This is a genomic window from Adhaeretor mobilis (assembly GCF_007741515.1).
Classification (GTDB): Bacteria; Planctomycetota; Planctomycetia; order Pirellulales; family Lacipirellulaceae; genus Adhaeretor; species Adhaeretor mobilis.
On the sequence record NZ_CP036263.1, the window covers coordinates 1,036,649 to 1,151,991 of the forward strand.

86 protein-coding genes, 1 tRNA gene and 1 pseudogene (2 of these 88 running past the window's edge) are annotated in these 115,343 nt (G+C 55.5%); 45 read left to right on the forward strand and 43 right to left on the reverse strand.

Going from position 1 to position 115,343, the window contains the following annotated elements; translation table 11 throughout:
* Positions 1-1,112: the 3' portion of a hypothetical protein gene (locus HG15A2_RS04040; RefSeq protein ID WP_145058091.1), read on the forward strand. 7 nt of this gene lie to the left of the window's left edge; the window shows 1,112 of its 1,119 coding nt (coding positions 8-1,119); the start codon falls outside the window, past its left edge; it ends in the stop codon at positions 1,110-1,112.
* Between the two features lie 63 nt (positions 1,113-1,175).
* Here the strand turns inward: HG15A2_RS04040 and HG15A2_RS04045 are convergent, their stop codons facing one another.
* Entirely contained in the window at positions 1,176-1,595 is a 420-nt protein-coding gene (locus HG15A2_RS04045) for a secondary thiamine-phosphate synthase enzyme YjbQ (RefSeq protein WP_145058093.1), read from the reverse strand.
* Between the two features lie 456 nt (positions 1,596-2,051).
* Between HG15A2_RS04045 and HG15A2_RS04050 the strand changes: the two genes are divergently transcribed.
* A complete protein-coding gene (locus tag HG15A2_RS04050) occupies positions 2,052-2,282 on the forward strand; it encodes a hypothetical protein (RefSeq protein ID WP_145058095.1) in 231 nt (76 codons plus the stop codon).
* Positions 2,283-2,425: 143 nt separating this feature from the next.
* On the opposite strand, the gene HG15A2_RS04055 is transcribed toward HG15A2_RS04050, so the two are convergent.
* From HG15A2_RS04055 to HG15A2_RS04070, 4 genes are all read right to left on the reverse strand, one after another.
* Positions 2,426-2,716: a carbon storage regulator gene (locus HG15A2_RS04055; protein ID WP_145058097.1), complete on the reverse strand. Its 291-nt coding sequence runs from the start codon at positions 2,714-2,716 to the stop codon at positions 2,426-2,428.
* Between the two features lie 213 nt (positions 2,717-2,929).
* Positions 2,930-3,295 carry a hypothetical protein gene (locus tag HG15A2_RS04060; protein ID WP_246117873.1) on the reverse strand — a complete coding sequence of 122 codons (366 nt, stop codon included), beginning with the start codon at positions 3,293-3,295 and terminating at the stop codon, positions 2,930-2,932.
* Between the two features lie 218 nt (positions 3,296-3,513).
* Positions 3,514-4,125, reverse strand: coding sequence for a hypothetical protein (locus HG15A2_RS04065; protein WP_145058099.1), 612 nt, complete (start codon positions 4,123-4,125; stop codon positions 3,514-3,516).
* Between the two features lie 197 nt (positions 4,126-4,322).
* Positions 4,323-5,111, reverse strand: a complete 789-nt coding sequence (locus tag HG15A2_RS04070) for a hypothetical protein (RefSeq protein WP_145058101.1) — start codon at positions 5,109-5,111, stop codon at positions 4,323-4,325.
* An 812-nt stretch (positions 5,112-5,923) separates the two neighbouring features.
* On the opposite strand from HG15A2_RS04070, the gene HG15A2_RS04075 reads away from it, so the two are divergent.
* Positions 5,924-7,738, forward strand: a complete 1,815-nt coding sequence (locus HG15A2_RS04075; protein ID WP_246117874.1) for a DUF1549 and DUF1553 domain-containing protein — start codon at positions 5,924-5,926, stop codon at positions 7,736-7,738.
* 124 nt (positions 7,739-7,862) lie between these two features.
* Positions 7,863-9,131, forward strand: a complete 1,269-nt coding sequence (locus tag HG15A2_RS04080; protein WP_145058103.1) for a DUF1501 domain-containing protein — start codon at positions 7,863-7,865, stop codon at positions 9,129-9,131.
* A gap of 16 nt (positions 9,132-9,147) precedes the next feature.
* Here HG15A2_RS04080 and ychF read toward each other — a convergent pair whose 3' ends face one another.
* Entirely contained in the window at positions 9,148-10,239 is a 1,092-nt protein-coding gene (gene ychF / locus HG15A2_RS04085; RefSeq protein WP_145058105.1) for a redox-regulated ATPase YchF, read from the reverse strand.
* Positions 10,240-10,433: 194 nt separating this feature from the next.
* Here ychF and HG15A2_RS04090 point away from each other — a divergent pair, with 194 nt between their 5' ends.
* Together HG15A2_RS04090 and cutA are read left to right on the forward strand one after the other, a co-directional pair.
* Entirely contained in the window at positions 10,434-11,456 is a 1,023-nt protein-coding gene (locus HG15A2_RS04090; RefSeq protein ID WP_145058107.1) for a DUF1559 family PulG-like putative transporter, read from the forward strand.
* A gap of 51 nt (positions 11,457-11,507) precedes the next feature.
* Positions 11,508-11,834 carry a divalent-cation tolerance protein CutA gene (gene cutA / locus HG15A2_RS04095; protein WP_145058109.1) on the forward strand — a complete coding sequence of 109 codons (327 nt, stop codon included), beginning with the start codon at positions 11,508-11,510 and terminating at the stop codon, positions 11,832-11,834.
* A 10-nt stretch (positions 11,835-11,844) separates the two neighbouring features.
* Here cutA and HG15A2_RS04100 read toward each other — a convergent pair whose 3' ends face one another.
* The gene (locus HG15A2_RS04100) at positions 11,845-13,017 is read right to left on the reverse strand and encodes a nucleotidyl transferase family protein (RefSeq protein ID WP_145058111.1); all 1,173 of its coding nucleotides are present in this window, start codon (positions 13,015-13,017) and stop codon (positions 11,845-11,847) included.
* A 582-nt stretch (positions 13,018-13,599) separates the two neighbouring features.
* Between HG15A2_RS04100 and HG15A2_RS04105 the strand changes: the two genes are divergently transcribed.
* Complete coding sequence (locus tag HG15A2_RS04105; RefSeq protein WP_218932313.1) at positions 13,600-14,793, forward strand: GNAT family N-acetyltransferase; 1,194 nt, start codon at positions 13,600-13,602, stop codon at positions 14,791-14,793.
* Positions 14,794-15,137: 344 nt separating this feature from the next.
* Here HG15A2_RS04105 and HG15A2_RS04110 read toward each other — a convergent pair whose 3' ends face one another.
* Positions 15,138-15,389, reverse strand: coding sequence for a hypothetical protein (locus HG15A2_RS04110; RefSeq protein ID WP_246117875.1), 252 nt, complete (start codon positions 15,387-15,389; stop codon positions 15,138-15,140).
* Positions 15,390-15,822: 433 nt separating this feature from the next.
* Between HG15A2_RS04110 and HG15A2_RS04115 the strand changes: the two genes are divergently transcribed.
* The 3 genes from HG15A2_RS04115 (at position 15,823) to pckA (ending at position 22,053) form a co-directional block, all read left to right on the forward strand.
* Positions 15,823-18,924 (forward strand): CHAT domain-containing protein, encoded by a 3,102-nt coding sequence (locus HG15A2_RS04115; protein ID WP_145058115.1) that lies wholly within the window; start codon positions 15,823-15,825, stop codon positions 18,922-18,924.
* Positions 18,925-19,014: 90 nt separating this feature from the next.
* Positions 19,015-20,376: an esterase-like activity of phytase family protein gene (locus HG15A2_RS04120; protein ID WP_145058117.1), complete on the forward strand. Its 1,362-nt coding sequence runs from the start codon at positions 19,015-19,017 to the stop codon at positions 20,374-20,376.
* Positions 20,377-20,472: 96 nt separating this feature from the next.
* On the forward strand, positions 20,473-22,053 hold the full coding sequence (gene pckA, locus HG15A2_RS04125) for a phosphoenolpyruvate carboxykinase (ATP) (RefSeq protein ID WP_145058119.1): 1,581 nt from the start codon (positions 20,473-20,475) through the stop codon (positions 22,051-22,053).
* 108 nt (positions 22,054-22,161) lie between these two features.
* On the opposite strand, the gene HG15A2_RS04130 is transcribed toward pckA, so the two are convergent.
* Positions 22,162-22,797, reverse strand: coding sequence for a TVP38/TMEM64 family protein (locus tag HG15A2_RS04130; RefSeq protein WP_145058121.1), 636 nt, complete (start codon positions 22,795-22,797; stop codon positions 22,162-22,164).
* A 156-nt stretch (positions 22,798-22,953) separates the two neighbouring features.
* Here HG15A2_RS04130 and HG15A2_RS04135 point away from each other — a divergent pair, with 156 nt between their 5' ends.
* Positions 22,954-24,045 carry a hypothetical protein gene (locus HG15A2_RS04135; protein WP_218932314.1) on the forward strand — a complete coding sequence of 364 codons (1,092 nt, stop codon included), beginning with the start codon at positions 22,954-22,956 and terminating at the stop codon, positions 24,043-24,045.
* Positions 24,046-24,139: 94 nt separating this feature from the next.
* Here the strand turns inward: HG15A2_RS04135 and pyk are convergent, their stop codons facing one another.
* A complete protein-coding gene (gene pyk, locus HG15A2_RS04140) occupies positions 24,140-25,567 on the reverse strand; it encodes a pyruvate kinase (RefSeq protein ID WP_145058125.1) in 1,428 nt (475 codons plus the stop codon).
* 766 nt (positions 25,568-26,333) lie between these two features.
* Here pyk and HG15A2_RS04145 point away from each other — a divergent pair.
* The 9 genes from HG15A2_RS04145 to HG15A2_RS04185 all read left to right on the forward strand — a co-directional run bounded on the left by HG15A2_RS04145 (position 26,334) and on the right by HG15A2_RS04185 (position 33,523).
* Positions 26,334-28,046 (forward strand): ATP-dependent nuclease, encoded by a 1,713-nt coding sequence (locus HG15A2_RS04145; protein ID WP_145058127.1) that lies wholly within the window; start codon positions 26,334-26,336, stop codon positions 28,044-28,046.
* Positions 28,047-28,150: 104 nt separating this feature from the next.
* Positions 28,151-28,915, forward strand: a complete 765-nt coding sequence (locus tag HG15A2_RS04150; RefSeq protein WP_145058129.1) for a hypothetical protein — start codon at positions 28,151-28,153, stop codon at positions 28,913-28,915.
* Between the two features lie 103 nt (positions 28,916-29,018).
* Entirely contained in the window at positions 29,019-29,489 is a 471-nt protein-coding gene (locus HG15A2_RS04155) for a DUF5063 domain-containing protein (protein WP_145058131.1), read from the forward strand.
* 108 nt (positions 29,490-29,597) lie between these two features.
* Positions 29,598-30,266 (forward strand): alpha/beta fold hydrolase, encoded by a 669-nt coding sequence (locus HG15A2_RS04160; protein ID WP_145058133.1) that lies wholly within the window; start codon positions 29,598-29,600, stop codon positions 30,264-30,266.
* A gap of 170 nt (positions 30,267-30,436) precedes the next feature.
* On the forward strand, positions 30,437-31,189 hold the full coding sequence (locus HG15A2_RS04165) for a hypothetical protein (protein ID WP_145058135.1): 753 nt from the start codon (positions 30,437-30,439) through the stop codon (positions 31,187-31,189).
* 141 nt (positions 31,190-31,330) lie between these two features.
* On the forward strand, positions 31,331-31,852 hold the full coding sequence (locus tag HG15A2_RS04170) for a DUF2947 family protein (protein WP_145058137.1): 522 nt from the start codon (positions 31,331-31,333) through the stop codon (positions 31,850-31,852).
* A 113-nt stretch (positions 31,853-31,965) separates the two neighbouring features.
* On the forward strand, positions 31,966-32,652 hold the full coding sequence (locus HG15A2_RS04175; protein WP_145058139.1) for a DUF2695 domain-containing protein: 687 nt from the start codon (positions 31,966-31,968) through the stop codon (positions 32,650-32,652).
* A gap of 131 nt (positions 32,653-32,783) precedes the next feature.
* Positions 32,784-32,854, forward strand: a tRNA-Gly gene (locus HG15A2_RS04180).
* A 186-nt stretch (positions 32,855-33,040) separates the two neighbouring features.
* Complete coding sequence (locus HG15A2_RS04185) at positions 33,041-33,523, forward strand: hypothetical protein (protein ID WP_145058141.1); 483 nt, start codon at positions 33,041-33,043, stop codon at positions 33,521-33,523.
* Positions 33,524-33,946: 423 nt separating this feature from the next.
* Here the strand turns inward: HG15A2_RS04185 and HG15A2_RS04190 are convergent, their stop codons facing one another.
* Positions 33,947-35,146 carry a glycosyltransferase family 4 protein gene (locus tag HG15A2_RS04190; protein WP_145058143.1) on the reverse strand — a complete coding sequence of 400 codons (1,200 nt, stop codon included), beginning with the start codon at positions 35,144-35,146 and terminating at the stop codon, positions 33,947-33,949.
* 229 nt (positions 35,147-35,375) lie between these two features.
* Positions 35,376-36,578: a TIGR03009 domain-containing protein gene (locus HG15A2_RS04195; protein WP_145058145.1), complete on the reverse strand. Its 1,203-nt coding sequence runs from the start codon at positions 36,576-36,578 to the stop codon at positions 35,376-35,378.
* Between the two features lie 192 nt (positions 36,579-36,770).
* Between HG15A2_RS04195 and HG15A2_RS04200 the strand changes: the two genes are divergently transcribed.
* From HG15A2_RS04200 to HG15A2_RS04215, 4 genes are all read left to right on the forward strand, one after another.
* Complete coding sequence (locus HG15A2_RS04200) at positions 36,771-37,661, forward strand: hypothetical protein (RefSeq protein ID WP_145058147.1); 891 nt, start codon at positions 36,771-36,773, stop codon at positions 37,659-37,661.
* A gap of 158 nt (positions 37,662-37,819) precedes the next feature.
* On the forward strand, positions 37,820-38,761 hold the full coding sequence (locus HG15A2_RS04205; protein WP_145058150.1) for a hypothetical protein: 942 nt from the start codon (positions 37,820-37,822) through the stop codon (positions 38,759-38,761).
* 235 nt (positions 38,762-38,996) lie between these two features.
* Positions 38,997-41,363, forward strand: coding sequence for an NfeD family protein (locus tag HG15A2_RS04210; RefSeq protein ID WP_218932315.1), 2,367 nt, complete (start codon positions 38,997-38,999; stop codon positions 41,361-41,363).
* A gap of 267 nt (positions 41,364-41,630) precedes the next feature.
* A complete protein-coding gene (locus HG15A2_RS04215) occupies positions 41,631-42,221 on the forward strand; it encodes an NfeD family protein (protein WP_145058154.1) in 591 nt (196 codons plus the stop codon).
* 26 nt (positions 42,222-42,247) lie between these two features.
* Here the strand turns inward: HG15A2_RS04215 and HG15A2_RS04220 are convergent, their stop codons facing one another.
* Both HG15A2_RS04220 and HG15A2_RS04225 read right to left on the reverse strand, forming a co-directional pair.
* Positions 42,248-44,731: a protein kinase domain-containing protein gene (locus tag HG15A2_RS04220; RefSeq protein ID WP_145058156.1), complete on the reverse strand. Its 2,484-nt coding sequence runs from the start codon at positions 44,729-44,731 to the stop codon at positions 42,248-42,250.
* 193 nt (positions 44,732-44,924) lie between these two features.
* Positions 44,925-46,547 (reverse strand): hypothetical protein, encoded by a 1,623-nt coding sequence (locus HG15A2_RS04225; protein WP_145058158.1) that lies wholly within the window; start codon positions 46,545-46,547, stop codon positions 44,925-44,927.
* A 444-nt stretch (positions 46,548-46,991) separates the two neighbouring features.
* Between HG15A2_RS04225 and floA the strand changes: the two genes are divergently transcribed.
* The 4 genes from floA (at position 46,992) to HG15A2_RS04245 (ending at position 50,346) form a co-directional block, all read left to right on the forward strand.
* A complete protein-coding gene (gene floA, locus HG15A2_RS04230; protein WP_145058160.1) occupies positions 46,992-48,071 on the forward strand; it encodes a flotillin-like protein FloA in 1,080 nt (359 codons plus the stop codon).
* Positions 48,072-48,124: 53 nt separating this feature from the next.
* Positions 48,125-48,889: a hypothetical protein gene (locus tag HG15A2_RS04235; protein WP_145058162.1), complete on the forward strand. Its 765-nt coding sequence runs from the start codon at positions 48,125-48,127 to the stop codon at positions 48,887-48,889.
* A gap of 436 nt (positions 48,890-49,325) precedes the next feature.
* Positions 49,326-50,156: a hypothetical protein gene (locus HG15A2_RS04240; protein ID WP_145058164.1), complete on the forward strand. Its 831-nt coding sequence runs from the start codon at positions 49,326-49,328 to the stop codon at positions 50,154-50,156.
* Positions 50,128-50,346, forward strand: coding sequence for a hypothetical protein (locus HG15A2_RS04245; RefSeq protein ID WP_145058166.1), 219 nt, complete (start codon positions 50,128-50,130; stop codon positions 50,344-50,346). The genes HG15A2_RS04240 and HG15A2_RS04245 overlap by 29 nt, the downstream gene beginning before the upstream one ends.
* A 309-nt stretch (positions 50,347-50,655) precedes the next feature.
* Here the strand turns inward: HG15A2_RS04245 and HG15A2_RS04250 are convergent, their stop codons facing one another.
* The 3 genes from HG15A2_RS04250 to HG15A2_RS04260 form a co-directional block, all read right to left on the reverse strand.
* The gene (locus HG15A2_RS04250) at positions 50,656-54,816 is read right to left on the reverse strand and encodes a hypothetical protein (protein WP_145058167.1); all 4,161 of its coding nucleotides are present in this window, start codon (positions 54,814-54,816) and stop codon (positions 50,656-50,658) included.
* A 229-nt stretch (positions 54,817-55,045) separates the two neighbouring features.
* Positions 55,046-55,237, reverse strand: coding sequence for a PIN domain-containing protein (locus HG15A2_RS04255; protein WP_145058169.1), 192 nt, complete (start codon positions 55,235-55,237; stop codon positions 55,046-55,048).
* Positions 55,238-55,449: 212 nt separating this feature from the next.
* Positions 55,450-57,189 (reverse strand): alkaline phosphatase, encoded by a 1,740-nt coding sequence (locus tag HG15A2_RS04260; RefSeq protein ID WP_145058171.1) that lies wholly within the window; start codon positions 57,187-57,189, stop codon positions 55,450-55,452.
* Positions 57,190-57,397: 208 nt separating this feature from the next.
* Between HG15A2_RS04260 and HG15A2_RS04265 the strand changes: the two genes are divergently transcribed.
* From HG15A2_RS04265 to HG15A2_RS04280, 4 genes are all read left to right on the forward strand, one after another.
* Entirely contained in the window at positions 57,398-58,138 is a 741-nt protein-coding gene (locus tag HG15A2_RS04265; RefSeq protein WP_218932316.1) for a CDP-alcohol phosphatidyltransferase family protein, read from the forward strand.
* Positions 58,139-58,287: 149 nt separating this feature from the next.
* A complete protein-coding gene (locus HG15A2_RS04270) occupies positions 58,288-59,271 on the forward strand; it encodes an MBL fold metallo-hydrolase (RefSeq protein WP_145058175.1) in 984 nt (327 codons plus the stop codon).
* A 244-nt stretch (positions 59,272-59,515) separates the two neighbouring features.
* The gene (locus HG15A2_RS04275; protein WP_145058177.1) at positions 59,516-61,480 is read left to right on the forward strand and encodes a tetratricopeptide repeat protein; all 1,965 of its coding nucleotides are present in this window, start codon (positions 59,516-59,518) and stop codon (positions 61,478-61,480) included.
* 81 nt (positions 61,481-61,561) lie between these two features.
* Positions 61,562-62,926: a polysaccharide biosynthesis/export family protein gene (locus tag HG15A2_RS04280; RefSeq protein WP_145058179.1), complete on the forward strand. Its 1,365-nt coding sequence runs from the start codon at positions 61,562-61,564 to the stop codon at positions 62,924-62,926.
* Positions 62,927-62,937: 11 nt separating this feature from the next.
* Here HG15A2_RS04280 and HG15A2_RS04285 read toward each other — a convergent pair whose 3' ends face one another.
* From HG15A2_RS04285 to thrS, 7 genes are all read right to left on the reverse strand, one after another.
* Positions 62,938-63,960 (reverse strand): polyadenylate binding domain-containing protein, encoded by a 1,023-nt coding sequence (locus HG15A2_RS04285; RefSeq protein WP_145058181.1) that lies wholly within the window; start codon positions 63,958-63,960, stop codon positions 62,938-62,940.
* A 256-nt stretch (positions 63,961-64,216) separates the two neighbouring features.
* Positions 64,217-66,241, reverse strand: a complete 2,025-nt coding sequence (pheT, locus tag HG15A2_RS04290) for a phenylalanine--tRNA ligase subunit beta (protein ID WP_145058182.1) — start codon at positions 66,239-66,241, stop codon at positions 64,217-64,219.
* A gap of 147 nt (positions 66,242-66,388) precedes the next feature.
* Positions 66,389-67,468 (reverse strand): phenylalanine--tRNA ligase subunit alpha, encoded by a 1,080-nt coding sequence (gene pheS, locus HG15A2_RS04295; protein WP_145058184.1) that lies wholly within the window; start codon positions 67,466-67,468, stop codon positions 66,389-66,391.
* A gap of 149 nt (positions 67,469-67,617) precedes the next feature.
* Positions 67,618-67,974: a 50S ribosomal protein L20 gene (gene rplT / locus HG15A2_RS04300; RefSeq protein ID WP_145058186.1), complete on the reverse strand. Its 357-nt coding sequence runs from the start codon at positions 67,972-67,974 to the stop codon at positions 67,618-67,620.
* Positions 67,975-68,141: 167 nt separating this feature from the next.
* Positions 68,142-68,345: a 50S ribosomal protein L35 gene (rpmI, locus tag HG15A2_RS04305; protein WP_145058188.1), complete on the reverse strand. Its 204-nt coding sequence runs from the start codon at positions 68,343-68,345 to the stop codon at positions 68,142-68,144.
* Positions 68,346-68,643: 298 nt separating this feature from the next.
* Complete coding sequence (gene infC / locus HG15A2_RS04310; protein WP_145058190.1) at positions 68,644-69,147, reverse strand: translation initiation factor IF-3; 504 nt, start codon at positions 69,145-69,147, stop codon at positions 68,644-68,646.
* A 305-nt stretch (positions 69,148-69,452) separates the two neighbouring features.
* Complete coding sequence (gene thrS / locus HG15A2_RS04315) at positions 69,453-71,549, reverse strand: threonine--tRNA ligase (RefSeq protein ID WP_391483916.1); 2,097 nt, start codon at positions 71,547-71,549, stop codon at positions 69,453-69,455.
* A gap of 816 nt (positions 71,550-72,365) precedes the next feature.
* Between thrS and HG15A2_RS04320 the strand changes: the two genes are divergently transcribed.
* The gene (locus HG15A2_RS04320; protein ID WP_145058194.1) at positions 72,366-73,241 is read left to right on the forward strand and encodes a PEP-CTERM sorting domain-containing protein; all 876 of its coding nucleotides are present in this window, start codon (positions 72,366-72,368) and stop codon (positions 73,239-73,241) included.
* A gap of 65 nt (positions 73,242-73,306) precedes the next feature.
* On the forward strand, positions 73,307-73,864 hold the full coding sequence (locus tag HG15A2_RS04325) for a PEP-CTERM sorting domain-containing protein (protein WP_145058196.1): 558 nt from the start codon (positions 73,307-73,309) through the stop codon (positions 73,862-73,864).
* A gap of 78 nt (positions 73,865-73,942) precedes the next feature.
* Here the strand turns inward: HG15A2_RS04325 and HG15A2_RS04330 are convergent, their stop codons facing one another.
* Entirely contained in the window at positions 73,943-74,437 is a 495-nt protein-coding gene (locus tag HG15A2_RS04330; protein WP_145058198.1) for a hypothetical protein, read from the reverse strand.
* 594 nt (positions 74,438-75,031) lie between these two features.
* Here HG15A2_RS04330 and HG15A2_RS04335 point away from each other — a divergent pair.
* Both HG15A2_RS04335 and HG15A2_RS04340 read left to right on the forward strand, forming a co-directional pair.
* Positions 75,032-75,592 (forward strand): PEP-CTERM sorting domain-containing protein, encoded by a 561-nt coding sequence (locus tag HG15A2_RS04335; protein ID WP_218932317.1) that lies wholly within the window; start codon positions 75,032-75,034, stop codon positions 75,590-75,592.
* Between the two features lie 260 nt (positions 75,593-75,852).
* The gene (locus HG15A2_RS04340) at positions 75,853-76,791 is read left to right on the forward strand and encodes a hydroxypyruvate isomerase family protein (protein ID WP_145058202.1); all 939 of its coding nucleotides are present in this window, start codon (positions 75,853-75,855) and stop codon (positions 76,789-76,791) included.
* Between the two features lie 454 nt (positions 76,792-77,245).
* Here HG15A2_RS04340 and HG15A2_RS04345 read toward each other — a convergent pair whose 3' ends face one another.
* Complete coding sequence (locus HG15A2_RS04345) at positions 77,246-77,950, reverse strand: peroxiredoxin (protein WP_145058204.1); 705 nt, start codon at positions 77,948-77,950, stop codon at positions 77,246-77,248.
* Between the two features lie 101 nt (positions 77,951-78,051).
* Positions 78,052-79,320 carry a glycosyltransferase family 4 protein gene (locus HG15A2_RS04350; protein WP_145058206.1) on the reverse strand — a complete coding sequence of 423 codons (1,269 nt, stop codon included), beginning with the start codon at positions 79,318-79,320 and terminating at the stop codon, positions 78,052-78,054.
* Between the two features lie 255 nt (positions 79,321-79,575).
* Here HG15A2_RS04350 and HG15A2_RS04355 point away from each other — a divergent pair, with 255 nt between their 5' ends.
* Positions 79,576-82,587: a DUF1553 domain-containing protein gene (locus HG15A2_RS04355; RefSeq protein WP_145058208.1), complete on the forward strand. Its 3,012-nt coding sequence runs from the start codon at positions 79,576-79,578 to the stop codon at positions 82,585-82,587.
* A gap of 74 nt (positions 82,588-82,661) precedes the next feature.
* Entirely contained in the window at positions 82,662-84,089 is a 1,428-nt protein-coding gene (locus HG15A2_RS04360) for a DUF1501 domain-containing protein (protein ID WP_246117876.1), read from the forward strand.
* Between the two features lie 45 nt (positions 84,090-84,134).
* Here HG15A2_RS04360 and HG15A2_RS04365 read toward each other — a convergent pair whose 3' ends face one another.
* Together HG15A2_RS04365 and HG15A2_RS04370 are read right to left on the reverse strand one after the other, a co-directional pair.
* Positions 84,135-84,452, reverse strand: coding sequence for a TfoX/Sxy family DNA transformation protein (locus HG15A2_RS04365; RefSeq protein ID WP_145058210.1), 318 nt, complete (start codon positions 84,450-84,452; stop codon positions 84,135-84,137).
* A gap of 78 nt (positions 84,453-84,530) precedes the next feature.
* Complete coding sequence (locus HG15A2_RS04370) at positions 84,531-85,190, reverse strand: hypothetical protein (RefSeq protein WP_145058212.1); 660 nt, start codon at positions 85,188-85,190, stop codon at positions 84,531-84,533.
* Positions 85,191-85,549: 359 nt separating this feature from the next.
* On the opposite strand from HG15A2_RS04370, the gene rsgA reads away from it, so the two are divergent.
* Entirely contained in the window at positions 85,550-86,638 is a 1,089-nt protein-coding gene (gene rsgA / locus HG15A2_RS04375) for a ribosome small subunit-dependent GTPase A (RefSeq protein WP_145058214.1), read from the forward strand.
* A 1,443-nt stretch (positions 86,639-88,081) separates the two neighbouring features.
* Here the strand turns inward: rsgA and HG15A2_RS04380 are convergent.
* The 7 genes from HG15A2_RS04380 to HG15A2_RS04410 all read right to left on the reverse strand — a co-directional run bounded on the left by HG15A2_RS04380 (position 88,082) and on the right by HG15A2_RS04410 (position 98,597).
* Positions 88,082-88,363, reverse strand: coding sequence for a hypothetical protein (locus HG15A2_RS04380; protein WP_145058216.1), 282 nt, complete (start codon positions 88,361-88,363; stop codon positions 88,082-88,084).
* A 359-nt stretch (positions 88,364-88,722) separates the two neighbouring features.
* Positions 88,723-91,794 (reverse strand): PEP-CTERM sorting domain-containing protein, encoded by a 3,072-nt coding sequence (locus HG15A2_RS04385; protein WP_145058218.1) that lies wholly within the window; start codon positions 91,792-91,794, stop codon positions 88,723-88,725.
* 1 nt (position 91,795) lies between these two features.
* Positions 91,796-93,241, reverse strand: coding sequence for a choice-of-anchor R domain-containing protein (locus HG15A2_RS04390; protein ID WP_145058220.1), 1,446 nt, complete (start codon positions 93,239-93,241; stop codon positions 91,796-91,798).
* Between the two features lie 68 nt (positions 93,242-93,309).
* Entirely contained in the window at positions 93,310-96,579 is a 3,270-nt protein-coding gene (locus tag HG15A2_RS04395) for a putative Ig domain-containing protein (protein WP_145058222.1), read from the reverse strand.
* A 180-nt stretch (positions 96,580-96,759) separates the two neighbouring features.
* The gene (locus tag HG15A2_RS04400; protein ID WP_145058224.1) at positions 96,760-97,659 is read right to left on the reverse strand and encodes a hypothetical protein; all 900 of its coding nucleotides are present in this window, start codon (positions 97,657-97,659) and stop codon (positions 96,760-96,762) included.
* Complete coding sequence (locus HG15A2_RS04405) at positions 97,656-97,931, reverse strand: PEP-CTERM sorting domain-containing protein (protein ID WP_218932318.1); 276 nt, start codon at positions 97,929-97,931, stop codon at positions 97,656-97,658. Before HG15A2_RS04405 ends, HG15A2_RS04400 begins: the two co-directional genes overlap by 4 nt.
* A 48-nt stretch (positions 97,932-97,979) precedes the next feature.
* Positions 97,980-98,597, reverse strand: coding sequence for a hypothetical protein (locus HG15A2_RS04410; protein WP_145058229.1), 618 nt, complete (start codon positions 98,595-98,597; stop codon positions 97,980-97,982).
* Positions 98,598-99,606: 1,009 nt separating this feature from the next.
* Between HG15A2_RS04410 and HG15A2_RS04415 the strand changes: the two genes are divergently transcribed.
* The 4 genes from HG15A2_RS04415 (at position 99,607) to HG15A2_RS04430 (ending at position 107,893) form a co-directional block, all read left to right on the forward strand.
* Positions 99,607-100,245 (forward strand): RNA polymerase sigma factor, encoded by a 639-nt coding sequence (locus HG15A2_RS04415; RefSeq protein WP_145058231.1) that lies wholly within the window; start codon positions 99,607-99,609, stop codon positions 100,243-100,245.
* A 4-nt stretch (positions 100,246-100,249) separates the two neighbouring features.
* On the forward strand, positions 100,250-103,444 hold the full coding sequence (locus tag HG15A2_RS04420; protein ID WP_145058233.1) for a serine/threonine-protein kinase: 3,195 nt from the start codon (positions 100,250-100,252) through the stop codon (positions 103,442-103,444).
* A gap of 128 nt (positions 103,445-103,572) precedes the next feature.
* The gene (locus tag HG15A2_RS04425; RefSeq protein ID WP_145058235.1) at positions 103,573-106,785 is read left to right on the forward strand and encodes an Ig-like domain-containing protein; all 3,213 of its coding nucleotides are present in this window, start codon (positions 103,573-103,575) and stop codon (positions 106,783-106,785) included.
* Between the two features lie 13 nt (positions 106,786-106,798).
* On the forward strand, positions 106,799-107,893 hold the full coding sequence (locus HG15A2_RS04430; protein WP_145058237.1) for a DUF1559 domain-containing protein: 1,095 nt from the start codon (positions 106,799-106,801) through the stop codon (positions 107,891-107,893).
* Between the two features lie 625 nt (positions 107,894-108,518).
* On the opposite strand, the gene HG15A2_RS04435 is transcribed toward HG15A2_RS04430, so the two are convergent.
* The 7 genes and pseudogenes from HG15A2_RS04435 to HG15A2_RS04455 form a co-directional block, all read right to left on the reverse strand.
* Positions 108,519-108,728 (reverse strand): hypothetical protein, encoded by a 210-nt coding sequence (locus HG15A2_RS04435; RefSeq protein WP_145058239.1) that lies wholly within the window; start codon positions 108,726-108,728, stop codon positions 108,519-108,521.
* A 136-nt stretch (positions 108,729-108,864) separates the two neighbouring features.
* Entirely contained in the window at positions 108,865-109,764 is a 900-nt protein-coding gene (locus HG15A2_RS04440; protein WP_145058241.1) for a rhomboid family intramembrane serine protease, read from the reverse strand.
* A 214-nt stretch (positions 109,765-109,978) separates the two neighbouring features.
* A complete protein-coding gene (locus HG15A2_RS24760; protein ID WP_261342150.1) occupies positions 109,979-110,107 on the reverse strand; it encodes a hypothetical protein in 129 nt (42 codons plus the stop codon).
* Between the two features lie 157 nt (positions 110,108-110,264).
* Complete coding sequence (locus tag HG15A2_RS04445) at positions 110,265-110,504, reverse strand: hypothetical protein (protein ID WP_145058243.1); 240 nt, start codon at positions 110,502-110,504, stop codon at positions 110,265-110,267.
* A 51-nt stretch (positions 110,505-110,555) separates the two neighbouring features.
* The gene (locus tag HG15A2_RS24470; RefSeq protein ID WP_246117877.1) at positions 110,556-110,963 is read right to left on the reverse strand and encodes a hypothetical protein; all 408 of its coding nucleotides are present in this window, start codon (positions 110,961-110,963) and stop codon (positions 110,556-110,558) included.
* A 48-nt stretch (positions 110,964-111,011) separates the two neighbouring features.
* Positions 111,012-111,563, reverse strand: a pseudogene (locus HG15A2_RS25030) (FRG domain-containing protein); the annotation flags it as partial.
* 276 nt (positions 111,564-111,839) lie between these two features.
* Positions 111,840-112,226, reverse strand: a complete 387-nt coding sequence (locus HG15A2_RS04455; protein WP_145058246.1) for a hypothetical protein — start codon at positions 112,224-112,226, stop codon at positions 111,840-111,842.
* Positions 112,227-112,654: 428 nt separating this feature from the next.
* On the opposite strand from HG15A2_RS04455, the gene HG15A2_RS04460 reads away from it, so the two are divergent.
* Positions 112,655-112,906 carry a helix-turn-helix domain-containing protein gene (locus tag HG15A2_RS04460; RefSeq protein ID WP_246117878.1) on the forward strand — a complete coding sequence of 84 codons (252 nt, stop codon included), beginning with the start codon at positions 112,655-112,657 and terminating at the stop codon, positions 112,904-112,906.
* Positions 112,907-112,974: 68 nt separating this feature from the next.
* Positions 112,975-115,343 carry the 5' portion of a DUF499 domain-containing protein gene (locus HG15A2_RS04465; RefSeq protein ID WP_145058248.1) on the forward strand. It continues 394 nt past the right edge of the window, so only the first 2,369 of its 2,763 coding nucleotides appear in the window; its start codon is at positions 112,975-112,977; its stop codon lies beyond the right edge, outside the window.

Below are 115,343 nucleotides of genomic sequence, written 5' to 3' on the forward strand. Positions count from 1 at the left end.
TACCTTCCCAACCACCTGACCAACATATCGCACCTGATGCGGCTCCGCCGCCGACCGACGAGGTGCGCAACTACCTGCTCTACACGCTCAGCTTGCCGGAGCGGGCCGTGCGCTCTTCGGTGGGTGCTGTCGGCGGAGCGGTGCGCGAATCTACCGGCTTACTCGTGCCGCAAGCGATTCGCGATAGCACCACCTACTCAGTACTCGTGCAGCAAACGCTCGACTTCCTCACGGAAGATGTCGGTGGAGTAAAAAAAGAAGAAGAGGAGGGGGGGGCAGAAGGCGCGAAGCCGCGGGTTGAGAACCCAAGAGTTGAAAACTATGTAGCACGCAAGACGGTTGGCAACTTCGTGGAAATGGCAGGGCTGGCCACATTGCATTTGTCGCCGCTCATGGTGCTGGCGGTGGTCAGCGATGTGGCCCACGGATCGCAAACCTATTTGAAAGAGCTGGCCGAGGAGCTGCGGCGCGAAGGCATTATCGACGAGCAATCGACCATCGATAGCACGAGCGACTTGCTTGATGCGTTGGGTCGTACTTCTAAGACTGCCTCGGAAGCGTTCGACACGCCACCGCTTTCTTTGGAAGGCCTGCGCGAAACGCTCAATCAAACGACAACCGCAGCCGGCGAAATTGATCTCACCAAAGCGTTGCCGCAAAGCGAGATCACCCGAATGTGGGAGGAAATGCAGCAGCTCGCCGCTACTGAAGAGGTAAGCCTGCTGGAACTCTCCAGTGCCGTGACGTTGCACTCGCTGGGGAAAATTGCCAACGTGGGTCGCGGGGCGCTCTCCACGGTGCGCGTGGCAGGCAACCTGTTTGATCGACACGTGCTCGACCATTACTCAACGGCGCTTGCGGATATCCACAACCAAGGCTACTACACAACACTTGCCGAAGTCAGCGGCCCGTACATCTCCGCGCTCTGGGAGAACTTCTCCACGGAGAAAACCACCATCACCGAGGAACTCCTCAGTGGTCGAGCGATCAGCCAGGCCACACAAAAGCTTGGGCGCTGGTTGGGGCTCAGCGGGGAGCAAATCGAGGAACCGCAGGATATTTCACCTAGCTACGCGCCCAGCGACTCGCACGACAACGCGACCAACACTTAGCCGCTGAGCTTGCTCCGCGCTTTGAGCACTACCAGCACGGGGCAAGCCCCGCGGCGAAATGCATTACTCGCCCCAAAGAGTTAAGACGATTTTTCGAGATGTAGCCCGATTGCGGTGCTCGCACAGATAAATTCCTTGCCATGTGCCCAGATTCAGCCGACCGTTGGTAATTGGGATCGAGAGCGAGCAGCCCAGCAGCGACGACTTCACGTGGGCCGGCATATCGTCGGGGCCTTCGCACGTGTGGCGATGCGGGAAATTCTCCGGCGCGATCGCCGACAACGAGGATTCCAGGTCGAGCGGCACATCCGGGTCTGCATTTTCATTGATCGAGAGCGAGGCGGAGGTGTGCTGAAGGAACAGTTGCAGTATGCCTACCTTCATGGCGGCAAGTTCGGGAACTGCCTCGACAATGTCTTGAGTGATCAGATGAAACCCACGACTTCGTGGAGCAAGCTGAACGGTATGTTGATGCCAAGCCATAGGGAGAATCTTATCTGATAGCAGTAGAGGGGTGTCAAGACAGGCGGTTTGCGATGTGTGTGATGCTTTCCACTTTGGCGGCAAACCCCAACTAGAGACGCCAGTCGGAATAGATTCCGCGTGTCAAGTGAGGGAGCGTCTAAAAGCTGGATTTCCCTCGGGAAAAAACTTGACTTCACCTCCCAGCTTGCAATAATCCCTTATTGACAAGTCCACACCCAAGCCCGGAAGAACTTCCCCGATTCTTTGCAGAGAAGCAGAGAAGGCGTGCTGAAAATAAGCAGCCCTCTCCTATCGCTCGGCATCGATGAGCGTTTTTTCGCCGACCTGTCTCGGCTTGGATACTACGTTTCGCCATCCCGGCACGAACTTCGGCAGTTCGTGTGACGTGAAGGACGGCAAGAGATCGAGAACGCCGCGATGACAGCAGTGTTCTTTTTTTAGAGAGAATTTGTTATGCCAGACCTCAAGCTCAAGAACGTGTTCGAAGCCATCCTGAAATACGGGCACGACGAAGATTTTGCTCCCCGCTCGGACGACGATTTCGGTGCAACCCAGGCTCCCGCCGGTTCACGTGAAAAGTTGGACGTGTTAGCTGAACGTGTACGCATGGGTCAACCTCTATGGCACGAGGAAGATCGTGCCGACTACAGCGGCCTTACCGGTGCTGTACGTCCTCGCGACTGATTCCAAAACGTAATTCTGAAACAGTCACTCTGAATCGAAAAGCCGCTCAAGCCCCATGCTTGAGCGGCTTTTTGTTTGCTCTTATCAATTACAAGAATTCGTCTTTGTGACTTAATCAGCTTCGCCTAAAACAATGGACCTGCTCAATTACTAGTCACACAACAAACGCTTCCGCAGCTGGCATCAATTTGAGTAAACCCTGTTTGAGGAAGCCCCGTGGCAGGCATGACTGTGGCAGGCAACGTGGCAGCTGCTTGGGTCAACTGCTTACTAATTGGCGGCTCGAGTGGTTCAAGCTCGTCCCGCAGGACTAGCATTTCTCGTGGGGCATCGATACCTAGGCGAACTTTGTCGCCCGCTAGGCGAACGACCGTGATGACAATGTCGTCGCCGAGGCGAATACGTTGGGATTCTTTTCTCGAAAGTACTAGCACTATTGGAAACCTCCATGTTTTCCCGTGACGGGTAGTTAGTATCTTGCTAACTGATAGCACGTACATTTGTGTACGAGTGTTCAGTATATCGTTGCGGCGCTTCCTAACAAGCCCACTTCTTTGAGCTTGTTGGGAAAACTCAAATATCGTTTCGGAGCTTGCATTGCAATCGCTTGGCCGCTTTATTGCTGCAATTCATTTGCGACCAATCGCTCAAGCGGCACTGGCTATGCAGTCTTCAATCGCAGGGGCGGCAGCGAGATGCGTCCGTTGCACCCGTTCACCCTGCGAACCATAAAACAGAATCGTGTTGCCGTCGGTCTCCCAAACTGCCGTCAAGCGAACGGCCCGTGGTCCATGCAGGCAGAAGCTCATGCCGCAGGGCCGGCCACTGCGCCACAGGGGCGTCTCGGTGAGTTCGAATCGGTCTGGCTGGAGTTGTTCGATCTGGCTGAGGGTTTGGTTGATGTATTTACGAATATCTATGAAGTTGGGAAGTCTCTCGTGGCTTTCCACCATGACTTCGAAGTCCTCATGAGGGTGATGGCTCGTTGTTGATGGGCTTGATAATCGAATCATTTCGCTGCGGTGCCCACACCGCGTTTGGTACGACCTGCTGCATTCCGTTAGTGGCTAACAGGCGATGTTAAAATGGGAATGCTGGGTCTACCTTTATGCATCGGTAGAGTTTGGCGGCATTCTTCAGGCTGTTGTTGGAGATTGTTGATTAGGGGGATTGAGGGTTTTGGGTTGGGCTTTGTCGGGCCGCGTTTGTTGGAAGATTGAGATGCGAGCGCTCAACTTCCTGACGGTACCAACCGCTGCAGATCAATCACCCAGCCGGGAGTCGCCGTGAGATACGCTTGCGTGTACCTGCGTCGTGAGAAGTAGTAATACGCGTTCAAGCCTTGGAACACCATGCTCAGGGCGATGACGCTGCCGTAGAGCGCGATGACTGCACCACGGTAGAAATGGTCGAGTTCTTCAGGCGAACCTAACACTTCGGCCAGCTCGGGCTGAGCGGCGAATTGCTCTTGGAATGGGCCCTCGCCTGAAAGCCCCGCGGCTAGCATCCAGAGGCAGTAGGTGATGATCAAGGCCAGGAAGCCGACTTGGTTCCAGCCGAGGAAGGCTGGCGCTTCCTCATCGAATTCCAGTAAACGGCGGCGACCTCGGAATTCGTTGTAAGCCACGACCGACATGCCAGTGGTTATGAAGAAACCAGCCAGGCTAAACAGCGCGAAGGGTGCCGAGCAGGTCGCTAGGATGCCAGTCGTCCAGCCATTAAACTTCGCGACGGCTGCTGCCTTGCGAATCTTCTGGGATCGCTCGCTCGCAGCGGCCACTTCTTGCTTCTGCGACAGGCTCAGCGGGCCTGAATCGACGGGAGCTAGTACTACATCGCTCATGAATCATCTTCGTGGGTTCGAAAAAGGGATCAACGTAATTATAGGTCATAGAACCGGCTATCCTCCGTACGCTCCGAGACTACTCGGCATACACTATGCATGAAATAGAGCGCATGAAAAAACCACCTCACCAGCGATGGTGAGGTGGTCCGTGTGCGTTGCCTGCGTAGTAGGCAGCTCAGCGTCAGTTAATTCTCTTAGCGTCGGCGTTGGACGAGTCCCAGGCCGCAGCAGAAGAGTGCCAAAATTGCGGTGTTCGGTTCAGGCACCAACGAAAGGCTGATGTTGTCGAACTTCACGCCACCGTTGGTCGAGCCAAGGTCCGACGGTCCGCCGAGGCGGATGATATCGAACAAAAATCCGCCGTTCTGGTTGATGGTCGCGACATGCGTGCCGTTGATATTGCCATCGCCGTTCAAGTCGAGCGTGAAGGTGACTTGCGAGTCGGTGATCTCGGCAGTGTAAGTGTGCCAGCCCTCGACGGCAGTCTCGTCGGCGAGCGGGTCGCCTGCGTCATCCACAAGTCCTGGGAAGGCTACCCAGGACCCATCACTGCCGGCACCAAAGAGCACCGTCCGGATCGCGTAGTGTGACGGGCTGTTGTAGTGGCCCATCTCGATAATGTTTGCGCCCGCGGCGGAGCGGAGTCCCGCTGAATTTCGTTCGTTATTGGAGTTCGCGTCGTCGTAGATGTCGGCCTGGAAGATTAGCGTCTGGCCAGGGCCAGGATACACGCCAGGGAAGCTGAGCGAGTTGGTATTGGCACCAGTAAAGCTGCCGCCTGTGCCGGGATGATCCATCGATTGGCCCGGATTGCCATTGGCCGTATCAAGCGTGCCATCAGCAAGCGACCAAGTACCGCCCAACGCGGTGGTGTCGGCGTAGCTCTCGAAGTCTTCAGAGACGATGCTGGCGGCCCTCACGGGGCCGGCGACCACCATGGCGATTGCCACGGATAAGAAGGTCAGTAGATGAGTAGTTTTCACGAGTCCCTCACTTTTCAAAAATACAGTGCTTAGAAATCCCAGCAGGCTTCCCCAGCCCAACTGGCTTCCCTCATTATGACTAGCCATTGAAGGAGACTGAAGAAACTAGAGCGCATGAAATTCTCGCGAATGCGTATTCGTAGAAAAACCCATGGGCATCCGGAGCTAGGACGCTGTACACTGACGGCTCACGCTTGGCTGCTCGGGAGGATCAATCTCGGTTGACAAATGTTTTGGCACGTAGATTGCATGTATAGATTCCAGCCGCCTAGCAGCGGCCCGATTCGCTTGGAACACGAATCGATTCGTCGGAACACGAATCACACGGGCCGGGACAGAGAAGAGGCACTGCAAAGGGCCGGTTTAGAGAAGAAGCAGCAACCGCAAGACCTTTGAGGACGCAAGTCTAGGGATTTACTCGACTTCATAACCCTCCCCAGGAGTCGGATAAATAACGTTCAGAGGTCACGATTCGGGCGGGTCTGGGATGCACCTGAAGAGGCATTCCCAGACCCGCTTGTTGCTTTTGGTGTGTTGCAAAATTGAACAGTTGTTTAATTTCGCACCGTTCAAGTGTGTTGCAATCCTATCTGGGGCGAATTTATCAGGGCACTCTTGCTGATCTCATGGGTTCAATCCCCGGGAGCCCAATCATGGTGCCAGTGAGATCGGATGTCGGCGAGAGTGGGCCTGGATCCTCGCCAAAAAAACGCTGCAACAATGTGTTGTTTGATTGCATTCTGTAGAATGGAGGGGTGAAGTTGACCCCGTTTGTTGCTCGAAAAATTCGTTCAAGCCGAGACGCTCAATCAATGCAATGCATTATCGCTCTTAAGTCGCAGCCCGCTCGTTTTACATTTGTCTTTGCGGTTGTCGCAGTTCTTATTGTGGCTGCCGTTACTAGCGATTGCATGGCAGCAGACTCTTCAGCGAACTCTACCTCGCAGAATTCCAGCCAACTGATCGACGATCTTGTCAGCAAGGGTTGGAAAGAGAACGGCTTCGCTCCTTCAAAAACAGCGACCGACTCAGAGTGGTGCCGGCGCGTGTATCTCGATGTGTTGGGTCGCATTCCCACAGTCGATGAACTTAACCAATTCCTCAAAGCGAAACGTACATCTCAGCGCGATGCAGAGCTGGTAGATCGTCTGCTCGGCCCCGACTATGTCCAGGAATACGCACGCAACTGGACCACAATCTGGACCAACACACTCATCGGGCGCACCGGTGGGACGGATCGCCGTTCTCCGACTAGCCGTCCTGGTATGATGCAGTATCTGGAACGTGTACTGCTAGAGAACAAGCCTTACCACTTGATGGCGCGTGATCTGATTACCGCCACCGGCGATGCACGGCCGGATATGGATAACTTCAACGGGGCGGCCAACTTTCTTGTTGAGAAACTCGCCGAGAATGGCGTGCAGGCAACGGCCAAGACCTCACAGATATTCCTCGGCATGAACGTGCAATGCACACAGTGCCACAATCACCCGTTCAACGAATACCAGCAAAACCAGTTCTGGGAAATGAACGCGTTCTTCCGTCAGACGCGGCGCAATCTCGAGCAAATGATGGACGACGACGAGCCGAAGCCGTATGCCACGCTAGTTGATGATAACTTTGGTGGCGAAGGCCGTATGATGGGAGATCGCCGGCGCGAGGTCGTACTCGAAATGCGCCATGGGAAGCTTGTCGATCGTGATGGAGCTGGTGTGCATGCTGCCCCAACGTACTACGAACTTCGCAATGGCCAAGTCCGCGTTGCGTACCCTGTATTCGTGGATGGCAGTTCGCTGGCCGCGAAGTATTCCGACCAGGGCGAAGACTACGGCAACAGTGGTGCGATCGAGCAAATTAATCGTCGCAAGGAACTGGCCGAATTGGTTCTCGGCTCTGAGCAGCTCGAGCAGTCGCTGGTGAATCGATATTGGGCACATTTCTTCGGTCACGGCTTCACCAAACCCATTGACGATATGGGCCCGCACAATCCGCCTTCGCATCCCGAGCTGTTGGAAATTCTTGCCCGCGACTTCCGCGATTCTGAATTCGATCTCAAAGGGCTCATTCGCCGACTCGTGCTGAGCAAGCCGTACCGCTTGAGTAGCCGCATGAACAGCAGCAACGTGGAGGACGACCCCGCGCTGGGCCGCCCGCCGATGTTTAGTCGCTTCTATGTACGGCAAATGCAGGCGGAGCAGTTGTTTGATTCGCTGCTAGTGGCTACCAAGGCGGATGCGCAGGCCACCGACGATGAGAAACGTGAAATGATGAAAGACCGCTGGCTGCGACAATTCAGCACCGCGTTTGGCAACGACGAGGGTACGGAAAGCACGAGTTTCAACGGCTCGATTCCGCAGGTGCTTACGCTAATGAACGGCGATCTTACGAAGAAGGCCATTCGCACCAAGGGCGAGAGCTTTCTGGGCCGCATTGCCAACGACCCACAACTAAGCAACGCGGACAAATTCAACTACCTTTACCAAGCCGGCTTGAGTCGCAAGCCGTCGAAGCAAGAACGCAAGATTTGCACCCAACTGCTCGCCAGCCGCAAAGGCGACGTGGCTCGCACGCTGCAAGACGTGTGGTGGGCGGTGCTAAATAGCAACGAGTTTATTTTAATCCACTGAGTAAGCACAATGAGGTGTTAGCCGCCGACCTTGGTCGGCGCGGGGTTGGTACCCAAGCCGAGCGCCGACCAAGGTCGGCGACTAATGGACATCGCATAGATCACCTGGCATTGAGGAAGCAGCTATGAACCTTATCCAACGCGCACCTGGCATGACCCGCCGTCACTTTATGTCGCACTTGGCTGGCGCTTCAGCACTGGCCGGGCCTGCCTGGGCCTTCACCAACACGCTGCGGGCGAACGCGGCTGAGCTGAAGAAAAATCACAAGTCATGCATCATGTTGTGGATGGGCGGCGGCCCGCCGACGATTGATATGTGGGACATGAAGCCTGGTGCCACCACCGGCGGGCAGTTCAATCCGATCGCCACCACCGGCGAAGCACAAATCAACGAGCTGATGCCAAAGCTTGCAGAGCAGATGAAGCATCTGTCGGTTGTGCGTTCGATGAGCACACGCGAGGCCGATCACACACGCGGCGGCTACTACATGAAAACCGGCTATGTGCCGAATCCAAATATCGAGCATCCCAGCTACGGGTCGGTTGTTGCCCACGAGATCGGCACCAAGATCGACAACCTGGAGATCCCTCCCTTTGTATCGATCGGCGGCAGCGGTGGCGGGCCTGGCTTCTTGGGAATGACTTATGCGCCGTTCCAAGTGAGCTCCAACGGGCGCATGCGGGATTTACAGATGGGAGTAGAAGATTGGCAATTGGCTGATCGCATGAAACTGCTCAGCGTATTGGAACGCCGGTTCGTGAACGAGCGTCGCGGCCCTGCACCTGAGGAACACGCGAAGGTGCTCGATAGCACGCTTGAGCTCATGACCAGCGAGCAACTGGTAGCGTTTAAGGTCGATCAAGAGCCGCAAGCGGTTCGTGATCGTTATGGCAACAACAACCTCGCCAAGAGTTGCTTGCTGTCGCGACGGCTCGTGGAAGCGGGCGTACCGTTTGTGGAAGTGAACTTCGGCGGTTGGGATCTGCATCAGAACTGCTTCACTTCGTTGGAGGAGAAGCTGCCCGTTTTGGATCATGCTCTCTCGACGCTCGTTGAAGACTTGAGCGAGCGTGGCATGCTGGACGATACCATCGTCATGTGCATGGGAGAGTTTGGTCGTACGCCGCGCATCAACGAGAACGCTGGTCGCGACCACTGGGCCCGCAGTTGGAGTATACTGGCCGGCGGCGGCGGCTTGTCAGCGGGTCGGGTCATCGGCGAGACCAACGCCGATGGCACCGCGGTCACTAGCGAACCCTACAGCAGTGAAGACCTGATGGCCACCATCTGCCAAGCGATGGGCATTTCCCTGCAGACCGTTTTCACAGCGAACAACGGACGACCGATGAAGATTGCCAACAGCGGGAAATTGATTGAAGGGCTGATCGCCTAAAGCTGTAGGGTACTGGTCACACGTTAAACAAGAAGTGACAAACGTCGCTATCTTGCATGACGTACTCTTTGCCTTCGACGCGCATCTTGCCGGATTCGCGGATTGCTTTTTCGCTGTGGAGCTCTTCCAGATCGGCGACCGAATAAGTCTCGCAACGGATGAAGCCGCGCTCGAAGTCGCTGTGAATCACACCTGCCGCTTGCGGGGCGGTCGCGCCGACGGGGATCGTCCAAGCGCGGATTTCCTTCTCACCAGCCGTGAAGTAACTCTGTAGGCCGAGCAACTCGTAAGCGGCACGGGCGAGCAACGCCAAGGCGGGCTCGTCGAGTCCGAGGCTTTCAAGCATTTCGATGCGCTCCTCGGCATCAAGTTCTGCCAGTTCCGATTCCAGGCTGGCACAGACGGGCACTACGGCACCCCCTTCGGCAGCGGCCCGCTCGCGCACTTTCATCACGTGCGGTCCTTCGCCAGTGAGATCGTCCTCATGGACGTTTGCCACGTAGAGCACCTGCTTGGCGGTGAGCAGTTGACATTCTTTGAACATTTTAGAAAGTGTCGCATCGTCGAAGGAGAGCGATCGCACCGGCTTGCCCTCGGCGAGCAATGCTTGGCACGCTTCAAGCACTTCCACACGCTGCTTCCCCTCTTTGTCTCCAGTGCGGGCAGTGCGACGGGCTTTGTCGAGCATGCTTTCCACGCTTTGCAAGTCGGCAAGCATGAGCTCGGTGTCGATGGTTTCAATGTCGCGAATCGGATCAACTTGGCCATCCACGTGGATGATGTCTGCATCTTCAAAGCAGCGTACCACGTGCAGAATGGCATCGACGGTGCGAATGTGTGAGAGGAACTTGTTGCCGAGCCCTTCGCCTTCAGATGCACCGCGGACGATGCCAGCGATATCGACCAGTTGCAGCACCGCGGGAATGGTTTTCTCTGTTTTAATGAAAGACTGAATGGTTCCCAGACGCGCATCGGGCACCGGTACGGCACCGACATTGGGCTCGATGGTACAAAACGGGTAGTTCTCACTAGCGATACCTGCGGAGGTAAGCGCGTTGAACAGCGTGCTCTTGCCCACGTTAGGCAGGCCTACGATACCAGCTTCCATATGTCTTTCCTGAGTGTGACTCTAATGATTTACGGAGGAGAAGATTCTACTCGATGCGTGCGAGTTGTTACAGCGGCAACGGCAGGATGTTTTCCTGCGGCTACTAGGTTTGTTACGATGAAAGCTCAATAGCTGCGATATAGCATCCCGCGGGAGTCCCTAAGCAAACTCCGACAACTATGTGAAACGCCACCATGCAATTCCGCCTTATCACGATCGTGTACATCTTCGCGCTGCTTGCAGCGGCGATGGCTACGTTTGGCGTGGGGTGGGGGATATGCCTGGCGATTCTCACGCTGAGCATGCATCGTTTGCCGCTTGGGAAATGGTTCAAAGCGAATGCAAGTCCGGGACCGATCGAGTGGCTAATCATTCTGTTTGCGTTGGTAGTCTTGCTGGGGCCGCTTTCGTTCTTTATCCCGGATCTTCGTCCTCTTTCTCCTTCGCCACGAAGTGTTTGCAATCATAACCTGAAATGGCTTGCGCTGACTCTGCATAACTACCATGACGTCCACGGAAGGCTGCCACTGCCAGCTACTGCAGAGGGCCCAGGGGAGCCAGCGCGAAGCTGGCGCTACGAAATCTTGCCCTTCATGGAAGGAAGTGTTCTTGCGAAGAATTACGACAAGCAGGAAGCATGGGACGGCCCAAGTAACCATCGTTTAGCCCTAATGGAGCAGTACGGCCATACTTGCCCTGCCGACACGACTTCTCCTAAAGGGGAGACAAGTTACTTTGCGGTCATTGGCGAAGAGACGATTTGGTCAGAAAAAAACGCCAAAGCTTTCACAGCCATTCCCGACGGTGCCTCGATGACTATTCTCCTAATTGAAGCAAGCAACAGAGGGATCAACTGGTTCGAACCCCGTGATATTTCCATCGACGAAGCGATTGAACTAATGACGACTGGTGCACATGCGCCCCATCGGCCTATTCGCGAAGGATTTTTTACGAGAAATTACGCAACCGTGGGCGGGCGGAATGCAGTCTTTGCTGACGGCCATGTGGAGTTCATTCCTCCTTTTAAAGAACCCGCCATTGCACGCGCATTGCTTACTGCTGCGGGCGGTGAAGTGTTGCCAGAAAATATCGAAGACTACTATTTGGATAGCGAGACTATCACCGAAATCAAATGGCGGAATGTGTATAGCTTGTCGGTGTTTCTGGGGTTAGCCGTGTTGCCTTGGATTCGACGACGGTGGTCGAGAGCAGCGTAACATCTCGCTGGAGTCCCTAAGCAAACTTTCCAACATGAAACGCGTGACCCCATGACCAACTTTCTCATCCTCTCAACCACCACGAGCCATCGTGAAGCAGCACAGAAAATCGCCAACGCTCTTGTCGAATCTCGGCTAGCAGCCTGTGTGCAAATCGCCGGACCCGTAACTAGCGTTTACCGCTGGCAAGGCAAAGTCGAACAGGCTCAGGAATGGACGCTGAGCGTGAAGACTTCGCAATCGCATTTCGAGGAAGTCATTGCGAAGATTGCTAGGCTGCACGACTACGATTGTCCGGAGATCATTGCTACGCCGATTGTTGCCGGCAGCGAAGCGTATTTGCAGTGGTTAGGCGAGCAATTGGGTCCGCAGACTTAGGTCCACGTTGCTAGGACCGTAGCTCGGACGAAGAAATATCCTCGCGGAATTCCTCAGCGGTCACTTCGTCGCACAACTCCAGCAGGGTAGGGGGGAGGGTGAGATCGCTGAGGGTTTGGAATTTTCCGTCGATCACTCTTCCAAAGACGAGGAAGCGGCAGCCGGCTGCTTCGATCATCGCAATGGCTTCCTCGGTGGCGGCCTCGCTTGCGTAGTAATTCGGGTCGGCGATGCGGAGGAGGGTATCAACACCTACCACGAAGCAGACTTCCTCGTTGAACTCGGCCTTCTCAACGAAGGTCGGGAGAGTGCTGACTTTTACGAACCGATCCCTATCAACGGCATGAATCGCAGCAATGCGTTCTGCGTGCGTCAGGCAATCCAACGGCGGTTTGTCGACGTTGTTAATCGCTAGTTCCCAAGCCAGCGGCTCGCCAAGCTTTCGTTCGGCGACTTCTGCCATTCGCAAATGTCCACTATGGAGTGGATTAAAGGAACCTGGGAATACTAACTTTGGCCAGCTGGGTATTCTATCTGGGTCCATTTCCGGTGCGCGAACGGCCATCTCCTGGCAGTCTTCTAGGATTAGCTCCGACCATCTTCTGGTGGCCACCTGTTCTTTTGGCGAAATCCTCTCGCCAATTCCCATTGAACTCTCCATAGCTTCATCGAGGTCAGCATGTGATGCCTCGCACGCCTCAGCGAGAACACTAATAACGAGGCTCGCTGCGAGTGTTTCTTCTTCCACCCGCTGACGAGAGGAGCTGAGTTCGAGATGAAACGTACGCGTGAACGCTCCCGATTGCACCGCCACATGCACTCGATGCGCGCCCCGCTTGGGCCGATTGGTCGCCAGACTTGCCGTGCAACCCAGGCCGAGAAGTTTCAGCGGGTCAGCCTCGGGAGCCAACTCGCGCGCACGCATCCAGGCGGCCATGGCCATTGCGCGAGCGGTTGCCTCGCTGCAAGCTTGGTCGGGTGTGCCGCCGATCCACTGGCAGAGGGAATTGTGTGAATAGGGCACCACGGCTTCCAGCACGGTGCGCGAGGCACCGGGTGTTTTCACGAGTGCCGCCAGCGCACCGCTGCCGCCAGTCGCGGCCAGCACGGTTTGGAACTTACTGGCGTGAATTGCTTCGACCACCGGTTGCCAGAGTTCGTCGAGTGGTTTGGTAGGTTCCAATACTTGTCCTTTAAAAATCAGCCGCGAGTGGAGAGGTCTGGTTGTATTACGCCGTAGGCGTTGCGTAACTTAGCCCAGGGTTGCCCGATTCGGAGCTTTAGCGACGAAACGGGCAACCCTGGGTTCGAGACCATAGACAAACCCCGTCGGCGACCGAAATCGCCTAGGCGATTTCGGTCGCCGACGGAATTATGCAGGTTTCCCAGGGTAGCATCCAGTGTCGCTAGGGCTCCGCTGGATGCAACCCTGGGCTTAATTGCGTAATACCTTTGGCATAGTTATCACCCAATCAATCCCTTGGCGATCCTCCTCGGACTTCCACGCTTCTTCTATTCAGTGTTCACACAAGACAACATGGCTCGGGGAACTGTTGCCGTTTTGCCACACGCACGCGGAATCATGCAAATTGAGTGTAATGTATTTCGCACTCCTCAAGCGAGTGGCCTAGCTTTAAGTGTGCTGCTTGGGTCTCGACCCGATGGCGGCACGCGTGTTGCTTTCTCTCTAGGCCGTAGGCGAACTATTGCCTGGAAGAGCATGCACACCTTTTCGTTCATTTTGCTCTTCTCACAAGAATTCGCCATGTCGCAAACGCCCTGCCCTGTTGAGCTAGAGCTGCCGCCAATGGCCGATGTTGTACTGGTCGACAACCTCGAAGAGTTTCAACAGTATCGACTCGCCTGGAAGTCGCTGCTTGAGGAAACCCCCCGCGCTTCGTTCTTCATGACGTTCGACTGGTTGGAAACCGCGTGGAAACACTTCGGTACGAAACAGGAACACCGTGGAGCGAAGCATACACGCCGTGGCGATCAGCATGATTACCGGGTGTTGGTGGTTCGTTCGGACAAAAAGCCGATCGGCTTCGTGCCGCTGTGCGTGGTGAACGAGCAGCATCGCGTGGGCCGGGTACGCACGCTTACCTATCCGTTGGCCAGTTGGGACGCTTGGTATGGGCCCATCGGCCCCAATCAGGCGGCTTGTCACTGGTTGGCGACGCAGTTTCTGGCGGAGCAACGGCGAGACTGGGACATCGTCGACTTGCGCTGGCTCGACCCGCAGCAGACAAGCACATTCAGCTTGATCGCTGCTATGAAAGCGATGGACATGCCCGTATTGGCGGAGCCCTATCAGGAATCGTCAGTCATTGATTTTGATGGCACATGGGAAGACTACTTGCAGACACGGTCTTCCAAGCAACGCCACGAGATGCGTCGCAAGCTGAGGCATGCTGAAGAGTTGCCCCAAGTCGAGTTCATCCGCCATCGTCCGCTTTCGGCAGCCGAAGGAGACGGAGATCCTCGCTGGGATCTCTTCGATACCTGTCGAGATCTGGCCGCCAGGAGTTGGCAAGGAGATTCAATGAGCGGCAACACGATTTCGCACCCGCAAGTGACAGAATTTCTGCACGAGTGCCACGCTGCTGCGGCTCGCCGAGGGATGCTCGATGTGACATTACTCAAAGTCGCGGGACAACCGGTTGCTTATGGTTACAACTATCACTATCACGGGAAGATAGCTGGACTTCGCATGGGCTACGCCCCAGAGTTTCGCAAGCAGGGTGTGGGTACAGGGCTGCTCTTGATGTCGCTGCGAGATAGCTTTGAGCGGGGCGATACGTGTCTCGACCTGGGCGTGGGTGGCTACGGCTTCAAGCATCGCTATCGTACGAAGTTGGAGCAGAGCTACCGCTACACGCACTATCCGGCATCGGCTTGGAAGTCTCAAGGCGTGCGGCTTACGAAATGGCTGAAGCGTCGCGTCGCGATGAGCTTGTAGAGGAGTGAGCTGAGAGCGCCGGCGATTGGAGTACGCAAGAGAAAAGCAAGCCCTGTTCACTCGCAATCCGACAGCTATCGCGTGTTGGCCCGTTTGTTTAGCGCTTGGTCGCTTATTGAGTTCGCGATTCGATATCCTCGGGGCGAAGACGTCTGAGGCGTGATACGCTCTTGCGAACATATCGACTCCTCAGACGCCTGCCTCGCGAGGCGCCGTCCCCCCCAGGCCTTGCCGCGCACGCTCCCTATGGGCACGCCGCGGCAAGCGGCGATAAATTGTTTTCTTGTTGAGGGCGACTCATAACCAGCGTGAAGAATGCCGGTCACGGTTTGCTGCTTACGCTTTTATCTACGTTGTGGTTCGCTGATAGCAGCCGCGTTTTGTTCTGCCAGAGCGGCAGCTTCGCGAGCAAGCTTGAACTCAGGACCAGGAGCGTAGTACTGCACGTCGTCGGTCAGGTGATAGCCGCTTGGCAGCGTTTGGCCAGCGACATCGATCTGGCAGCCGGTTAGGCCGCCGCAGCTCAAGGCCAATAGCCCGGCGGCAACAAGACGTTGACGGCCTGTGCGGCCGAAGACGGATTCGATTGTTTTCACGTCAGCAAACTCCCAACAACGTGCTTCATGGCCGCTTGTGCGACCAGCGATGAGTAGCCTCAGCTTGTGAGACTCGCCGGAGCGAAAACTTCGCCCAGCACAATCGTTATCGGCCCTGTAACCGTCAAACTTTCACTCAGTCGTTGAGAATCTCGAATTCGTTGTAGGTGCTAGCAAGGTGTCTATGCCAAGAGTCCCCAATAAAGACGCTGGCGCGTAGGGCGGAGGCCTTAACCACGCCTTGCCTGCTACGGCCTATATGCTTGGTCTTTCCTCCAACGTTGGCCACCGGTGTAGTCCTTCGTTCATTTGTCACAAAGTGGCTAAAACAGCGATAGCTACTGCTAACTTCATTCCGCAATGACCGGTCGAAGGTGTAGAATGGAAGCTGGCAATATGGGGAATAGAGAAGAACTTCAGGGAGCTTGTTGGAATGCTAGCACGCGATGGCCTCAATTATTCGAAAGCGGCTTCAAGAGCGGCACGGCGTCTGTTTTTTTTACCACTGTTCTACCTGGGGATAGTGCTCCCAGCTGACACGGCGATAGCCCAACTTACCAGAGCGGACACCACGCCGTCGCAAGCGTACTTTGCAGGGATCGAGGATCTCTATCGGGGAGATTACCAGGACGCCGGCCGGACCTTCACGCGTGAGGCGCGAGGAGCCATCAAAACGGTCAACGCGCGGTGGATCGATTCCATCTGCTACTACGCACTCCTGGGGGAGACGTACTATCAGCAAGGCCGCCCGTTGGAGGCGCTTCAGCATTTTGACATAGCGGCAAATCACTATCTGCAAAATCCTGGTTGGCTACTGAGTGTTGAGTTCCAGCAGCCTCCACGCGTGGATACTAATCTCACACGCCAAGTCGCGCCCTGGGGGCGTAGTCAGCGACAGTTCACTCCGGGCGGTTTCAGTAAGACGATGAAAATTCGTCAGGGCGGATTTGACGCTCAGAAGATTTCACGCGAGGGGGGCGTGGTGCGCAATCTTCAATTCTGGCAGATCAACGCCATTGAAGTGCTGCGCTGCACAGCGCTCACGATGCGACGACGCAATGAAATTCTTGGGCCGTTGGGCGTGTACGATCCCATCTCGAAAGATATGCTCCAGCGGCTATCGCGAGGCGGCGCGCCGCCCAACCATTGGTCGAACGCTTGGATCGACATTTTGCGCGGCATTGCCCACGCCGGCGTGGGCGAGCACAAGCAGGCGTTGCAGCGCTTGGAACGCGGTACGATTCTCGCTGGGCAGTTCGACCACCCGCTCACAGGAGTCGCTCTGTTGGAGCAAGGTCGTCTGATGATTCTCGCGGGCGACGATCCGGCCCGCGCGACGCAGCTTTTGGCAGAGGCGAGCTACAGTGGCTATTTGTACGAAGATCTTAACGTCGTTGACGAAGCGTTTAGGCTTGCACACATAGCGCGGCTGGCCAGCAATGCTACCGATGTGAATCCGGCCTTGGCACCCGCTGCCGCCTGGGCACGGCAGAAACGCTACGATCATCTTGCTGCACGACTGCAGTTGGCCTGGGCAGAGGAACTACTCGACCTGAACCAAAGGGATGGTGCTGCGAGTGCTTTGAAGGCGGGGCAGTCGCGCTTGCGGCGCGGTTCGCAGCAAGGGTTGCTGGCCAATTGGTCGGTGTTTCTCGAAGCGAGACTCGACTATCTGAGTGGGCGTGATTCGGCTCCTGCAAAGCTGGCCCAAGCCGTTGAGGGGAAGGCAGTCATGTCGCTGCGGAATCTCCAGATCGGCTTGGCGAACGAATGGTTCGCCAATCGCGTGCTCACTTCGCGAGCTGCGGTCGTGGTGTATGACGGGCTGCTACGCGATCCCACGCCTGGAGATACGGTTCTGTTACCGCTGGATACCCTAGCTGTCATGAAGACCTCGCACGAGCTGGCCTTTGAGAACTGGTTGGCCGCGCTGCTGGAGCGCAAGGAGCAGGCGGCGGCGTTGGAAGTTGCCGACCTGGCGAAGCGGCGCCGATTTCATCGGGCCTTGCCGTGGGCCGGGCGGCTCTCTGCGGTGCGAAACCTGCTGGCCACTCCGAGTGAACGGTTGGACCCAGAGCGGCGGATCCAGCAAAACGAATTACATATTCGCCTGCCGGGGCTCTCTCAGCTAGAAAACGAAGCGGAGGAGGCACGCGACCGATTGGAGGAGCTTTGGCAGCCCGCCATGGACGACGACACGCGCACGGAAGTTGCCCGCGAATGGAAACGCTATGCGAAAGCGATTGTCGCCCGCGAGTCGCAATTGGAACTCTCCAGCCTGCGACGCATTCCTGCCGACTATGTGTTTCCGCCCCGGCTCAACTCCAAGGCGTTGCAAGCGCGTTTAAGACCGGGCCAAGCGACAGTGGTTTTTCACGAGACGCCTGCTGGCATGTTGGGTTTTCTGTTCACACGCAAGGGTTCTACCCAGTGGAATTGCGGACCGGCTGGTCGGCTCAATGGTAAGGTGAGTGCATTCCTGCAGGACCTGGGCAACTACGACGGCAATCGCGAGATAACCATCGAGCAGCTCGCCTCAGAGGATTGGAAGGCCTCAGGGGCAAAGCTCTATGAGGCGCTGTTCAAGGGCTCGTCTTTCGATCCGGCCTCGACGAACGAACTGGTGATCATTCCCGACGGAATACTCTGGTACGTGCCATTTGAGGCGCTGACTGCAAGTAGCGACTCACGCACCGACGCGATGATCAACTTCAGCCAAATACGCTATGCACCCACAGCAGGGCTCGCGTTTGCAGAGCCGCGACCCTGGCGGCGTGTGCAGAGGCTTGGGATTCAAGGCAGTGAGATAGCGCCCGGCGACACCGACGATCAAAGAGAAGAGAACCTGATAGCCTTTACCAGTGCGTTTGATCGTACGCTGCGCATCGACGACTCACCAGCAATTGCGCCTTTGGCAGCAAGTTTGTTGGATTGGCTGATTGTGTTGGACGAAGTGGAAGCGGACGCGGCCGATCCACTAGGCTGGTCGCCTGTGAAGATGGGGCGTTCCCCCGCTACGCTGGCCGATTGGATGGTCATTCCCAACGCGGGCCCGCAGCGCATTCTGATGCCGGGCATGCGCACCATCGCGGAAAACGGCGGGAAGGCGAGTCGTCGCAGCAAGAGCGCCGCCGCGCCAGGTTCCGAGCTATTTTTGGCGAGTTGCACCTTGATGGGATCAGGCGCCGAAACCATTCTTATGAGCCGCTGGCGCGTGGGTGGTCAGACGACGTTCGACATCACGCGCGAGTTTGCCCAGGAGTTGCCGTACTCATCCGCTGCGGACGCTTGGCAGCGCAGCGTGCAGGTCGTACGTGCGATGCCGGTCGATCCGATCGCCGAAATGCGAGTGAAGCAAGAACGGCGTTCTGCACCGCTGACGGCTGAGCACCCCTTCTTCTGGGCAGGCTACCTAGTGGTCGATAGCGGCTTGCCGGGGCCTCTTGCCGAAGAACCTGCCGAAGAACCTGCCGAAGAAGCTACTGAGAAAACCGGCGAAACAGTGCCCGCCGTTATTGAAAACGCAGGTCTCTAAAAGCAGCTTTCGATTACACTAGAGGAACGACCCGGGTAGAACAGGATTTCCAGGTTTTGCTGTTCTCGGGAACCACCTAGTGAGCTGCCGATGTTACGTTTCACTCTCGCTCTATTGCTCGCGGCAACACTTGCGGTTTCGTCGTGCAGTGCTGCTCGCTGGAGCATCACCCATCGCGATACTCTTGCACTCGACGCGAATGGTTTTACCGTTGCAGAGTTGAGCGGCGTTGCCTACGACGCGACTCAGTCGAGTCCCCTCATTCACGTTTTCAATGCGGTTCAAGACGATGGCTCGGGCGTGGTGGAGTTCAGATTAACTATGACTCCGAGCGATGCCGTGCTCTGGACCACAGCGACGGCTTCGTATGCGTTTTCAGTTGGACGGGATGACGAGGGAATCGCGATTTCGGCTGATCCCGATGTTGTCCTGGTGAGCGAAGAAGGCACGCCCAGCCTGCGGCAGATTCGTTTGAGCGACGGCGCGGTGCTCTCTGTCGTGGCAGCACCGGCAGTCTTTAGCACCGCGCGTGCGAATCGCGGTTTCGAGTCAGCGGCCACGTGGAGTGTTGCCAACAGTGGCTTCCGACTGGCAACGGTGAACGAAGAGGCTCTCACCATCGATGGCCCGACGGCCAATACGAGCAATGGCACCATGGTGCGCGTGCAGACGTACGACCTCACGGGCAATTCGTCCTCTGCTCTCACCGCTACTGCGACTAAGCAATTCGCCTACGAAGTTGATCCGATCCATGCTGGGACGAGTACCAATAGCAGTACACGTAGCGGTCTCTCGGAGTTAGTTGCGATGCCTGACAAGACGTTGTTAGCACTAGAACGTTCTGCGGCAATCGCTCTCCCGGGCTTTCAAAACCGCCTGTACGAAATCGATTCCAGCGCTGCAACCGATACGAATGCCACGGCATTCGACGCAGGACTCGCAGGTGCCACTTACACACCCGCTGCAAAGCAGTCCCTGTGGACGGGCACCATTGGTAGCGGCATTGGTCAGAATCTGGAAGGACTAACCGTTGGCCCTCAACTCGACAACGGAAATTGGCTGCTCGTGGGCGTGGTCGATGATGGCGATCAATTCAGCAGCAACACAATCGTCACCTTTGAAGCAGCGCCGATTGTCTCAGCCGATTTCGATGATTCAAGTAAGATCGACGGTGGCGATTTTCTACTTTGGCAGCGAGAAGCGGGCGCGAGCCAGTTCCTCTCCGATGCGTTCGATGCCGACGGCAATCGCGATGGCAACGTTGACGGGGATGATCGGGCACTTTGGCAGAGTATTTTTGGGAACGCCGCGTTCGTGAGTTCTGACGCCATCCCGGAGCCGAGTTCGCTCTGTCTGGCACTGCTCGCGACGGCGTGCCTGGCGCAGCGTTGCCGCAGGATTCACTTGTTAGCCCTGCATGCTGGTATGTGGGTGACCGAATCTTTCCAGTAACCAGAGCAGGCTATTTAAGTCTCCTAAGAAATCTGGTTTACTAACAGTACGAGTGAGTACACTTTCGAGAACAATCATAAGCGACGGAATCTTCCCATGCCCCGAATGGATTTGAGCAGTTACGGCATCACCACTACCGACGTTCTTCGCAATGCCACCACGGCGCGGCTTTACGAGGAGGGCATCTTGCACGATGGGTCGACCATCGCTGCTTCGGGGGCTCTGGCCGCAGACTCTGGCGAAAAATGTGGCCGCAGCCCAGCGGACAAACGCATTGTTGAGGAGCCTGAAAGCCAGGGGGATGTGTGGTGGGGGCCGGTGAACACGCCGCTCCCACCAGACTCGTTTGAGCAGAACAAGCAGATCGCAATCGACTACTTCAACACGTGCGAACGCGTGCATGTGTTCGACGGCTACGCCGGTTGGGACCCCGAATGCCGGATCAAAGTGCGGGTAATCTGCACGCGGGCCTATCATGCGTTGTTCATGCACAACATGCTCATCCGCCCTACTGCAGAAGAACTGGCCGACTTTGGCGAGCCTGACTACGTGATCTATAACGCCGGCCGTCAACCGGCCGACCCCAGTGTTGAGGGTGTGACTTCGGAAACGAGCGTCGCCCTGAACTTTGCCTCGGGGGAGTTCGTGATCCTAGGCACCGAGTACGCTGGCGAGATGAAAAAGGGAGTGTTCACGATCATGCACTACCTAATGCCAAAGCGAGGCATTCTCTCAATGCATTGCTCTGCTAACGAGGGAGCGGGGGGCGACGTGTCGCTCTATTTTGGGCTCTCTGGCACGGGAAAGACGACGCTCTCGGCCGACAAGAATCGCGACCTCATTGGCGATGATGAGCACTGCTGGAGTGATCGCGGCATCTTCAATATCGAAGGGGGCTGTTACGCGAAGACGATCAATCTTTCCAAACGGAACGAGCCGGAAATTTACGATGCCATTCGCTTCGGTACCGTATTAGAAAACACGGTGCAAGACCCTGAAACACACGTGGTCGATTTCAAGAATATATCGATCACCGAAAACACGCGGGCCAGCTATCCGATCGATTACATTTCCCATTCAAAGATCCCTTGCGTCGGCGATCACCCACGGGATGTGATATTCCTCACTTGCGACGCCTTTGGTGTGCTGCCGCCGGTCAGCAAGCTCACCCCCGAGCAAGCGATGTATCACTTTATCAGTGGGTACACCGCCAAGGTGGCCGGGACCGAAGTGGGCGTCACCGAGCCAGAGGCGACGTTCTCAGCCTGCTTTGGAGCACCCTTCCTGGTGCTCCATCCGGCACGCTATGCGGAACTCTTGGCCGAGAAGATGCGTCGTCATGGTGCAAAAGCCTGGCTGGTGAACACCGGCTGGAGCGGCGGTGTTTACGGCGTGGGCGGACGCATTAGCCTGCAGCATACCCGCGCGATCATCGACGCGATCCACGACGGTACGCTTGACGCCGCCGAAACGACCACCGACCCTGTATTTGGTCTTGAAATACCGCTAGAGTGCGAGAACTTGCCCAACGCGATCCTGGTGCCCCGCAACATGTGGGTCGATACCAAAGCGTTCGATGCCACGGCGAATAAGCTGGCAGGGTTGTTTGCGGAGAATTTCAAGATGTACGCGGGCGACGCCTCGGAGGAAGTGTGCAAGGCAGGACCGCGCGTTTAGCGACGCCATTTTCTTGAGTATTTCGCCGCTGAGCTTGCTCCGCGCGGGTTTGAGCTAGAGACTCCACGGCGAGCAAGCTCGTCGGCTAACGAACGCGTTTTGGGTTGGCTAACTTGCGGAGCGTCGCTGCCATGCCCAAGTCCCCAGGAGCGGTAACGTAATCGAAATGCACAAGGCCGCCGGCAACCAACCTTGTGTGGTTGCTTGTTGCCCAAGGGCCGCGTAGCCGAGCGACAGCACGCCGTTGCAGAGTAGGGTGGTCGCCAGGAAATTTCGCCAAGGCATTTGCAACGCGCCGACGAGCAGGGCGCACGCTTCGGCTAGCACGGGCAACGGTCGCGTGATCGCCAGCATCGCTGGGCCGTGTTGGCGGCACGCATCTTCTAACTCTGTGACTCGTTCGGCAGAGGAAAATCGCACGGCCAAGGGTCTGCCCCAGCGGCGAGCAAGCGCGAAGGCAATAGTTGCACCAATTGTCATTCCGATGCAACTCACGAGCGCGCCGAGCCAGATTCCCAGCGTGCTCCCGGCCAGTGTGCAGATCGGCCCCGAAGGGATCGGCAGGAACACATCACTGGCCAAGAGCGCCACGATTGCCGCGGCCAGTATGCCGGCCGATGGTGGCGACTCCTGCCAACGGACCAGTTGGTCGCTAAAGGACTCTCCCCACACGGCCAGCACCACCAACGGCAGAACGAGTACAACCGTCACTAACAGCAGCGGCTTAGCAAGATCAGTAAGCATTTGGTTCCGAGTGAGCAAGGAGATTTTGACTTCCGAGCATACGATTCTACGCTTTAGGCGACACACATAGCTACGCGGTTTAATTGGCACTACGCACTTAATTCAGCCAAACTTAAGTCTACCGCTTTGTTTTTCAAGCGGGCTCAAGGAATCGAAATGATGAAACTCAACTTCCTCCACGACTCGTCTACCAGCGAACGCGTTACCGCGATCGTAAGCACCCTGTTTGCCGTGGGCATCCTCGGCGTTGCCGTGACTGCCCAGCAGCTCAACAACGAGCCGACTGGCGGACTGGTACAGCTCGAGTCGGAACTCATGACACAGCTTGATCTGGCGTATCGCCACGACACTCCGCTGTTGGAGCAACGCGTCGAGCAGTTCAATGGCGTGCTGCAGAAGTGGCAGCAAGCCACGCCATCGGCCGAGCGCGATGAGAAGCTGGCTCGCTGGATTCGCGATGCGATGGCCCGCTCGATGCCAGGCTCGAATCGTCCGCTACCAGAAACGCCAATATTTGAGACGAGGCCCGTCGCTCCGTTGAATGTCGCTCAGACAAAGATCGTCGAGTCGAAGACCACGACTCCACCCACGGATATCCTGACCGACGAGCCAAGCCGTTTCGACACGAACACAACTCCTACTTACAAACCCGACTTAGCCATGCTGCCACTGTCGGAGATTGAAGTTGCAGCCGATGATGAGGCTGAAAGTGATGTGCAAGTCGAGTACGTTGCGGCACGCGAATGGAACGAAGATCGGGAACACGAGAACTTGTTCCAGGAGCCTGAGTTTGACGAAGCCCGGCCTGGGCAAACCCAGGCTGAGCTCACACAGAAAAGCGTCATCGTACGCCATCGCACGCTCGGTGAGCCTGCCGTCGATTTCAATCTGCGCGAGCTCAGCGCTCGCATCGCCGGCTACCACGAGGGACTCGCTGAGATTGAAGCGGCGCTGGTGAATCACTCGGCCGACGATTCGCAAGAACTCGTGACACTGGTCGAATCGCTCGAGCAACTCGACTCCCAACGCCAATTCGTATCGCTTTACTACGATTTACTCAGTGACCGCCAGCGCATGTTTCTTGCGACTCCTCGTTCTTTAGAGCCAGTTGTCGCTCGTGTGCAGAAGCGGCTCGACCGGTCGGAACGCTCTGCGGACGGCGACTTCCTACGCCCCTTCGACGGTGAAGCTCAAGAGCGACTTGAGCAACTTCGTGAGCGGCTCGATCTGCTAGTTGCGAGCAAATAACTCGCCAGGGGGCAGTTGTAAGTTTGTTGTACGTACCGCATCGCACCGAGTCGACTGGTCCTTAAGGGGTGTGTCTACCAAACGCCGTAGTCTGTCATGTCACTTGCCGTAGCTGCATCGAATCGATAACGGTCTCGCCGGCCAAGACGTTGGTAATGACCACCATCCACTCGCCTCCGTCGCACCATTGTCTCCGCTTCAGGTAAGCAAGTGCGTCCTTGATCGTCTCTTCGGGGTCGTCGGAGAAGTCCATCAGGAACGGCTCGACTCCCCAGGGCAGGAGGAGTTGACGGAAGTTTTCCTCATCGTCGGTGAACGCAAAGATCGGGACTCCGCGTGGACGCAACGCGGCGAGCACGTACGCGAGGAAGCCGCTGCGTGTGAATACGATAATACCCGACTGACCGAGGTCTTGCGCCAACGTGGCCGCGGACCTAAGCATTTTGGCTTTCGGCTCTCGCAGCACTATCGTGGAGTTCAGCTTCTTGTCGACCGTCGGCTCGATGCTCTGGATGACATTCTTGAAGACTTCCACCGATTCGAGCGGGAACAATCCGGTCGTCGTTTCACCAGATAGCATGATGGCGTCTGCTTGCTCACGCACCGCGTTGGAGATATCGGATACCTCAGCTCGCGTCGGTATAGCCGCTGAAATCATCGACTCGAGTAAATGGGTCGCAATAATCACCGGCTTGCCTTCCGCTTGGCAGGCCTTGACGAGTTCTGTCTGCACCAGTGGAAGTTGATGGTACTCGATCTCGATTCCCAAATCGCCGCGGGCGACCATGATCGCGTCTGACGCTTTGATGATCGGTATCGCGTTACGCACGCCCGCTTGTTCTTCGATTTTAGAGACGACCCGCGCCGTAGAGCCTAGGCTTTGTAAGTGCTCGCGCAGTTCGTCGACGTCGCTCGCTCGACGAACGAAGGATAGTGCGACTAAGTCGATTCCGGCCTCGACGCCCGTGGCGAGATCAGCGTAGTCTTTCTCGGTGAGTGAAGGGAGGTTCACCTGGACGCCCGGGAGGTTGATGTGGCGGCGTGAGGAGAGCTTGCCGTCGGCTAAAACCTCGCACCGAACGAACGCATCCTCCTTTTCAACAACCCTGAGTCGCAGTAGACCGCTATCGACGAGCACGGTCTGCCCGATGTCGACATCTCTTGAGAGCCCATCGTAGTTGACCGACACGCGCAACATGTCGGATGGACTTCGCGTGTCATCGGGCGTGCACAACTCGATCTGGTCACCAGCTGTCAAGTCAATGATGCCATCGACGTCGCCGGTGCGTATCTCCGGCCCCTTAATGTCCATCATGACCGCGACCTGGCGGCCGAGCTTGCGGGACGTCGTACGAATGCGTTCGAGGATCTGTAACACCCAATCACGGGAAGCGTGCGCCATGTTCAGGCGCAAGATATCGACCCCCGCGACAATGAGTTGCTCAAGCCGTTCAGGTGATTCCGTTGCCGGACCGATCGTGGCGATGATCTTGGTGTGGCGGTAGTAGCTTGGTGGCTTCATTAATGCTCCTGCGATAAAGTTGATCCTGCCGAGGCTCTCTAGTCTGCAATTTCCATGCCTTGCCGCCACAAGGCACGATGTTACTCCCCTTGCAAGAATCGACGAGCAGATCCGTCGGTTCGGTCGTTGGATGCACGCTCAATGGATGAGCGGTTGAGTGCTTATTCTGCCCAACAAATGGTCAAGATCAAGGAGCGGGTGCCCAGGTGTCTGGCAATCGTTTTGGCAGTGCTATTACCACCAAGAGCACTAAGAACGCCATGGAAACGGAATCCCTTCGCTGAAAAGCTCTACCCTGACTAAATATAATTTGTGTGTCGCGATAGAAAGCAGCCAAAAGAAAATAGCTGTAAAGAAAAAACGAATCTCATCTTTCAGGGGTAAAGGCTAAACCATTCAGACAAATTCTTTGTGTTCTTCGTGCCCTTAGTGGTTTCTAGGTTCTGCCATAAATATTTGCCACACACGTGCCCAGATGCATGGGAGCCTCTCGCGGAAGATGCGCCCCATGACGTTCGGCGATTGTACCAGTGCCGGCAGGGAATGCACCCGACTTCACTGTGGGCGTTTCGAGCGGTCGGGCTTTCTTACCGAGGGCATTTTCACGCAATTCTGTATAATCCAGGCGACTACAAGGCAATATCATCTTTAATCGTGATGGGGTAACAGTTTGCGATCACCAACAAACCTGATAACTTATTTGGATATACAGAATCGTATCTGTCCATTTATTGTTATGCCACCAAAGTAGAATCTGAATCGTCGCATGGAAGCTCCACAAGTCTCAATCAAAGTTCGTAACTTCAAATGCTTTGGCACGGAACTCCAAGGCTTCGACGAATTCAAGTCATTCAATGTCATAATTGGACGCAACAACTCAGGAAAGTCATCGCTTCTAGATTTGTTTCCGTTGTTAATCACGGGCAAATATGAATTCACAACAAATCTGTATCACGCCGGACAATCGCCGGAACTAATCGCAAGCGGCGCAGTAACTGAAGAAATTGCCCGTAGAGTCTTTCGCGATAACACTAGCGGTGGCGCAATTCCTGGCAATCACTGGCAGTTCGGTGTGCAAATTGTTGGTTCGCAAATAACCTATCGAATTAACGATACGAACAACCCTTTCGTGGATATTGGACCATCTCCAAGTGGATCGAACCCTTTTGAACGACTTCGAGATAGCGAGGGCCTTAAGAAAAACTTGGCAAATGCAATGCCTCGTCCGTTCAACGGCCTCCAGTTTTGCCGAATTGCTGCCGAACGAGACATCGTACCCGAACAGGATTCCGGAGCGAGTTTTGATGTCTTAGGAAATGGTTCAGGTGTAACAGATGCAATTCAGGGTTATATCAACAAAGCAAACCTTCCTAGCGAATTGGTCGAATCTGAATTGCTTCAACACCTCAATCAAGTTTTTGATCCCGACGCACATTTCACTGACATTGTTTGCCAACAACTAGGCACGGGTGAATGGGAGATATACCTGCAGGAAGAATCAAAGGGAAGAATTCCGTTGTCTCAGTCGGGGAGTGGGTTAAAAACGGTAATTATTGTGCTTGTCCACATTGTCCTAGGACCACACATCTACAACAAAGACCTCGATCAATTTGTGTTCGGTTTTGAGGAATTGGAGAATAATCTACATCCCGCGCTTCTAAGGCGGTTTTTGAATTATCTTTTTTCCTTGTCGATGGACGACGGGCCGCTGATGTTTCTAACTACTCATTCCAATGTTGCAATTGACTTTTTTGGTAAGGACGAGAATGCACAACTCGTTCATGTGACACACGATGGAACCGTTGCGACCTGCAGAACTGCGACCACTTACATCGACAACAATGGGATACTTGACGATTTAGACGTCCGAGCTAGTGAACTGCTTCAATCAAATTGCATCATATGGGTCGAGGGTCCATCCGACCGAATTTATGTCAACCGATGGATTTCGCTTGCGTCGGACGACGAATTACGTGAAGGACTCCACTATCAATGCGTTTTCTACGGTGGCAGGCTACTGTCGCACCTTACCGCAAGCGAACCAGATTCGACTCATGGTATCGAAATTTTGCGAGCCAACCGCAGAGCGATAATCATAATTGATAGTGATAAACGGGCTCAGCAATCACGAATAAACGATACAAAAAAGCGAATTGTGGAAGAAATCGAATCGTCTGATGGAATTGCTTGGGTGACCAAGGGCCGTGAAATCGAAAATTACATCTCGTCAATCGACATCAATGCAATTCTCAACAGAACCGATGCGCCCCAAGTCGACCAGTACGCAGCATTTTCTGATTACCTTGATGGGCTCGATGACGGCGAGGGAAAACGATTCTTAAGGCAAAAGCCATTGTTTGCGGAACGAATCGTTCCTTCCATGACAGCGAACGATAGTTTGGATATACTCGATCTGAGGTCTCAATTAACTAGTATCTGCGACCGAATCAAACAGTGGAATGACTCAAAGGTGGCATAACAATGTGATGCACCGAAGTCGCCGACGGTGCGGGAATTGAAGTTGAGATCACTCCGGCGACTCGGTGATCACGGACGTTATGTTGCAACAAAGATTGACACCACATGAAAAAGAAAGACTGGCAAGCTCTCGTCGATCACATTTGTCGTGAATCGGTTGCGCCTCGACTGGAACGCATACTGGATCGACTGCACCCGCTTGAACTCAAGCACGAAATGCCGATTCAAAGCCTAATCCGGGCGATGAAGACGATCCGCTATATCGAGTCGGAGATACGAGACGATCAAGACCTCACCGAGATATTCTCAGCAAAGCATCTCAACCGCCTCTTGCATGACTTGATTCATGGGCTTCGTGTCGTTGATCGTTGGATTGTTCAAACCGGAATTGCCGACGAAATAAGGCAATATCACTCCGAGATTGTTGACCGCATGGAGGCTGCCGACTTTCCCGAGATTGACGTGCAACTGCTTCGCGACCTCGGATACGACTCGCCTGAACAAGAGCTCGTATTGATGGTTCGCCGATCCAAGAAACTGGATGCGAAATTCTCCGCTTCAAACTCAAATGACAGATGGCATCTCGATTTCTCGCATTCAATTGAATCGTCCATCGAAATACTCGAATCACGATGCAAGAACAAAGATGGTGAAGAGTCGATCGCACCGACGAAACAGAAACGCAAATGGCTAAAAGGCTTGGGCGCCATTTGTAAGGGCTCTGCATTTACCATTGTTGACGCAACGCTTTTGGGCGGATTCTGGAATGGAATTGTTCCACCGCATATGGCAAGCGTAGGTGCCGTGGTTTCGATTACCACTGGTCTTGGTGATATACTTAGCGGTGCTGGAGACCTGCGCGGAGAATAGCAGCAGGACAAAGCGTTGCACACGGAGCCGCGGGCCGCTCGGTTTCTGAAATCAAAGTCGTTCGCCGCGGCCCGGTGAACGCAGACGTGATCCGACTTAAAGTATGTCGCTTGCCATTGAAGCATTTATCGACAACGCCCGCACTTATTGCGAATTGATTGAGTCTGATCGCCATGACCTTGGCACCCTACGTCAGACGCTGCTCGCATTGATGCAAGGTGTGCCCTATCTCATCGTGAATGGGGCTGACGACAGCAACGACATTGAATTCCCACGCCGAGGCCATGATGGATGGACAGAGGACGTTTCGCGCCTTGCCGATTTTCCTCTTCAGTACTACCGAATGGTTTTCAATCCACTTGAGTTGGAAGATGAATCGACAGTCGTTGGCGATGTATGTGATGATCTCGCTGATATTTACGGCGACCTATGGCACGGATTGCAGGCGCATGATGCGGGCGCCACAATTCATGCTGTGAACTATTGGCGGGACTCGTATCGTGACCATTGGGGACATCACGCAGTTGGTGCTGTTTCCGCGATTGATTCGTACATCCGGCAAAACGTCGGATAACAAAAAAATTCACCGGAGTTGCCGACCGGGTCGAATCTGAAATCAATGTTGCTGGCGGCAACCCGGTGATTTTAATCGTTATTCCGCTTAACTCAGGCGTTGTGTGACATGGCCGACGCCCCAATATTGATATTGCCGGGGCTGGACGGCAGCGATCTCATGCTTGGCCAGTTTCGCCAGCTGTGCGCGAACGACGGAAATGCCACAGTCGAAACTCTTCCCGACGACGACACCATGGGATACCCCGAGCTTGCTGTCCATTTTTCTCCGGTGATTCGCGACTTATCCAAATGCCACATTATCGCTGAGTCATTTTCAGGACCGATCGGTATCTTATTGGCGGCCCGGTACCCAGAGATCGTCAATAGATTGACGCTCGTCGCCAGTTTCGCAACATCACCCGTTCCGCGAATTGCATCAATACTGCCCTGGTCGATGATCTTTCAACTCCCGATGCCATCGTCTGTGGCGAAACACTTTTTTGTAGGAAGATGCAAATCCTTGATTCCAGTTCTAAGGTCTGCTGTGCGGCAAAGCGCTCCGGCGACCCTGCGTCACCGTCTCAGGCTCGTTCAAAACGTGGATGTCACGGAAGAATTATCGGGATTGAACTGCCATTTGTCATACATACGTCCAACTAGCGACCGATTGATCCCGCAACGATGCTTGGATCAAATATTGGACGTTTATCCTGCTACGATCGTCCACGAAATTGACGGTCCTCACTTGATTCTCGAAACGCAACCCGAAAATTCGTGGCGGCAAATCGCGGAATAACAATGCATTGCACACGAAGCCGGTTTCGCCCTGCGTTTGGCTTTGAGCAATTACTCGATTGGAATAACTTTGACAGATTGACGATCACTTTGTCTAATCAACATCTTTAGGACACCGTTCGTGAGTTACGTTGCTCGTCGGCTCGGTGATCTTCGCCGTTAGGGGGCAACGTGCAAGCCTTAGAATTCTCACAAGGCTTTATCCGCAAACGCTTTGGCATAGCTTTCGTACTTACCCCTGAATCTGCCGACGCATTGCTCGAAGACTTCCGAAGCGTCAAAGAGACTTTGCTGCAATGGTCATCCAGCCGTGGCAAGAAGTCCGAACGGGTCATGTTCACAGTCATGGCTGAGCCAGATCAGTTCGATGAATACGAAGCGTTATTTCGACAACTCGTTGAGGAAGAACACGATCTCGCACCAATCTTCAGCAAGTTACAAGTTCAACTTGAGTTTCCTGATCGCAGAGGCAAAAGCACTGAACGGTCAGTCACTCTAAATGCCCCCTCACCAACGGCTGCAGTTGACCGGCTGCGCCCGCGATTGATAATGTTGTTGTCGGTTTGGAGCCTGCACTCCGCGGGCGGCCGGCAACTGAGCCGATTTACGTTAGGTCGCATGAGCCTCTTCCGGATAGCTCGAGTTTTCAGTCCGCTTTTTGCGGCGCTCATTCCGTGTGCCTACGCAACGGCGTCATACGGGGCGTACGCCTGGATTGCCAAAACGTGGCCACACGATGACCCTCGGATGCTGATGCCAGGTTCAGGCTTTCTCGCTCTTTATGCCGGTGTCGCACTTGGGGTTTACCTGCTTGCATACCGCAAACGGCTTGAGATAGGCGAACGGCGAGTCATGATTGGCTTCTCGATTGCAGGCCTGGCCTTGCTACCTGCCGTTTTTGCTTCCTTGATGTTTGATTGGTGACGGGCGACCTAACCACCGGCTGCAGATGACCGGCAGCGCCCGCGAGTAGAATGTTGTTGTCGGTTTGGAGCTTGCTTTCCGCGGGCGGCCGGCAACTGAGCCTTTTACGTTATGTTGCAGTAACCTTCGTCGCTTATCTCCATGACGGAACATCTCTCATACACGCCGATCAACGACTTTCCGCTCAAATGGCGTTTCGCGGAAGACGACACGAAATGGACTGTTTTACAGTCGAGCGACCTAGCCTTATTCAGGCCGCTTGCCGAAGACTCCGCACGACACATTTGGTCTACGCACGTCACTATCGCCGCCGAACACTTAATGGAAATCGTGCTCAAAACCGCTCCACCTAATCGGGACCAGTTCGGGACGCAGCTCTTGGTGACTGATGACAACTGGTCCAGCGACGAAGAACACCAACGTGTCGCATCTGTCTTTCGCAAACACGTTCAGGTCGCAGATTCATCCGTTGTCTACTTCTTCTGGCACGCGTCGTGCGCCGTTGAAACAACATGGGATATCCTTCTGCGCTACTGGTCCGACTTCTGCTATCCCAGTGACGAATCCAACGTCGCGTCTGTTCTCGAAGCCGGCAATAACCTGTACTACATAGAGGGTACGGTTTGGATAGGGCCAAGCCCGCATCACGATCAAGCAACATAACCACCGGCTGCAGTTGACCGGCGACGCCCGCGAGTAGAATGTGTTGTCGGTTGAACGCCCGCTCCCGCGGGCGGCCGGCAACTGAGCCTTTTACGTTAGCCGACTAGAAAATCATGAAGCTCGACCTTGATGAACTGACCGTCGGTCGGATGGTTGCCTTCGTTGACAGCCATTTACGCCGTGACGGGTGCGATCACACGCACCGATTCGCTTCGCAATGGTCTCGGGAACACAATATCGACTGGGATGATTTGCTCGACGCATTCGAACAACGTGGTGCGTTTTGTGACTGCGAAGTCGTGCTCAATCTGCAGGACTCTAACTTGTCCTCTGAATCAGAGTCCAGCACTGCGGATCATGAGAACCGCTGGCTTCTCCCTCCCAATTTTGCATCCAACTTCGAAACGACAAATCGAATGCTTGTTGCACGGGCCGACATCGGAAAGAACAACTATGCTTCAGACGGTGAATGGGTCGTGCCTGCCCCGCTTGATGCAAAGCCACGAAAACGGGTTCGCAAATCGGTCCATTACTTCGTCGGCCTCGATTCAGGGCTACCGACTGAGATTGCATTCATTCAAAGCATCGAGCCGATTGCATTAGACAAATTGACAGAAAAGATTCGCGAATCAACGATCGCAGAATTGCAGAACTGCGATGATCGGCTTGCCGGATTCATCGCGAAGAAGATCGCCAAGATGGCTGATGGCGCCGCCGTTGGAACTGATATCATGGATCGCGTAGGCGTTGCCTCAAAACACAAAGAACTGACCATTCATCGCGTGATCCTGCGGCGATAGGTCGGCGAACAATGTGTTGCACACGGAGCCGCGGGCGACGTCGGTGTAGGATGCCCGGATCGCGACTCGCTGAGATTTTCTTGGGTAGCATTGTGATGCGAGTGCTTCGAGCTAGAATGGAGAAGCTCATCGCGGGTGTAGCTTAATGGTAAAGCTTCTGCTTCCCAAGCAGATGACGAGGGTTCGATTCCCTTCACCCGCTTATTTGGCTGTTGGCCGTTGGCCGTTGGCCGTTGGCTATTGGCTATTGGCCCTCGGAGGCCGGCCATTCTTTGGCAGAAATACTTCTACTTTCTTGGTAACGCATGCAGGTTCTCTCCGCTTAGTTCTGTAGAAGCGGCCCTCCCGTGGCTGCTGAATCCTGAACTACTCACTAGGAGAGATCCCAATGGTTGCTATCAAATCGGTATCGAGAAGTGAAGTTTCCCAGAGTTTGTCTGCCGAAGAAAAGAATGCTCCTCCGCAGCGTCGGTTTCTGCAGAATACTCAGTTAGGATCACTGCAGGGCGACGCTCTGCCGGCCAACTATCCTTGCGGTGCGCTGGTCGTGCGTGACGCAACCGGCCAGGTCGAGTATGTGCAGGTGAGCCGCTGGCGGCGCGTGTCTGCTGGGCCGCGGCGGCGGATTGCTGACGTGGTGCGCATGGAACAGGGCAATGTGGCCGTGCTCATTGAAAAGCAGCATGAGAAGCAGTCCTCCAGTAGCAGCGTGTGGCAAGTGTACGATCTGGATGGCCACATGGAAGCGCTGGTGCAGTGTTCTGCCGACGGACAGTTTGGCGTTCTACTGGACTACTGCCTGCGAGATGTATCCCGCCTGAGCTACACGCGCGAGGGTGGCCTGCAGGTGATAGAGAGGCGATCGATTTGAGTCCGTCAGAGAACGCTCCCGAGCCGACAGGCGTAAGCCGTCGGGTAGAGCGTTAGAGAGTGCTATACGACGGCTAACGCCTGTCGGCTCGGGAGACGAGACACTGTCGCCTGTCGGCTCGGGGAGGGCGAAGCCTAGAGCCCTGTCGTCTATACGCAGGTCCGATATTTTGGTTAGCACCGACACTTTCTCCTCAGTTCGCTCTGTCTTACTCGTAATGTCGCAAGGGAGAAGTGTCGGTGTGCGCAGCACAAGAGGCTACGGGGGTCGAGTACAAGGTTTGCAGACCTCTTGCCGCAATCGGCCCCGACACTTGTCCGAGCAAGCCGCCAGAATAGGCAGTCCTCAAGTCGGACGAAGTGTCGCGGCTAACCGATTCTCACGGTATTAGAAGCGTCCTCGACTTAGGTATAACTGACAGGCTTAGAGACCTAGCACTTCGTCATACACTTGAGCCAGATTTCCAGCCATCGCTTCGGCGGAGAAGCACTCCGCGTGGCGTTGCTGGGCATTGGCGCTCATGCCGGGGTAGTCGATCGGGTGTTGCTCGGGATGAGCAATGAGCGAACTGCCAGCCAGCTCCTCGATGGCGAGGGCCAATTGGCTTACGCTGCCCGGCTCGACCAGTAGTCCATCCTGGCGGTGGCGGATCGCCTCGGGCACGCCCTCGACGCGACTAGCGATGACAGGCACGCCGGCGGCCATGGCTTCCAGAACGACCATCGGTAGACCTTCGCCGAAGAGACTGGGCAGCACGCTCACGTCGATCAAGGCAAGTTCTGCCGGGATGTCTGTGACGAAGCCGGTCCAGTGGATGGCATCAGTCACGCCAAGCTGTTCGGCCAGTGCTTTCACTTCCGCCTCGTAGTCGGGCGTTTCGAACGGGCCGATGGCTCGTAGGCGAATGTCCAGGCCCGTGGAGCGGACTGAAGCTAGCGCTTCGAGCAATACTTCTACCCCCTTCCGAGGGCGGAACAGTGCCGCCATACCGAGCGTCCAAGTTTCAGGCTTCGCGGCTCGGGGAAGCACATCGATCTTCGGTACGCCGTTAGGGACGTAGGTCACTTGTTCGGCTGGAAAACCGGCATCGATCATGTATTGTCGCACACTCGGCGACACTGCCACCAAGCGAGTGGCCCGGCGGGCGGAGCGGCGTTCGAGCCAGGCATTCACAAAGTTAGCCAGCTTGCGAGTGGAGTCACGACCAGCCGGGCTGTGAACGTGGTAGATCAGCGGCACACCGGCTAGCTTCGCAGCAATTCCGCCAACGAGTAGCGAGCGTGGCGTGTGGGCGTGGACTAACGCGTATTGTTCGTCCCGCACCAGCGTTGCCAAACGACGGCCGCAGGCAAAATCGAAGCGGCTGCTCATGGGCAGCTTGTAGAGCGGTGTGTCGAGTGACTCTCGCGAACCGGGGAAGCGGTCGGGCTTCACGCAAGCGAAGCCCACCTCGTACCCACACGCGGGAAGATTCAAGGCGAGCAGATCTTGTACACGCTCAGCCCCAGAGAAATGCTCTCCGTTGACCACGTGCAGCACCTTGGCCTTCACGGGGGTCTTCAGTGGCAGCGTAGCAGGGGCCTCTGTGGCCGAAGAGTCGGGTAGCGTTGCGTGGGAGGACATTTCTAAGCGGTGCTGAGTAAGCGAAAGAAAATAGCCGCGAGAGAACCTCTCGCCGGAGCCTTCTCTTCAACTCTACCCCGTCAGAAAGATGCGACTTGGCTCGCGGCGCAGATGGTTAGAAACGCTTCACGCGGCGCTTCATTGAAGCGGATTGTGACGATTGCGCTGGCGCACCGGCAAGTAGGTTGACTCGCGGCTAGGGCGTCGTCAGGGAGATTCGCGAATTGGCCTAGCGCTGCAGCGGTTGTTGATTCGATGCTTGCGGTGCTACTGGAGCGTGTTCGACGACGCGTTTCCAACCTAGCGGAGTACGTGGGGCGCTGAACAGGTTGCCGAACAGCGAATCGAGCGTACCGTTGACCGTGGGGTCGTTAAACATATAGACCGAGCGACTTTGTCCATTCGGTTCGTGGACTTGGAGGGCTTTGGGTAGCATCGACTTGCGGTCGAGCATGATGTCGACCATACGATAGTTAGCGGCGTCGGCTTGCCAGCGAGGGTGAGCTTCGAGCCAAATGGTCTCTGGGTCAGACTCTTTTGCGCGAATCCAGTATCGTTTCTCTAAGTCATCGGCTTTCGCGCCGAATAGGAAGGGCAACGGTCCGTTGACGATTGATTCGCCGCGCATCTCCGGAGGAATGGGTTGCACGCGGAGTTGCTTCTTAGGTTGAAAGTATTCGTAAATGGCTTTACCGTCGCAGACCCAGTGTTCGCCGATTTCGTTCTTTTGCACGACCCAATCGCCGGGAGCGTCTTTGGCGGAGTTCTGTGGATCTTTGGGAGCCCAGCGTTTGATTTCCTTGATCTTGAAGCTGCCCTTATCTGGCTTGGAGTAGGAAAGCTGTCCCGTGCTTCGTGTCATTGGGCGGTCCGCTTGACCGAAGGCAAGATTATAGTCGAGGCGTTCGAAGTCGCTGTTGAAAGTCTTGACGTCGTTGCTGCGATTTTCCCACATTTCGAGAATCTGACGGACAAACTGGTGCTCGACGTCGTTCAATTGAAACGGCGGAGCAGGCGTTCGCGGCCTGCCGGGTAAACCTTGGCTGGCAGCGGGCGGCTGCGTTGCTTGCGGCTGGCTTCCAGGCAGTTGGCTTCCTGGTGCAATGGGCTGACCGAGTTGCCCGGTCGGTTGTGAGCGTTGGTTTCTTGATGTGCTTGAAGAGCGATCTGCTAGGTAGGCGCCTGCTCCGGGTCGAATATCGACGGCATCGGCTGCGGTCCTGGGTCGCGTTGCGGGTGCCTGGGCTACTCGCTGAGTTTGATTTGCTGCTTCCGCGTACCGATCTGCCGCGGCTTCTTGAGTTTCGCGCCGCTGTTGCGTGTAGGGCGAAGTCTGCGCAGAGAGATCAGCTGTGAGCTGAATGAGGAATCCAACGCAAACCAAGCGAGTCAACAAGGCTCGGCTTTGGCGGAAGTTTGGGAGAACAATCATGCTGGGTAACTCGCAAGGAGCTGTTGGTGGTAGGTTGAACCGTAGCGGGATCCGCCCATTGACGGAAATTGAATCGACGGGAGGGTAGCCTCACGGGGGCGGGAGAATAGCAGGCGTGTCGCCCGCTCGCCAGAGCGGCTACACTTCTTCGGAAGGTAATCTCCCGGTCGGTTTCTTCTGAGGACATTCGCGATGCTATTCGAATTACGATGGCGAACCAGCCTTTCCACGACATGCTTGCATGCTGCTTACTGCCAGCAACAGGGCCTGCCGACTTGTGACGATCAGCTAGCAGTGGCAATTGCTCCTGCGGCTGCGCAACTGTCTGCGGAGTTAGCTAGCTTTGGCGCTTCCGATGAGCAGGTGCTGCTGGAACTGTGCAATCTGTCGGCTGATTATGAGAATAATCGCCAGCTGGCAGAGCGCACTCTCGCCCGGCTCAAGGGGCAAACATCGACAAGCGAGTCAGCAAAGTCTCGCTTGGCCGGGCACGTTGCGGGGCTGGAAGCAGCATTGCTTCGTGTTCAGCCCGACGTGGCCGATCAGCTGGCAGTGCGTGGAAGGCCGTTGCGCGAGCAGTGGGAATCACGCGGTCCCGGCTTGCTGAGAGCGTTGGGACGCATGAGCGATCCGGGCGTGGTGCCGGAGTCTGCTGAGGTGGTGCTGGTGTCTCCCTATGTTGGTGGGCATGGCACCGCACACTCGCGGAATAATCGACTGGTTTGCGAAGCGGTGCTGACGAATCCGGAGCCGAATATTCCCGAAGTCGTGCGACTGGCTTGGCTGCTGGCGCAGTTGAATTATGACCTGCCCAGCTTTACCGATCGAGTGTCGCCCTCTCGACTAGCGGTGATCGCACCGCTAGCAAACTTGCCGGCGGCCTTGGCAGCTGGCGAAGAAGTGGAGCTCACGCGTCTGGACGAGCAACACGTGCAGCTGGCGTTGGAAGTGTGGCACTTGCCCGCTGCCAAGCGTGAGAACGCCGCTGGAACGCTATTGCAGTGGTGGGAAGTGGTGCAATCAAGCAACGACTCTTGGGCGGTGGCGCTGGCGGCATTGGATGCGATGCTCTTTGCTGATTGACTTAGCGCCGATTGCTATTAGCGCAACTGGTTTGCTCTTGACCATAATGACGCAGCTTTCGACCATTCGTGGCGAGACTCTCTAGATCGCGGTGCAAGCACTGCGGCGAAGTTTTGTCGATGTTGATCGAATCGTCTTAGCGAGGTTGTGTCGTGTTTGTGCGAAGTTCCATTGGATTTCTGTTCTCTCTGACTCTGTGTTTGCCGCTGGTTGCTCAGATCCCACAGCAAAGCCAGCCGGTTAAGGACCGTGCCGTGCAACCGGCGACGGCTACTTCGGTAGTGCCGCAACAGCGTCCGATTCGCTTTGCTTTACGTGCCGCAAGAATAGGAGATCGCGTGCAGCAGCGAGTTGGCGTAGAGATGCAGCTTAAGACACTCATTACCCAATCGGGGCAAACGGCTCATGAGAGCGATACGACCATGCGCCGCCAGCAGCAACGCCTTGTTGAAGTGACGGCCGTTGAGGGCGAGAACTTCAAGGCCGCCCGCGTGGAGTTCCCCCTTTCGCGTATGCAAGTTCCCAAGGAGTTAGATCCGGAGTCTGCTGTTGCCGATGTGCTGGCCCCCCAACCGATTGAAGGCAAAGTCTATTTGGTGACTCGCGTAGATGGGAAGCTGAAGATTACTGATGCATCGGGAGAGTTGCCGCCTGTCGAAGAATACAAGCTGGTTGCCGATTCGCTCGCCACCCTCGGTAAACCCAATCTGCTGGCCAGGCACTTGTTAAAAGTTCAGCCGCAAGTGGGGCAGCGCGTACTCGTGCCGCGCGAGATCGCCAAGAGCTTGTTCGGCATGAACGACGACATCGGCGCAATCAAGCGATTCGAGCTCACCCTCTCGGAACTCAAGGCGGCACCCGCGGGTGGTTTTCCGCTGGCTGTGTTTATGGCCAAGATCGAGACCATGCCGAGCGAGACGTCTCCGATGGAGATGTCGGTGGAGGGCAAGCTGACCATGGAAATCAGCACCTGCCGCATCGTTGCTGCGGAATTAGCCGGACCGATCGGCATGTCATCTGAGCAACAGACTGCCGAGGGTTTCTTTCACTACGGCGTCTCAGGGCAATTGCGTATGGCGACGTCCGCGACCTATCGCTGAGTGGTGTCTTGCCCCGGTTTTTCTGGCAAGCCCGCTGCGCGCCGGGCGAATAGCCCGCAGAATCTGGGTGAAACCGGTTCACTTTGCCCCCTCTCTTGCAGGGCCTATAATTGGGTAGCTCGTACCGGAGCGATACCGGTGCGCGGTACCGAATAAGTACGCAGTGTTAAGAGATTTCATGAGGAGGCTTCGTGACGCGGGTCGCGAAGAGAACTGTCTGTGGTGGGAGCAGAGCATGCTGAGCAAAAGCTCGTGGATATCGATGCCTAGTAGAGCGAGGGGAACGGCGTTCCTACTTGCCCCATTCTGGGCAACACTGACCTTGGTAATACTGGCGTGGTCACTGCTGGTGGATGCGACGGCATTTTCCCAAGACGGCGTTCTGCAGGAGCCAGTGGCTGAGGATAAAGCTCAAGCTGCGGACACCGAGGAGCCCGGTGCGCTGGCCGCGCTCGTGCCGGTTCGTTTGCCGATTGTGGGCAATGCCGACCAGTCGTTGCAGCAAACCTTGTTGAGAGTTCGCGACCAACTTCTTGCAGAAGCACGCTCCCAGGGTTCTGCCGATCGGCCCGCATTGGTGTTGAGGTTCGAGACGCGCGACGGGGATGCAGTCCAAGGAGCGGGCAGCCTATTTGAGCGTTCGTTTTCACTGGCTCGATTTCTCACAAGTCGAGACATGGCCGAGGTGAAAACGATTGCCTACGTACCACAGACAATCCGCGGCCACGCAGTTCTCCCGGTGATTGCTTGCGAAGAGATCATCATGGACCCCGAAGCCGAGATTGGCGATGCGGGAGCGGACGAACCGGGTATCCAACAGCAGGGCGGTGTGACGCCCACGGTGCGAGCGGCTTATCAGGAAATTGCCGAACTACGCAATAACATTCCGCTGGCCCTGGTGGTCGCCATGCTCGATCCGTCGGCTGAGGTGATTCAAGTCGAGAGCGAAGACGGCGGGCGGTTTTTGCTCGAAGAAGATCTCTCTCCATTCCGCGAAGAGAATGAAGTGATCAATGAGGAAGTGATCGTCGCTCCCGGCGCGATGGCGCGATTCAGCGGTCGCGAGGGAAGGCAGTTCGGCTTTGTGCGACTCTTTGCTACTGATCTTCCGTCGGTCGCACGAGCACTTGATGTGCCTTTGGCGGCGTTGCAGGAAGATCGCTCGCTGATGGGAGACTGGCGGCCGATACTGCTGGAAATTCGCGGACCAATTACACCGAGCGTGGCTAGCCAGTTGGAAACACTTATCGGACGTGAGCTCAAACGCGGAGCGAACTGGATTGGCCTGCGGATTGAAAGCTCCGGTGGAAATGCCGTCGCCAGCACCGCACTGGCCAATGTACTTGGACGGCTGGATGGATCTGTACTGACGGTGGCCTACGTGCCCGCGGAAGCGCGCGGCGGTGCGGCGCTGGTGGCGCTTGCCTGCGATCGTCTCGTCATGCATCCGGAAGCAACACTAGCGTCGGCCGAAAGCCAAGCACCCGCCCCGCAGGCTGATCGCCCTGCACGAGAGTTGCCCCCCAATCCGTTTGACGATGCGGAGCAGCCAGCGGAAGGTGACTCGCTAAACGCCGCATTGGTGAGCGTGAGAACGCTGGCCGAGCTGCGCGGCAAGTCATGGTCGCTACTGAGTGCTACGCTCGACCCGTCGATTGAAATCTACGAGTACACGAACAAACAAACGGGTCAGTTGCGACTGATGAGTGCCGCCGAGACAGCTGAGCGACCCGATAGTGTGGACTGGCGTCGCGCGGCAGCCCCTTTGGTAAAGGGTGGCAGCTTGCGACTATCTGGCGTGGTGGCTCAGCAAAAAGGAGTAGCTAGTCAAACGGTCGAAAATTCCGATCAACTTTGGCAACTCTACGGTCTTGATCACGAACCGGCTTTGGTGGAAACCAACTGGGCGCTGCAACTCATCGAAGCGCTCGCTTCGCCTGCGCTGGCAACTCTGCTCGTGATGATTGGAATTGCCGGCTTGTATATTGAAGTCAAAACGCCCGGCGTGGGCATCGGAGCGTTTGTAGCAGCGGTGGCCTTTCTGCTATTCTTCTGGAGCAAGTCGCTCGATCAAACAGCCGGCTGGCTGGAGGCGCTGCTGTTTATCACAGGGTTGCTTTTCATTCTGATCGAAGTCTTTGTGTTGCCCGGCTTCGGTATTTTCGGCCTTGGCGGCGGGGCGCTGGTTATTTTTTCGCTCGTGCTCGCTAGTCAAACCTTCGTGATTCCGCGCACGCAATTGCAAATGGGAGAACTCCGACGTTCACTGACCGTTGTGGCCGGCGCGATGATCGGCGTGACGGCCCTGGGGATGGCGTTCCGTAGATACTTGCCCAATGCACCGGTGTTTAACCGCATCATGCTCGAACCGCCGCCGCTAGAGGAACGCATCGAGCAAGCCCACCGCGAAGTGCTGGCAGACTATTCCCACCTGGTGGGGCTCGGCGGAACTGCACGAACGGACCTGCGCCCTACGGGCAAGGCGCTGATCGCGGACGAGCTCGTTGATGTGGTAGCCGAGGCGGAACCGCTGGACCGCGGCACGTCAATCGTTGTGGTGAGTGCGAAAGCCAATCGGGTGGTCGTGCGAGCGGTTGGGTAGCCAGGCTTCTTAAGTTGTTTTTGAACCGCCAAGGACGCTAAGTTTGAGGCTCACGCTAGAAAAGAGCTAACCACGAAGGACTCAAAGAGCACTAAGGAGGTAACTTAGTGCTCTTTGAGTCCTTCGTATTTCTTCGCTCGTTCGTAGGCGATTCAGCCCTGAAAAACACCCGTCGAACAGCCAGGGTGCCGTGGTAGAATGGCGCAACGAACTTTCCCCTTGCTGAACACTGCCAACTGACCCCTCCCTGTAAACTGGCCCGCTGCGATGACTCTGTTTGATCCTCTTGGTTGGGCGATTATTTTCATGCTCCTGGGCTGTGGGCTCATCGTGCTAGAGGTGTTCATCCCCTCGGGCGGCGTGATCAGCTTTTTTGCTGTTGTCGCGCTGGTGGCAAGCCTCGTGATGGCGTTTCGCAGGGATTTGACGACCGGTTTGTCGTTCATCATGATTTCGCTCGTTGCGGTGCCAAGTGTCGTAGGGCTCGCCTTCAAAGCCTGGCCGCACACTCCTATGGGTCGGTCGTTTTTGGGCGAGCTGCCCGACGAAGAGGACAGCAAACCCCACGATGCGCGCCGCGCGCTGGTGGGTCGTGTGGGCGTGGCAAGAACCAAGATGCTACCCAGTGGTTCGGTGCTGGTTGATGATCAACTTCTCGATGCCGTGAGCCAGGGGCGTGCCATTGATCCGGGGCAAGCAATCGTCGTTGTGGAAGTTAGCTCCAATCGCGTGGTGGTCCGCGCCGCCCAGCAACACGAGGCAGCAGGGCTTGCTACGAGCCAGAAAGAATTGCTTACCAAACCTCTAGAGGAGTTTGGACTCGAAGGGATTGATGAGTTGAATGAACCGCTGGGGTAGGCTCTTTCTGGAATACTCGAAGTGCGTCAACTATCGGGTTGAGCCTTGTTGATCGCCTCTATCGTCAGTTGGAGTAGTGTTGCGTACTCCGGCTCATTGGGGAACTCTCGCACAAGTGCTTGCAGGCCGGCCTGTGATGCTTTGAGAGTTTTCTTGGCTTCGTCGATGCGATTGAGTTGCGTTAGCAATTCTCCAACAGCTCGTTGAGTGACAGCCAAGTCACGACGGTAGCGTGGTGGAGCATTCTCTGTGGCGGTGAGCGTCTCAAGTAGCTCGCCGGCTGATTGAAGAGTTTCAATCGCAGTCGGTATCGCCTCTGCCTTCGACTGCTGACCCCCCAGATTCATCAGCAAGCCCGCCAAATCAGCCGCGTACTTGGGAACGCTTGGGTTGCGATCCACCATTCGCTCCAGTGTCTTTCTTGCTTTCAGGTAATGCCGAATGGCTACGGACTCTTCGCTTCTGCTACCCGCCAAATCGCCGAGAAGTCGCTGAGTGAGGGCCAATTGGTGCGCGAAGTCGAGGTCTTGTGGTTGGCGTTGGACCAGTGCTTCAAAGTTCTTTGCAGCCGAGACAAAGTTGGCTTCTGCTTTGTCAGCTTGGCTTGCGGAGAGTTGGATCGCCGCCAGATTGAAGTAGCCGCGAGCTAAATCACGTTGCAATTTCAGCGGAGGAGTCTCATCGGTGCAATGGGCCAGTCGCAGTCCTTGGGCGTGCTGCATCTGACGAATTGCACTGTCAGCATCGCCTTGCAATTGGGCAATCATGGCGAGATTCATCATGGTGCTTGCCAGCTCGCGGGCTGCCTCAGAGTCATCCGCGTTAGCATTGGCTAGCTGCTGCCGAATCTCTTTCGCTCGAAGGTAGTTGGTTTTCGCCTTGTCGAGTTGCCTAAGTTTTTGATGAGCACCGCCGAGAGCGTTTAGCACACGTCCCTGCTCTGCTTGTCGCGTTGAGGAGACTTCCCCTGGGCCGGCTAGTGACTCTTGATTCAGTGATTCGTAGTGCTTCAGCGATTGCTCGTAGTACGGCACGGCAGCATCGGGCGTGGTTACGGTTTCCGTGATACGGCCCACGTAGTAAGCGGCTTGGGCGAGCTCGGCTTGTACCGCCGGGTCGCCCTCACGCTGTTTGATGAATCGCCCGTAGTAGTCGAGCGCTTGTTGTAGCAGAGCATTCCGCAACGGTTGCATGCCGGGCTGGCTGAGGAGTGTCTCCTCGCTGACTTGGATGTAATACTGCCGAACGGCGTCTTGAGCGAGTTGGAAGTTCTCCTCTGCGCGATCTCGCTGCTTCACGGACTCGGCGTAGTTGACGGTTGCTTCGTCCTTGGCGGCCCGTTCGCGACGATTCGCGGCTTCGAGGAGCACTATGCCTGCCGTCAATGCCACCAGTGTAACGGTGCCCGCTGCGGCTGTGCTGAGCGCAGCGGTACGATGATTGCGTATCCAACGCCACGTGCGGTGCAGTAACGGCTCATCAAAGGCCGCGACTTTCTCATCTGCTAGAAAGTGTTCAATGTCTAGCGCCAGCGCTTTCGCTGAACGGTAGCGATCTTCCGGCTTCAGCGCCATGGCCTTTCGACAGATGGCATCCAAGGGCTTGGGGACTTGGGGATTTAGTTCGCGTGGAGATTGGAATTGCCCACGTTGCACACGCATGAGAACGTCGCCCGCGTCGCCGGCAAAAGGTGTTGCGCCCGCCAACATGTGATAGAGCGTCGCTCCGAGGCTGTAGATGTCTGCTGAAGGTCCCAGCAGATCGAGCCGCCCTTCGGCCTGTTCGGGACTCATGTAAGCTGGCGTGCCGATGACTTGCCCGTGGCGTGTGTGCGAAGCGTTGCTGCCTGGCGAGGGTGTCACCTTTCGAAGTGCGCTTGGCTGGGCGGCAATCTCATCGCAAGGACGGGCGAGGCCCCAATCGACAACTAGCGTCTCGCCGTAGTCACCCAGCATGATATTTTCTGGTTTAATGTCGCGGTGCACGATACCACGGCTGTGTGCATAATCGATTGCCTGGCAGACATCGACCAACTGCCCGAGCATTTGGCGGAGTTGGAAGTCTCGACCGTAATTCTTCTTTACTCGACCGTGGAACTGCTCGATCGCTTGACGCAAGTCTTGCCCGAGGATGAAGCGCATCGCGTAGAACGGGCGCCCGTCGGAAAATTCTCCCAGGCTATAAACCGGTACGATGCCGGGGTGTTCCAGTGCGCCGGTGATCTCCGCTTCGCGTACAAATCGCTGGCGGCTAGCTAGGTCGTCCGCATTGGCCGGAAGGATTTCTTTGAGCGCGATCTCGCGATTGAGTTGCTCGTCCTGAGCAATGACCACGCGCCCCAGTCCTCCGACAGCATGCGGGCGAAGCACGGTAAAGCGTTGGGTCTCAGAGATTCCTGCGCGATTTTCGGGGGCGCGCGTTACGAAGTTCTCATGCTCTGGAGCAGGACGCCGAGCGCTGTCGCTAGTGAGGTGCGGGTCGAATTGAGGGTTGTCGTCGGGAGCAGACATTTCGACTAGCAAGGGGCCTATTGGAAGACGACGTATGACCTACTGAAACGCTTCGAGCAGCGAATTCGGGGGTAGATGAAGTGCTACGCACGTGCGGCAACGCGAACCGTACCTGCACCTGCTTATTATACTCGAAAGCGATGGCACGGTTCGCAGCCCGCTAGGAGCGACGGCAGATTACCCTGAAATTGCTTTAGAAAGGCAGCTGAACTTGGCAGTTGTACTCGAAATCGAATCCGCGGTAGGGAATGCTACGAATGGGTGCCGCAACGCCGTTAGTGATGACAAACGGACCAACGTCAGCTGACACGCCGGCAGCAACGTTGATGATGTCTGCTCTTCGGAGAGGGTTGCCGGCCGTGCTGGTAGGGCCCAAAACGGTGCCGACACCCGAGGAGAATACCTCTTCCAGCGGTATCTGCTGGACGTTCGAGTCTTGCAGAGTGTGCGTATAGTGGGTTTCCAATAACGCTACCACGTTAGAGACGATGCGTCGTGGGTCGCGGTCGGTCACCCGGTAGCCTAAGCCCAAGTTTAGCCGCATGAGCGTTTGGGCAAATACATCTACTTCGACCGGACCACCGCCTGGAGTCTGGCTAAAGTTGTCTCCCGCGAAGTTGCCTGGGTCGATCGGACCGAGGAAGGTATCCAGCCTGGTACTGCCGGTTGTGGTTAGCTTGGATGGATTGGCTCCGACTTCGATTTGAAGGAAGCCCTGATGGAACCAACGTGCCTGTTGATCGCTTGGAGTGAAAATCCATGCGGCAAACGGTGAGAGGTAAACCGTGTCGTTCTCGTATTGGTATTGAAACGCTGTCTGGCTGATGCCAACGAGTCCCGGGAATAGCGGATCAAGGTCTACCAATGTGCGAGCGCCCAATCCGAATGATACGTCTTCAGCGGTCGGTACCGTGACACCCAGACCGCCAGTTAGCAGGAAGTTCGATTGCTCATAGAGCACTGCCTTGGTGATAAACGAGAGGTTGCCAATCTGCGCTTCTCGGTTGTCACCGTCAACCAAGTCAACCTTTCCCGTTACTAGTGGATCGACAATACTAATCACATCTGATTTAAGTCGATAAAGGATCGGGGCACGCATTTCAATGCTTGCCATGCCGTCCCAAAATGTTCTTTCGCCGCCGATCGTGTGCTGATCGACGTTGTAAATATCTGTAAACTGGAAGAATTGCAGTCGTGTGCTGTTCTCAAAATGCCGGTAACTGTAGTAGATGCGGTCTACGGGAATTGCCGAGTTGTTCTCCGAGATGTTCAACCGACTGCACGTGAGCGAAGGGTGCGAGAGGTCGGCAAAAACCACTCCCCGCAGCCCGAAGCAGGTTCCGGCTGATGTGTCGCCAATCATGAACGGGACGCTGGCGAGGCCTAATGCCACGCCGGCGCCGCGGTTATTCTGCTGCCCGCGTGACTGAACCTGCAACGCTTGTTGAAACGGCAGGGTCCCGAGGCCAATGCCCAGCGCCGGGCCGAAGCCCTGGGCCGGTTCGATCTGGTCGTCGCGGTAAGGCGTTTTTGTCCCGTTCGAAATTGACGTGTCTCGTGCTGCAATTCCGCGCGGGTGATTTAGCTCAATTCCATCAGTCACGAACACGGGTGATTCGACAATATCCCAAGCTGCGGAATTCAGTGCCGAGGAGAATTCCTCTTCCAAGCCGCCGCTCTCAGCGTAAACGCTCTCTCGAACAGGTTCCGATTGGGCCAACGCTGCCGAGCCAGCTTGGCCCATCAGTAGCGAAATGAACGAGCAAGCGGCTAGCACTTGGGGCGATTGAACCACATCGCGTAAGTAAGGAAGCATAGAGCGACTCGTCGTTTGGCTTTTTGGCTGCCCGTTTTGGGCGAAATGTGTCCAGCCACTTACCTGCCGAGACTAGGTGGCTTTTCATGGTTTGGATCGGTCGTTCGGTCTTCCGCAGTCGATCAGATTGATCCGACTATTCCCCTTATGATTCAACTACCACTCGCGTCATGTGGGTTAGGTAAGCTATAAGTGCATAGGAGCCGCTAGCATTGGAGCCAGCCGACGCTTGCAATCGCCCGTGGGAAGCATTACAAAGCGGTAAGGCGCAGGAGCGGGCTCGCTGCACAATCAAACGTATTGGTGGCGTTGTCTTTAGGGCTAATTGCTGTGGTGGCTAGTTGATCCGGCAGGCCATCTACATGAGCCCAAAAAACGGCTCTCCTGGATAGCCTCGTAACCTGCTTTCATCACGAACTTCACTCAAGCAGCCATTAGCTGACTATGCACGAGCAAATTGCCCTACTACCGATCGCCCCTCCCCAGTTGGCACAGTTATTCGAAGACAACGCCAGCACGGTCTGGCTGATTGCCGCCTTCGCGGTACTGATCGGGTTCCTCGTGTTTGTGGCGATCGCCGCCCGGTTTGCCCGCTTGTGGATCCAGTCCGTATCGACGGGCGCAGGCATCGGCATTTTCGACCTCATTCGCATGACGTTTCGCAAGGTGAACCCCACGGTCATCGTACGCAGCAAGATCATGGCTGTGCAGGCTGGACTGGATGACCACGACGACGAGATCACCACCAAAGCACTTGAAGCGCATTACCTTGCCGGCGGCAATGTGCCGCTGGTGATCCGCTCGATCATAGCCGCTCGCAAGGCGAAGATTATCGAGTTGGGCTTCCGCCAAGCGACTGCGATCGACTTGGCTGGCCGTAATATTCTCGAAGCGGTGCAGACGAGCGTGTACCCACGGGTAATCGATTGCCCCTCGCGCGAGTCGAAGCGTCCCTCGCTGGACGCCATCGCCAAAGACGGTATTCAGCTGAAGGTCAGGGCGAGAGTGACCGTGCGGGCAAACTTAAATCAGCTCATTGGTGGTGCCACGGAGGAAACCATCATTGCCCGCGTAGGTGAGGGCATAGTGAGTGCCATTGGTTCCGCCCCAACGCATGCCCACGTGCTGGAGAACCCGGATAGTATTTCCAAGGCGGTGCTGGCGAGGCGACTCGATTCGCAGACCGCTTTTGAAATCGTATCGATCGATATTGCCGACATCGACGTTGGCGACAACATCGGTGCCCGCCTGCAAGCCGATCAAGCCGAAGCGGATACTCGTGTGGCCCGTGCGAAGGCGGAAGGCAAACGGGCTATGGCCGTGTCGCAGGAACAAGAGAATTTTGCGGCAATGGTCGAAAACAAGGCGAAGCTGGTCGCTGCCGAAGCGGAAGTTCCCAAGGCGATGGCTGAGGCGTTTGGTACCGGCAACTTGGGAATTCTTGACTACTATAAATTGAAGAACGTGCAGGCCGACACTGACATGCGCGACGCCATTGCTACAGGCGGCACCGGCCGGAAGTAACTGTTTGATTGGATTCGTGGTTCAACAGAATTGCCATACTCAAGTTAGTCTCCATGGAAATCTCCCTGCTACTCGCCGACGGTATCGACCAAATTATAGGTATCGTATTTCTGATCATAGCGGGGCTTACGCAGTTGTTTTCCAATCGCAAGCCGAAGCCCAAACCCCAACGGCCGGTGCGTGTTCCAAGGCCCCAGGCTGGTCAGCCCGGCCAGCCCGGGAACGTCCCAGCAGCAGGAGCCGCCGGCGCGGGGCAGGACAAGTTGCGGCGAGAAGTGGAGGATTTCCTCCGCAGGGCGCGTGGCGAAGCGCCAGCTGCTGACGAGCAGGGAGCTGCCCGCCAGCGAGAGCTTTCTGGCGATCGTTCGGGTGCACAGCGACGACATGAAGTTCAGAAAGAAGGCAAGCCAAAGCAATCTCCACGGAACTCGCCTCGACGCCAGGCTCAACAACGTCCCCAGCCTCAGCGTCAGCCGGTTAATGAACCGCGACTTCGCATGGAGCCGATTGAAGAGAGCGACATCACTCACGGCGATACGGTCGCGGAGCATGTCGCTACGCACATGGATAGCGCACACGACACAGCCGAGCGAGTTTCGCACCTGGGCGAAGAGGTCGGCTATGCTGATGAGCGCCTCGAAGAGCATCTGCGTCACAAGTTCGATCACAAGATCGGCACCCTGGAACAGCGATCGGCAAGCGTTGAAGTTGAGACTCGCTCTGACGTGGCCGCCGAAGTAATCGACATGCTCATGCAACCCGGCGGTATGCAGCGGGTGATCATCGCCAATGAAATTCTGAAGCGGCCTGATTTTTGAAGGATGAGAAGCATACCCCAGGCGGTGTCACCGCTCGCTGGGACTTGCCTGGGATTACGATGCGGACCCCCTTCGGGGAAAATCAGGGTTCAAGCCACCTGATTGCTGCTGGCTCGTCTACCGATCCCTCTGACGGAATTCGCGTATTCTGGTTTGGGACCACTGCGGAGCACGATTGGCTAGCTTCGTAGGGCATTTCTGCCTCTTTCCGGCACAAAATCAGCATACTCGGCAATACCCGACCCCATCCCTCTTGGGTTACCCGAAATGGTTGGGCAAAGTTTGACACTCAAATTTACCCCTGAGTATACTGCTAGTAGCGGCTTTTGAGCGCAGTTCCGTTTTTTGGGTGCTGGCTCAAGTCGCTGCTACAAATACAGAAGCCCGGCGGTGCGTAGCACCGCGGCTATTCACTCAGTTACCTTGGAATAGAGTTATGAATCTCCTTGGCAAGATTTTTACCGTCCTCATCATGCTCGCCAGCTTTGGTCTGATGATCATGGCTATGCTCGTGTACTCAACACACACGAACTGGAAGGAAGAGGCGGACGCGTTGAAGGCGAACCTCAGCAAGGTGCAGATCGAGAATACCCAACTGCGGAGCAAATACGAGAATCAACTCGGCCAGCTTGATGCGGAGAAGCAAGCCGCGCTACACGATCTTAGCAAGCTGGAGAGTGAGCGCGAGGCTATGCTAGACCAGAACGCCTCAATCCAAGACGAACTCGACAATCTGCGTCAGGCACGTCGTGGTGCCGAAGCCCTGGTTGCTTCGACCGAAAAGAACAACGAACGCCTCCAAGAGGAAGTTGCTGGGCTGCGTACCGAGATTCGCGACAATCAACAGCAACGCGACGACACATTCCTCAAGGCAGTGGCGGCTACCAGTCAGTTGCATACCACTAAGGGTGAGCTCGAGCAGGTCAAAGAGCGTAACGTGCAGCTTGCCCAACAACTGGGCATCGCTACGAGCGCCCTCCGCGAGAACGATGTTGATCCCAATGCAGAGATCAAGCCTCGCGTCCGCGGACTGGTAAGTGCCACGCTTCGCGATTCAACCGGCTTGCTTATCGAAATCACCGTAGGTGCCGACGATGGCCTCAAGGCGGGACAAACCGTCGAAGTGTTCCGTGGCGAAAAGTACCTGGGCCGTGCCGAGGTAGTGAAGACCGCCCCCGATCGCGCGGTCGCCCGCGTACTGCGTAAATTCCAACAAGGCACTATTCAGGAAGACGACCATGTCGCAACCAAACTTCGAGCAAGCTAGCGTTCCCTCGGTACTCACCAAAAAGAGTGCCTGGAACATCTACACGATGCTGCTGCTAATCGCGTTCATCTCGCTATTGGTGTGCAACATCCTGCTCTACCTAGAAATCAAAGAGTACGGTGGCTTCGGCGCCGTGAAGGGTTCGGCCTCTGCGACGCCTGCGTTGGTGAGTGACTACGCCCAGGTTTAGCTGTTCAGAATCAGATTGATTGAGAAAACACGCGCCCCCGATTCCGGTTTGGAGTCGGGGGCGTTTATTCGTTGGGTAGTGGGCAGGGATGTGCGTGTTTGATGTCGGCTGCAGGAACTGGGAAGGAGCGATTATGTATCCAGCTGGCGCTCGCTCTGGAGTGCTATGGAGATCTCTTGGCGAGTGACCGGCGCGGGTTATGGTGCTAGAGACTCCCGCGCAGATGGTGACTGAGGGGCCGGACTCGATTGTGACTGACTTGCTGGGTGAGGATGTGGGAAACCCGACTGAAACATGTTGAATGATTCACTATAAGCTGTAATTGATTCGAATTCTCACGACTGAGATTCCCAGGAATAGAATCACTAGTTGAAATGAGAGAGGTTCAGGTACTACGAAGTAGGTTATTCCCAACGTATTTTCCCAAACGGTTCGGTCAGCTTCATCGACCTTTCGGTCGTAGTTGCCATCGGCAGCGAGGTTTCCTGTCTCAAGGGCCGCTAGCCAGACGTCGTAGTCCGTGTAGTTGACTACTCCATCTCCATTGTAATCGCCCGGGTTGTGAACGAGCGTGATCGTAACCAAGGAATTCGGCGAGAAGTAGTCCCTCGTGAAAGTATCGTAGTCATTCAACCGGAATTCACCGTTAAGCGAGAAACGGAATTCTTCACCTTGGGCGAATTGGCCGGAGAGCTGAAAGCCACGCTCGGTGAGGATGGAAGGTACGCCAAGTTCCAGGCCATTTATGGGAAGATTATCGTAATGGAAGGCCGTACCGAAAAAATGCACCTCGCTTCCCTCGAACGCCTTGAAAGCTTTTGCGAAAGTTCCCCCTGAAATGTTCGCAAGGCCACTAGTGGAAAATCCACCGATTTCGCCCTCAGCTCCACCGATTTCACCCCCAGTAATGTTGACAGTACTACCTTCATCGGCGCTGAGAGAATGAGTCACCGACCCGCCCGTCATGTTGATCGCACTCCCCCTCCTGGCCCTTATATATAGCTGGATTTCACCTTGGTGGATATTTACGACGCTGTCTGAGTAAGCAGTAAATCCACTGGCTATCGTACCACCGCGGAGGTTAACCGTCGCGCCAACCGCTTGCGAATCCTTTGCAAGATAACCCCCGGGTAAAATGTCGACGCGACTTCCCGGCCCTGCTGTGAAGCTGTGTCCCACGATCGCACCAGCATCGATAGTCAGTGTTTGTCCTTGCCGAATGCCGTACGGCACTGCATCCTGGGAAGCAAGGATATGTCTTGGGCCTACTTCGGGCAGATCGGTTTTTTCGAATATCAATGTCGAGCTAGAGCGAATGTAGTCTCCGGTGATGTGCGTCAGGGCGAAGGGCGTCCCATCGGCAAGAATGCCGGTATAGTCAGAACTACTATCGAAGACGATCTGCAAGGAATCGCCATTGTTACGTAGTTCAGTGACAGGTTCCCCGTTGATATGGAAGTCGTCTCCGAAGATCGTGATCCGGTTACTCTCATCCCTGGTAACGAGCGACTCGATAGCGCCGCCTGAGAAATCAATGGTGGCCCCCTCTTTGAGATGGACTTGGCCGGCCCGGCCTCCAGAGTACGTGATCGAAGTCCCTTCGGTAGCCAAAATGTTGCCAAGCTCGCCACCGGAGATGTTGATCTTGCCGGCATAAGCTTCGATGGCTCTGCCGGCAAGGTGGTTCAAGTAGGGGTGCCCCCCAATCGTTCCTCCGGAGACAGTGATTCGACTCCCTTGGAAGATATCGATGCCGGCGCCAACCTCTCCGCCACTAATTTCAATGTTACTGGCGGCGAATCCATCCATACCTTGCCCCACAAAGCCACCTTCTACGATGATCGTACCGCCTAGGGTTTCAAAGTTACTGCCAAGGGTGCCGCCTTCGGATACGCGGACGAAACTACCCGGCCCAGCCATCAAGTTGTTCGGAACATTGCTGCCGGCATCCACTGTGAGTGATTGGCCTTTATGAATGCTGACCGGCAACGGGTCGATTGATGCGACGAAGTGTCTCGGCATCGGTTCGGGTAGGGGAGTCGGAGAACGCTTGAGGGTAAGTACGCCCTCTCGAAACCGATCGCGGTCCCAGGAATTGAAGGCGAAGGGAGTGCCATCTGCAAAGTAGCCAGTCAGTAGATATTCGTCAGGCAGGTCCAAGGGGTGAGTCTCTGCATCGGGACTCCAATCATCGAGAGGCTCTCCATTGAGGAGAAACTCAGAGCCAACAATGGTGAAGCTCACGAAGGGACTTGCGTAGAAGTCATCTGAAATGACGCCACCAGACACTTCAATCGCACTAGAACCAATGTCTTTATAGCCATCTAAGTTGCCTCCCACGATACGGAGCGAACTGCCGTTCTCAAGTTTGAAGCCTTTCTTGAAGTGGCCTCCTGTGATCGTCAGGCTACCATTACGATTCAAGTGGAACTGGGAGTCGAACTGACCACCTGCAATTGTCCCAGTGCTAACTTCGACGGCTCCGTGGAAGTGCCCGCCATTAATCATACCGGAATTCTGCAGAGATGCCGTCCCGGTAAATGTAGCGCCCATTATGTTCGGCTGCCCCGAGACCGTGAAGCCATCACCGAACACTCCGCCCTGGATATTGGCACTGGCACCTTGAGAGATGCTGATGATCCCTGTAAAGATTCCCCCGGTAACGTTAAGGGAACCTCCAGGACCGACATAGATGCCCTTGCCGACGTTGCCGTCGAGTACGTTCAACTCTCCACCAGCGAAGATATCGATGGCACCTCCAAGCTCGCCCGTGGTCACGTCGACTACCGAGCCGTTGGAAATATCAAAACCAGATGAGATGGTCCCGCCATTCACGTGGACTCGCGCCCCTGCGGCTTCGAATACTCTTCCGATCACGCCACCCGTTTCAACGGAAACATCGCTGCCTTGACCGGCACCGAAGTAATCGCCAATTTCTGCCCCTGCATCCACGGTCAAAGTTTGGCCGCTTCGCAACCCCTTGGGAATCGTATCCATAGATGCCAAGAGACGCGCAGATTCGATCACTGGGAGTTGGCTGCGTTGGAGGATCACCCTCGCTCCTGCTAGGCTCTCCCTCGCTGATACTGACCCAGACTGATAGAAATCAGAATGAGAAAACGAGAAAGGGCTTCCGTCTGAGAGAAAGCCACTAAGCGCGGCGCCGTCTGGTACATCGACAAGGACGGTGTCGCCGAGTGAGTCTAGCCCTTGAACAAGTTGTCCATTGAGGACGAACTCGCCACCGACAAGCGTGACTTCGTTCCCAGAAGTTGCTACCAGTGTTTCGCGGATCTGGCCGCCAGAAAGATTGAGCTGCGAACCGTTAGAGAGAGTTAGAGCAGATAGAACTCCTGCGGAGAGATTCACGGTACTAGCGTCGGCCCATACACCGTTGTACTCCGCACCTGTGCCTCCGATATTAGCTACGCTGTTCTCATAAATCTGCAAGCTACTTTGAATACGGCCACCGGAACCGTTGATCACAGTACCGTAGGCACGAAGCCGACCACGTACGATTCCGCCGTATAGGTTCAATGCACTGCCCTTGTAGAAAGTTCTCCCGCTGTAGGAACCCCCATGAATTTCCCCTGAGTGTAGGTTTACGGTACTCGAGCTGTGGACGTCGAAGGAATCCGTCAGCGTGCCTCCGTCGATGTTGACCGTACTTCCTGCAATAGCTCGCCCTGTGAGTTCGCCGGCACGTAGATCGACCTCGGCACCAATCGCTTCGAGGTCTAGGCTTACGTTTTCCGTGACACGGGTGACGCTCCCATGCCCGGCTTGTACTCGTCCAAGTTCGTCATCGACGATCAGAGTCTGGCCCTCTCTGAGTCGATAGATATGGGGATCGGTGGATGCATATTGCAAAGCGGGGCCTATCGGGGGTAGCGGAGCAAGCTCGAAACTGAGTGTCCCCGCGTCGAATTCATCCCACTCGCCAAGTAGTGAGAAGGGAGTGCCATTAGCGAGTACGCCTGTGAGCATCGAGTTACTATCAAACGTAACTTGAGTTTGGTCCCCAACTCCGTTCAGGTCGGTGAGTGGGATTCCATTAAGCTGGAAGTCTCCTCCAACGAAATGAACCTGGCTTCCATGTTCCGCTTTTATTCCATGATCCAGAATACCTCCGCGAATATTAACGATTGCTGCATCATTAGCTTCGAGTGCTATCGGCATATTACTGCCGTATAAATTGACTGTTCCTTCCCGGTATACTTCCAGGTAGCGACTTGCGGTACCTCCATAGATGTTGAGTTCGACAATCGTTAGCGTTCTCCAAGGGTGAGGGAATCTCAGTTGGTAGGGGAGAGTAGCCCCCTCATACACGTTGATCTGCGTATCAGAAGAGATGGGTGATGGAAACGAGTCATCAGGCAGGTTGTAGACAGTGGTGAACTCGGCCAACAACGGAGCATGAAGAACCCCTGAGAGACAAATCGCGAACACGATTGTGCGAAACGAAAACATGACTTTTCCAGCTCATGATTGTTGATACTTCAGCAGTGTTTGCGATGATAGCACTAAATCAAAAAGACGAGATAGGTCGCTTCTGGTGTAACTGCAAGGCGTGCTAGCTGTTTGGCCACTGTGCAATAGCCCAGTGCCGCTGCAGCCTTGTCCAACCGTGTATAGCTTTAACCCGCACTGGCACTCGGCCCCTGCTTGCTTCGCCGCACTTGGGCCACAGCCACAAAAACTATTCCGATACGCCATCCCACGGGTTCGCCAGCATCACGCCGGTTGGCTTGAAGTGGGCGACAATGTGTGTCATGAGTCGTAGTCCGTGGCGTAGTACGGTTGCCGCGATTAGGCCATCGGCGAGAATCGGTTGGCGGTCTTTGGTTGAGAAGACCAAGTGAATTGCAACGTTCGCGAGCGATTGAGGCATGGACGTAACCCCTGCGGAAGAGGTTGGCGTATCTTACCATTTTCCCAGGGTAGTCGCGGCTGATACCGCGACAACCCTGGGCTGTGAGACGGAACGCCGTTGGCGTAGGCTCGGGGGCAAGTTTTTCTGGCGGCACTCGCGTAGGCAGGTGGCACTCACTCTTCACACGGCAGCGGGACGCTGCGGGCTAACACTCGTGAAGGCGACAGCCTCTACTGCTGCATCAGCTCAATCATCCGTTGCCCAATGTCGGTCGAGTGATGAATCCCGGAGAAGGGCTTTGTGGCGGCCTCGGGTCCCCAGGCGCCTAGCGTAACTGGCGTACTGGTGTGGGTGCCGGTGCCCCAGACAACGTTTTGCTCTTCGGCTAGCAGGCGACCTAGCAAGTTCATGCGGAGGTTTTCGCCGTAAACGTAGAATGAGTTGAAGTCGCGGATGTTGGGTAGCGTTTTGGTGCCCAAGAAAGGATGGCCCTCTTGGTACATCTTGTTACGGCTGCGCGTGAGCACTTGGACGGCTTCGTCGAGATCGATATTCAGCGGCATGGCACTGTTGACCAGCTCCATGAGGCTCTCGGCCGTTTGCTCTTTGGCAGGCAGGGCGTCGAATGTTTCCAAGATCGTGTAATAGCTCTGCTTTTGCCCGTAGAGAGATTCCAGCGTGCGCTGACGGGCGAAGTTGAAGTTGGGTTCAAACTTTTCGTTATTAAATACATTGCCCGCGAGCTGCCGTGCTTTGGGGATCGAACTGCCCGAGTAGCTAAACCCGAACGAGCCCGTCTCGTGATCGGCAGTGACAACAATCACCGTGTCGTCGCGATCCTTGGCCCACTCCATCACGGCAGCAACCACCGCGTCGAAGCGAAGCAACTCGTGCAGCATGGCACCGGCGTCGTTGTTGTGTCCTGTCCAGTCGATTTGGCCCCCTTCGATCATCAGGAAGAAGCCTGCGGGATTTTGGTCCAGCAGTTCGATGGCCTTCTTGGACATCTCTACGAGCGTGGGCTGATTGCGTGTGCCAGCGTTGTCGGCGGCCTTTTCGGCGAGCGCATCCAACATGGCAGTGTCTGAAAAGAGGCCTAGCACGGGCATTTCTTCGATGCGAGCGAGCGCGTAGCGGTCGAAAGCCAATTGGTAATAGTCACGTGCTTCCAGCAACAAATTACGGTTGTCGGTGCGTTTGGTGGTGATTGGATACGCGTCGCCGATTAATTGGCGAAGCGCCTCGTAGGTGACGCTCTCCTTCTTTGCTGCCGCGGCCGGCACCCAGTGTCGCAAGCCGCCGCTAAGCATCACGTCGGGCTGCGTCTCAAGCATGTCTCCGGCGATCTCGTTCTCCATCGAACGATGCCGTTGGTGGGCGGCGAACGAAGCGGGCGTGGCGTGGGTGATGCGCGTATCGCTGACCAACCCCGTGGAGCGTCCACTCTCCTTCGCATATTCAAGAACGGTTTTTGCGGAGTCGCCTTGGTAGTTCGCGCCGATCATTTCTGAGCCAGCGTACTGTCCTGTGGCAATCTGTGTAGCCGAGGCAGCGGAGTCGACCACAAGCATGTTGTGTGGTTCAGTCCGCATGATTCCTGCGACCCCCTCGTTCATGAGTCGCTCGATAGCGGCTTGACGATCCTCGTAAGGGGAGTGCTTTCCATGATGGGCGTACTGTGTGAGCAGACCCACCTGTTGAGGACCCATGCCGTCGCCGATGAGCAGGATCAAGTTGCGGATGCGGGGCTTCTCAGGTACTTGTTCTTGAGAAGTCTTACGTACTGGCTCAAAGAGCAACGACTCGCCGGTACCCAACCGGCCCCTAATCGACTGGCCTTGAGTAACGGTCCCCTCAGCGACCGGATCGTGGGCGCTCACGTCACCTATCAGCATCATCAATCCACAAATCGTGCAGATAGCACAACGGGTGAGCAGGGATGCGAGGGGATTCAAAGACGGGCTGGTCATGGTGCTTACGAAAAGTAATTGGCCCTCGCAAATTAGCCGGCCAATAGGGCGGTATCCGTGCGGAGCGTTCTTTTGAGTGGCGTTTTCTAATGATGGGGTAGTATAAGTATAGCTGGCAAGACTGGGATATTGCGGGAGATCGAGATTTCTTAGGATGTGGGAAATACTCACATCCGCTACGACCCGTTCCTCATCGCAGTGTTACGACATGACTCAACCAACCCAGGAGAACAGCCTCGCCAGAGAATCGAAGCCGGCGGCGCAGCGGATTTCGCATAGTCTGCTCGATCCTTGGCTTACCGGCCCGCTCAAGGGCCTCTACCGCCGATTGGACATTCCCGCTTCGTTTCCCCCAGAGGGGATCGTGCTCACGGGGCACATTCTGGCCATTTTCGGAGCGATTGGATTCGCCCTCAGCGGAAGTCATTGGTGGGGCGGTCTGCTTGCTGCGCTGGGTGTCGCGGGGAACCATATCTGCGACGTGCTCGATGGCACGCACGCTCGCGCAACCGGTCAATGTCGCAATGGCGGAGAACTGCTCGACCACTTCGTCGATCCGCTTTCCTTTAGCTACTGGACTGCGGGATTGGCGTATTGCAGTGGCGAACCCTGGTTCGCGGCAGCGGGGATCACAGTCATCTATGCCATGGCTGTGCTTACGAGCATCAAAGCGAAGATGGTGGGGCAGTTCACCCTAGCTCATTTCGGGCCGACGGAGTTTAAAACGTTGCTCATCTTGTTCGGCATTCACCAAGCGTCTTCGCTGGTGACGAGTTCCGGTTCTAAGGCTGGCCTTGCCGAGGCTGCGATGAACCGAGCTTGGTGGTTTCTGCTGGTGTTGGTCGTTGCCGGAATCATTCAGTTGAAAATCAGCTTGTGGATGGCGATCAAGGAAGTAAATTCGGAAGACGCCGAGCAGCCAGATACCACCGAGTGGGAAGTTAGGTAGGCGCTAGTTGTTGGGCGCTAGGCGCTGGTTCTCGTTTGCCACACAAGAACTAGCGCCTAGCGCCCAACAACCAGCACCTCTCTACTGATGGTAGGTGATTAGGTGTGAAGTAGGTGCAAACCGTTGATCAACCAAATAAGGTGCCGAGAATGTTCCACTGGGATCGAGGGCTGTTTTTGTCGCGTCCTCGACTGGCGATTGATGTACAGCGGCAGCAGCCTCATGGGTTTATTTCGCATGCGCATCACGATCACATGGCGCGGCACACGCGTGCGTACTGCACACCAGAAACTGGGATGCTCTATCGGCATCGCCTCGGGAGTGGTCGCACGGTCGTAGAGCTCCCCTGGGGAAAGCCTTATGATTTCGGCGATGTGCGACTCACGACACACCCGGCGGGGCACTGTTTGGGCTCGGCCATGCTGCTGGTTGAGGGGCTCAAGACTCCCGAGGGCGAGCAATCGCTGCTTTACACGGGCGACTTCAAGTTGGGCAACTCGGCAACTGCCAAAAAAGCTGACCCGCCCACTGCGGATGTGCTGCTGACCGAATGCACTTTTGGGGATCCTCGCTTTGCACTTCCGCCGCGCGAGCAAACGATTGAAGAGCTGATTCTGCTAGTGAAAGCGACAATCGATCGCGGACAAACCCCCGTGGTTCATGCCTACGAGCTGGGCAAAGCGCAAGAGGTGACGCGGATTCTCACCAGCTGTGGCGTTGCCGTGCTGCAACACCCGGCCATTTTCGCCGTGAGCCAGGTGTACCAGCAGTGCGGAGTTGATCTGGGGGCAGTTCAGTGCTTCGACTCGGAGTTGCTGGAAGGTCGTGCCGTCGTGACGTTGCCCAAACGTTCTGCTGGCTACCGCCTGGCGGGTATAGCGCGACCGGTGAGTATCGCAGTCACCGGCTGGGCCATGGACGAGCGCTCTGCAGGGCGCTGGGAAGTCGATCATGTGTTGCCACTTTCGGACCATGCCGACTTCACCGAGCTGTTAGAGTTGGTGGAGCGTGTGAATCCACGGCAGGTTTACTGCCTTCATGGGCCGCGACTCAAGGAGTTCGTGGCACATCTCTGTGAGCTTGGGCACGATGCGCATCTCGCGCACGACGGATTTCAGCGAAGACTCTTCTAGTTGCAATGATCTTGCTGCATCGCTGAGCATGGCAAACTGTAACGATTGTGATGCCTGCTGGCATCGCATGAGGCAATTTGTACCGCTTGTTCCGGCGGATGCTGGTTGCCTTGCTCCGTTGGTAGCGGTTTTGCTGCGCTCGACAGTCCGCGACGGTCGAATCAGTTGATACAGGTTCTACGACTCACGCCGGTCCGTGCTAGCGGTACCAATCCTGACGATTCGACTGAGAAAGTTACTCACTATGATCTTTGCCCGGCTCATGAAAGACCGCCTGTTCGCAGGTCGGCTCCAACTTCGAGAGCTTTTTGCACTGCCTTGCCGCAGGCTGGGTACCGCTTGCCGGATACTGGGTGCCGCGCGACGAAAGCTAGTCACGGTGAGTACAGCGCTCGTGTTGTGTACGAGTGTCGGCTGCGGTGAGAATCCGTATCAGCCCATGCAGTCGCCTGAAGATTACTACTTCGCGGGACCTACAACCGACCAAGCAGATCCTACAGAGCCAAGCTCAGCGGAGGCTCCGCTGCAGCCCCATGTGCGCCGGGTTGCGATGATCAGTGGTGAGAAGTACTGGGAATTCGAGTCTCCTCAAGGTCCCGAGCTGCAGTTGTTGCCGCCGGTTGGGAGCTATCAGCCAGCATTGTCCTACGTCCCAACATATACCCTTGAGACTCCGCCCGAGCAAGTTGAGTCCGTGGTACCGGCATTGAAAGAGCCCGCGGCCAACGAGATTCTTGCCGGCGGTCCCATTGTGGAGAGCGATGCCTACAACGAAAGCCGAGTCGGTAAGCTCAACGTATCGGACAGTGCGGTTTCGGAGACGATCGACTCGACGATTGCCATCATGCTGTTGCCGCCCATACCCATGGAGATTGTGAGCAACGAGCCCCCTGTGGAAAGCAGCACTGCTTCGATAGTCATGGAAGGGCCGAGCGCTGATCACGAGGGTGCAGAGCAAGTGCTCGCGGATCGGGGAATTGCCGCTGAAGACACTTGGAACTTTGATTCGAATGCCGAATCTTCAGATCAAGAATGGTCCTTCAGTGAATCGACCGATGAATCGGAATCGGAAGAAATTGCAATGAATGGGACAGAAGACGAAGAATTCAAAGCATTTGTTAGCGAAGACATCACGCCACCGGTTTTTGCTCGAGAAGAGTCAGCTGAAGAGCAGCGTCTTGCATTGGTGCCAACGCCTATGGGAGATCTCGCCTCAGAGCAGGAAGAGGCTCTGGAGGAGCAAGAGATTGTCGAGGCGCCTTCTGCGATTACTACCGGCGTAATGACGGGTGCCAAGGTGAACGAGCGGGCGATTGCGAAGATTCGTCGCGGTTACAAGCTGGCCGGAAAAGGTGCTTACTATGCAGCCAAGTCGGAGTTTATCGGCGTATTGCAAATGATCTCGCAGGCGAAGGATAGCAAACACGGCAAGCCGCGGCGCACGATCGCGCTGGCCGCAGGACTTCGCGCACTTGAGGAGGCGGAAGATTTTACCCCGCAAGGTGCCGAGTTAGATGCGGAAGTTCCTGTAGACGTCGTTGCTTCTGGGCATCGGACGCCTTTGGATATTGATTTGAAGAAAACATCGCTGCTGCCCCAGCAGGTTATGGATCGCTACTTCCGGTACGCTCAGTACAAGTTGGGCGGCTCGGTTGCCGGCGAACCGGCCGGATCGATGGCGCTGCACGCCTTGGGCAAATTGCACAGTCAGCTCGGCAAGTTAGAGCCAGAGCAGAACCCGCTCGCCCAACGCCACGCCTATGCATTCCAGCAGGCGGCTTTGATGGCTCACGACGGAAACCACCTAGCCGCTCACGAGTTGGGCGTTCTGATGGCCGAAGCAGGGCACTACCAGGAAGCTAGCCTGCTGCTCGACCAAGTCGTGCAGCAACAACCTCACCCGACTGTACTGCGGAACTTGGCCCGCGTGCAAAAGGAACTTGGCAACACACAATTGGCTGCCGCAACTCGCGCTCGCGCTCGCGACCTAGAGCGGGCCAGCGGAACCACTAACGGCGTGGCTTGGGTAACACCTGAGTCGTTTGCCGTCCTGGGCCGACAGCCCGCCGGAGTACCGGGGCAATCGCGCCCCATGATGAACGCCCGGCAGCCGTCCGCTAACGTCGCCCAGCGACCTATCCCACCAGGACAGCCCATGACATCGGGACAGAGTGGGCACAGATTCAATATGCCACAGAGAAACTACTAGCTTGCGTAATAAGGATCGCTCCCTCGGGGAGCATTTCAAGCAAACCATCTAGCGAAGCCAACCACCAAGCAAATACTCGCCATGAAGAACACATCTCGCACCGCTCGCATTAGTTTTTCGCTCGTTGCGTTAGCGATCCTTGCCTACTTCGGTGGTCGAATGCTGGCTGAGGAATCCACGACGACTAGCGAGAGGATCGGCACCGGTTCTATGACCTTACAGGCTACAAGCACAAAGTCACTAGAGTTGCCGCGCAAGCTAGTGGCCGCTTGGGGGGCGCAGGAGAAGGCACGCAGCAAGACACCATCAGGCGTGGTGAACTGGAATGAGATAAAACTATGTCAATCGCTTGGCCCTGCGGCACCGCACCCTATCTGGGGTGTCGATAGTCTGTCGGGTTGTGGCCAGGGTGAAGTCGGGTGGGAAGCCCGCGGCAGCATCGATTGGCAAGCCTACGCACAAGGCGAGTACGTCGGCCACGCGCGCTCCGCTCATGTATCGGCCTATCGGTTACGCGTGGACGACCAAATCGACTTCGTGTTTCGTCTCACACGCCAAGTCACCGGTTTCCCGTACGAGTTGCAAGTCGGAGATAAAATCCGCATCGAGTCGCTTACCGGCGATACCGGTTCGTCTGCCGGGAACGGTAGCGACAATTCGGAAGACAACATCCGCCGCGAGTTGGGTGTTCAGCCCGACGGAACGATTAGCCTGCCACTGTTGGGCCAAGTACGTGCTGCCGGCATGACCGTCGACGGGTTGCGTTTGCTACTCGAGGAGAAGTACAAGACGTACTACAAGGTCCCTGCCATCACGGTAACACCACTAGAAGTAAACACCCGTTTGCAAGATCTCATTGCGGCAGTCGATGCTCGCCAAGGTACGGGCGGCCTGCAATTGCCAGTTCAGGTTAATCCCGATGGCAAGATATATTTACCTGGCCTCGGCGCAGTGTGTGCTCAGGGCCTGACGATTGAAGAACTCAAGTGGGAGATCGACGCTCGGTATGCTTCCACAATCCCCGGCGTCGCTGTGACACCCATTCTTAGAGAACGAGCACCACGCTTCGTATTCGTGCTGGGCGAAGTGGCCCAACCAGGTCGCTTTACGCTCGATTCGCCCACGACACTCATGGGAGCCATCGCCTTGGCCGGTGGTTGGAACCCAGGTGCGAATCTTCGCCAAGTGGTCGTCTTCCGCCGCGGCGACGACTGGCGGCTCATGGCGACGATGCTCGACGTGAAGGGGGCCCTCTATGGACGCCGTCCTACGCCAGCTGATGAGATTTGGATCAACGACTCCGACGTAGTTGTCGTGCCCAAGTCACCCGTGAGGGCGACCAACGAGTTTATCGAGCAAGTCTTCACCCGCGGGCTGTACGCAGCGTTTCCACAATTCGCGTTCGGGCAGTTCAACTTCGACAACTTCTCGTCGATTGGCAACTGAGCCGGCACCACTCACTCGCGGATGATTTTTTTGAGAACCGAGTGCTCGCGCGGGCCGGTTACTGCCGCCGGATTGGGAGCGGGAGCCGGTATTTCTTCACTCACGACTGGTTTTGAAGCCGCTTCTGTAGGAGCTAATTCATTGGCAGGGGTCCCGAGGATCGACCCGGCTGGTGCTCCAGAAGTTTGCAGCGCTGGTTGGGGTGTCGGGCGAGTGGGAACGACTTGCGACTCCTCAGCTGCCAGCTGAGGTTCAGCCAACTCGGGCACGGCTGGCTGAGGCGACCTCGCTGCGAAGCGTTCGACGGTTTCACTAAGTGCCGCGTGCATGACCAGGAAGCTTGGCAGGCTGGAAATCTTCACGTAATGCTGATCGCGGGCGACGCTGTCCATGCGAGTGAGCGTGGTCTGAAGCGCACGCATGCCGAGTTGCACGTTCCCATCGACGGCCGGTGGGAGGGCGTCGTCGGAGAGTTGAAGGTACTGCTGCCAGCCTTCGCCGGTGGAAAACTCTTCGAGCTCTTCCATCAGATTTACTGACGCTGCTTGGAGTGTATTGAGTAATGCGGCATTCTCGTAAGTGGCGATCTCGGCAGGCGTGGGGTAGGCCACCTGTGCTTCGGCTAATTCGGGCTCTCCGGCTGGCGTGGGGGGACGCGTGTTTTTGAATTGGCGTGGCTTGCCGGCGGGGACTTCGTTTGCTCCGATTTGCGGACTACCCGCTGGCCGTGGCTGAAGTTGGGGCTCGCTTGGGTCTCGCCGCTGCTGCCCGAACGGCCTGAGTACGACACGCGGTGGCACCGCTTCAAGCGGCGCAAGGTAACGGAGCCTTGGCAAGAACGGCCGCCGAGCTAGCACAGGTGGTTGCACGATCGCCCCGCCGACAACCACGGGCTGCCCCACACTGACGGCAATGGCCCGGCGGCGCAATATTTGGCCGTGGGAGTTCTCGGGCAATGAGGATGCCAAGGCACTAGTCGCAATGAGCAACGAGGTTAGGTAGCGTAAGGGAAACAATTGAACGGATAGATTCATGGCGGTGAGTACGTTGTAGAGTCTCGAATGCAGATTGAGACTCGTTGGTACCTTACTTGGTAAAGGAAAATCGTAAGTGGAGATGGGCCGCGGAGGGTCGGAATTTCCGGGCACGCTACTGAGCAGGTTCAGTTGAGGTGGGTCCTGTTGGGTGGGCCTGCAAGGTCCCCATTCTACCCAGGTGAGAACAAAGAAACACCCTCTGCGGAGGGGGGTGGAAGCGGTCCGGCTATTCTGTGGAAATTCCCGTGCTGAACTAGGCCCGTAGCTCGCCGCCCACCTCTTTTTTCAGAGCCGCCACAATGCTATCTCGCACCGCGTCTGCCTGTTCGCTTGTGAGGGTGGCCGAGTCCGAACGGAGTTGCACGCTGAAAAGTAGGCTTTTCTTGCCCGCCTCCAAGCGTTTGGGGTCGCGGTAGGTTTCCTGGTACTCGATGGCCTCCAGCAGCTCTCCACCAGCGGTTGCGGTCAAACGCTCTACGTCTGCCCAGCAGACCGACTCGTCAACGACGATGTTCAAATCGCGTGATACTGCCGGATAAGGGGAAAGTGGCTCGGCAGTGACGACCAGCTGAGCGGCTTCGATCAGCAGATCGACATCGATCTCTGCTACGGAGCAGCCGTGGCGCAACTCGGATCGCTCGAGCCCGGCGTCGCTCAGCTCGCCAACGTAACCCAGCGGCTTGCCGTCGAGTTGTAATAAGCCGCTTCGTTGTGAGTCGAGTAGCTCAAAGTCTGCTGGGGTGACTTCTAGGTGGGCGTTCCGGGTCGCTGCTCCGACCACGGCCTCGACGACTCCTTTGAGCTCCAGGTAGCCACCGCCTGAGGTGATGGCGAGCAGACGTTTCTGTTGAGGCAGTTCGCCCGATTGAGGCAAGTATACGTTGGCAATCTCGAACAATTCGATGGTTGGGTTCGATGCCTTTTCGTTGTGCAGCCGAGAAGCGAGTAGACTCGGCACAAGTGTTTGTCGCAGGCAGTCCGCCCGGCGTAGTACGGGAGTGGAAACTCGCAGCGGCTCGGCCTGCGACCACGGTTGAATCGCATCGATCGTCGTTTCGTCCACGGCGCTCAAGGTCATGGCTTCGTAGAAACCAGCTGCGACGAGGGTCATGCGGATGCGATCTTGCACGCGATCTTGCTGGGTGCGCTGCGAGGCGACCATGCGCACTCCGGCGTCTTCTGGGATTTGCTCGTACCCAAAGATGCGAGCGACTTCCTCGATCAGATCAATCTCTCGCGTAAGGTCTGCTCGCCAACTGGGGGCGATCACCTTGATGCAGTGATCGCAGATGTGCGTTTCTTCGCAGCCGAGGTCGGTGAGAATCTTCTGTACCTGCTCCACGGGGACGGCAATGCCGAGAACACGCTTGATTTGCTCGAAGCGAAGCTTGACGGGTTCGGGCTTCTCGTAGGTTTCGCCGCTGTCGGCGATTGTCTCGCAAAGCTCGCCGCCAGCCAGTTCGAGAATCAATTCGCAGGCACGGCGACTAGCCCAATCGATGCCCAACGGGTCGACGCCCCGCTCGAAACGGTAGGACGAAGGACTGTGCAAATGATGGCGGCGCGCGGTGTTACGTACCGAGAGGGGTGCGAAGTCAGCCGCTTCGATGAGCACGTCGACCGTTGCCTCAGACACTTCCGTATCAGCCCCACCCATGACGCCAGCCAGCGCGACGGCCTTTTCGCCGTCCGCGATCACGCAAGTTCCCTCGGCCAATTCATATTCTTTGTGATCGATGGCCGTGAACTTCTCGCCCTTGGTTGATTCCCGAACGACGATCTTTTTGTCAGCGAGCTTTGCCCCCGATAGTTTATTAACATCGAAAGCATGCAACGGCTGGCCGCACTCGAAGAGCACGTAATTGGTGATGTCCACCACGTTGTTGATCACAGCAATGCCAAGCGTGCGGAGGCGGTTGGCAAGCCACTCGGGACTGGGTCCGACTTTCACGCCGCGGATGAGACGGGCGGTGTAGCGGGGGCAGAGTTGGGGGCACTCGACTTCGAGTTGGCCAAGACCGCCCTGCCCTGTTGGCTTAGGTTGAGGTTCCTCTACCTTTAGCTCGCGATCCCAAATCACGGCGACTTCCCGCGCAACGCCAATGTGCCCCAAGCAATCGGGTCGGTTGCTGGTGACTTCCAGATCGACGCCGGTATCGCTACCGACTTGCTCTACGCCCTCAAGGTTCAACCCAGTGAGGGTGAGCTTGAGGGTCAACTCATCGAGATCCTTGGGGAGCTCAACGTATTCTTTCAGCCAGTCGAGTGAGACGATCATTGGTCTTGAACCACAGAGGCACGGAGGACACGGAGTTGAGTAGGGATTAGGGAAATAGGATATAGGGTGTTAGGAAACACAAGCGACTGTTGTACCTATTCCCTAATCACTATTACCTTCTTGCCCTCCCGGATCTCCGCTGTTAAGTCAGAACTGCTCTAGAAACCGCACGTCGTTTTCGTAAAGCGCGCGGATGTCGGTAATGTTGTGCCGTCGCATGGCGATGCGTTCCACGCCCAGGCCGAATGCGAAGCCGGTGACTTCTTCAGGGTCGTAGCCCACGGCTCGCAGCACGTTGGGATCGACCATTCCCGCGCCGCCAATTTCCATCCAGCCGCCTTGCCAGTTGATATCGACCTCAACGCTCGGTTCGGTAAACGGGAAGAATGAGGGGCGGAAGCGCACATGAATGTCCTCGCTGCCTTGCCCTTCTCCCATTTGATAAAAGCTCTGGCAGAACAGCCGCAGCACGCTCTTCAGATCGGCCATTGTGACACCCTTGTCGATCAGCAAGCCTTCAATCTGATGGAACATTGGGTAATGCGTCGCGTCGGCCGTGTCGGGACGATAGACGCGGCCCAGAGAAATGATTCGCACTGGCGGAGGCCCATCGCCGGAGGCGACACCAGCAATACAGTCCTCCATCACGCGGATTTGTACGGTGCTTGTTTGGCTACGCAATAAGAGTGCGTTGTCGTCAGAATCTCCGGCTGCTAAGCCGCTAGCGGTGGATAGATAAAAGTTATCCAACGGGTCACGCGCCGGATGCGTCTCAGGAATGTTTAGGGCGACGAAGTTGTGCCAATCGTCCTCGATCTCGGGCCCTTCCACGGCCGTGAAGCCAAGTCGGCCCATGATGTCGCGCATCTCGGCGATGGTCTGTGTGATCGGGTGCAAGCGGCCAAGGCGTAGCGGGTCGCCCGGCTCGGTGGCATCGAAGGCTTCTTGTTCGCCCTTCGTGGCTGAGCCCGCTAGGCGTTCCTGCGCTGCAGCAAAGGCTGCTTCGACAAGTCCTTTGACTTCGTTGAACTTCTTGCCCGCGGCCGGCTTGTCGCCCTTATCGACGCTGCCCATACCCTTTTGGGCGGCTTTCAGTTTGCCCGCTTTGGCACCGACGTACTCTACACGGGCCGCTTCGAGCGCATCGGCATCCGCAGCCGAGGCGAAGGCAGCTTTCGCACCTTCGACCAGCGCATCGAGTTCAGCAACGAAATCAGAAAGTGCCATTGCGATCAGTCAATTTGGGATCCTAGCCACTAACGAAAGGCTTCAGACTTCGGACCTCAGGCTTCAGGGCTCTCACGGTAAAACGAAGAGCCCCGAAGCCTGAGGTCGGAGGCCCCGCTTCGAGTTCTCGATAAGGCTCAGCGTCAGAGTTACGCCGACAGTGCCGCACGAGCCTTTTCGAGGACCGCGTCGAACCCGGCTGGGTCGTTGATGGCCATTTCGGAAAGCGTTTTGCGATCCAACTCGATCTCAGCCTTTTTCAAGCCGTGGATTAGCTGGCCGTAACGCATGCCGCGCTCGCGAGCGGCTGCATTGATGCGGATGATCCACAGCTTGCGGAACTCACGCTTGCGTACGCGACGATCGCGGAACGCATAGGCTTCTGCCTTGACGAGGGTTTCTTTCGCCGTGCGGAGCAACTTGCCTCGGCCGCCGCGATAACCCTTGGTCTTCTTAAAGAGACGATTCTTCGCCCGATTACGGGCACTACCTTTCGTGGTACGCATGGTTGCGAACCCTTTACTACTTAATGTCTTCCCCGCCCAGGTCCCTGCTCACGATGCAGAAGTTCTTACCCGGCGTGGTTGGTGGTGAGGCTTTAGGGGATTAGGCCGTAGGTAGGTAGGGTCTGCATTCGATAATCGTATCAAGTGCGAGCCCTAAAGCCTAAATCCTAATAACTGTTTCCAGCCAGGGCTTCGGCGATTATCTTCGAATTGGTGTCAGTCGTCACGGTGGTGCCACGAAGATTGCGTTTCCGCTTGGTGCTCATCCGTGTGGCAAGGTGACTGGTTCCTGAGTGGCGGTGCTTGGCCTTGCCCTTGGCGGACAGGCGAAACCGCTTCTTGGTTCCCTTGTGAGTCTTTTGCTTTGGCATCGGTCTGCTTTCTATTCGGCTCTTCCCAGTTGGGAATCCAAGATTATCGGTAGCCCCGAATTCTAGCAGAATCTCTGAGGAAGCCAATAGCCGCGTGCTGAGAGAGAAATTGTCAAGAATAGCCGCGACCCAACGGGTCGCCGGAGTACTCTCGCCAAGATTAGTCGCTCAGCAGGTAGGCATTCCAGGAAAGGCATACCCCGAAGGCAGCGCACCGGCAGATCGTTGATCCGCGGCTAGGGGCGATAGAAGCTAGATCCCTATTCCCCTAACTACCTATTTCCTATCTCCCTATCGCCTACTTCGGAGCAAGTACCATCACGATTCTTCGGCCGGCCATTTTCGCCGGCTGCTCGACTTTGGAGACATCTTCCAGCTCTTCGATCAATCGTTGGACAAGTTTGAAGCCCTCTTCGACGTGGGCGTTTTCACGACCGCGGAAGATCACTGAGCAAATCACTTTGTCCCGAGCCCCGAGGAACTTGCGGGCACGGTCGCGCTTGGTCTCGAAGTCGTGCTTGCCGATTTTCGGGCGCAGACGGATTTCTTTATTCTTGCTTTGGTGAACGTGGCCCTTATTCTGCCGCTTCTTCTGTTGGTACTTGAACTTGCCAAAGTCCATAATGCGGCACACGGGCGGCTTCTCTTGCGGGGCGACCTCTACAAGGTCAAGCCCTGCCTCACGCGCTTTCTCTAGCGCTTCGTCACGGGTAATAACGCCCAATTGTTCGCCATCGTCACTGATTACACGCAGTGGCGTGACACGGATCGATTCATTGATCCTTTGCTGGTTACGATCGATTTCTCAAACCTCCGAATAGGAAAAGGGGGAGCGCTGCGATGGAAGCAGCGTTTGATCCACAAGTATTGGTTATGAAGGGGGTTTACGTCAAGCAGCGGTCGCAAATCGGCTGACAACCTCGTTTCCTCGCCTGGAGCAATCTCGTTCCCACGCTCCCGCGTGGTAACGCAAGTGCTAGACGATCCCGCGTCTCAACTACCGGGTCGGTAGTCCACTACGCTTGCGGTTTCGCCGCAGGAGCGGCTCGATATCCCGTTCCCACGCAGGAGCGTGGGAACGAGGTGTGGGAACAAGGTTGAAATAATCTAGTACCCATCGCCCTGCTCCACCGGCGCCGCAGGAGCCGCTTCGGCCACCTGCCGAACCGTTTTGTCGGCCACTTCGGCTTGCAACTTAGCGATTGCCTCGGCCACGGGCATCGCGCCCAGGTCGCCCTCGATGCGATCTCGCACCGTCACGGTGCCGTTCTCTGCGTCTTTCTCACCGACGACAAGCATGTATGGGATCAGGTCGATCTGTCCTTCGCGAATTTTCGCGCCCAGCTTCTGGCCGCGATAGTCGCCCGTCACGCGGAAGCCAGCTTCCTTCATTTGCTGCTGAACCTGCTTGCCGTACTCTTCGCTCTTTTCGCTAACGGTCAGTACGCGCAATTGCTCAGGCGCGAGCCACAACGGGAAGGCACCTGCGAAGTGTTCGATCAACACGCCAATGAAGCGTTCCATGGAACCGAGCGGTGCACGATGGATCATTACCGGCTGATGGGGTTGGTTATCCGCGCCAGTGTATTCCAGGCCGAAGCGTTCGGTGCTTGGTAGATTGTAATCGAGCTGGACGGTGCCAAGTTGCCATTCGCGACCGATGCAGTCGGTCACCACGAAGTCTGCCTTCGGTCCGTAGAAGGCTGCTTCGCCCGGCTCGATTGCCATGTCTGGCAAGTCCATCGACTCGCACACTTCTTTGAGGGCCGCTTCGGCCCGATCCCAAACTTCTTCGCTGCCCACGTACTTCTTGCTGTCTGGATCGCGGAAGCCTAGTCGTACGCGATAGTTGGTCATGCCCAGCGAGTTCAAGACTTTCTGAGTCATTTCCAGGCAGCCGCGGAACTCTTCAGCCACTTGCTCGTCTGTGCAGAAGATGTGCGCATCGTCCTGCGTGAAACCGCGCACGCGTGTCATGCCGCTCAGCTCGCCGGACTGCTCGTAGCGATACACAGTACCGAACTCCGCGAGCCTCACCGGTAGGTCGCGATAGCTGCGTGGTTTTGACTTATAGATCATGATGTGATGCGGGCAATTCATGGGTTTCAGGAGGTACTTGTCGCCCTCTTCACCCTGCTGGTGCATCTCGATCGGCGCGAACTGCGACTCCTTGTAATAAGGGTAATGCCCGGAAATTTGGTACAGCTCTACCTTGCCAATATTCGGCGTGTAGACGGCATCGTAATCGCGTTGGCGGAGCTCGTCCTTGAGGTAGTCCTCAAGCGTCTGCCGAATGGCCGCGCCCTTGGGCAACCACAAGATCAAGCCAGATCCGACCGTCTGGCTAATGGTGAATAGCTCCAGCTGTTTACCCAGCACGCGGTGGTCGCGTTTCTTCGCTTCCTCCAATTGTGTGAGGTGTGCCTTGAGTTCTTTCTTGTCGAAGAATGCGGTCGCGTACACACGCTGCAGTTGCTCACGCGAGTTGTCGCCCTTCCAGTAAGCACCTGCCACGCTGAGTAGCTTGAAAGCTTTGCCGATATGCCCTGTGCTGGGGATATGCTTGCCGCGGCACAGGTCGAGAAACTCCCCCTGGCGATAGAAAGAAAGCGTCTGCTCTTCGGCCAAGCCTGTTTCAATGTGTTCGACCTTGAATCCTTGGTTCATCTCTTTGCAGGTAGCGATTGCCTCGTCGCGCGAGAGCGATAGGCGTTCAAACGGTTCGTCCGCCTTCACGATCTTTTTCATCTCTGCTTCGATGGCTGCGAAGTCCTCTTCGCTGAGTGCGTGGTCGAGATTGAAGTCGTAGTAAAAGCCGTTGCCAGTCACTGGGCCGAAGGCGAGACTCACGCCATCGAACAATCGCATGACGGCTTGTGCCATCACATGCGCGCAGCTGTGCCGCATGATCGCGAGAGCCTCGGGGTCGCGTTTGGTGAGCAGCCGGAGCTCGACGCTTGCCTCATCGCTCGCTGCTTCGCCAGCGCAGTTCGCCGCTATGCCGCCAAGCGGGGCTTTTAGGTCTTGTTGCTCGCCATCCACCACAGCCGCTACGGCGCTCTTTGCGAGCCCAGGCCCAATGTCGGCGGCCACATCGTAGGCTGTGGCTGTAGGTTCAAACTGTTTCTCAGTGCCGTCGGGCAGCTTCACAGTGAGCATTTTCGATTCCGTTCCCGCTGGATTGGTCTGTTTGTTGGGTCCCAGCGAGTGCTGGTCGCTTGGCTCATCTATTTTTAAGGCCTTAAAGCAGGCTGTTATAGGCCTATTGAGTCGAAACTACCCGGCAAGGTTCATTTCCGCCCTGAGCTGGGCGCGGCCGCACGGGGCAGGCAATTTCCGATCTTTTTGCCGGCTGTGCGCTTGGGGCGAGACAGATTGCTGTATTTCCTGCCTGTTTCCGGCAAGGGCTAGCTCGCGAACCAACCCTTGTCCCTGGTCACACCGCACCTTCTGGATCATTCAGGGGCGATCGAGGCAAGGTCAATCAGGAAGATATTTTCCCGGTCCCCTGCGACTATCGGTTCGTCGTAAGTGCAATCACCCTAAGCGGTAAACACGCTTTGCGGACAGCCCCCGCAGGCCTTTCCCGAAAAAAAATACTCCCCGAGAGCGCAAAACTGTTGCAAGCCGACAATTGCTTGTTAAAGTAAGAGGAGCTGCTGCGAAAAGTTCGCAGCGGCTGTGATTAGCGTAATTAGCTATTAACCTCCTCTTTAACGGAAACCTTGGAGCAGCCAGAGAACTAAGTCTCGCAACTCGGGTCCGGCAAAAAAACAGGACGGAGTGCAAGACTGTGGGCAGCAAGCTTCCTCGCTTAACCGAGGTTAGCCAAATCGCAGATTCCGCTGTGAATCTCGATTTGCCTCTCAAGCCGCTTTAGAATGGTGAACTAGCTAAACGCAACTTTTAAGAGAACGTAATTAAAAACGACCACTCAACCTTAATTGCCCCCCTATCAAGCGCAGACTTTTTCACTTGGTTTTATTCAACCTTATGAGACGGGGAATCGGAGAAATGATCATGAAACGTGGACTAGTATTGTCACTTTGTGCAGCTGCGGTAGTTGCAATGTCAGCACCAGCAATGGCAGCTGTAGATGCCTCTCTTAACCTGAGGTACAGCGATCCAGCCAATCCGGCTGATGGTGGCGAATGGCAGCTTGTAGTTCAGTCTGATTCGGGTGCATCCAATGGTGTCTCGGGTATTCAGGCTCTTATCACTGGTGCTTCGGGCGTTACTGGTATTGACACCGGTAGTGTCACTGGCAACGCCGCAGTTTGGGATAACACGGGCGATACCGTATTTCGCTTCCAGCCTATCACCGGTGGTGCTGAAGTAGCAGCAGGCGACGCACTTTCTGGCACGCTTCTTACTGGTGTGGGTACTGGCGGTGCTTCGGCTGGTAATATCGCCAATGACGTGTTGCTCAATCCTACCTGGGATAACTCAGCGCTAATCGCTTCTGGAACCTTTGGTGCAACCCGTCCGACCTTTACACTTGCTGCCAATGAGTTTGACAGTGGTGCAGCCGTCGCGGCAACTGTTAACCCAGTAGTTGTTCGTGGTGATTCCCTGAATACTCTTGATCTTGAAGATGGATCAGTTAGTGGTAGCAAGGGTCTTTTGCTTGGTGATTCGAACCGCAATGGCACGATCGACGCCCCTGACTTCAGTGCTGTTATCGGTAACTTCGGTGGTGTTTTCGGCTGGGATGGTGGAAACTTCAGTGGAGCTGCAAATGGTACCGTTGGAGCTGAAGACTTCAGTGCAGTAATTGGTGGATTCGGAAATAGTCAAACTCCCGTCTCCGTCGCTGCTGTTCCAGAGCCTTCTACTATCGTGCTCTGCCTAATGAGCTCAGTTGCTGCTTGCGGTGTTCGCCGCAAGCGTGGCTGAGTCGCGATTACTTGTAGAAGCAGCCAAAGTTTTCAACTAAAGTTTACTGTAAGGATAAAAGACTAATGAAGAAATTAACATCCGTATCGGCAATGGCAGTCGCATTCTGCTTTGCCCTAAGCTCTAGCTTGTCAGCCGCTCCTATCGTCGGGGTTGCTCAAGACGTTTCGGAAGGTGGTAACGACCGCTTCACGTTCTCTATTGACGCCAATGGCGAGCAATACGATACGATCGAAGTTAATGTGGCTGGCGAAGTAAATCAGGCTGGCGGAACCACGGCTTTTGCACTGCCTAGTGAAGACACTGCCTTCCTTGGCCCCGGAGTGGTTTTTATAGGTGCTAGTGCTGTCTCTGCCCAAGACGATAACGCAGGCTTCTCAGGAGTTGTTGGATTTCAAGCTCCACAGCTCATTTCGGAAGCCTTGGCGCCAGGAACTCCCTTCTTCCAAGCTGTACTGCCAACTGGCGGATCAGCAGACTTTGAAGTCAATTTCCTTCGAAGTGGTTCCTTTATCCCTGACTTTTCGCAACGTGGCGTATTGGGCATTCCTGAGCCAACCAGCCTCGTGCTGTTCGGTCTTGGCCTAGTTGGCTTCTGCGGCTCGCGTCGTCGCAATGGCTAAAGGTTGAAGCTCACCACGGTGAGTAACGTATAACAATCGAAGCCCCTCAGTTGGTAACAACTGAGGGGCTTTTTTGGTTTAACAAGCTTGTTTGCCAACTTGAGGGATATCCAACTTGATGGAAGTGAAGGGGCAGTGCTGAACGTGGTGGCCTCGAACAGTGAAAGCTCGGCAAAGTTGACAGGTCCAAGGAGTCGATCTGCGACCACACAAACTTCGAAGCAGCAATAACACGAGTTGTCGCCAATGGCAGAGCGACTGCTTTAGACGGTATGCGCGAGAAGGAGTTTCGAGCATCACCACGACCGGCTCATCGACGAGCTTCTTAGGGTAGCGTATCGACCCCAGTCGGTACATCGCGTGGAGATTCACAAACGTGATGGTGGGGTACGCAAGCTTGGCATCCCAACCGCGGTAGATCGCGTAATCCAGTAGGCGATACTCTTGGTGCTCTTGCCTCAGCGGTACGCAACGCTCCCTAGAACAGTTATGGCTTTCGACCCTTTCGCTCGTATCACGATGCAGTTGCTCAATTCCAACAATTTCTGGTGGATGGCTGAACATGTCGCTCATCCGAGTGTACTTGCTAGAGTTGGGATTACCCCGTGCTTAAGGAACCCGAATCTAGGGTTGCTTTATCAAATCCTAGGGCTCCCCTTATCAGTCAGTTCGCCGTTTTCCCCTATAAATAGTTCCTCCGGCAGAGTTTTCGGTTTTTTAGAAAATAAAGCTTGCAAGGTCGAGAAGCCTGCCTATAATAAAACTTGTCAGGCCAACAATTGGCTGCTGATACTCACAACTGCAACTCTTAGGTTTATTGTCCTAATGCAAATGTACAACTTGGTGGTCTCAAATATTACCACCGGGTTAGTCTCTATTAATTAACGTTCACAACGGTTTACGTTGTTCTACGTTTTCGTGGTGGCCAACAGTTTTTGTGCCTCCTACTCTTTATTCGTTTTGCTGGCCTGATCGCTAGGTCTCAAGCAAATAATGCTTTTCTGTATCTAGAGGTACTTTTAGCTAATGATCAACGATATGGGTTAACGGAAACACTAACCCAAGAGCACACTTATCAACGGAATGAATTTACTCAACGGTCGAAAGACCAACAGCAACAACGTTTTTGAAACCTATCTAATTAATTACCAAAAAGAGGAATCTATTATGAAACTCAACACACTATTTACTTTCGCAGCTGCTATCGCCCTTACTGCCACAGTTGCACAAGCTGGCCCCATCGTTAGCGTCGTAGAAGACGTAGCACCCGGCGATCTTGCTCGTTTCAATATCTCTGTGGATGCCGATGGAGAGGAATACGACACCATCGAAGTTATTGTTAACGGCCAACTTAACCAAAATGGTGGCACGACAATCTTCACCCCGAATAGTGACGACACGGGCTTCCTTGGTGCTGCAACAGTTGTAAAAGGTGGCTCAAATGTCGCCGCCTCGGATACCGATATCCTGTTCTCGGGAGTTACCGGTTTCCAGGCCCCTCAGCTGATCTCCAGCGTACTTTCTCCAGGCGAAGTATTTTTCCAAGCGGTCCTCGCTCAAGGTGGTGCTGGAACTTACGAAGTCAACTTCCTGAGAAGCGGTGCCTTTATTCCTGCGTTTGCAGCAAGTGGTGCATTGGGCGGAACCGACGTCCCTGAGCCAGCCAGCCTCGTGCTGTTCGGTCTTGGCTTGGTCGGCTTCTGCGGCTCGCGTCGCCGGAATGGCTAGAGTTTGATGCTCACCACGGTGAGTAAAGATTAACGATCAAAGCCCCTCAGTTGGTGACAACTGAGGGGCTTTTTATGCGCTTCCTCCTCAGGGGGGCGCTTGTCGGGAGTTGGGACCCATTCAGGGGTCAATCGGGGAATCAGAATTTGACGTTAGGAAGCGAGTGGGCAGTAGGCAGTGAGCAGTGGTTGGGGGGAGTGCTTTCTATTAAGCTACGGATTCTCCTACTTGACCCTCGCCTTTAACCACTCGACTACCCCATGCAACGACGTGAACTCCTCAAAAACACTGGCCTAGCTGCTGCCTCTCTTGGTGTGGCAGGCCTTGTGAAGGCTCAAGACTCGAAAGTTGAGACGGCCGGCAAGCCCCGCACGTTTAAGCTCAAATACGCTCCCCATTTCGGGCAGTTCGTCAATTCCGCCGGCAAAGCCAATACTTCAGAAGACCTGATCGATCAGCTCAAGTTCGCGGCCGACCAGGGATTTACCGCTTGGGAAGACAACGGCATGAAGGGCCGGCCCGTAGAACTGCAAGAAAGAATCGCCAAGACGATGGAGCAGCTTGGCATGACGATGGGCGTGTTCGTGGCGCATGCGGACTTTAGCGTGGTCAGCTTCGCAGGCACAGACAAAGCGCAGCGTGATCGCGTGTTGCAGGATGTGAAGGACAGCGTCGAAGTCGCCAAGCGTGTCAACGCCAAGTGGATGACTGTTGTGCCGGACAAGGTAAACGACCGTCTGGAGCCAGGCTATCAAGCAGCTCATTGCATTGATCTACTGCGCCAGTGCTGCGAGATCCTCGAGCCGCACGGGCTGGTCATGGTGCTAGAGCCTTTGAACTGGTGGGCAAACCACCCAGGGTTATTCCTCAACAAGATCCCGCAGGCGTTCGAGATTTGCCGGGCGGTGGATAGCCCTAGCTGCAAGATCCTGTTCGATATCTATCATCAGCAGATTCAGGAGGGAAATCTCATTCCGAATATCGACCTGGCTTGGAGCGAAATCGCTTACTTCCAATGCGGCGATAACCCGGGCCGCAAGGAGCCTGGCACCGGCGAGATCAACTACCGCAACGTCTTCAAGCACATCCACAGCAAAGGTTTTGCGGGTGTGATGGGTATGGAACACGGGCTTTCAAAATCGGGCGTTGCGGGCGAACAGGCTCTGATTGATGCTTATGTCGGGGCGGATGATTTCTAGGTTATTGGCTTGTTTGGCGCTTCCATTTGAACCACAGAGGACACGGAGAAACTATAGAACGCGGATAAACGCAGATTCAGCGGATGCAATACGATTGATTTTTCTTAGTTCAGTTCGATCACAGGAGATGCTTGGTCCCTGGCTCGACTAACTTCGAGAAGAAATCGAATCTGCGTTCTTCCGCTCAATCTGCGTTTATCAGCGTCCCATTCTTACCTCCGTGTCCTCCGTGCCCTCTGTGGTTTAAAACTAAGTGTGTTCAATCCTCAGTAGTCGTAGGGTATCGCAGAGTGGAGCGAGGCGTACCGTGAACTGGTGCTTGGTATGCCTCGCTCCACTCGGCAGTACCCTACGACTGAACGGGTAGAACGTGCGTGAATCGTCAAACCGATTTAGCTAGCGGACCGGCTTACTCGGTCGGTGAGTCTCTCGTCGGAATGACAATCTTGTGCGATCACTCCTCAGTCTTCAGCGATTCAATGGCCTTCATCACTAGCCCGGCGTCTTTGCGTGGATCGACTTTGTCGTTCTTGTAGACGATCTTCCCGTTCGGCCCAATGACAAAGGTCCAGCGGCTGGTGGTTACGCCACGTACGAGCTCGATGGGATGCCCGTCGAGTTGCCAATTGACTTTGCCACCTTTGCCGGTCTTCACGCCAAAGACCTTGGCGATTTCCCCTTTGGGATCGGCCAGCAGGGTAAAGTTCAGCTTGTGTTCTTGGCGGAAGTGCTTGTGGTTTTCGACCGAGTCGCCGCTGACGCCGATGACTTCGATCGGAAGAGCTCTCCTCGGTAGGGCAGATTCGTCTTCGCCCAGCGCCTTGACTGCATCGCGGTAGCTGCACGCCTGCTTGGTGCAGCCGCTGGTCATATCGGCGGGATAGAAGTACACGACGAGAATCTTCTTGCCGATGTGCTCCTCGCTTTTCCAGTTCTTCCCCCGATCGGTCTGGCCGGAGAATTTGGGTGCTTTGTCGCCGACTTTGAGATCGACCGGTTTCTTCTTTTCCTTCTCTTCGCTAACCGATGCAGTTTTCTCAGCCGTGGGTCTCGCAGCAGGTCGCTCAGCGGTCGCTTCAGCAGCAGCTAGTAATGATTGAGAAAGCGGGAAAAGCGAGCAGGCTACGAGAGCGGCAAGTACGGTTTGAGTGGCTTTCATGGTCGAGTTCTCACGAGGGTGGCACGGAGGCGTGGCAAGAATATCCGCAGCGATGTGCACTGCCGGACGTCACATCGCCCTATCCAGACTAGTCCGGTATTCTACGCTTCCGGCAGCCCGCGGACGATGATGTCGCAGAATTCTCCGCAGAGTTTCTCGCGGCTGTATTCTTCGTGGATCAGCCGCCCCGCGTTTTGGCCCATTTCGCGGAGCTCTTGGCGCGACATTTTGTCAATCTTCTCGAGTACGGCAACGGCCCCCTCCACATCGCCATTGGCCACATGCCAGCCGATTTGTGCCTGCTCCAGCAACTCAGTCTCTAGCAGCTCAGTCTCTAGCAACTCAGACACGTGACTAGGCTGCGGGCCGAAAAACAAGAAGGGCCGCGACAAAGTCATAGCACCATAGACTTTGCAAGGATGAGTGATGCCCACCATGTTGTCTGAGAGTGAAACGATGTGGACATCTGCAGCTGAGAGCGAATATTTGATCTCTGAAAGTGGCTGGTAGGCAAGCGTGGTCGCGTTGGGCGGTTGTTGTTCGGCTAACGCAGCATCGACGGCTGCCTTCCCGTGCCCGCCGCCGATGAACATAAAGTGCAATCGAGGGTGGTCGGCGAGCTTCAGTGCTGCAGCGAGGAACGTCTCGACAGGAGAGGTAATCGCGTGATTGCCGCTGTACATGACTACCGTCTTGTCACTCAGGCCGTGCTTCTCGATGAACGGGTTGTCCTCACGCTGCACCTCTTGCAGATCGTCTTCCATCGGCCAGGGGGGGATCACCGTGATCTTTTCACGCACGTCGCGCTTGGCAATCAGGCGCTCGGCCATAAAACGGTCGAGAACGATGATCTCAGAAGAAGCGCCCAGCAGACGGCGATTCAGCCAGTCGAAAAGCCGAACCGGTAGGCTGCCCTCAGCAAACTTCCCTGAGGCGACCACCTGGTCGGGGTTGAGATCCATGAGCCAAAACTTCATCGGTACGCGTCGGAAGAAGCGGATCACCAACGCCGCCACCGAAGCCATCGGCGGGGAAGTACTTACGAGCACCGTGGCCAACCTGCCGGTGAACAAGCCGCGCAACATGACTTGCAGAAGGAACAAGCTTTGCCCAAGCAGACGGTGCAGGATGGTCTTCTTTCCAAAGGATGAAAACGGCAACCGCACGACTTCCACGCCATCGATTATCTCATGGGCGGGGAACCTCTGCGACGGGTCGGCATAACCCCGGCCGGAGGTGAGCACCCGAACGTCGTAGCCGCGCTTGACCAGTTCCCGCGAGGCATCAGCCATGTATTGCCCGACGGCAGCCGGATCGGGCACGTAGACTTGGCTAATCACCAGGATGCGAGGTCGGTGTGGGGCGGTCATGGCGGAAAGCAGGGCCGATGTTTTAGAAGTTTCTCAGTGCTAGGGAGTCAAATTCTAGCTTATCTCAATAGCCACCCCAGGGAACGGCCTGCTGGCGAGGGAAATACTGCAAAATTAGCGTAGAATAGACATCAAGCTGCGAGCCTTACGGGGTCTTCGTTACGAAACCGCTTAGTTGCGAAACTCTCGCGGGCGGCGCGGGTTTAGTATTCTGATAGAGGCTTGTCTTATCAAACTCTGAGCACACCTAAAGCCATGCAGAAATTTCACTACCCGCTCGCGATTATCCTCGGCCTATTCTGCCTGTTGGAATCCGCAATGGCTGCGGAGCCGTCACCGGCTAAGCCACCTCAAGACGCCGCTCGGATCAGGCAGTTTGATAGGAATCAAGACCGTCAGCTCTCGTTCGAAGAATTTGAGGAATTTGCTAGCCGCATTCCCAGGCTGAAGGGGCGGCCCGAGGCGGTTGCGTTTTTGTTTGAGTTGCACGATGCGGACGGCAGCGGCCAGCTCGATCGCAAGGAGTTGCAGGAGCTGCGCAGCTCGGCCCAGCAGTCGGCAAGTCCTGCAGGGAGGTCGCGCTCATTCGGCCCCGACACGTCAGTGCGCCGCAACCCGCTGCGACTTACCATTCCCAAGAACAAGAAACAGGGGAAGACTAACCAGCAGAAACCCAAGAGCACGAAGCAGAAGGCGAAACAGCCAACCATCAAGGCTGCGGAGGTTGAAGCCGAACGAATGTCACAGGCTGAGCAACCTCCGGTGAAGCTCACTGAGCAACAGCTAGCGTTTTTTGAGTCGAAGATTCGCCCCGTGCTTGCCGATCGTTGCTACGGGTGCCACTCTTCCGAAGCAAAGCAATTGCGGGCCGGTCTGATGCTTGATTCGCGGGATGCGATTTTGTTGGGCGGATCAAGCGGGCCGGCAGTCGTGGTGAGCAGCGAAGATGGCGTTGTCCACGGTGACGCGGAAGCGAGTCCGCTGATTCAAGCCTTGCGGGGCGACTATTACGATCAGATGCCACCGAGCGGCAAACTCTCGTCGCAGACGATTGCTGATTTCGAGCGTTGGGTTGCCATGGGTGCGCCTGACCCGCGCGAAGGAGAGCCGGTTCCTGTTGAAGAAACCCCCGAGTCGACCATCGACATCGAGGCAGGCAAACAGCACTGGGCGTTCCAGTTGCCAGAGGGCGTTAAGCCGCCGTCGGTGGCTGACAAGTCCTGGCCGAGCACGGATATCGATCGTTTTCTGCTCGCCAAGATGGAAGTAGCAGGGCTCAAGCCTGTGGGAGATGCTTCCCGGGGAGCTTTGCTGCGTCGCGTGAGCTTCGATCTGACCGGGCTGCCACCTTCGGTCGAGGAAATCGAGGCGTTTCTTAGCGATCCCGATTCCACGCCGATTGCGTTTGAAAAAGTGGTTGATCGCCTCTTGGATTCGCCTGCCTTTGGTGAACGTTGGGGCCGGCACTGGTTGGATGTGGCGCGATATGGAGAGTCGAGCGGTCGAGAGGCGAACATCTTCTACCCATTTGCTTGGCGCTATCGCGACTACGTGATCGATGCCTTCAACGCGGACAAGCCGTTCGATGAATTCCTCCGGGAACAAATCGCCGGCGACCTGCTGCCTGCTTCCAACAATACCGAGAAGGCAGAGCAAACCATCGCGACTGGTTTCCTCGCCCTGGGGGCGAAGTCCCATAGTGAACGCGATCCTCGGCAATACGTGCTCGATGTTGCCGATGAGCAACTCGATGCCGTTTCGCGTGGCATGTTGGGACTGACGGTTGCCTGTGCGCGTTGTCACGATCACAAATTTGACCCGATTCCGCAGACGGACTACTACGCCTTGGCAGGGATTCTTGCGAGTACGGAAACCCTCTCGGGCGGCGTTCGAGGGAGGCAGGTTCGCCAGGCGAATGGACTCGTTGAGTTGCCTGAGAGTGTTGAAGCTGCGACAGGTGAGCCGCTTTCTCCCAAAGAGATCGATCAACTGTACGATCAGCTCGATAACCTCGACCAAGCCATCCAACGCGTCGGAAATGGCCCTGATGCGCGCAGGATGCGCATCGGCATCGAGATGCGCCAAGCGAACGTGCGACAGAAGATTTCCTATTATCACGAAGATGGCTCTCCAAGAGACTTTGCCATGGGCGTACGCGACGGCGATGTGCTCGACATTCCGTTATTCGTGCGCGGCGAACTCAAACGCCCCTCTGACGTCGTGCCACGCGGATTTCTACAAGTTCTCCAACAATCCAGTGATCCTGAGATTTCTACAGGCAGCGGTCGGCGTGAGTTGGCCGAGTGGATTGCCAGTGAGAGGAATCCGCTGACTGCTCGGGTCATGGCAAATCGCGTTTGGCTGCACCTGTTCGGGCGCGGGCTCGTGACCACGCCGGACAATTTTGGCGCAACGGGCGAGCCACCAAGTCATCCCGAATTGCTCGATCACCTAGCCATCGAATTCGTAGAGAGTGGCTGGAGTGTCAAAGAGCTTGTCCGACAGATCGTGTTGAGTCGTGCCTACCAATTGGACTCGACAATGTCCTTCGAGGGGCATGAGATCGACCCCGACAACGAGTTCGTGTGGCGGCATCCGGCTCGCCGACTGGAGGCGGAAGCGATCCGCGACGCGATTCTCTCAGCAAGCGGCACGATTGATTTACAGCGGCCGGTGGGTTCTTTTGTTGCCAAGATTGGCGACGGTCAAGTGCGAGCCCTCGACAATGCCGCTGTCCAACGGGCCAAACAACTCCAGCGGGCGAAAGCCATGGCACGTCGCACGGGCAACAATCGCATGCAGCGAAATAGGAACGCGATGTTCCCAGTGCCCGAGGCCGAACCAACACCCACGTACCGCGCTGTGTATCTCCCCATTATTCGTGATCGCCTTGATGAATCGCTGGCCGCTTTCGATTTCCCTGATCCGAGTCTAGTCGCAGGTCAACGAGAAACGACGACTGTGCCCTCGCAATCGCTCTTTCTCATGAACAGCGAGCTGGTCATCGAGCAGGCAGTAGCAATGGCAGAGCGACTTGCGGAGGTTTCGAGCTCCACCAGTGAGCGGATCGACTTGGCGTTTCAATGGACGCTTTCCCGCTCGCCCCGTGCTGATGAATCCAGAGCTGCGAGAACCTTTCTGAAAGAGTTCTCCCGAATTGATCAAGACAAGCAAGGCAACAAAAACAAACAAGGCAACCAAACGAGTGCGTGGTCCGCGTTCTGTCAGTCGCTATTCGCGACGGCTGAATTCCGCGAGATCCCCTAACAGCATAACGCAGCGCAATTATTAGCCACGGATGGCACGGATAGACACGGAACTTTTTCGACAGGAATACTCTCATGAACGATATCGCCCAACAACTCGCTATGATGAGCCGTCGTGAATTGCTCAAAACCGCCTCGGTAGGTTTTGGCTACTTGGCATTTGCCGGGCTAAGTACTCAGGCGGCAGCACGCGAGGCCGGGCCGCTTGCGGCGCGAGCGCCCCACTTTGCGCCGCGCGCCAAACGGGTGATCTTTCTTTGCATGCAGGGCGGACCTTCGCACGTTGATACTTTCGATTACAAACCCAAGTTGCAAGCCAACGATGGCAAGGAAGCCAGTTCCACAACCTTCGGCGGCACCGGTCGTGCCCGCTATGGCAAACTACTGGGCCCGCAGGCGAAGTTCCGGCAACGGGGCGAATCGGGATTGTGGATTTCCGATCTCTTCCCCGAAGTTGCCAAGCATGCTGATGACCTGTGCTTACTGCGGGGCATGCACACCGATGTGCCAGCGCACTCTCAAGCGTTCTTGCAAATGCACACGGGTACTTCGCGATTCGTGCGCCCCTCGCTCGGCTCGTGGGCGCTCTACGGGCTAGGTACAGAGAATGCTAACTTGCCCGGTTTCATCAGCTTGAATCCTCCCTCAGGTCAGGGCGGCGCGCAAAACTACGGCAGCGCGTTCCTGCCGGCGGTCTATCAGGGGACTCCTATTCGAGGGCGCGGCATGCAAGGGGCCGGAGCAGCGCCGACAAGCCAAGTCCCTAACATTGCGAATCCACAACTGAGTGAGCTCGCCCAGCGTCGTCAGCTAGACTTCATCCAAGAGTTGAATCAGTCCAAGCGCGCGCAAGAAGAACACCTTGCCAATTCCCAGGTCGACGGGGTCATCTCATCCTATGAGTTGGCGTTCCGCATGCAGGATACTGTGCCTGAAGTGATGAACCTTGCTGGCGAGACAAGCGCCACGCAAGCCGCCTATGGACTAGAGAATCGCGAGACGGCAACCTTCGGGCGCCAGTGTTTGCTAGCGCGCCGCTTTCTAGAAGCTGGTGTGCGCTTTGTCGAGGTCTGCCAGACTGGATGGGACCAGCATCGCAATCTCAAGGATGGGCTCGCGAAGCAATCGGGGGCAGTCGATCAACCCATTGCCGCGTTGCTTGCCGATTTGAAGCAGCGCGACTTGCTTAAAGACACGCTCGTGATTTGGGGTGGCGAATTTGGTCGCACGCCGGTTGCCCAAGGGGCTGACGGACGCGGCCACAATAATCTCGGCTACACGATGTGGATGGCTGGCGGCGGCGTGCGCAGCGGACTGAGTTACGGAGAAACTGACGAATACGGTCGCGAGGCGATTGACGGGCGCGTCCACATCCACGATCTACACGCGACTATCCTGCATCTGTTAGGTTTCGACCACAAGCAGCTCACTTACCGCTACGCCGGCAGAGATTTCCGCCTGACCGACGTGCATGGCAACGTGGTGAAAGACATTCTCGTTTAAGGCGGATGCTGTCTTGATGCGCCGTCTTCAAGCGAACTGTGCTTTTCAAACAAACTGGCCCGACGCCCGCATCTCAGCAGTCAGCGTTTTGAAATGTTGTTTCTTCCCTTCTGGTAACTCACGCCAGTCGATGTCGTGGATCGCTCCGTAGAGAGCGTAGAGGTAGGCAGCGTTGCAACACTTGCCGCTCCGTCCCTGTTTCTTGCGACCGATGAGCATCTGGACGAAAGCATCCTCCGCACCCAGTTTCTTGAGCTGATCAGCCGTGCGAATGCCGACCGCATTGAGGTCGCCCTCGCAGGCTGGGCCCAGATTTCGCATCTCAGAAATTTTACGGTTGTCATCGGCCACGATGCGATTCATCTCACCCGCGCGTTGCTATGCCCTGTGCGTAGCTTGGCCGCTGGTGCAACCAAGCTACGCATAGGTGGTTGATCGTTTCTATTGCTCCAAGTGATAACCGAGAAAGCCGTGAGTTAGGTGAGCGCGATGGGTGCGCGGGGGCCATTTCGTGATGCGATTGTCTGGATCGATGGGTGTATAACGGCGGTCGTCGCCATCCCAAAAGCGGGCTGGTCCGTTGCGGCGGTGCTCCATCCGAATGGAGGTGTCACTATAGATGGCAGTCAGTTGGATCTTGTTTGTGCCCACTTCCACATCGGTGCGAGCGTGTGGCTGCAAATCTGAGTACGTGCCATCGTTGTTTCGGATTTCCAACGTGCCCGGACCAAGATTGGTGACGGTGACCGTCGAGTTCTTCTTGACGGTGTGTTGCGCGACCAGTCGTTCAAGATCGGCAATGATTGGGTTGTTGTTTCGATTCTGTCCCAACGATGCCTGGTCGTTGAGTATTCTTTCAATCGTGAAGAGCAGCTCCTGACGCGGGTCAATTGCAGCCGCGCGACGTGCGGTGGCTGGTCTGGATTGCACCACCCTCGAGCCGTCTGGCTGAATGGTGTAGTACTCTGTCTCTTGCTGAGCTTGCAGTGCTTGTTGAGCTTGCCGCAAAAGTGTCTGCCCACTCACTTGCAGTGCTGCGCTAACGCTGAGGAGGAACACCAACGATGTGACAGCACACTTGACTCTCGGTGAATTTGTCATGCCTAACTTTCAATCAAGAAATGGTGATAAGTGCCCGTACCGAACGGGCGTCGTAATAGAAAAGCAACTACTTTGTTCAGGGGCGACCGACACGAATCTGTCGGAGGGAGCGCCGCTGCTCTAGTAGGAGTAATTGAACCGATGCGTAAAGCATCTGCCGAAGAGCGATTAGAATGCGAGCAACCGCAAATTGCAAGTAACCCTGGATCTGTTGTTTGTCTCGCCTTGATATTTCGATTCAAGGTATTCTCAATAGTTGGTGAAATCGGATCAGTCGGCTTCCCCCGAACCTCTGCTTCGCGTCACGTGTCGAGTGAGACGTTAAGGATTAGGTCCCTTTCGCAAAAAAGGCCCTCGGAATGAGCAACTTCAGTCTTCGCAACATTGGATGGAAGCCGTTCTTTCAGCAGCAAGTGTCGCTGGAGGAACTGGAAACGGGTGTCGTTGCCCGTGTGTCAGCTCATCATGGAAGTCAGATTCTCATGCTGGGAGAAGCTGGCGAGTTCAGTATTCCTGCGCAGTTGGCCCAAGCGGCCGATGAAAGCGCTGGTGGAACAGCGGCTGGTGAAGCGGGCGCCTGCGGAATCGCTGTCGGCGATTGGCTATTGCTTGATGCGCAGGATCACCGCGCCATTAGGCGACTCGAACGCGACACGCTACTCTTCCGCAAAGCTGCGGGGGAGGAAGTCAAACCCCAGGTCATTGCAGCGAACCTTGATACGATTTTCATCGTGACTTCGTGCAACGAAGATTTCAATCTCTCTCGGATCGAACGCTACCTCGCTCTCACTTTGCAGGCGGGCGCGACTCCCGTTGTGGTTCTCACGAAAGCGGACCTTTGCGAGAATCCTGCCGAGCTCCGCCACCAGGCTGAGCAACTTCATGCCGGACTGCTCGTTGAAACTTTGGATGCCCGCGAGAGCGAGCAAGCAGACGTCTTGAAGTCTTGGTGCGGACCGGGGCAATCGGTGGTGCTCCTAGGCAGCTCGGGTGTTGGGAAATCAACCTTGGCCAACGCTCTGGGTACAGGTCAGCTGGCGACGGGTGGCATTCGAGAAAAAGATGGCAAAGGTCGTCATACGACCACCGCACGTTCTCTCCACCTGTTGCCAAGCGGAGGCGTCTTGATCGATAACCCGGGTGTGCGAGAGCTTCAGCTGCCAGCCTGCGAAGAGGGCCTGACCGACTTGTTCGAAGACGTGCTCGTTATCGCTAGGAACTGCCGCTTCAGTAACTGTAGCCACGAAGGGGACGCCGGGTGCGCCGTCATGGCCGCCTTGGAAGCAGGCGAACTCGATCAGCGGCGCTTCGCGAGTTTCCAGAAACTCAATGCGGAACAGGCCCATAATTCCAGATCGTTGGCAGAACGCCGTGAGCGCGACCGTAAGACGGGCCGCATGTACAAGTCGATGATCGACAAGAAACGCCGGCGGCGCGAAGAATCCTGAAGGCTGACGAACGAGCTTGAATTGCTCTCCCTCCTGAAAGCAAGTAGCGGTGGATGCGGCTGGCGAATGCTTGGAATTGTCTGCGTGTCTGAGGTCCTCCTCTTTGGGGTAAAAAGGTTTTGCACTTTTGCACGGTTTTCATGTTTTCGTGAGCAAAACCCAAACGGATGTTGCTTCGCTCGCGGTCGGTACTCGTTACCGCCAAGCGACTTACGACAATTCAAAGTTCGCAGCGTCGCTGGGTTTTGCTTTGCGTTAGTCAGCACCGTGCAAAACTCCCATCACCGTGCAAAACTCAGCACCGAGCAAAAACACAGAGCAAAAACACAGAGCAAAAAGTCACCGCTACCGCGTGCGATAGTCGCCCCTTGCGAAGCGGAACTTGACGAACGACTCAGTTTCACTTCGCTTGCTACAGTCGCATGCCGACCAGCAAAGACTATTTTATAGGTTCTTGCAGTCGAGTTCAGCAACGATTCTTGGCCACTCGATCTGGCGCAAATGAGACGGACCGCTGGCCAGGAGAGGTGCGCGGTGAGGGGATGCGCAGGAAGACGCAAGTAGCGATGGAGGGATTCGAACCGCCCGACACGCGGATTATGATTCCGCTTGTTGACCCTATAAACCCCGGGGAAAGTGATGGTTTTCAGAATTGCGCAGCGCCAGGCGCAGCGCGCATTCTAGCAGATGGACCTCATGATCCCGACCTTGAGAGCGTGATCCGAGTGTGGGCGGACTTACCTGATGCAATTAGGGCGGGCATTACGGCGATGGTGCGAGCCTCTGAAGCTTGAGCGTCCTAGTAGCTGTTGGGCGGACTCGGCGTACCTCCCACACTCGAGGAATTCTACACCCTTCTAAGGGGCTAAGGTGCGTCGCGTTTCACTCCGTTCCTGAACGAGTTTGTCAAGTAACAAGTGCTTCCCTTGGGCTAGCTGCGTACGGAAAACTACGAAACCGCGTCAAACGACAATTCTCGTGCAGGTCAATAGTTGGCAATATCCTCAGCACGGGTGGCAATCGAGGGCGTTTTGCCAACTTGCCTTTTTACGCTTGGGTGGACGTCACCCACGCGTCGAATGGATTGGGCTTGGGCACTGAGGTGTAGTTTACCTCAGCGAGATTGTGGAGTTATGAACTGAAAGCGGGTTGTCCAACCTCGTGTACAGAGCCGCTATTCAAACTGAAGGAGGTCGCATTCCACACACCAGGATCTCTCACTCAGGTTGGAACACGAAACGGGGGTGATGCAGTTCATCAGGCGTGCTGTTTGCGACGCGCAACCACCAGGCTAAGCAACACGACAGCTGTTGTGCCCGAGGTGGACGACTCCGGCACGTTATAGGCTGTAGTGACCTGACTTCCGGTGAATTGTCGCTGCCACGCGATAAAGTCGGCTCCATCAGAATCGCCATCGAGGTCTGCGACTGCTCCAGGCCCAAACTACAACTCCCAAAGTGATAGATCGACCTGATCCACGTCGCCATCGGTGTCGAAGTCTGCGCCGGAGGGTAAGGCAATCGCCAATGTAAAGTCGGCGGCGCCGTAGATGGCTCCCCCTTCGAGCCTGCCTTCCTCATTAAGTTCCAACGTGCCCACGAAGACGACTGAGTTGAAGCCATCTGGATCTACACAGCCGATGAACTCATGTCCGAACGAAGGATGATCGCCTGGATACATGGCACCATATCCCGGCTGATAGTATCCAGGTTCGTTTGCGGTCATGCGGTCTTCGAATAAGACTCCTACCGACTGTTCATCAGGATTTGTATTGAACCAACCCCATCTACGCCGTAGAGTGGAAATTCAGACGATACACGCATGGTGGTGGGATAGCCGGCTCCGGCATGATCCTCGAAGTCTCCCCATTGGCTAGATCGGGCCCAGTTGCTGTTGGTAGTCACGCCAAACGCCCGAGACGTAAAAGTCCCGAATACGTCCTTGGCGGCTGTCTGCCACCTCACCTCCTAGCTAACTACCTCTGGTGATGAATTGAACACCGGGTAGTTCGTCCGCACAAGGTCCCAATCGCTCGATTCAAATCCCTCGCTAATCGTATCGTACTAAAGTTCAGCGAGACGATCTTAATACTCCGTTTCAGTCTTGTACCTTTCCACCGCAGCAAAGCAATAGGTGGCTCCAAACAGAGCGACCAGTAACCCACAGGGTGCCAACAGCTTGGGGACTTGCCGGTGTTCGCGAAACGTAGTGCCATAGGTCAGCGCTAAGAGAAGCAGAAGAAGCGTACTTGGCTCCGGAATGGCTAGCGCGACCGATGTTGAAGGAGACGGTGCGAATTCTCGCTGCCATGCAAGAAAGTCGTTGCCATCGCTATCCCCATCCAGGTCTGCGTCTGCGTTTGCATTCATCCCGAACGACTCTTCCCATAACGATAGGTCATCGCCGTCGACATCTCCGTCATCGTCAAAGTCAGCTGTATATGAACTAACGACATTGAGAAAAAGCGATTGACCACCCGGGCTGAGCTGCCAATCAAGTCCTGTGGGGAGCGGCGGTAGATTGACCTCATCGAACATACCACCGAAGCCACCGGTCGCGCTGAGAAAGCCGAAGGTGTCGCCCAATTGAGGAGCGAAAACACCGCTGCCCAAGTCGAGCAGTGACACGTCGAGTGCACCGCCAAGCATAGCGATCCCGTCAATCGAAAGTTGATCATATTGCGGACTCAGCGAGTCGGAGTTGTCTATGCCACCAAGCTCAATACTCAATGTGCCCTCGATAAGCTGAGTATAGTCGCCCAGCACGTTAAGGACACCTGCCGAGAGACCTGGCTCCACGTGACCGCCTTCGTTCTCAATGTTAGCGTTGATCTGACCAGTTCCGGTCAACGCAACTGTCGTATCACCGGTCTCATTCGGATCATTTGGGTTGATGAGCTGTGCTCCGTGCAACCGCAAGCTGGTGGCATTGATCGTCCCGCCATCGAGAGTCAACAGACCATGATGGACGTCAATGTTGTTCATAACATCGAGCAATCCGCCGTCGGCGATGGTCATTTCAGCATTGGAACCGAATGTGAACGTGGTCGTCGAGGTTTTCCCGAAGGACACTGAGTTTGTCGAAATTGCAGAACCGTCGCCAGAGATGTTGACCTTGCCAATCGAGATCTTGCGGCTCGCCAGCCCGAGTTGCGAGGAGGAAACGGTGCCACCCTCCGTGACATTGAGTACACCTTCGGCGACAAAGAGGCCTGCGCCGGAGTAGATTTGCGGATCGTTGTTGAAGCCAACCCAGATCGCAGACGGTGTGGTCCAAGTTGAACCGACACCCGAGATATTAGCCACGCCACGGAGTTGGTCGCGCAGACCATGGCGACCGATCATCGCTTGGCCTGTTTGGATATTGGCCCCATCCAGGACGTTCAGCTCACCGTCGCCTTCATGCCCAATAAACGTATTGCCAGAAAACTGCGAACCGGAACTCCAGGAGGAGCCCGGTCCCGTAACCGTAAGAATCCCTTTTCCTTTACGAGTCTTGCCGATGAACGTTTCTTCCGCCACCACGCTGGCACCGTTTTGAATGGTCAATGTCCCAGTCAGCAGCGGCGGCGGGGGAAACGACGCAAAGCTGCCAATCTGATCTCCAACGCCGACGTTGAGCGTGCCGCGCGAGGAACCGCCGATATTGATCGTCCAGCTGGTGTCTGGCCCGTCGAGCAGAACATCGGCATCCGCGCTCACAGCAATCGTGCCGCCCGAACCGGACAATCTCGCGCTATCGGTGACATTCATAGATGCCGGCCCATCCTGTGCGATTGTGAGAGTACCACTAAGTAGGGTTCCTGCTCCCGAGACATTGATCGTTCCCATTCCCGTCGGTTCGTTCACCAAACCGTTGCCTGCTTTCGCGCCGGCGACTACGGTGCTGGCCGTAACAAAGGCTCCGTCGGAAACATTGAGCGTTCCAGTTCCGCCCAAGCCTACGGCGATGGGACTAAACGATGCAGTGTCCCAACGTGCACCCGCGCCCGAGACATTGACCGTTCCCGTACCGTCGAGTTGCCCGACGATACCGCCGTAGGCGATACCAGAACCACCGCTCGTGACCTTCCCACCAGCATTGATGTCCAGAGTACCGTTGCCACCCGACCCGACTCTCATCGTGCCGGTCAAGCTAACCGTTGCCCCGTCGTTGACAGTCAGGAGGCCTGTGGAATTGGTCGAGTGTGCTACGACGGCGTTGACGCCAGCGATTGTGCCGTTGGAGAGGGTTAACTCGCCGACGTCGCCTGGCCGCTCAGCGACGATGAGCGATTCGCGTGTGATGTTCGCTTGGAGTACGTTGAATTGAAACCCACCAAGGTCAAACGCAACTTTGTCGTTGGCTACGACAGTCTGACTGACTGCTCCGCCCTGCGAAAAGTTTACCGTGTAGGGAGTTGCGCTGCCGAGGTGAAACAGTGCATTGTCCGTAGGTAAAGGGGTAGCATCACCATTCCAGTTGCTGCCAGTCGCATAGGTGCCGCCGGTTGTGCTGTTCCAGCGGGTTCCTGGCTCGCGTCGTGAGGGAGCCGTCGCAAAGCCGAACGTAAAATCGTCGAGATAAAATGTTTTAGACGGATCGATGGGATCACCTGAGCCGGGCTCCGGAGGGTCGACAGGTTCTGTTTCAAATTGCAGGCTGCCGATCCCCGCCGTATCGATGACACCCCAGAAGACATAATTGGATGTTGGAACCCCAAAACCATCGAATTCTCCTGGCGAACCATTGAGGAATGCCGAAACATCGTTTTGCCCGCCAGAACCCGCGTTGCCAGAACGGAACCAACCTCCAAATCCGAAGAGGGGCTCGTTTGCCGTCGCCAAAAATCCATCAAACGGCGAGCCCGGAGGCGTCGACTCCAGCGCCCATTGGCCCGATCGATCGTCGCCATGGTTAAGCGTCACTCCACCACCCAGACCGGTCCAGGTAATACCCTGATTCGTGACGTTGGGTGCGGAGTCGGTTTCCAGAAGCCCCCAGAAGTTATTGCTTTCAAAGCCATCGGCTGCGGACACGTACCCCATAGTGGCCAAGTCGGCCAAGTAGGCGGCTTCGTCGTTGTAGACAGTTTGGGCAGCATGTGCCGGCTGCACGGATTTGAAGATAGCAACCAGTCCGAAAACTAGAATCAAGTATCGTTTCCGTTTCAACATCTTATTGTTCCTGACAGCTTGGCAGTCGCGACTGGCACCGACGTCGGGCTGGTCGACCACTCTGCATCGATAGGACTGCGGCGCAAAAAAGTCCGAGGCTTGCTGGCTCGGGGACAGCAACTCCGCCCACGACTGCCGACCCTGTGAACTGCCGCTGCCAGACTATAAAGTCCTTTCCGTCAGAATCGCCATCGGAGTCGGCATCTCCGCCATTGTCGATGCCAAATGCTGTAGCCCACACGGACAGATCTGTAGCATCCACATAGCCATCGCCATTGAAGTCGGCTCCTGCAGCGAGCGATACATTGCCGCCAAGACTAATCTGCGAAAGCACAAAGTCGGCATCATCAATCGAGGTATTCAGACCATGAATTGCCAAGACATTTTCACTGCCCGCTTGGAGCAAGTCTGGAAAATCATTGGTAAGATCGATGACGTATCGTTCTAGTATATGGCCCGGTGCTCCATTGGTAGACTCATGATCCGCGCCCAAACCGTCAAATGGCTCGGGTAGTCCAACCGTGCCAAACGACGAGCGAGCGACTTCGACAGCGTTGACATAGGCGATGAATGCATCGTCATAGTCAAGCTCCAGAACCAACTCGCTAATCTCGAACGGATTTACGACCGAAAAGTTGCGACGTAGGTAGAGAGTCGTATATGCATTCTGATTCACACCGTCGTCTCGCATGTCGCTCAGCTCCGTGCCCACGCTGCTGAGCAATCCAGCCTGGGTCGCAAGGTCGGTGTCATAGCCGAATCCCCCATTCCCAAAATTCCAGGTCGAATCACTGAATGTCTGGCCGGACCATTCAAGGCCAGTCGAAGGTTCGGCAAGCCCTTTAAAATAGCGCCAAGCTTCCCCTGCGTTGATGAGCGGAATGTCCGGTGGGTCCGCAGGTCCAACGGGAGTTCCATCAACCACAAATGCAGCCCGAGAAAATGGATCCGTGTTGTAAGAGAACCAGCTAACGCCATCATCTTCGCTAACCGATTGCGTTCCGAAAACAGTAGGAGTGGTATCGAGCCACATTTGTACGTTGGCGCCACCCGTATCCACCGCCAGCCAGTAAGTACTGCCGACATCTAGCTGCACATTGCCCGAAAAGGGGGCGGTTACCACACCATCGATAAAGCTAGCCATGCCAACGGATTCCAAGACCGCTCCGGGTACGCCACCGCTATCCGCATAGACGCTCACGCCGATTTCTGCAGTACCGGCACTATTTGCGATTGCTAAATCAACGCCATCAAGCAACACGCTCGTACTTGGCGAGAACTGCTCGGCGATAATCTGCGGAAATGGAGAACTTGGTCCTTCAATGATCGAACCATTGAGCGAATCGTAGGCGCCACCAGGCCCAAAAGTCGAGAATGTGACCGCTGCATAAGATGTAGCAGACCAGGCATGGGTTAAGCAAGCAACGATTAACAATCGAAAATTCATGAGCACTCTCTGCGGTACTGCTCCGACATCGGAGTCATCTCCATCGTTTCTGAACAAGCTAGCCACTCTTAGCTGTAAGGAGTGAGCAACGAAGTTGGACCCCACAGACCAGACTCAGAGACGGGTGTGACCGTGACGCCTCGATGCCATACCGCTCCAGTTGGTGACAAGAATACTGTCGCACTGAGGTCGGTTGCGGGGACGATGATCGTCCGCGTTCGTCTGCGACTGCTCCATTTCCAATGCTGCGTAATTCGATAGTGGGCAATCGGCTCAACATTGTCTGTCGGGGCTGTCCAAGTGACGGTCGCCTGATTGGTTCCCACTGCACGCACTGCTGAAATGTTCGTGACAGGGCCAGTGAAGAGCACATTGATGCCAACAACAACATCCCGTGGCCCAACACTGTTGGTGGCCCGGAACGTGACTGTCTGCTGACCGACCTGTGCGGCAGTCGGTGTCCAGGTGGCCAAGCCTGTGGCAGTATTGAACGTCAGATTGGCCGGACCGCTGACAAGTTCCAGAGTGCTTGGGTCGGGATTACTATCGGTGAGCTGAATTACTATCGGCTGATTCGCAACAATGGGCCCACCGTTAGGATTCTGCACAGTCCGACTGACAATTGGCAATGCTGGAGTCGAACGAAATTCGACCTGCTCTGAGCTAAAAAGTCCTTTCTCTCCATCCGCGTTGTACGCATTGACGTACACCTTGTAGGTTCGACCAATGGTCAAGCCAGTAAGATCGATGCTGGTCGCGGTGCCCGGCGAATCGAAGTTGATTCGCTCAGTCCGCCACGCACGGCCTCGTCGATAACGAGTAGTAAGCTGGATTGAGTAACCGGCCACATCTTCCGCACCCAGACCCGTCGGAGCAGTCCATGTGAGAGTTGGATTCAACTGATCCACCAGTCCCGTCACGGCGATGTCCGAGACGCTCCCGGTAAAGTAGGTCAGGAACTCAATGGTCCTCTCAGTACTGCCCGCACTATTAGTGGCACGTACTGTTAAAGTCGTTGGCCCAGCGTCAGCTACTGTCGGAGTCCACGAGATCAATCCTGAATTCGGATCAATGGTCATTTCCGAGGGTGCCGTGAAAAGTTCAAAAGTTGAAGGGGTGTTGCTTGAATCGATGACTTGGATTTCCAGCAATTCACCGGGCAGACCCAATCTTGCACCACCACCATTGGGATTGAATTGATACGATACGACGGGCAAGTCGGCTGCGACATTTATCGGTATTGAAATCTGCGAACTACCTACCGAGTTGGTAGCTTCGATGACTACTGTCGTCATGCCAACATCACCAGCAGTTGGAGTCCACGCGACTAAGCCAGTTGTCGGGTCAACGTTTAGAGTCGCCGGTCCTGAAATCTTGGCGTACGTCGGAGCAGGATTCGCGGCAGCAGTCAGACGGACTTCCAGCGGGAAGTTCGCGGTTGCCTGCACTTCTCCATTGATGGCTCCGTCTTGATAATAACGGATCGTCGGAGCGCTTTGTGTTGTGGCAATTACTTGATTAGAGTTAGTCGAGTGATTTCCCTCGGCATCAACCGCACGAACGACGAGCTTGAAGGAAGTCAGTTCTTCGAGGCCAGTTAGAGTCGTCGAGGTAGACGCAATATCGGTCTGAATGACACTGTAGCAAGTGTTTCTACCGCGCCATCCACACCGTCGGCCTTTGAGAATCTCATAGTGGTCGACGCCGAAATTGTCGGTAGCGGGAGCCCAGCTTAGATCGACGGTTGTTGTACCAGTCCCATCAACTGTCAGTAGAGTTGGGGCCGTTGGCGGAGTCGTGTCGCCGAGAACATCAATCACAAATGATTGATCGGTGCTGTCAGCACGGTTCGTCGCGGTGACGGTTACCGGGTGAACACCTTTTTGCCCAGGTAACGGTTGCCAGGAAATGAATCCTGTTGCCGAATCGATCGTCATACCTGCCGGGGCAGCGCTCAGCATAAATGTTGGGTCGGGATAGGCCGTAGCATTCGCATCGTAACTGTAGAACGAATCAATCGAGCCATTCGCGTTTGGATTCGATGTGAAGACCGGTTTCGTGCCAGTAAGAACGTTGACCGTGAAGCTTTGATCGACACTCCCAGCCTGACTCGTCGCTGTGGTGGTAACAGGATTGTCCCCAAGCTGACTTGGGCCGGGTATCCAAGAGATCAGTCCGGTGACCTCATCGATCGTCATTCCTGCGGGTGCGGTGCTTAGCGTAAATGTTGGTGCCGGATTGCCGGTAGCGCCCACGTTATAGCTATAGGCGGCATCTTGGAGGCCATTCTCGTTGGGATTCGAAGTGATCACCGGTGCCGAGTCGGGGATGTCGAGGCGCTGGCTTCGATAGACTGAAGCGACTGTAGTTCCCGCGAAATCCTTGCCGCCTACCACAATGATCTTGCCGAGATCATCAACGGTTGCGGTGTGTGAATGTAAAGCTGCTGGTAAGTCGGTTGTGGTGTCCCAAGTATCAGATGCAGGGTCATAGGTCTGCACAGTAGCGACGGTCCCCGCAGCTGACTGACCGCCGATGACGTAGATTGTTCCATCACCGGCATATACTGCCGCGCTATCTTGTGTCGCTATTGGCATGGGGGCCACGGAATCCCACGTGCCTGTCGCTACCGTATAACGGAACGAGGAATTCTCAATGTTACCCGCTTGAGTCGTGGACGAACCGCCAAACACGTAGAGATGCCCAGCATCGTCGCTCACAGCTGCGGTACTGTGGCGGGCACTCGGCAAACTGGCAATCGAGGTCCAAAGGTCTTCTGATGCGTCGTAGCGTTCTGCGGAACTGAGGACTTGATTGGCTTCTTTGTCGAGCCCACCAATAGCATAAGCGCGTGCCAGGTCATCCGCGACAAATCCGAATTCGGATCTCTCGACACTCAACTTGTCCCCGTCTTGGCTATCTCCGAAATAATAGTCGTAATGCAGAACTTCATCGGAAGCCTCGTTGCCGTCGACGCCGCCGTACACGAAGACGCCCGATCCTGGGGTACGGACCGCTCCGTGACCGACTCTTTCAAGCTCCAAGTCGTGGCCTGACGTCCAAAACGCAGCTCCACTGGCGAGCTTAGGTACGTTCCGTGGATCGCCCGAGGTTTCGCCGCCCAGAACAACGACCGCGTTGTCCGGGCCAAGCAGCGCGACCGCTTCGCTGCGGGGAGCGGGTAGCTGCGGCCCTGAGTTCCAAGCCACGGTGGAGAGCAACTCTCGTTTTTCCAACGTCTCATATAACGGTCTGCGACCAAACTGGCCTAATCTACGCTTGGTCGGTATGATCCGCCTTCGCTTATTACGCTTTTTGGGTAGCAATGAACTGAACATGAGAAGTCTTTGCTCTCTCTGAGATAAATTGTTGGTTCATATCCGCTAGGATGCTCGCAAGTGCTCGATACCGCACCGATGTGGGCAGGAAGCCTAGAGCTGTGACTCTATTTCCCTACTACACTGTGTAAAGCTGAATCTTGGCAGCAGACCCGCCAAGATTCAGCCAAAAACTGGCAACTACTTCCGCGGGCGGTACAGGAGGCCACCCGCGATCGCTGACGCGACAAGCATTACCGACGCAGGCTCCGGCACTTGAGTGGCAGCTACTCCGATACCGCCGGTTCCGTACAATTCTCCCCAGATTTTGAGATCGTCATCGTCGACTTCCAAATCGTGGTCTGCGTCTCCGTCGCTTAGTCTGGCCCCTTCAGAGATGCCAAAACCTCGCTGTAGTGCAAGAAAGTCGCCCCCATCGATGTCACCGTCGGAGTCGAAATCCGCATCGGGAAGCGTGCTTAGAGCAGGCAATTGCAAGTTTGCCTGATAACCACTGAAAAGATTCAATGGATGGCCTGGTTCGTTCGAACCTGCTCCGAACTGAATGGGGCTTCCGTTGACCTCGCTGTATTGATCGAGGTCAAACTCGATGTCAAAAATAAGTGCGAGTGTTTCACCGACTCCAACAGTTGGAGCCGTGAAAGGGTCAACATCGAGACTAAAACCGAAGGGAGTTGCCCCAGCGTTAAAGTTTGCCAGGCTGGCAACCTCGCTTTCTACAATGCCATCACGGACAAAACCAGCGAAAGGTATTAAGTCGATGTTCTCTTCGTCCGTCCGCAGACCCACGACCGCGCCGAGCACCTCAAATGAGGATGGGGCGAGAGAGGATGAGGAGCCAAGATTCAGAGAACATTGGCACTGGGCGGTCGAAGCCGGCGCGTGGACTTCTACTTCCAATTCAATCTTGTAGCGAACTTTGTTCGTATCGAAATCGTAATCTTCGTACTCGATTTCAAGCTCATATTCGTTGGATGGTCCCGGGTCGGGAAGCGGCATCGTGCAGGCTCTAGAACTTGCCATTGGACAAGCGACTGACAGTATCAACAAGCTGGCTAACAACTTGATCTGCGAATTCATGTTTCTCTCTCCTTCGATTGTCTGCGGTACGAACTTGCAGCGAAGCCCAGTGCTCCCCCAAAAAGCAAGCTTCCCGTCGCGGGCTCGGGTACGAACGTGAATGCTGGCGTCGCCGCTGTGCCCGTGTACTGGCGCTGCCAGATTAAAAAATCTTCACCGTCAGAATCGCCGTCGGAGTCGGCGTCTGCCCCAACGCCGCCTCCAAACGACGATTCCCAGACGGTTAAATCGGCGCTATCAACATCACCGTCGTGGTTGAAGTCAGCCGGCACATCGACAAACTCGTAGCCCGACAGCTGAAAGTTATCAAACCGACTTGGCTACAATTCCCCCAACGGTTGCACGTACAGTCCAATGGCTTGGACCGATGCCAATTGCGAATTGCTGAGAAACGCAGGTGTGTCGAAAAGACGCAACCTTTGCCCAGGAACGCCGCCATTGGCTTTGATGATTCGGCGAAAGTTGGTTCCCGTGCTGATCGGATCCGTTTCGCCGTGAAGAACGCCAGGCGTGATCGAAGAAGCGATTGCATCATCCACAGTCCACCGGAAGCCGTCGTCGAGAATGACTGCAAAATGGAAAACCGGGCGGCTACCGAATTGACTATTTCCCATCTGAAAGTCGACGTCGAATCTCGCGTCATTGAGATCGATTGCAGTGCCATGCCCCAGTGCAGCAGAGTTAATAAGCAAATAGTCTCCAGCGTCCTGCCCCCAGAAGTTTTCAGGTCGTGTTGTCTCGCTCTCCTCCCTGAGAATGTCGTGCTCGTAAAAGAAGTAGCTGGACGTAAACTGCGATATTGCATCGTTGCTGGCAGTAATCTTTGTCACATTGCGATTATCGTCGTTGGCGAACGCGGTACTGACTTCGGGAATAGCGTTGGTGTCGTGAATTAGGTCCCAGCCTGGCTCGCTGATGGCAGCAGGGTCTTGTGTCACGTCGAACTCTTCAAGAAACACTTGTTCTGCACCAGCTGGGGACAATGCTATACAAAACCAACAAATAGTTAATGCTTGCGGATGCAACTTCAAACCGTGTGCCATGTTCATTACTAAATCCCCGCTGGGGTAAGCGAGACTTGATCCCCAGCGCTTGGTCAGCGGAACCGATGGCCATTGCCTGGTGCCCATGGATTGCCGCACTCCTAGTTAGCTAAAACGTCCGGCGACTCAATGATCTGAAGCCGCCGCATGTTTTGAGCAGAACGCTTACCCTCCGAGCGGGCGGTCGACGTAGTTTTGCCTCTTCCTCTATTCCGACCCCATCAAACAGCTTCAAGTAGCCGCATCTCGTTGTGCGAGCCCGGAATACGTGGCTCCGTAAGGAGAAGGCGAGAACCGACCCGCCACCCGCCAACAAATCTCGAGTTTTCTCGGGGCTTTCGTTCTCCTCCGATTTAGAACAAGTCACGCAAATAGCGACCCGATACGAATCGCTTCATTGGACTGAAACTCAAGACAGCCACCCATAATCGACATTGCGCTCATCGCCAACACCCCCCAAAGCGTTACTCTGGCAGCCGTTTCCAACTTGGACGCATTTCCCACGTTGGCGGAAAAGTGCTCCCAAGAGAGCTGAACTCAACAGGGTGAGAGACTTCCTAAACTTGAGCTGCTGTGGCGATCGGCAGCGACAGGCGAAGTACGACAAGGATAAAACAAATAGATCGCGTGTGAAATTACCCTTGGTTCCGGTCATTTCGACTGTCCTTCTTGTTTTGGCTATAATGCACTTATGGGAGAAGCCAAAGGCTCCCAGCCCTTTTTTTGGCACTATGCGACCTGCATTGGCTATGGCGACTTCATATCTCCTTGGGACTTTGCCTGCTGTCTCAGTTGCCACAATACATCCAGAGCCTCCATATTCGATACACACTCCAGCTTTCCCACGGATTCTGTGGCGGTTAGCATGGAGTAAATAGGCTTTACAAGGTGGCATATACCACGAATGTCGGACAAGCACCCAGAAACGCAATTGAATTCCGAAGCCGTCGAGCAGGCTCTCCCTGAGTCGGTTTCTACGGATCGTTCATTGCTGCGTCGATTTCAAGCGGGAGAAGAGGACGCCGCCACTTCGCTGTACGTGAAGTATGCCAAACGACTTGAGGCGCTGGCCCGTAAGCAGACGAACGACCAGTTTGCGGCGCGCTTTGATCCAGAAGATGTTGTGCAGTCGGTCTTCCGCACCTTTTTTCGGCGGGCCGTTAAGTCTGGCTATCAAGTACCTGCAGGTGAGGAACTTTGGCAGCTGCTGCTAGTGTTAGCACTCAATAAAATTCGGACGCTTGCAACCTTTCATCATGCTCAGAAACGGGATGTGTCGCGGACCTGCGCCTCACCCAACAATAAACTGTGGGACTTGGAGGCAAAAAGTGGAGAGGAATTGGCATTCAGAACCATGCAGCTGGTCGTTCAAGACTTAGTGTCCAGCCTTCCAGCGCCACAAGATCGGATTGTGGAGATGCGGATCGAAGGTCATGAAGTCAAGGAAATCGCGAGATCAGTGAAACGATCTCTACGCACCGTAGAACGGACCTTACAACACTTCCGGAAAGAGTTGTCCAAATCGATTGACGCCGAGTCATAACGTGATGAAAGCAAAAACGACATCCGAGGCCAAAGGTGATTCTCCTGTCGCCGACTCGTGCCAACTTCATGAATACGTGGAAGCTTTCGAACGATCGCGCGCGGATGACCCGCAGACCGACTTCAGGGATTTCTTGCCTCATGCCGAAAGTCCCGAATTCGTAGGAGTGGCTACGGAACTTGTACGGGTCGACATGGAGTACTCTTGGTCCGGGACGTCTGAGCCCCTGCAAACCGGGAGGAGGCTTGCCCACTACCAGCATCTCTTACCGAAACTCTTCTCCAACCAGTCCGCGCTGAGTGACGTCGCCTTCGAAGAATACCGCCTGCGAGTGCACACAGGGGACGACGTCTCTCCGGCCTTCTACCAACGTGAATTCGGCGTCGAAACCGAACAATGGCCCCAAGTCGAGAGGCGGAACTCTGAATCGACCTCCGTTAACGGCCAAATGGCTGCCTCTGAGTCAACATGGCAAGATGCTCTCACCTTAGCGACCAACGTCCAAAACTTCCCGGAAGTCGGACAAGATTTTCTGGGCTTCAAGCTGCAAGGAGAGCTGGGCCAAGGGGCCTTCGCCCGCGTCTTTATGGCGACCCAAAGTGAATTGGCTGATCGACCCGTCGTGCTCAAAATTGCTGCGGGCAAATCCCTGGAACCAGAGCATCTGGCGAGGCTTCAACACACGAACATTGTGCCAATCTATTCTGTGCACCGGCAGGATCACTTCACCGCGGCGTGCATGCCGCTGTTAGGCACACGAACCTTAGCCGACCTCATCTTGGCCGTTCAGAACGGTGATCCGCGCTCCATAGGCGAACAGAATCTGATCAGCACATTTTTGAACCGTCGAGACGATACGGTTGTCTCCCAGTCGCAATTCGACTCTGACCAATCCATCGAAACCAATGCCTCACAAGTTGTCGTTGTCGAGGCGGTAGCCAAGGCCAGTTATGTCAATGCGGTCATCTGGATCGTGCAACAATTGGCGCAAGGTTTGGCTCACGCCCACGGTCGCGGAATTGTGCATCGCGACCTCAAACCAGCCAACATATTACTGACCGACGAGGGAGTGCCCTTGGTTCTCGACTTCAATCTCTCCGAAGATGTCGTCGTCCACGGGCCCGGGATTCTATCTGTGGGAGGGACGCTTCCCTACATGTCACCCGAACAACTGGTGGCGGTCCATCGTGGCGGCCGCCTCGGTCCTCAGACAGACGTCTACTCGCTGGGAGTGATCCTTTTTGAACTGCTCTGCGGTAGCCGGCCGTTTCCTGATCGACGCGGCGCGTTCGACGATATTACCGAAAATGCGAGGCAGGATCGCATCGCTGGATGCACGCCAGTGCATGAGCTCAATGCGGCGGTACCGCATTCAATCTCTGCGGTCGTCTCACACTGTTTGGCCACAAGTCCCAGTGATCGTTATCAGTCGATGACGGAGTTGGCTGATGACTTGCGTCGTCACCTCGAAGATCGACCGCTCCGCTACGCGCCAAATCGCTCACTCGCCGAAAGATTTCGCAAGTGGACGAGACGACATCCCCGTCTCAGCTCGGGAACCAGTGTCGCGATACTCTTCGGAGTAGCATTGCTGGTTCTCGCATCACTGCTTATTGCCCGTGGACGTCAGGCTGCACAAATTGAAGCCGAAGTGGAGTTCCAGAAGTTTTCTGAGTCCATGCCGTCGCTTTACATGGCGGTTGGCGTGCCGCACAGTGAAACCGAACTCCTGGCCAACGGGATTTCGCAAGCCCGCGCTGAGCTAAACCGATATGGGGTTTTTACGGATCAAAACTGGAAGCACCACCAGCGTTACACAGCACTACCGCCTTTACTGCAGGATCAGCTTGATCAACGGGTTGGCAATTCGCTCTATCTATTGGCCAATGCGAGCATAAAACTAGCAGAACGGCGCACTGATAATGCCGAGAGCCTAAAATTAATTGAACAGGGTCAGCGGTTTAATCAGCTCGCCCTCAAGACGCTCAAACCGGCAGAACCAGCGGCACTGCTGGATCAGCAAGCCAGCTTGATCAAACTTGCTGGTTCCGATGACGAGGGAATCGCTGTACGCGAGAATTTCGCTGCGGCTGGTTCAAGTGAACCGCTCAATCCGTTTGTCGAAGTCGTGCGTCTTCACGAAGCGGGCGACTACCACGGTGCTATTCCGCTCTTAACAGCGCTCCGAGACGCCAATCCTCACGATCCTGCGCCTTGGCTGTTTCTGGGAAATTCCAAGGTCGCGCAAAGAGATCTCCATGATGCTGAAGGACATTACACAACTGCGATTGCTATCCAGCCGGATTCCTACCTCGGCTATTTCTACCGTGGTCTTTGCCGACTCGATCTCCAAGAGTATCAAGAGGCAGATGGCGATTTCAGTCAAGTAATCGACATGAAGCCAACGTTGGCGTGTGGTTATCTCAATCGTGCCTTGGCCCTGCGCGGTCTCAACCGACACGCGGACGCAGTGAGCGATCTCACCAAGGCGCTCGAACTTGGAGCAACGCAGACGCGAATCTATTTTCTGCGTTCTCAGTTGCGTGCTCGCATGGGAGACCACTCGGGGGCAAAGGAAGATCGCGAACTAGGACTATCGGCGACGCCTAGTGATGAACTGAGTTGGGTGGCACGCGGTGTTGCGCTGTTGGAAAGCGATCCTAAGGCTGCCCTGGCTGATTTTCAACGCGCTCTACAACTCAATCCCCTCTCGGTAAGTGCGCTGCGCAACTGCGTCCATGTCCTGGCGGATAAGTTGGATCGCCCCGACGAGGCCATGGCTTCTCTCGATCAGTTACTGCTGCAGAATCATAGAGATCCTGATGCCTTGGCAGGTAGAGCCGTGCTGTTCGCTCGTCAAGGCGATCGCGAGCAGGCCATCGCGGATGTACAAGCATTGCTGAAACTTTCCAAGGAGCCAAAAGCTCTGTTTCAAGCAGCCTGTGCACTCTCGATCACATCTACTACTGAAGAAAAGGACGCCTACAAAGCGCTCACTCTGCTGTCTCGCGCGGTGACTGCAAATCCCACCTGGTCGTATCGCGCTCAAACGGACCCTGACCTAGTAAATCTGCGCAAGACAGAGGAGTTCAAGGCGCTCATCGAGAGCATCAAGGAGTTCACCAGGCTCAACTTCGAGCTACACCAGCGTAGTCGCGAAGCACCGTCGAGCACCTTGAAAACGGAGCCAGGAAAGTGAGAAAACCGCTAAGAAACCACTCAGGTTATGATTTCACTCAAAAGGTGGCTACAATAGCCTGTGGTTCAGTCGTGCACATAAAAGTCGCACCGAGGGCTGGGCTGCGCATTGCTCGGGAAGGTTGAGAATTGGTTCAGACGCAACGCGAATCGCTTAAACGAACTGTCAGACGACAACATCCACACCAGACGCAGCGGGGATTGCGGATCGAGGCGCTTGAGCCTCGCCTATTGCTGGACGGGGATGGGTTCCTCAACGGGACCGACGTCCACCTTACCCTGAGCTTCGCGTCCGATGGCACCGACGTGGCTGGCCAGCCGAGTGCCCTGGCAGCAACATTTGATTCTATAGCGCCCTCTGCCGACTGGCAGGACGCTATCCTTCGTGCCTTCCAGACGTGGGCAATCGAAACGAACGCCGACGTCGGCGTTGTGTCCGAAAACGGCGATCCGTTTGGCGCCCCTGGACTGACTCAACGTGACGATCGCTTCGGTGACATCCGCATCGGGGCCATCGCGATGTCTCCAGAAGTTGGCGCGGTATCAGTTCCCGTGGACGGTGTCGTCGCAGGGACTTGGTTCGCCGACGTTGTTTTCAACACCGAGTTTGCGTATCAGTCGCTCGACGATATTTTTGCCGTGGCGTTGCATGAGGCTGGCAATGTATTTGGGCTGGAAGACAATACGGACCCCAACTCCCCCCTCTTCATTGGTGGAGCTCCGACCGGTTTGCCCCCCACCACTGCAGATCTTGCTGCACTACAGAGTCTGCATGGATCACGAGTCCCTGATCAAAATGAATTGCCGGATGATGATGGAGGCGGAGGTCCATTTGATAACGATTCCTTCGCTAACGCAACTCAACTCAAACTGCTTGAAGCGACTGAGAATGACGAAGGCTCCGCGCCCTCATTTACCTACGGCGATATTACCACCCACACCGACCTCGACATCTACAAAGTTAAGACGTCGGGTGACTATACTGGCTCGGTGACGTTTCAAATTCGATCGGTAGGGATCAGCCTACTGAGACCCGAAGTCACGATCTACAATGCAGCGGAGCAAGTTGTAGATCAACTCGATTCGACAAGTTCGGTGGGTGACTTCTTGACCTATCAATTGCCCGGCGTTGCAGCGGACTCGACCTACTATGTGGAAGTTTCCAGCGACGAAGCAGGGCTCAATGGAATTGGTGGTTACTCCCTTGTAGTAATTTTCGACGGCATCAATCAAATCGATCAGCAGAGTATTGATGAAGTGGTCGGAGGTCAATTTCGCTTCTTAGAGTCAGATGACTTTGAGCACTTTTTTGATGCCAACGGAGACGATCACTTTGCCGTCGATCTGAATTCAAACGATTTGCTGGCATCGGCAACGGGACTGAAAACGGCCCCTGGGTTCATTGAAGCGACCCGCTATCAATTTGTCGGCAGCATTAACAATACGATCGATGCGGACTTCTACACCATTAAGTCTCCCGTTTTTGATCCTCTGCCAGCCGATGTGATGACCGTTTCGGTCAAGTCACTCGATGCGGGCGGACTCATTCCGACGGTTACCGTTTATGGCAGCAATGAATTGCCCATCAGCGCTCGAATATTGGCCAATGGTGGTGGAGACTACATCGTTCAGGTCGATGGCGTTTCCGCGGACGACGAGTACAGCATCGAAGTTGCAGCGTCAGACCCGGCTGGCCCCTTTAGCACGGGCAATTACGATCTGGTTGTGACGTTCGGCGATGTCGCCACCCAGCTCACCTCAATGTCCTCGGGCAGCGTTGGCAACGGCACCACGCAGAATACGCATACCTTGCATATCGGACAACCACAGCTTTTTCACTTCGCGCTGCAGGTGGATTCCGCAACGGTGCCTGTGCCGACGGTGGTGGTGGCCACGATTCTCAATGCAGCCAATGAGCCTGTTTACCAGATAGCTTCACGACCGGGTGACACGCGGAGCAAAGACGCCGTGCTTCTACAAGCAGGTTCCTATACTGTCGAAGTCGTCCCTTGGACACTCGATGGCAGTACGCCGCCTGAATTGTCCTACGCCCTACTCGGCGCGTCGATCTCTGATCCTTTCGTTGGCGATCCCGACGACCCGAACGCGCATCCTTTTGCCTGTGAGGAACCGGGCATGGAAGGGCTCTTCTGCTACCCTGGCGGCTTTATCTCGCCTGATCCATTTTTGTGGGACACGTTTATCGACTCGCTTACCACCCCAGTCGATGGGATTGATTTGGGAACCTTGGTCTCCAATATGATCGGCGATTGGTGGTCCTGGGTGTGGAACTCTATGGGAGTCAACGGTCCCCCGCTAGCTCTCTCGGATACGACGCAGGTTCCGGTTAGTAGTGCATTCGCTGCTCTCTCCACATTCATAAGACCAACCGACAGTTTGCTGGACAATGACCTCGATCCCGAGGGTGGTGCAGTCGTCGCAATCAAGAAGTCCGATCCGCAGCACGGAACGGTAGTGCTCAATCCGAATGGCACGTTTGTGTATACGCCAGACCCAGGATTTGTGGGCCGCGATACTTTTACCTATGCGGCTTTTGACTTTACTCAGGAATCTGAGGTGGCAACCGTTGCGGTCGTTGTAGGCGAAAGCGGTGATTTCGACGCCGATGGCGATGTTGATGGCGGAGATTTTCTGGCATGGCAACGGGGGCATGGCCAACAGGGGGGGGCGCTGCTGCCCAACGGCGACAGTAACTTTGACGGCAATGTCAACGTCGCCGATCTTGGTGTTTGGGAACAACAATTCGCGACGACCACCACCCCCGTTCCATCCGGCGGAGATGCTGACGCAGATGGAGATTTTGATGGAGCTGATTTTCTGGCGTGGCAACGGGGTTACGGAATACCCTCAGGGGCATCTGCAGCTGACGGCGATGCCGATGCCAATGGAGCCGTCGACGAGAATGACTTAGCCCAATGGGAAACCAATTTCGGAACAGGTGGCGCTCTTGTCAGCCAGCTCCTGGCCGCTAGCGTGGCGGACACAGCAGGGCCGGTCGAACTGCAAGCACAAGCCGAATTGCCACACCATGCATTCGTTTCACTTTCCTTGTTTACCTCGGATGGGAACTCAACTCGCCTGCCGTTTTACCAGCAGGCTCACTTAACGAACTTCAGCGTTGAAAATCCACCCGTTGAGGATCCCTTTTCGGCACCACTGGAGAATCTGCTCGCTGAGTCAAGCAATCAAAACGTCAAAGGCCTGCGAAGGATCGAGTTAGCCAGTCGCGACCGAGCCTTCGAGGAATTCGGTGAGCACGTGAAATGGGAATCGTTCCATCGATTGGAAATTCGTGAGGTCATTGGCGGCCAGAATCGATGAACAGGCAAAATCGATGACATCGTATGCGAGAACTCGCCACCAAGCCCCGCACGGCTTTACGCTGATCGAACTTTTGGTTGTGATCGCCATCATCGGTGGCTTAGTTGCACTCTTATTTCCCGCGGTACAGTCAGCACGCGAAGCAGCCCGTCGCGTCCAATGTGCCAATAATCTCAAGCAACTAGGGCTGGCGATACTAAACTACGAAAGCGGCCGCGCAGAATTACCGCCCTGCGGATCAGCGAGCACAGTCAAGATTCCGCAAAATGATGCTGTCGACGTCTACAACCCTTATGGGGGCAAACAACTTAGCTGGATTGTTCACGTGCTTCCCTACACGGAGCAAAGCAATCTCTACGATAGTTTCGATTTGACCCGTTCGCTCGCCTACCAAGACGGAGATCCCCAGGCAGCCGGTATCGCTGCGCTACGATGTCCCAGCGATCAAGCCAGCGGTCGCATGTATCGCATGCTGATTCCTGGCGTGGGCCTGAAGTATGAACTAGCCGCCAAGGGAAACTACGCCGCGTATGTCAGTCCCTTTCATGTCGATTTACAATACCTGTACCCGGGTGCGTTAGTTGGACAACCACAGAAAACTGCCAGCATTGAGGATGGAATGTCAGCAACGTTGGCACTGAGCGAGGTACGCACCCTCGATCACCAATCGGATGAACGCGGTGTCTGGGCATTGCCCTGGAATGGGGCGAGTCTCTTGGCGTTCGACATGCACCCCAAGGAGTGGCCCGAAGACCACGACGGATCGGGAGTCGGCGATCAATACATCACCCAGAACCGTGCGCCTTACACTGTCAATTTGGGTAGTATCGGCGAAGCCCAGCCGCCCAACAATCGGGGCGAGAATGTTGACACGCTCAAGAGCTGCCATGACGGGACGGAGCTACACCAGTTCGCAAATGAACAGGGCCTTCCCTGCACCTACAGTCGCGTACCAGGACTACACGGTTACATGTCCGCCGCCCCGCGAAGCCTACATCCCGGCGGAGTCAACGCCACCTTTCTCGATGGACACGTTACGTTCTTGGTTGACGACATCGATGAAGTCGCAATGGCGTATATGATAAGTGCGATTGACGGCCAGAATTAGGAATCTGTGTGGAAGCTGTTTTGACCGCACCTATTCCGAAGCCAGCTACCAATATCCACAGCATCTCGCCTTAAGCTGCAAGAATTGCCTGTTCAAATGCAGAACGACTACTGCTAAATGGCGATAGGAATATTATTCTAACTACTTATGGAAAGGAAATTCCTAGCGTGCATCAGTGCCAACAGCATGCCCTAAACGCACCGAAACAGTTTGAAAATCGAGTGCGTCAGACAATCCTATTCATGTCTGCCTGGTATTGCATAGCTTCGCCAGTTGGCATGCGAGTTACTGACGAGCGGCCACGGAAAGGCCCGTTATGAACTCGAATCTTCACTTGGTCGCCAGACCGATGCGAGTTCCGTGATTTGCTTCCGGACGTCGTTTGGATCAACCGCTCGGCCGTGGAATATCTCCTTCGCCGCAGCGGGGTGTCATGCGGACAGTCACCTCTGCGAGTTTGCTTTGGACGCAACTCGCTCGTGTTTGTCCACCCGCTGTCAATTCAAGGAGTCCCATTCTGAACGAAGTCTGATACACGTCTGCTAGTTGGCAAATTGTGTTCGGACTTCAAAGCCAGCGGGATTGAGCGTCTCGCTTCGCGCTGCGACTTATCGCACATGCGATGTCAGTAAGCAGCGCGGTCCCAGCTGCCAGGCACCAGTTCCATTTCGGTTCCTGCCGAGAAACCTGACGGCGAGATGCTCAAGAAAATGCTGTTGTAGTTAAACGTTATGTCAGCCGTGGGCGACAGCTGGTTGCACACCACGACGCCTTCGTAGTTTGATTGGTGCGAGATCGTCAGCAGCCCCGACACATAGACCAATCCCTTGATCATACATACCGTGTTTACGCTGGCGCACTCTGTCCCACGCTGTGCTTCGTCAATTCGCCAGATGTGGAAAGCCTGGGCTTTCGACTCGCTTTGGCTGGCTTAAGACAGGCGACTTTAGCTACGTTGTCCGAAACTGCTTCTAGCCGGCAGCGATCAAGCCCACGATCCATGCGCAACAGACACTAGCTATCGCCGCGAAACCTGCCAATTGCTGAACTCTGCTGTGGACCAGCCACGAGGTGGGTAGACTACATCCCACCCAGCCGGTTAGCAGACCAGCAACGAAACCGGCCAGGTGTGCGACAACATCCGTGCGGTCGCCTCCGAGGCCGGTGTACGCCAGCAACACAATTCCACCGATCATCGGGCTCCAACGTCTTAGAAGTTTTTCTTGGACCGCTTTTCGAGGACGTAGCGCGTGGGCGACGAGCAGGCCGAGGGCGGCGAAAACGGCGGTCGAAGCGCCGATCGACGCGTGGTCTGGCGCCCGCACCATCGCATTAATCAAGTTTCCCAGTGCCCCCGCGACAACGATCGCCAACCACGCGACGCCCCCACCTAGGACTTGTCCCGCCAGAATACCTAAGAAAGCTCCAAAGACTAGATTCGCGACGAGGTGCACTCCATCTACATGGAGCGTCAGCGCTGTCACCGTCCTCCACCACTCGCCTGCCATGACCCTTCCGGCCTGCATCCTGCCCGCCAGCAGCCACTGCAGGCCTAATGTCGACTGGGCCGTGAGAATGGCGATCGAGATTAAGACTCCCGTGTAAGCGACAACACCTGCCTTTGCTCCCTCGAAGACGGGGACAGTTGCGTCGCCGTGGTGCGACGGTTCTATGTTCTCCTGCCGATAGGCGTTCAGCTCGGCCGTGGCGGTTGTGAGATCGTCGTGCCGCACGATGAGCAACCACCAACCATCTTGATGATGCGATTTGGCGGGAACCCCCGCTGCATCGAGGACCAACCGCGACTCGCGGTCTTCGTCTCGCGATCTGGTCCTGAGGACAATTTCATAACCCGGCGGCGACTGGTACATTGCCCTATCCTTGACGCTACACCCCAAATTGGCAATCCATCGATCCTCTAAGGAGTGTGGCTCACGGCAGATCTGGTTCTACAAGGGAGTCTCGCGCCATGAAGTCTGCCCTACGCAAAGTGCTGAAAAGTGTTGGCCTCTTCAAGTCGGTTAGTTGGGCCAAATGGGCCCTGCAGGTAAGAGGATGGCTCGCATGGCCCTCCCCGGCGTCAACTTACGCGAACTGACCGGCTTGACTTGCATCCGGTTCACCGCGGAGCAATTCGTAAAGCTTGGCCGGACCTAACAGAATGTCTTTGAGGCCGGCTTGTACCTCTTTGGAATTCAGGGCTTGGGAACTCATCGCCTCGTGTGCGTCTAACGCTTCCATGATGCCTGAGAGAATCTCGCGGTTGAGATCGGGAGAATTCGAGAACTGTTCTTTGGAATTGCGGCCTGCTAGTTCAAACTCACGCCAAACCGCTTCTTCGATCTTTCAACCGTGTGGTCCCACTTGGCGGCTACGGGGCGGGCGACTGTGTTTTGGTTGCCGAAGTAGCCCTTTTCTTTGATCCCTTCGGTGATGGGATTCGCTTCTCGAACGTGGTTTTCACCTCACGCCCGATGATCATCAAGTTGGGGTCGGCGATTGAGACGTCATGCGCCAGTATGTCTTGCAGCCGTGCCTCGAAATCGAGTGGGGCGAACTGCATTTGCTGCAAGTCGTTGTCGATTCGCCAGATTCCTAGTTCCAAAGGCATGTGGTCGAGGTCCCTGTTGTGCGGGTCTATTGGTCAAAAAACTTCGTTCTGCTACGGATCCCGATGCAGCCATTCCTCTTTCAGCGCATTTACCACTTCTGAGTAATCCGGGAACATGAGGTGCCTCGCGATTCGCTCTCTTGACAACATCCACAAGATTTCGCCGGCAACAGCGCTTGGTGCGGAAATGCGGTACATGACAGGTCCGATGTCTTGCAGGACTTTAGCCTGGCTATCGATGGAACGCTGGAGAATATCAGGTACAGTGCGGAGATCGACATCCGCCAACAGGCTTGCAGGGCCTATTTCAACTCGGCTTAGAGTAAACGTACCATCTTGTGCAAACATATTTCGATTGCCTTCATAGGGTACGCGAACTAGTTCCTCGCTTTGCAGTACGCGACCACTCTTCTCTCGCCTTGAACCTGTAATTCCAGTGCTCAGAGCCCATACCGACATTCGTTTAGGGGGAGCGCCAGCGGCTAGTGGATTTGCGGCGCCCGAAGCTGCGAAGTATGCGGCTATCCGGGGAGACCGCGACCAGTCAAGCAGCCGAGTCGGCAAGCCGCTATGCCTCGCAATGGCAAGTAATTTATAGCAATGTGGAAAGGGCCATTTTCGCTCTTTTCCGGCATATTGATGGCTAGCATCAATCCCCTCGATTTGCAGGTCTGATTGGAGAATAACTTCGACGTAAGATCTCATTTCGTGGAGGCGTTCAAATGCATCAGCAGTTGAGTCTGGAAGGACCATCCCACAGTCATTGGCACACTCCGCAAATCGGAGCAACATTACAATTTCGAGGAGCACTTGATATGCCGCAGAGTTAGTCTTGCCCGATTTCAAGAAATCTTGCCCCGCACAATGTCTCACCAAGGACTTTGCTTTCGCATCTCGTCGCAGTACGGTTGGTGTCAGTGCGAATGAATCGTCTGAGTGGCCGCGGAATATCCAGCCCCCAGGAAGGCTTTCGTAGTTTTTGTGGTGAATGGAAAGTTGCTGCAGAAACTCGTTGGCGGATTCAACTTCTATCTCACAAACTGGTTGGTACATCGGCATGTCATTCTTAAGCTGGATTAGAAACTGTGATTGCCAATTCCACTATATGGCCGGTCTTCGTTTATTAACGCGTCCTTCTCCCACCAATCTGTGCCCGACTCTCTATCTCTCGGCGTACGCTGTCTTCTAGGCCATTTCGAACGCGCCCAAATCGCCGAGAATGGTTCCAATAGTTTGACCGCTGAATGGCCGCCCAAGTATCCGCTCGCGGTCAACATTTTGTTCTGCACCTAACCGTGCTAGTTAAGGATTTCTTCGACGCGATCTGATTAGTATTCATACGGCTTGCGGGCACACAACGACCTTCATGTTTGGATGGGACTCGAAGATTGGGGTGAGTACCGAGTCGCGTTCGTGACAGAGGGCGACGGAGATGATGGATCGCGGGTTGAAGGCTTGCATCAGGTGTGCGGAGAAATAGGCTTGCCCGAGCAAGGACATACTGGAGCGGCCGGGTTTGGTTTGTACGACGATGATGTCCTGATCTTTTATGTCAACCTCTTCCGACTTGACAATTCGTTTTGCGCCGTCTCGTACGATAACTCCATCGATCCAACGCGGGCTTGCGGTTGCTGATTTGGCGACCGCTTTGAATTCTTCAATGAGCGTGCCGCCAATTTGTTCCCAGTACCAGTGAGTCATGGGTGTTTCGTGCTTGCTCATTGACTGGATCCGTCGAGGATTTGATGAATCGGCTAGGCACTTACCTGGCCATGCTATGACTCTGGGAGTAGCTGCTTGCCCAATTCTACTCCATAAACGAATTTTCTTCGGCGAGCGAGGTTATCTACTTATTGGCCATCGCGTGCAATGCATCTTTGCAGATGCAAAGGCAATCTCCAACCTCGCCCGCAAATAGCTTTTGAAACGGCTTGGGCAGCGACGTCGGTTCAATCCATTTCGTAGAAGGCTTAAAGCTAATGGCCGTCGCGCCGACACGGACTCCGGCATGTAGGCAAACATATTCGGGCTCTAGTTCCAAATACGCTCCAAGGCGGTGTGCCGTATCGTAGACCATCAGCTCACTGATAGCCCGGCGCCAGGAATTCTTATGCGGGCACTACTAACCTTCCTTGGTAACCTTTGGTACCATGCATCGATCAGATGATTTCCTTTGGTCCCAGGGTAAGGAAATGCCAAAACTGGACGAATACCTGCAGATCACTGAAGCCGCCGAAATGTTGGGGGTTTGTCGTAACACCCTCCGCAACTGGGGGCACTCCGGTCGGATCGAGGAACATCGACACCCCATCAACAACTATCGCCTTTACAAACGAGCTGACCTTGAACAGCTACTTCGCGAAACCGAAAAGTCGGTCAAAGCCAAGAGAAAGCCACGCTGACGAGAGTTCACCCACCAAATCACTAGACGATCGACCAGGCTCGATCTGCGAACGCGGGAAAATGCCAGATGGTAGACCTACAACTTCGTGAGGAGTTCAAAGGGAAACGTCTCAAAGGGACTACGGTTGATTTCACCAACCAGTCGAAGACAGGTGCGTTGCAGCGCGACGCTGCTGATTTTCTGCGAATCACTTATCCATCCCATGATTTGCTGAAGACCATAGAGGCAACTGGGCCGGGCCAATCGCGCCCGCTGGCTCTCATCGGTTCGCGAGGTCAGGGTAAGTCGCACTTGATGGCCGCGCTCTACCACTTGTGCAAGAACCCTGAAGTCGGCAGGGAGTGGCTCGACCAATGGGCCGATGTCCTTAAGAACCCAAAGCTCGCCGAGCTCGGGCTTCGCGAAGACTGTCACGTCATCGCGGAGAGCATGCATTTGCAGCGTTACCAATATCTTTGGGACGTCATCTTCGAAAACCATCCGAAAGGTGAGGTCTTCCGAGAAATCTGGGAGCGGATGGGCGACAAGAAGACCAATGTTCCCAGCTACGACCTAATGTACGACATGTTCAAAGAGCAGCCAACGATGCTGATCGTTGACGAATTTCAAACGTGGTACGAAGGTCTCACGAACACGAAACAGTATCCCCGTCGTAATTGGGCCTTCATTTTCATTCAGATTCTCTCGGAGATTGCCCAAAAGCACCCTGAGCTACTCGTGCTGGCTGTTTCCGTTCGCGAGGGCAGTTCTGATGCGTACCAGCAGGTTCGTCGCGTCAATCCTGTCGATGTGGACTTCAAAGGTCCGTATGCGAAGCGCGACCGCCAACGTTTGCTCCTGTATCGTATTTTTGAAAACCGGATGCAGGCGCATGAAGACGATATCAAACTGATCATCGAAAACCATCTTTCGGAGTACTTCCGACTCGGCAATGTTCCGCAGCAAGAACAAGAGAAGAAAACTGCCGACTTTGTCGAGTCTTGGCCGTTTGCTCCTCACCTGCTGCAACTGCTCGATGACCAAGTGCTTGTGGCCACCGACGCGCAAGAGGCTCGCGACCTAATCAAAATTCTGGTTGACCTATTCAAGAACCACGAACCGCAGGACGCCATTATTACTGCCGCCGACTTCTCATTGACCAGTGAGAAGTCAGCCGTTGGTTCGCTGCTTGACTCCGTGGCGAATCAAGAGCACAAAGACCTCCGCGAGAAAGCTCAGCGGAACCTTGAGGTCGTTTTGGCAGCTGTGCCCAACGCGAAGAACGCCGTACCGCACGCCGAAGAAATCATCAGCTCGCTGTGGCTGCGTTCACTCAATGTTGAGCAACTGCGCGGCTCCGAGCCAGAAACACTGCAAATCGATATCACACGAGCCAATAAGATCGACGACAACGCATTCGAAGTCGAACTGGCCAACATCGTCGATAACAGTTTCAACATTCATCAGGTTGGTGGTCGCCTGATTTTCCGTCAAGAAGAAAATGCACGAGCCAAACTGCTTTCATATGCCAAGAATGACAAGCTGTTCAAGGAAGGCGAACACGCTGGCCAGGGCCTAGAGCATCTCGCCAAGGAGATACGGGCTGTTCTCGGAGGTGACGAGAGCGTATCAGCCAAGCACCGAATCGTCGTACTCAAGACCATGTGGAACAACGCCCCATGGTCTGAGTTTGAGGAGAACCAGGGGCCAAAGGCTTGGGATGACAAGCGATTAACCACGGTTGTAATTCCAGAGCTTCCAGAGAAACATGCTGAGGCTCTCGGGAAATGGTTGAAGGAACACCTGCAGGACAGTCGCAACACGATTCGTTTTCTGCTGCCACAGAAAGGAACAGGGAACGTCTACTACGACCGCGACCTTGTGATTCTCGCCCGCGCTGTCTATTTGGCAAACGAGTGGCACAAGAACGACACGAAGGCCGGTTATGCTGAGTTGGCCAGAACGTTCCGCAAGGATGAATTAATTCCCAAGATCAGGAGTCGATTTGATCGGCTCTGCGTTCTAAGTGAGTGGAATTATGCAGAACCGGCCAAATGCATCTTCGAAGAAAGCAAAATCGACAAACAGGGAGACAAGATTCCCGAAGAGATCGACCGCATCGTTCGAGAAGAGATGTTCATTCCCGAGGAGTTCGAAGAGTACGTTGCGATGTTCGCCTCGGACAACGAATCAGTCGGCAAGCTCTTAAAGGACCTCCGTGAACCGAGACCCCATGGCAAGCCTTGCATTCCTTGGCTCGGCGAGACCGAGCTCAAGGAACGCGTCGAGAAGCTCTGCGCCGATGGAGTGATTGCTCTGAACATTCGCGGCACTCGGCTGATGCAGGCGAAACCTGGCGAAGACTTCGAGACAGCTTGGCGCCGGATGAAAGGCCAGTTGCCCACGGGAACCCATCTCAATGACACTACTATTCAGAAGCCGGACAGCTCCGCCGC

Bases quoted from the DNA above. Each gene is read 5' to 3' on its own strand.
- pckA (WP_145058119.1), top strand. From the start codon at position 20,473: ATGCCCCGAATGGATTTGAGCAGTTACGGCATCACCACTACCGACGTT.
- HG15A2_RS04045 (WP_145058093.1), bottom strand. From the start codon at position 1,595: ATGGCTTGGCATCAACATACCGTTCAGCTTGCTCCACGAAGTCGTGGG.
- HG15A2_RS04320 (WP_145058194.1), top strand. From the start codon at position 72,366: ATGAAACGTGGACTAGTATTGTCACTTTGTGCAGCTGCGGTAGTTGCA.
- cutA (WP_145058109.1), top strand. From the start codon at position 11,508: ATGACCAACTTTCTCATCCTCTCAACCACCACGAGCCATCGTGAAGCA.
- HG15A2_RS04255 (WP_145058169.1), bottom strand. From the start codon at position 55,237: ATGCCTCAATCGCTCGCGAACGTTGCAATTCACTTGGTCTTCTCAACC.
- HG15A2_RS04445 (WP_145058243.1), bottom strand. From the start codon at position 110,504: ATGCCTTTGGAACTAGGAATCTGGCGAATCGACAACGACTTGCAGCAA.
- floA (WP_145058160.1), top strand. From the start codon at position 46,992: ATGCACGAGCAAATTGCCCTACTACCGATCGCCCCTCCCCAGTTGGCA.
- HG15A2_RS04440 (WP_145058241.1), bottom strand. From the start codon at position 109,764: ATGTACCAGTCGCCGCCGGGTTATGAAATTGTCCTCAGGACCAGATCG.
- HG15A2_RS04145 (WP_145058127.1), top strand. From the start codon at position 26,334: ATGGAAGCTCCACAAGTCTCAATCAAAGTTCGTAACTTCAAATGCTTT.
- HG15A2_RS04185 (WP_145058141.1), top strand. From the start codon at position 33,041: ATGGTTGCTATCAAATCGGTATCGAGAAGTGAAGTTTCCCAGAGTTTG.
- HG15A2_RS04455 (WP_145058246.1), bottom strand. From the start codon at position 112,226: ATGAGCAAGCACGAAACACCCATGACTCACTGGTACTGGGAACAAATT.
- HG15A2_RS04065 (WP_145058099.1), bottom strand. From the start codon at position 4,125: ATGAGCGATGTAGTACTAGCTCCCGTCGATTCAGGCCCGCTGAGCCTG.
- HG15A2_RS04225 (WP_145058158.1), bottom strand. From the start codon at position 46,547: ATGCTTCCTTACTTACGCGATGTGGTTCAATCGCCCCAAGTGCTAGCC.
- HG15A2_RS04345 (WP_145058204.1), bottom strand. From the start codon at position 77,950: ATGAAAGCCACTCAAACCGTACTTGCCGCTCTCGTAGCCTGCTCGCTT.
- HG15A2_RS24470 (WP_246117877.1), bottom strand. From the start codon at position 110,963: ATGTCGGTATGGGCTCTGAGCACTGGAATTACAGGTTCAAGGCGAGAG.
- HG15A2_RS04350 (WP_145058206.1), bottom strand. From the start codon at position 79,320: ATGACCGCCCCACACCGACCTCGCATCCTGGTGATTAGCCAAGTCTAC.
- HG15A2_RS04090 (WP_145058107.1), top strand. From the start codon at position 10,434: ATGCAATTCCGCCTTATCACGATCGTGTACATCTTCGCGCTGCTTGCA.
- HG15A2_RS04170 (WP_145058137.1), top strand. From the start codon at position 31,331: ATGACGGAACATCTCTCATACACGCCGATCAACGACTTTCCGCTCAAA.
- HG15A2_RS04390 (WP_145058220.1), bottom strand. From the start codon at position 93,241: ATGAATTTTCGATTGTTAATCGTTGCTTGCTTAACCCATGCCTGGTCT.
- HG15A2_RS04270 (WP_145058175.1), top strand. From the start codon at position 58,288: ATGTTCCACTGGGATCGAGGGCTGTTTTTGTCGCGTCCTCGACTGGCG.
- HG15A2_RS04050 (WP_145058095.1), top strand. From the start codon at position 2,052: ATGCCAGACCTCAAGCTCAAGAACGTGTTCGAAGCCATCCTGAAATAC.
- HG15A2_RS04380 (WP_145058216.1), bottom strand. From the start codon at position 88,363: ATGACCGCAAACGAACCTGGATACTATCAGCCGGGATATGGTGCCATG.
- HG15A2_RS24760 (WP_261342150.1), bottom strand. From the start codon at position 110,107: ATGAGTTCCCAAGCCCTGAATTCCAAAGAGGTACAAGCCGGCCTCAAA.
- HG15A2_RS04235 (WP_145058162.1), top strand. From the start codon at position 48,125: ATGGAAATCTCCCTGCTACTCGCCGACGGTATCGACCAAATTATAGGT.
- HG15A2_RS04190 (WP_145058143.1), bottom strand. From the start codon at position 35,146: ATGTCCTCCCACGCAACGCTACCCGACTCTTCGGCCACAGAGGCCCCT.
- HG15A2_RS04275 (WP_145058177.1), top strand. From the start codon at position 59,516: ATGATCTTTGCCCGGCTCATGAAAGACCGCCTGTTCGCAGGTCGGCTC.
- HG15A2_RS04325 (WP_145058196.1), top strand. From the start codon at position 73,307: ATGAAGAAATTAACATCCGTATCGGCAATGGCAGTCGCATTCTGCTTT.
- HG15A2_RS04280 (WP_145058179.1), top strand. From the start codon at position 61,562: ATGAAGAACACATCTCGCACCGCTCGCATTAGTTTTTCGCTCGTTGCG.
- HG15A2_RS04220 (WP_145058156.1), bottom strand. From the start codon at position 44,731: ATGTCTGCTCCCGACGACAACCCTCAATTCGACCCGCACCTCACTAGC.
- HG15A2_RS04250 (WP_145058167.1), bottom strand. From the start codon at position 54,816: ATGTTTTCGTTTCGCACAATCGTGTTCGCGATTTGTCTCTCAGGGGTT.
- HG15A2_RS04430 (WP_145058237.1), top strand. From the start codon at position 106,799: ATGACATCGTATGCGAGAACTCGCCACCAAGCCCCGCACGGCTTTACG.
- HG15A2_RS04420 (WP_145058233.1), top strand. From the start codon at position 100,250: ATGAAAGCAAAAACGACATCCGAGGCCAAAGGTGATTCTCCTGTCGCC.
- HG15A2_RS04075 (WP_246117874.1), top strand. From the start codon at position 5,924: ATGCAATGCATTATCGCTCTTAAGTCGCAGCCCGCTCGTTTTACATTT.
- HG15A2_RS04460 (WP_246117878.1), top strand. From the start codon at position 112,655: ATGCATCGATCAGATGATTTCCTTTGGTCCCAGGGTAAGGAAATGCCA.
- rsgA (WP_145058214.1), top strand. From the start codon at position 85,550: ATGAGCAACTTCAGTCTTCGCAACATTGGATGGAAGCCGTTCTTTCAG.
- HG15A2_RS04240 (WP_145058164.1), top strand. From the start codon at position 49,326: ATGAATCTCCTTGGCAAGATTTTTACCGTCCTCATCATGCTCGCCAGC.
- HG15A2_RS04195 (WP_145058145.1), bottom strand. From the start codon at position 36,578: ATGATTGTTCTCCCAAACTTCCGCCAAAGCCGAGCCTTGTTGACTCGC.
- pheT (WP_145058182.1), bottom strand. From the start codon at position 66,241: ATGATCGTCTCACTCGACTGGCTGAAAGAATACGTTGAGCTCCCCAAG.
- HG15A2_RS04175 (WP_145058139.1), top strand. From the start codon at position 31,966: ATGAAGCTCGACCTTGATGAACTGACCGTCGGTCGGATGGTTGCCTTC.
- pheS (WP_145058184.1), bottom strand. From the start codon at position 67,468: ATGGCACTTTCTGATTTCGTTGCTGAACTCGATGCGCTGGTCGAAGGT.
- HG15A2_RS04150 (WP_145058129.1), top strand. From the start codon at position 28,151: ATGAAAAAGAAAGACTGGCAAGCTCTCGTCGATCACATTTGTCGTGAA.
- HG15A2_RS04355 (WP_145058208.1), top strand. From the start codon at position 79,576: ATGCAGAAATTTCACTACCCGCTCGCGATTATCCTCGGCCTATTCTGC.
- HG15A2_RS04120 (WP_145058117.1), top strand. From the start codon at position 19,015: ATGTTACGTTTCACTCTCGCTCTATTGCTCGCGGCAACACTTGCGGTT.
- HG15A2_RS04365 (WP_145058210.1), bottom strand. From the start codon at position 84,452: ATGAATCGCATCGTGGCCGATGACAACCGTAAAATTTCTGAGATGCGA.
- HG15A2_RS04385 (WP_145058218.1), bottom strand. From the start codon at position 91,794: ATGTTGAAACGGAAACGATACTTGATTCTAGTTTTCGGACTGGTTGCT.
- HG15A2_RS04400 (WP_145058224.1), bottom strand. From the start codon at position 97,659: ATGAATTCGCAGATCAAGTTGTTAGCCAGCTTGTTGATACTGTCAGTC.
- HG15A2_RS04285 (WP_145058181.1), bottom strand. From the start codon at position 63,960: ATGAATCTATCCGTTCAATTGTTTCCCTTACGCTACCTAACCTCGTTG.
- ychF (WP_145058105.1), bottom strand. From the start codon at position 10,239: ATGGAAGCTGGTATCGTAGGCCTGCCTAACGTGGGCAAGAGCACGCTG.
- rpmI (WP_145058188.1), bottom strand. From the start codon at position 68,345: ATGCCAAAGCAAAAGACTCACAAGGGAACCAAGAAGCGGTTTCGCCTG.
- HG15A2_RS04135 (WP_218932314.1), top strand. From the start codon at position 22,954: ATGATGAAACTCAACTTCCTCCACGACTCGTCTACCAGCGAACGCGTT.
- HG15A2_RS04330 (WP_145058198.1), bottom strand. From the start codon at position 74,437: ATGAGCGACATGTTCAGCCATCCACCAGAAATTGTTGGAATTGAGCAA.
- HG15A2_RS04260 (WP_145058171.1), bottom strand. From the start codon at position 57,189: ATGACCAGCCCGTCTTTGAATCCCCTCGCATCCCTGCTCACCCGTTGT.
- HG15A2_RS04245 (WP_145058166.1), top strand. From the start codon at position 50,128: ATGTCGCAACCAAACTTCGAGCAAGCTAGCGTTCCCTCGGTACTCACC.
- HG15A2_RS04060 (WP_246117873.1), bottom strand. From the start codon at position 3,295: ATGATTCGATTATCAAGCCCATCAACAACGAGCCATCACCCTCATGAG.
- HG15A2_RS04435 (WP_145058239.1), bottom strand. From the start codon at position 108,728: ATGATCAAGGGATTGGTCTATGTGTCGGGGCTGCTGACGATCTCGCAC.
- HG15A2_RS04130 (WP_145058121.1), bottom strand. From the start codon at position 22,797: ATGCTTACTGATCTTGCTAAGCCGCTGCTGTTAGTGACGGTTGTACTC.
- HG15A2_RS04370 (WP_145058212.1), bottom strand. From the start codon at position 85,190: ATGACAAATTCACCGAGAGTCAAGTGTGCTGTCACATCGTTGGTGTTC.
- HG15A2_RS04160 (WP_145058133.1), top strand. From the start codon at position 29,598: ATGGCCGACGCCCCAATATTGATATTGCCGGGGCTGGACGGCAGCGAT.
- HG15A2_RS04265 (WP_218932316.1), top strand. From the start codon at position 57,398: ATGACTCAACCAACCCAGGAGAACAGCCTCGCCAGAGAATCGAAGCCG.
- HG15A2_RS04340 (WP_145058202.1), top strand. From the start codon at position 75,853: ATGCAACGACGTGAACTCCTCAAAAACACTGGCCTAGCTGCTGCCTCT.
- HG15A2_RS04415 (WP_145058231.1), top strand. From the start codon at position 99,607: ATGTCGGACAAGCACCCAGAAACGCAATTGAATTCCGAAGCCGTCGAG.
- rplT (WP_145058186.1), bottom strand. From the start codon at position 67,974: ATGCGTACCACGAAAGGTAGTGCCCGTAATCGGGCGAAGAATCGTCTC.
- HG15A2_RS04105 (WP_218932313.1), top strand. From the start codon at position 13,600: ATGTCGCAAACGCCCTGCCCTGTTGAGCTAGAGCTGCCGCCAATGGCC.
- HG15A2_RS04210 (WP_218932315.1), top strand. From the start codon at position 38,997: ATGCTGAGCAAAAGCTCGTGGATATCGATGCCTAGTAGAGCGAGGGGA.
- HG15A2_RS04080 (WP_145058103.1), top strand. From the start codon at position 7,863: ATGAACCTTATCCAACGCGCACCTGGCATGACCCGCCGTCACTTTATG.
- HG15A2_RS04155 (WP_145058131.1), top strand. From the start codon at position 29,019: ATGTCGCTTGCCATTGAAGCATTTATCGACAACGCCCGCACTTATTGC.
- HG15A2_RS04215 (WP_145058154.1), top strand. From the start codon at position 41,631: ATGACTCTGTTTGATCCTCTTGGTTGGGCGATTATTTTCATGCTCCTG.
- HG15A2_RS04395 (WP_145058222.1), bottom strand. From the start codon at position 96,579: ATGTTCAGTTCATTGCTACCCAAAAAGCGTAATAAGCGAAGGCGGATC.
- pyk (WP_145058125.1), bottom strand. From the start codon at position 25,567: ATGAAGCCACCAAGCTACTACCGCCACACCAAGATCATCGCCACGATC.
- HG15A2_RS04335 (WP_218932317.1), top strand. From the start codon at position 75,032: ATGAAACTCAACACACTATTTACTTTCGCAGCTGCTATCGCCCTTACT.
- HG15A2_RS04200 (WP_145058147.1), top strand. From the start codon at position 36,771: ATGCTATTCGAATTACGATGGCGAACCAGCCTTTCCACGACATGCTTG.
- HG15A2_RS04115 (WP_145058115.1), top strand. From the start codon at position 15,823: ATGCTAGCACGCGATGGCCTCAATTATTCGAAAGCGGCTTCAAGAGCG.
- HG15A2_RS04360 (WP_246117876.1), top strand. From the start codon at position 82,662: ATGAACGATATCGCCCAACAACTCGCTATGATGAGCCGTCGTGAATTG.